The 115,343-nt window shown below is 32.8% G+C and carries 91 protein-coding genes and 16 pseudogenes (2 of these 107 running past the window's edge); 59 read left to right on the top strand and 48 right to left on the bottom strand.

What is annotated here, in order from left to right; genetic code table 11:
* The 6 genes and pseudogenes from AC0L5U_RS19535 to AC0L5U_RS19510 all read left to right on the top strand — a co-directional run.
* Positions 1-305, top strand: the final stretch of a protein-coding gene (locus AC0L5U_RS19535; RefSeq protein ID WP_473418090.1) for a FecCD family ABC transporter permease. 727 nt of this gene lie to the left of the window's left edge; only the last 305 of its 1,032 coding nucleotides appear in the window; the start codon falls outside the window, past its left edge; it ends in the stop codon at positions 303-305.
* A pseudogene (locus tag AC0L5U_RS19530) lies at positions 305-1,100 on the top strand (ABC transporter ATP-binding protein). Before AC0L5U_RS19535 ends, AC0L5U_RS19530 begins: the two are co-directional and overlap by 1 nt.
* Positions 1,101-1,191: 91 nt before the next feature.
* A pseudogene (gene rmuC / locus AC0L5U_RS19525) lies at positions 1,192-2,511 on the top strand (DNA recombination protein RmuC).
* 152 nt (positions 2,512-2,663) lie between these two features.
* Positions 2,664-3,293, top strand: a complete 630-nt coding sequence (locus tag AC0L5U_RS19520) for a SatD family protein (RefSeq protein ID WP_473418089.1) — start codon at positions 2,664-2,666, stop codon at positions 3,291-3,293.
* A gap of 46 nt (positions 3,294-3,339) precedes the next feature.
* Positions 3,340-3,897 carry a DUF3307 domain-containing protein gene (locus AC0L5U_RS19515; RefSeq protein WP_473418088.1) on the top strand — a complete coding sequence of 186 codons (558 nt, stop codon included), beginning with the start codon at positions 3,340-3,342 and terminating at the stop codon, positions 3,895-3,897.
* Positions 3,898-3,995: 98 nt separating this feature from the next.
* Positions 3,996-4,536: pseudogene (locus AC0L5U_RS19510) on the top strand (acyl-CoA thioesterase).
* Here the strand turns inward: AC0L5U_RS19510 and AC0L5U_RS19505 are convergent.
* The 4 genes from AC0L5U_RS19505 to AC0L5U_RS19490 are packed head-to-tail and all read right to left on the bottom strand — an operon-like array spanning position 4,533 to position 8,294.
* Positions 4,533-6,446 (bottom strand): TonB-dependent receptor plug domain-containing protein, encoded by a 1,914-nt coding sequence (locus tag AC0L5U_RS19505; protein WP_473418087.1) that lies wholly within the window; start codon positions 6,444-6,446, stop codon positions 4,533-4,535. The pseudogene AC0L5U_RS19510 and the gene AC0L5U_RS19505 sit on opposite strands and share 4 nt — an antisense overlap.
* Positions 6,433-6,825 (bottom strand): hypothetical protein, encoded by a 393-nt coding sequence (locus AC0L5U_RS19500; RefSeq protein WP_473418086.1) that lies wholly within the window; start codon positions 6,823-6,825, stop codon positions 6,433-6,435. The genes AC0L5U_RS19505 and AC0L5U_RS19500 overlap by 14 nt, the downstream gene beginning before the upstream one ends.
* A complete protein-coding gene (locus AC0L5U_RS19495) occupies positions 6,809-7,723 on the bottom strand; it encodes a FecR family protein (RefSeq protein WP_473418085.1) in 915 nt (304 codons plus the stop codon). The genes AC0L5U_RS19500 and AC0L5U_RS19495 overlap by 17 nt, the downstream gene beginning before the upstream one ends.
* Positions 7,724-7,769: 46 nt before the next feature.
* Positions 7,770-8,294 carry an RNA polymerase sigma factor gene (locus AC0L5U_RS19490; RefSeq protein WP_473418084.1) on the bottom strand — a complete coding sequence of 175 codons (525 nt, stop codon included), beginning with the start codon at positions 8,292-8,294 and terminating at the stop codon, positions 7,770-7,772.
* A 106-nt stretch (positions 8,295-8,400) separates the two neighbouring features.
* On the opposite strand from AC0L5U_RS19490, the gene AC0L5U_RS19485 reads away from it, so the two are divergent.
* The 6 genes from AC0L5U_RS19485 (at position 8,401) to AC0L5U_RS19460 (ending at position 12,588) form a co-directional block, all read left to right on the top strand.
* Positions 8,401-9,474 (top strand): hypothetical protein, encoded by a 1,074-nt coding sequence (locus AC0L5U_RS19485; RefSeq protein WP_473418083.1) that lies wholly within the window; start codon positions 8,401-8,403, stop codon positions 9,472-9,474.
* A gap of 120 nt (positions 9,475-9,594) precedes the next feature.
* Positions 9,595-9,981 carry an OB-fold protein gene (locus AC0L5U_RS19480; RefSeq protein ID WP_473418082.1) on the top strand — a complete coding sequence of 129 codons (387 nt, stop codon included), beginning with the start codon at positions 9,595-9,597 and terminating at the stop codon, positions 9,979-9,981.
* 12 nt (positions 9,982-9,993) lie between these two features.
* Positions 9,994-10,737 (top strand): T9SS type A sorting domain-containing protein, encoded by a 744-nt coding sequence (locus AC0L5U_RS19475; protein ID WP_473418081.1) that lies wholly within the window; start codon positions 9,994-9,996, stop codon positions 10,735-10,737.
* Positions 10,738-10,802: 65 nt separating this feature from the next.
* Positions 10,803-11,600 (top strand): DUF5777 family beta-barrel protein, encoded by a 798-nt coding sequence (locus AC0L5U_RS19470; protein ID WP_473418080.1) that lies wholly within the window; start codon positions 10,803-10,805, stop codon positions 11,598-11,600.
* 51 nt (positions 11,601-11,651) lie between these two features.
* Complete coding sequence (locus AC0L5U_RS19465; RefSeq protein ID WP_473418079.1) at positions 11,652-12,005, top strand: hypothetical protein; 354 nt, start codon at positions 11,652-11,654, stop codon at positions 12,003-12,005.
* A 40-nt stretch (positions 12,006-12,045) separates the two neighbouring features.
* The gene (locus tag AC0L5U_RS19460) at positions 12,046-12,588 is read left to right on the top strand and encodes a YceI family protein (RefSeq protein ID WP_473418078.1); all 543 of its coding nucleotides are present in this window, start codon (positions 12,046-12,048) and stop codon (positions 12,586-12,588) included.
* 39 nt (positions 12,589-12,627) lie between these two features.
* Here AC0L5U_RS19460 and AC0L5U_RS19455 read toward each other — a convergent pair whose 3' ends face one another.
* The 5 genes and pseudogenes from AC0L5U_RS19455 to rpmH all read right to left on the bottom strand — a co-directional run bounded on the left by AC0L5U_RS19455 (position 12,628) and on the right by rpmH (position 19,059).
* Positions 12,628-14,304 (bottom strand): T9SS type A sorting domain-containing protein, encoded by a 1,677-nt coding sequence (locus AC0L5U_RS19455; protein ID WP_473418077.1) that lies wholly within the window; start codon positions 14,302-14,304, stop codon positions 12,628-12,630.
* A gap of 42 nt (positions 14,305-14,346) precedes the next feature.
* Positions 14,347-14,553, bottom strand: a pseudogene (locus AC0L5U_RS19450) (PKD domain-containing protein); the annotation flags it as partial.
* Positions 14,554-14,606: 53 nt separating this feature from the next.
* Entirely contained in the window at positions 14,607-15,536 is a 930-nt protein-coding gene (locus tag AC0L5U_RS19445) for a M43 family zinc metalloprotease (protein WP_473418076.1), read from the bottom strand.
* A 395-nt stretch (positions 15,537-15,931) separates the two neighbouring features.
* Positions 15,932-18,784, bottom strand: a complete 2,853-nt coding sequence (gene carB, locus AC0L5U_RS19440; protein WP_473418075.1) for a carbamoyl-phosphate synthase large subunit — start codon at positions 18,782-18,784, stop codon at positions 15,932-15,934.
* A 113-nt stretch (positions 18,785-18,897) separates the two neighbouring features.
* Positions 18,898-19,059 (bottom strand): 50S ribosomal protein L34, encoded by a 162-nt coding sequence (gene rpmH, locus AC0L5U_RS19435; RefSeq protein ID WP_473418074.1) that lies wholly within the window; start codon positions 19,057-19,059, stop codon positions 18,898-18,900.
* 207 nt (positions 19,060-19,266) lie between these two features.
* Between rpmH and AC0L5U_RS19430 the strand changes: the two are divergent.
* Positions 19,267-19,844 (top strand): annotated as a pseudogene (locus tag AC0L5U_RS19430) (tetratricopeptide repeat protein).
* A 91-nt stretch (positions 19,845-19,935) separates the two neighbouring features.
* Here the strand turns inward: AC0L5U_RS19430 and AC0L5U_RS19425 are convergent.
* Both AC0L5U_RS19425 and AC0L5U_RS19420 read right to left on the bottom strand, forming a co-directional pair.
* Positions 19,936-20,857: pseudogene (locus tag AC0L5U_RS19425) on the bottom strand (lytic transglycosylase domain-containing protein).
* 36 nt (positions 20,858-20,893) lie between these two features.
* A complete protein-coding gene (locus AC0L5U_RS19420; protein WP_473418073.1) occupies positions 20,894-21,559 on the bottom strand; it encodes an alpha/beta hydrolase family protein in 666 nt (221 codons plus the stop codon).
* Positions 21,560-21,674: 115 nt separating this feature from the next.
* Between AC0L5U_RS19420 and AC0L5U_RS19415 the strand changes: the two genes are divergently transcribed.
* Complete coding sequence (locus AC0L5U_RS19415) at positions 21,675-21,971, top strand: GNAT family N-acetyltransferase (protein WP_473418072.1); 297 nt, start codon at positions 21,675-21,677, stop codon at positions 21,969-21,971.
* Between the two features lie 60 nt (positions 21,972-22,031).
* Here AC0L5U_RS19415 and AC0L5U_RS19410 read toward each other — a convergent pair whose 3' ends face one another.
* Both AC0L5U_RS19410 and mtaB read right to left on the bottom strand, forming a co-directional pair.
* Positions 22,032-22,523, bottom strand: coding sequence for a hypothetical protein (locus AC0L5U_RS19410; protein WP_473418071.1), 492 nt, complete (start codon positions 22,521-22,523; stop codon positions 22,032-22,034).
* Positions 22,516-23,850, bottom strand: a complete 1,335-nt coding sequence (gene mtaB, locus AC0L5U_RS19405; protein WP_473418070.1) for a tRNA (N(6)-L-threonylcarbamoyladenosine(37)-C(2))-methylthiotransferase MtaB — start codon at positions 23,848-23,850, stop codon at positions 22,516-22,518. The genes AC0L5U_RS19410 and mtaB overlap by 8 nt, the downstream gene beginning before the upstream one ends.
* Before the next feature lie 90 nt (positions 23,851-23,940).
* Between mtaB and AC0L5U_RS19400 the strand changes: the two are divergent.
* Positions 23,941-25,566 (top strand): annotated as a pseudogene (locus AC0L5U_RS19400) (ABC transporter substrate-binding protein).
* A gap of 11 nt (positions 25,567-25,577) precedes the next feature.
* Here the strand turns inward: AC0L5U_RS19400 and AC0L5U_RS19395 are convergent.
* From AC0L5U_RS19395 to AC0L5U_RS19385, 3 genes are all read right to left on the bottom strand, one after another.
* A complete protein-coding gene (locus AC0L5U_RS19395) occupies positions 25,578-26,498 on the bottom strand; it encodes a TolB family protein (protein ID WP_473418069.1) in 921 nt (306 codons plus the stop codon).
* A gap of 80 nt (positions 26,499-26,578) precedes the next feature.
* Positions 26,579-27,778, bottom strand: a complete 1,200-nt coding sequence (locus tag AC0L5U_RS19390; RefSeq protein ID WP_473418068.1) for a GlmU family protein — start codon at positions 27,776-27,778, stop codon at positions 26,579-26,581.
* A 158-nt stretch (positions 27,779-27,936) separates the two neighbouring features.
* On the bottom strand, positions 27,937-28,188 hold the full coding sequence (locus AC0L5U_RS19385; protein ID WP_473418067.1) for a type B 50S ribosomal protein L31: 252 nt from the start codon (positions 28,186-28,188) through the stop codon (positions 27,937-27,939).
* Positions 28,189-28,344: 156 nt separating this feature from the next.
* Between AC0L5U_RS19385 and AC0L5U_RS19380 the strand changes: the two genes are divergently transcribed.
* From AC0L5U_RS19380 to AC0L5U_RS19350, 7 genes are all read left to right on the top strand, one after another.
* Positions 28,345-28,920 carry a DUF4199 domain-containing protein gene (locus AC0L5U_RS19380; RefSeq protein WP_473418066.1) on the top strand — a complete coding sequence of 192 codons (576 nt, stop codon included), beginning with the start codon at positions 28,345-28,347 and terminating at the stop codon, positions 28,918-28,920.
* Entirely contained in the window at positions 28,917-29,864 is a 948-nt protein-coding gene (locus tag AC0L5U_RS19375; protein WP_473418065.1) for a glycosyltransferase family 2 protein, read from the top strand. Before AC0L5U_RS19380 ends, AC0L5U_RS19375 begins: the two co-directional genes overlap by 4 nt.
* Positions 29,865-29,971: 107 nt before the next feature.
* A complete protein-coding gene (locus AC0L5U_RS19370) occupies positions 29,972-31,702 on the top strand; it encodes a phospho-sugar mutase (RefSeq protein WP_473418064.1) in 1,731 nt (576 codons plus the stop codon).
* Positions 31,702-33,537, top strand: coding sequence for an ABC transporter ATP-binding protein (locus tag AC0L5U_RS19365; protein ID WP_473418063.1), 1,836 nt, complete (start codon positions 31,702-31,704; stop codon positions 33,535-33,537). Before AC0L5U_RS19370 ends, AC0L5U_RS19365 begins: the two co-directional genes overlap by 1 nt.
* Positions 33,538-33,828: 291 nt before the next feature.
* Positions 33,829-34,371 (top strand): RNA polymerase sigma factor, encoded by a 543-nt coding sequence (locus AC0L5U_RS19360; RefSeq protein ID WP_473418062.1) that lies wholly within the window; start codon positions 33,829-33,831, stop codon positions 34,369-34,371.
* Positions 34,372-34,415: 44 nt separating this feature from the next.
* On the top strand, positions 34,416-34,922 hold the full coding sequence (locus AC0L5U_RS19355; RefSeq protein WP_473418061.1) for a hypothetical protein: 507 nt from the start codon (positions 34,416-34,418) through the stop codon (positions 34,920-34,922).
* A 10-nt stretch (positions 34,923-34,932) separates the two neighbouring features.
* Positions 34,933-35,292 carry a Spy/CpxP family protein refolding chaperone gene (locus AC0L5U_RS19350; protein ID WP_473418060.1) on the top strand — a complete coding sequence of 120 codons (360 nt, stop codon included), beginning with the start codon at positions 34,933-34,935 and terminating at the stop codon, positions 35,290-35,292.
* A gap of 96 nt (positions 35,293-35,388) precedes the next feature.
* Here the strand turns inward: AC0L5U_RS19350 and AC0L5U_RS19345 are convergent, their stop codons facing one another.
* From AC0L5U_RS19345 to AC0L5U_RS19300, 10 genes are all read right to left on the bottom strand, one after another.
* Complete coding sequence (locus AC0L5U_RS19345) at positions 35,389-36,429, bottom strand: WD40/YVTN/BNR-like repeat-containing protein (protein ID WP_473418059.1); 1,041 nt, start codon at positions 36,427-36,429, stop codon at positions 35,389-35,391.
* Positions 36,430-36,538: 109 nt separating this feature from the next.
* Positions 36,539-37,231: an SCO family protein gene (locus AC0L5U_RS19340; protein ID WP_473418058.1), complete on the bottom strand. Its 693-nt coding sequence runs from the start codon at positions 37,229-37,231 to the stop codon at positions 36,539-36,541.
* Positions 37,218-37,631: a toxin-antitoxin system YwqK family antitoxin gene (locus AC0L5U_RS19335; protein ID WP_473418057.1), complete on the bottom strand. Its 414-nt coding sequence runs from the start codon at positions 37,629-37,631 to the stop codon at positions 37,218-37,220. The genes AC0L5U_RS19340 and AC0L5U_RS19335 overlap by 14 nt, the downstream gene beginning before the upstream one ends.
* A 156-nt stretch (positions 37,632-37,787) precedes the next feature.
* Entirely contained in the window at positions 37,788-38,579 is a 792-nt protein-coding gene (locus AC0L5U_RS19330; protein ID WP_473418056.1) for a YHYH protein, read from the bottom strand.
* 207 nt (positions 38,580-38,786) lie between these two features.
* Complete coding sequence (locus AC0L5U_RS19325) at positions 38,787-39,845, bottom strand: YHYH protein (RefSeq protein WP_473418055.1); 1,059 nt, start codon at positions 39,843-39,845, stop codon at positions 38,787-38,789.
* A 57-nt stretch (positions 39,846-39,902) separates the two neighbouring features.
* Positions 39,903-40,445, bottom strand: a complete 543-nt coding sequence (locus AC0L5U_RS19320; RefSeq protein WP_473418054.1) for an EF-hand domain-containing protein — start codon at positions 40,443-40,445, stop codon at positions 39,903-39,905.
* A 117-nt stretch (positions 40,446-40,562) separates the two neighbouring features.
* Positions 40,563-42,032 (bottom strand): CotH kinase family protein, encoded by a 1,470-nt coding sequence (locus AC0L5U_RS19315; RefSeq protein ID WP_473418053.1) that lies wholly within the window; start codon positions 42,030-42,032, stop codon positions 40,563-40,565.
* A 128-nt stretch (positions 42,033-42,160) separates the two neighbouring features.
* Positions 42,161-42,568, bottom strand: coding sequence for a hypothetical protein (locus tag AC0L5U_RS19310; RefSeq protein ID WP_473418052.1), 408 nt, complete (start codon positions 42,566-42,568; stop codon positions 42,161-42,163).
* Between the two features lie 229 nt (positions 42,569-42,797).
* Positions 42,798-43,118: a hypothetical protein gene (locus AC0L5U_RS19305; protein ID WP_473418051.1), complete on the bottom strand. Its 321-nt coding sequence runs from the start codon at positions 43,116-43,118 to the stop codon at positions 42,798-42,800.
* Between the two features lie 38 nt (positions 43,119-43,156).
* On the bottom strand, positions 43,157-43,735 hold the full coding sequence (locus AC0L5U_RS19300; protein ID WP_473418050.1) for an RNA polymerase sigma factor: 579 nt from the start codon (positions 43,733-43,735) through the stop codon (positions 43,157-43,159).
* A gap of 306 nt (positions 43,736-44,041) precedes the next feature.
* Between AC0L5U_RS19300 and AC0L5U_RS19295 the strand changes: the two genes are divergently transcribed.
* The 8 genes from AC0L5U_RS19295 (at position 44,042) to AC0L5U_RS19260 (ending at position 52,176) form a co-directional block, all read left to right on the top strand.
* A complete protein-coding gene (locus tag AC0L5U_RS19295; RefSeq protein ID WP_473418049.1) occupies positions 44,042-45,256 on the top strand; it encodes an RsmB/NOP family class I SAM-dependent RNA methyltransferase in 1,215 nt (404 codons plus the stop codon).
* A 163-nt stretch (positions 45,257-45,419) separates the two neighbouring features.
* Positions 45,420-45,569 (top strand): hypothetical protein, encoded by a 150-nt coding sequence (locus AC0L5U_RS19290; protein WP_473418048.1) that lies wholly within the window; start codon positions 45,420-45,422, stop codon positions 45,567-45,569.
* 138 nt (positions 45,570-45,707) lie between these two features.
* The gene (locus AC0L5U_RS19285; protein WP_473418047.1) at positions 45,708-46,247 is read left to right on the top strand and encodes a dihydrofolate reductase family protein; all 540 of its coding nucleotides are present in this window, start codon (positions 45,708-45,710) and stop codon (positions 46,245-46,247) included.
* Positions 46,248-46,463: 216 nt separating this feature from the next.
* Complete coding sequence (locus tag AC0L5U_RS19280; protein ID WP_473418046.1) at positions 46,464-47,027, top strand: hypothetical protein; 564 nt, start codon at positions 46,464-46,466, stop codon at positions 47,025-47,027.
* A gap of 69 nt (positions 47,028-47,096) precedes the next feature.
* On the top strand, positions 47,097-47,642 hold the full coding sequence (locus AC0L5U_RS19275; protein WP_473418045.1) for a hypothetical protein: 546 nt from the start codon (positions 47,097-47,099) through the stop codon (positions 47,640-47,642).
* 418 nt (positions 47,643-48,060) lie between these two features.
* Positions 48,061-50,682, top strand: coding sequence for an MGH1-like glycoside hydrolase domain-containing protein (locus AC0L5U_RS19270; RefSeq protein ID WP_473418044.1), 2,622 nt, complete (start codon positions 48,061-48,063; stop codon positions 50,680-50,682).
* Positions 50,683-50,865: 183 nt separating this feature from the next.
* Positions 50,866-51,435, top strand: a complete 570-nt coding sequence (locus tag AC0L5U_RS19265) for a hypothetical protein (protein ID WP_473418043.1) — start codon at positions 50,866-50,868, stop codon at positions 51,433-51,435.
* 273 nt (positions 51,436-51,708) lie between these two features.
* A complete protein-coding gene (locus tag AC0L5U_RS19260; protein WP_473418042.1) occupies positions 51,709-52,176 on the top strand; it encodes a hypothetical protein in 468 nt (155 codons plus the stop codon).
* 351 nt (positions 52,177-52,527) lie between these two features.
* Here the strand turns inward: AC0L5U_RS19260 and secDF are convergent, their stop codons facing one another.
* The 9 genes and pseudogenes from secDF to AC0L5U_RS19215 all read right to left on the bottom strand — a co-directional run bounded on the left by secDF (position 52,528) and on the right by AC0L5U_RS19215 (position 64,916).
* Entirely contained in the window at positions 52,528-55,506 is a 2,979-nt protein-coding gene (secDF, locus tag AC0L5U_RS19255) for a protein translocase subunit SecDF (RefSeq protein WP_473418041.1), read from the bottom strand.
* Positions 55,507-55,970: 464 nt separating this feature from the next.
* Positions 55,971-56,267: a hypothetical protein gene (locus tag AC0L5U_RS19250; protein ID WP_473418040.1), complete on the bottom strand. Its 297-nt coding sequence runs from the start codon at positions 56,265-56,267 to the stop codon at positions 55,971-55,973.
* 140 nt (positions 56,268-56,407) lie between these two features.
* Positions 56,408-57,253, bottom strand: coding sequence for a SecDF P1 head subdomain-containing protein (locus tag AC0L5U_RS19245; RefSeq protein WP_473418039.1), 846 nt, complete (start codon positions 57,251-57,253; stop codon positions 56,408-56,410).
* A gap of 70 nt (positions 57,254-57,323) precedes the next feature.
* Positions 57,324-58,251: pseudogene (locus AC0L5U_RS19240) on the bottom strand (malate dehydrogenase).
* Positions 58,252-58,457: 206 nt separating this feature from the next.
* Positions 58,458-58,610: a DUF6588 family protein gene (locus AC0L5U_RS19235; RefSeq protein ID WP_473418038.1), complete on the bottom strand. Its 153-nt coding sequence runs from the start codon at positions 58,608-58,610 to the stop codon at positions 58,458-58,460.
* On the bottom strand, positions 58,582-59,475 hold the full coding sequence (locus AC0L5U_RS19230) for a DUF6588 family protein (RefSeq protein ID WP_473418037.1): 894 nt from the start codon (positions 59,473-59,475) through the stop codon (positions 58,582-58,584). The genes AC0L5U_RS19235 and AC0L5U_RS19230 overlap by 29 nt, the downstream gene beginning before the upstream one ends.
* Before the next feature lie 151 nt (positions 59,476-59,626).
* Positions 59,627-61,576, bottom strand: a complete 1,950-nt coding sequence (gyrB, locus tag AC0L5U_RS19225) for a DNA topoisomerase (ATP-hydrolyzing) subunit B (RefSeq protein ID WP_473418036.1) — start codon at positions 61,574-61,576, stop codon at positions 59,627-59,629.
* A gap of 467 nt (positions 61,577-62,043) precedes the next feature.
* Positions 62,044-62,385 (bottom strand): T9SS type A sorting domain-containing protein, encoded by a 342-nt coding sequence (locus AC0L5U_RS19220; protein WP_473418035.1) that lies wholly within the window; start codon positions 62,383-62,385, stop codon positions 62,044-62,046.
* The gene (locus AC0L5U_RS19215) at positions 62,379-64,916 is read right to left on the bottom strand and encodes a hypothetical protein (protein WP_473418034.1); all 2,538 of its coding nucleotides are present in this window, start codon (positions 64,914-64,916) and stop codon (positions 62,379-62,381) included. The genes AC0L5U_RS19220 and AC0L5U_RS19215 overlap by 7 nt, the downstream gene beginning before the upstream one ends.
* 346 nt (positions 64,917-65,262) lie before the next feature.
* Between AC0L5U_RS19215 and AC0L5U_RS19210 the strand changes: the two genes are divergently transcribed.
* Positions 65,263-66,531, top strand: a complete 1,269-nt coding sequence (locus AC0L5U_RS19210) for a porin (RefSeq protein ID WP_473418033.1) — start codon at positions 65,263-65,265, stop codon at positions 66,529-66,531.
* 78 nt (positions 66,532-66,609) lie between these two features.
* On the opposite strand, the pseudogene AC0L5U_RS19205 reads toward AC0L5U_RS19210, so the two are convergent.
* Positions 66,610-67,616 (bottom strand): annotated as a pseudogene (locus tag AC0L5U_RS19205) (dipeptide epimerase).
* 252 nt (positions 67,617-67,868) lie between these two features.
* Between AC0L5U_RS19205 and AC0L5U_RS19200 the strand changes: the two are divergent.
* The 6 genes from AC0L5U_RS19200 (at position 67,869) to AC0L5U_RS19175 (ending at position 75,076) form a co-directional block, all read left to right on the top strand.
* Positions 67,869-68,138, top strand: a complete 270-nt coding sequence (locus AC0L5U_RS19200; RefSeq protein ID WP_473418032.1) for a hypothetical protein — start codon at positions 67,869-67,871, stop codon at positions 68,136-68,138.
* A gap of 2 nt (positions 68,139-68,140) precedes the next feature.
* A complete protein-coding gene (locus tag AC0L5U_RS19195; RefSeq protein ID WP_473418031.1) occupies positions 68,141-69,541 on the top strand; it encodes an amidase family protein in 1,401 nt (466 codons plus the stop codon).
* On the top strand, positions 69,541-72,876 hold the full coding sequence (gatB/aspS, locus tag AC0L5U_RS19190; protein ID WP_473418030.1) for a bifunctional amidotransferase subunit GatB/aspartate--tRNA ligase AspS: 3,336 nt from the start codon (positions 69,541-69,543) through the stop codon (positions 72,874-72,876). The genes AC0L5U_RS19195 and gatB/aspS overlap by 1 nt, the downstream gene beginning before the upstream one ends.
* Positions 72,877-73,062: 186 nt before the next feature.
* Complete coding sequence (locus AC0L5U_RS19185; protein WP_473418029.1) at positions 73,063-73,644, top strand: hypothetical protein; 582 nt, start codon at positions 73,063-73,065, stop codon at positions 73,642-73,644.
* Positions 73,645-73,715: 71 nt separating this feature from the next.
* Complete coding sequence (locus AC0L5U_RS19180; protein ID WP_473418028.1) at positions 73,716-74,336, top strand: DUF2306 domain-containing protein; 621 nt, start codon at positions 73,716-73,718, stop codon at positions 74,334-74,336.
* A gap of 194 nt (positions 74,337-74,530) precedes the next feature.
* Positions 74,531-75,076, top strand: coding sequence for a DUF2911 domain-containing protein (locus tag AC0L5U_RS19175; RefSeq protein ID WP_473418027.1), 546 nt, complete (start codon positions 74,531-74,533; stop codon positions 75,074-75,076).
* A 237-nt stretch (positions 75,077-75,313) separates the two neighbouring features.
* On the opposite strand, the gene AC0L5U_RS19170 is transcribed toward AC0L5U_RS19175, so the two are convergent.
* Both AC0L5U_RS19170 and AC0L5U_RS19165 read right to left on the bottom strand, forming a co-directional pair.
* Entirely contained in the window at positions 75,314-75,583 is a 270-nt protein-coding gene (locus tag AC0L5U_RS19170) for a DUF202 domain-containing protein (protein WP_473418026.1), read from the bottom strand.
* A 1-nt stretch (position 75,584) separates the two neighbouring features.
* Positions 75,585-76,213, bottom strand: a pseudogene (locus tag AC0L5U_RS19165) (7-carboxy-7-deazaguanine synthase QueE).
* A gap of 115 nt (positions 76,214-76,328) precedes the next feature.
* On the opposite strand from AC0L5U_RS19165, the gene AC0L5U_RS19160 reads away from it, so the two are divergent.
* The 9 genes from AC0L5U_RS19160 to AC0L5U_RS19120 all read left to right on the top strand — a co-directional run bounded on the left by AC0L5U_RS19160 (position 76,329) and on the right by AC0L5U_RS19120 (position 82,957).
* Positions 76,329-77,078 carry a hypothetical protein gene (locus tag AC0L5U_RS19160; RefSeq protein ID WP_473418025.1) on the top strand — a complete coding sequence of 250 codons (750 nt, stop codon included), beginning with the start codon at positions 76,329-76,331 and terminating at the stop codon, positions 77,076-77,078.
* 138 nt (positions 77,079-77,216) lie between these two features.
* Positions 77,217-78,596 carry a helicase HerA-like domain-containing protein gene (locus tag AC0L5U_RS19155; RefSeq protein WP_473418024.1) on the top strand — a complete coding sequence of 460 codons (1,380 nt, stop codon included), beginning with the start codon at positions 77,217-77,219 and terminating at the stop codon, positions 78,594-78,596.
* Between the two features lie 131 nt (positions 78,597-78,727).
* Positions 78,728-79,294: a hypothetical protein gene (locus tag AC0L5U_RS19150; protein ID WP_473418023.1), complete on the top strand. Its 567-nt coding sequence runs from the start codon at positions 78,728-78,730 to the stop codon at positions 79,292-79,294.
* Complete coding sequence (locus AC0L5U_RS19145; RefSeq protein WP_473418022.1) at positions 79,291-80,271, top strand: YitT family protein; 981 nt, start codon at positions 79,291-79,293, stop codon at positions 80,269-80,271. Before AC0L5U_RS19150 ends, AC0L5U_RS19145 begins: the two co-directional genes overlap by 4 nt.
* 15 nt (positions 80,272-80,286) lie before the next feature.
* Positions 80,287-80,655 (top strand): cupin domain-containing protein, encoded by a 369-nt coding sequence (locus AC0L5U_RS19140; protein WP_473418021.1) that lies wholly within the window; start codon positions 80,287-80,289, stop codon positions 80,653-80,655.
* Positions 80,656-81,240, top strand: a complete 585-nt coding sequence (locus AC0L5U_RS19135; protein ID WP_473418020.1) for an alpha/beta hydrolase — start codon at positions 80,656-80,658, stop codon at positions 81,238-81,240. It begins immediately after the preceding gene.
* Positions 81,241-81,506: 266 nt separating this feature from the next.
* Complete coding sequence (locus AC0L5U_RS19130; protein WP_473418019.1) at positions 81,507-82,271, top strand: pseudouridine synthase; 765 nt, start codon at positions 81,507-81,509, stop codon at positions 82,269-82,271.
* 65 nt (positions 82,272-82,336) lie between these two features.
* Positions 82,337-82,522 carry a hypothetical protein gene (locus AC0L5U_RS19125; RefSeq protein ID WP_473418018.1) on the top strand — a complete coding sequence of 62 codons (186 nt, stop codon included), beginning with the start codon at positions 82,337-82,339 and terminating at the stop codon, positions 82,520-82,522.
* Between the two features lie 9 nt (positions 82,523-82,531).
* Entirely contained in the window at positions 82,532-82,957 is a 426-nt protein-coding gene (locus AC0L5U_RS19120; RefSeq protein WP_473418017.1) for a VOC family protein, read from the top strand.
* A 6-nt stretch (positions 82,958-82,963) separates the two neighbouring features.
* On the opposite strand, the gene AC0L5U_RS19115 is transcribed toward AC0L5U_RS19120, so the two are convergent.
* From AC0L5U_RS19115 to ffh, 4 genes and pseudogenes are all read right to left on the bottom strand, one after another.
* Complete coding sequence (locus tag AC0L5U_RS19115; protein WP_473418016.1) at positions 82,964-85,501, bottom strand: M14 family metallopeptidase; 2,538 nt, start codon at positions 85,499-85,501, stop codon at positions 82,964-82,966.
* Positions 85,502-85,594: 93 nt separating this feature from the next.
* Positions 85,595-86,331, bottom strand: a pseudogene (locus AC0L5U_RS19110) (YwaF family protein).
* 29 nt (positions 86,332-86,360) lie between these two features.
* On the bottom strand, positions 86,361-87,239 hold the full coding sequence (folD, locus tag AC0L5U_RS19105; RefSeq protein WP_473418015.1) for a bifunctional methylenetetrahydrofolate dehydrogenase/methenyltetrahydrofolate cyclohydrolase FolD: 879 nt from the start codon (positions 87,237-87,239) through the stop codon (positions 86,361-86,363).
* Positions 87,240-87,312: 73 nt separating this feature from the next.
* A pseudogene (ffh, locus tag AC0L5U_RS19100) lies at positions 87,313-88,638 on the bottom strand (signal recognition particle protein).
* 964 nt (positions 88,639-89,602) lie between these two features.
* On the opposite strand from ffh, the pseudogene purL reads away from it, so the two are divergent.
* Both purL and AC0L5U_RS19090 read left to right on the top strand, forming a co-directional pair.
* Positions 89,603-93,258 (top strand): annotated as a pseudogene (gene purL / locus AC0L5U_RS19095) (phosphoribosylformylglycinamidine synthase).
* Positions 93,259-93,336: 78 nt separating this feature from the next.
* Positions 93,337-94,773, top strand: a complete 1,437-nt coding sequence (locus AC0L5U_RS19090; protein ID WP_473418014.1) for a T9SS type A sorting domain-containing protein — start codon at positions 93,337-93,339, stop codon at positions 94,771-94,773.
* Positions 94,774-94,845: 72 nt separating this feature from the next.
* Here AC0L5U_RS19090 and AC0L5U_RS19085 read toward each other — a convergent pair whose 3' ends face one another.
* From AC0L5U_RS19085 to pflB, 3 genes are read right to left on the bottom strand one after another with little or no spacing between them, the layout of a single operon-like run.
* Positions 94,846-96,102 (bottom strand): L-lactate MFS transporter, encoded by a 1,257-nt coding sequence (locus AC0L5U_RS19085; protein WP_473418013.1) that lies wholly within the window; start codon positions 96,100-96,102, stop codon positions 94,846-94,848.
* A 34-nt stretch (positions 96,103-96,136) separates the two neighbouring features.
* Positions 96,137-96,910 (bottom strand): pyruvate formate-lyase-activating protein, encoded by a 774-nt coding sequence (gene pflA, locus AC0L5U_RS19080; RefSeq protein ID WP_473418012.1) that lies wholly within the window; start codon positions 96,908-96,910, stop codon positions 96,137-96,139.
* 55 nt (positions 96,911-96,965) lie between these two features.
* The gene (gene pflB / locus AC0L5U_RS19075) at positions 96,966-99,191 is read right to left on the bottom strand and encodes a formate C-acetyltransferase (RefSeq protein ID WP_473418011.1); all 2,226 of its coding nucleotides are present in this window, start codon (positions 99,189-99,191) and stop codon (positions 96,966-96,968) included.
* Positions 99,192-99,581: 390 nt separating this feature from the next.
* Between pflB and AC0L5U_RS19070 the strand changes: the two genes are divergently transcribed.
* From AC0L5U_RS19070 to AC0L5U_RS19020, 11 genes and pseudogenes are all read left to right on the top strand, one after another.
* Positions 99,582-101,354 carry an AMP-dependent synthetase/ligase gene (locus AC0L5U_RS19070; RefSeq protein ID WP_473418010.1) on the top strand — a complete coding sequence of 591 codons (1,773 nt, stop codon included), beginning with the start codon at positions 99,582-99,584 and terminating at the stop codon, positions 101,352-101,354.
* Between the two features lie 115 nt (positions 101,355-101,469).
* Complete coding sequence (locus AC0L5U_RS19065) at positions 101,470-101,862, top strand: hypothetical protein (RefSeq protein ID WP_473418009.1); 393 nt, start codon at positions 101,470-101,472, stop codon at positions 101,860-101,862.
* Positions 101,863-101,997: 135 nt separating this feature from the next.
* Positions 101,998-102,438, top strand: coding sequence for a MarR family winged helix-turn-helix transcriptional regulator (locus AC0L5U_RS19060; protein ID WP_473418008.1), 441 nt, complete (start codon positions 101,998-102,000; stop codon positions 102,436-102,438).
* 20 nt (positions 102,439-102,458) lie between these two features.
* Positions 102,459-104,865, top strand: a pseudogene (locus tag AC0L5U_RS19055) (3-hydroxyacyl-CoA dehydrogenase/enoyl-CoA hydratase family protein).
* A 4-nt stretch (positions 104,866-104,869) separates the two neighbouring features.
* Positions 104,870-106,063, top strand: a complete 1,194-nt coding sequence (locus AC0L5U_RS19050; protein WP_473418007.1) for an acetyl-CoA C-acyltransferase — start codon at positions 104,870-104,872, stop codon at positions 106,061-106,063.
* Between the two features lie 15 nt (positions 106,064-106,078).
* A pseudogene (locus tag AC0L5U_RS19045) lies at positions 106,079-107,889 on the top strand (acyl-CoA dehydrogenase family protein).
* 195 nt (positions 107,890-108,084) lie between these two features.
* Positions 108,085-108,567 carry a DUF6265 family protein gene (locus AC0L5U_RS19040; protein WP_473418006.1) on the top strand — a complete coding sequence of 161 codons (483 nt, stop codon included), beginning with the start codon at positions 108,085-108,087 and terminating at the stop codon, positions 108,565-108,567.
* Between the two features lies 1 nt (position 108,568).
* Positions 108,569-109,900 (top strand): M28 family peptidase, encoded by a 1,332-nt coding sequence (locus AC0L5U_RS19035; RefSeq protein ID WP_473418005.1) that lies wholly within the window; start codon positions 108,569-108,571, stop codon positions 109,898-109,900.
* A gap of 32 nt (positions 109,901-109,932) precedes the next feature.
* On the top strand, positions 109,933-111,573 hold the full coding sequence (locus tag AC0L5U_RS19030; RefSeq protein WP_473418004.1) for a M1 family metallopeptidase: 1,641 nt from the start codon (positions 109,933-109,935) through the stop codon (positions 111,571-111,573).
* 3 nt (positions 111,574-111,576) lie between these two features.
* Positions 111,577-112,152 carry a YdeI/OmpD-associated family protein gene (locus AC0L5U_RS19025; protein WP_473418003.1) on the top strand — a complete coding sequence of 192 codons (576 nt, stop codon included), beginning with the start codon at positions 111,577-111,579 and terminating at the stop codon, positions 112,150-112,152.
* Between the two features lie 4 nt (positions 112,153-112,156).
* A complete protein-coding gene (locus tag AC0L5U_RS19020) occupies positions 112,157-112,645 on the top strand; it encodes a YdeI/OmpD-associated family protein (RefSeq protein WP_473418002.1) in 489 nt (162 codons plus the stop codon).
* Positions 112,646-112,647: 2 nt separating this feature from the next.
* On the opposite strand, the pseudogene AC0L5U_RS19015 reads toward AC0L5U_RS19020, so the two are convergent.
* The 3 genes and pseudogenes from AC0L5U_RS19015 to AC0L5U_RS19005 form a co-directional block, all read right to left on the bottom strand.
* Positions 112,648-114,113: pseudogene (locus AC0L5U_RS19015) on the bottom strand (MoxR family ATPase).
* Between the two features lie 2 nt (positions 114,114-114,115).
* Positions 114,116-115,243, bottom strand: a complete 1,128-nt coding sequence (locus AC0L5U_RS19010) for a vWA domain-containing protein (protein WP_473418001.1) — start codon at positions 115,241-115,243, stop codon at positions 114,116-114,118.
* Between the two features lie 89 nt (positions 115,244-115,332).
* On the bottom strand, positions 115,333-115,343 hold the final stretch of the coding sequence (locus AC0L5U_RS19005) for a Crp/Fnr family transcriptional regulator (RefSeq protein ID WP_473418000.1). It continues 667 nt past the right edge of the window; 11 of the gene's 678 nt are visible here — the last part of the coding sequence; its start codon lies off the right edge, out of view — the gene reads right to left on this strand; the stop codon is at positions 115,333-115,335.

Genomic DNA, 115,343 nt, shown 5'->3' with positions numbered 1-115,343 from the left:
AAAGTAGACTAATTATTATAATTGCCACTAGTTTACTAGCAGGCACAATAACTGCTTTTACAGGACCTATTGCATTTATTGGTTTAGCCATTCCGCATATAACAAGACAAGTTTTTAATACGTCAAACCATAAAGCACTATTACCAGCGATGTTTTTGTTTGGAGCTATTGTAATGTTAATTTGCGATAGTATTGCACAGTTACCAAATAGTGATTATACATTACCAATAAATGCAATTACTGCTTTAGTTGGAGCACCAGTTGTAATTTGGTTATTAGTACGAAAACGAAAAATGGTATTTTAATGGAGGATAAAAATCAACATATCATTTTAAAAACCAAAAACCTATCTATTGGTTATGCTTCGAAAAAAGCAAAAACTGTTATTGCCTCAAACATCAATGTAGAATTAGAACAAGGAAAATTGGTTGGACTTATTGGAGCAAATGGCATAGGAAAATCAACACTTTTAAGAACGCTTACCAATGTTCAAAATCCATTAAATGGGCATATCGAAATAAACAAAAAAAACATTTCTGAATTCAATCCATTAGATTTAGCCAAAGTAATGAGTTTGGTTTTAACAGAACAGGTTGCTTCAAAAAACTTATCCGTTTTTGAATTAGTGGCATTGGGAAGACAACCTTATACCAATTGGGTTGGTAATTTATCTGAAAGTGATATTCAAAACATTGAAACTGCTCTGGTGCAAACAAATATTACGACTTTAAAAGACAAAAAATGTTTTTGAATTAAGTGATGGTCAACTACAAAAAGTAATGATTGCTAGAGCCTTAGCTCAAGATACAGATTTAATCATTCTAGATGAACCAACAACACACCTAGATATGTATCATAAAGCATACATTTTAAAGCTTCTGCAACGATTAGCAAAAGAAACTAATAAGACTATTTTATTTTCATCTCATGAAATTGATTTAGCAATTCAATTGTGTGATACTTTAATTGTAATGACTGAGAACGAAGTAATTGCAGATGAACCATGTAATTTGATTACTAAAGGCACTTTTGAAACTTTATTCCCAAAAGATTTAATTGCTTTTGATCAGAAAACAGGTAGTTTTAAAGTGAAAAAATAAGAACAACACCGACACAACACCGACAAAATGCCATTATAAATATTCAAAACTTCGGTCTATGTTATTTATCTTTGAACATATTCTTATCTAAATGAACGACAACTTAATTCTCATCATATCCATTTTAATTTCCGCTGCCATTGGCGGTTATTTAGGTATGCTTTTCACAAAACTAAAAAGTAAAAGTGAACAAAGCACACTTGAAGAACGTCAAAATCAAATGCAATTAACCATTGATGAGTTAAAACAAAATTCATCAAAAATTGAAACTGAACGTGAAGAAATTAGAAGAGAAAAGGAATTTTTTAAGTACCGAATTAGCTAGAAAAAATTCAGAATATGAAAACCTCCAAGATCAAAACCTAAAACGCGATAAGGAACTAGAAGAACGCCAAGAACAATTACGTAAAGATTTTGAGCTGTTGGCTACAAAAATTCTTGATGAAAAATCTGAAAAATTCACACTTCAGAATAAAGAAAACATAAAAAATATTTTAAATCCGCTTCAAGAAAAAATAAAAACTTTTGAGGAAAAAGTAGATTTAACCCAAAAAGAAAGCATCAGTATGCATTCGGCTTTAAAAGAGCAGTTACTGGGCTTAAAAGACCTTAACCAACAAATGACCAAGGAGGCTACCAACTTAACGCGTGCTTTAAAAGGCGATAGTAAAATGCAAGGAAACTGGGGCGAATTGGTTTTAGAACGTGTTTTAGAAAAATCTGGTTTAGAAAAAGACCGCGAATATTTTGTGCAACAAAGTTTTACTAGAGATGATAATTCCCGTGTAATGCCCGATGTTGTTTTACATCTACCTGATGGTAAAAAAATGATTATAGATTCAAAAGTTTCTCTAACAGATTACGAACGTTTAGTGAATGCTGGTGATGATGACAAACTTCAGTATTTAAAAGCGCACACTAATTCCATTAGAAAACATGTCGACCAACTTTCTGAAAAAAATTATCAAGATTTATACGATATAGAATCTCCTGATTTTGTACTCATGTTTATTCCTATTGAACCTGCTTTTGCAGTAGTTGTTAATGAAGATAATACCATTTATAATAAAGCTTTTGAGAAAAACATCGTAATTGTTACACCTTCTACCCTTTTAGCCACATTACGTACTATAGATAGTATGTGGAATAATGAAAAACAACAACGTAACGCCATAGAAATTGCACGACAAGCTGGAGCGCTTTACGATAAATTTGAAGGTTTAGTTACAGATTTAACAGGTGTTGGAAAAAAGATAGATGCTGCTAAAAACGATTATTCCTCAGCTATGAATAAACTTGTAGATGGTAGAGGAAACCTCATCACAAGTGTTGAAAAGCTTAAAAAATGGGTGCTAAAGCAAAAAAATCTTTACCAGAAGCTATTATAAAACGTGCCGAAGAAGACGAATAAACCTTTTGTCTTTCTCTCTTCTATAACTTCTAAACACTACCACATGCATTATTCCTTTAAAAAGGAATATTAATAATTATTCCATATTTAAGGAATATATTTGTTTATTCCATTTAAAAGGCATATATTTAAACTTTCAAAAAGAAGAACAGATGACAAGTGTAATAACCGGCGATATTATAAACTCAAGAAGTGTAATTGATCAAAGTATATGGTTAAAACCATTAAAAGAGGCTTTACATTACATATCTGATGATGACTCCAAATATGAAGTTTTTAGAGGAGATAGTTTTCAAATAGAAATTGAGGACATAAAAAAAAGTTTTAAAAAAGCTATATATTTAAAAGCGTGTATAAAATCGATTAAAGGATTTGATGTTAGATTAGCTATAGGTATTGGAGACAAAACATACAGAGCTGATAGCGTTTCAGAATCAAATGGAAGTGCATTTCTCAATTCTGGTGGCTTACTAGATTTTATGAAAAGAACAAAGATTAATTTAAGGATTAAAGCTGATTTTAAACTCCATCCTAATTCATATGATTTTAACGAAATATTTAATTTATACTTTAGGTTTGCTTCAGTAATTATGGATAATTGGACTCCGAATTCTGCCGAAGCCGTAAAACTATTGATGGAAAAAGAGTATGACAACCAAAAGCTAATAGCAAAAAGAATTGGTATAAATCAAGAAGCCGTAAGTAAACGATTAAAACGTGCTAATATTGATGAACTACTAGAATTAGAAGCACTTTACGAACAACAAGTTACACACCTATGATACTATTAATAAAACTATTATTAGCCCACCTCATCGGGGACTTTTTTTGCAACCTCAAAAATGGGTTAAAGAAAAGGAAGAGCGGAAGATAAAATCGCCAAAACTTTATATTCATATTATAATTCATATGGCATTAACAGCCTTATTACTTTGGAATATCAAACTTTGGCCTATTATTTTAATTATAGGGGTTTCTCACTTTATAATTGATGCACTTAAACTTACATTTCAAAAGAAGAAAACGAAACGTTTATTGTTTTTTATAGACCAGTTGTTTCATATGCTAGTAATTATAATCTGTTATTTTATATTTTCCAAAGCATCACTTCATAAAATTAATTTTTCAGAAAACACCCTAATATTAATTACCTGCTTTCTGTTTTTAACAATTCCTGTATCGATAATTATGAAAACCATTTTTTTAAAGTGGAATATTTCAGAACTTACTAAAAATAACCAATCGCTAAAGGATGCAGGGAAATATATTGGTATTTTAGAGCGCATTTTAGTGTTTATTTTCATCATTGTAAACCATTGGGAAGCTGTTGGGTTTCTAATTACAGCCAAATCTGTTTTTAGGTTTGGCGATTTAAAAAGAGTCTAAAACCAGACAACTTACAGAATACATTTTAATAGGCACTTTAATTAGTTTTGGAATCGCAATAATTACGGGTATTACTTACACCTTATTAACTTAAAAACATGTTTAAACACGCCAAAGAATCACAAGTATCAATAACTGAATTAATGTTACCATCTCACTCCAATTTTAGTGGAAAAAATTCATGGTGGCCATATTTTAAATTTAATGGATCAAATTGCATTTGCTTGCGCCTCAAAACATTCAAGGCATTATTGCGTAACGGCATCTGTAAATCGTGTTGATTTTTTAAATCCTATTGAGGTTGGGGAATTAGTAACACTTAAAGCATCTGTAAATTATACAGGTAGAACTTCTATGGTTATAGGCTTACGTGTGGAATCTGAAAACATTCAAACTGGAAAAGTAAAGCATTGTAATTCTTCATACTTTACTATGGTTGCTAAAGATGAAAATGGAAAAAACGCCGCTGTTCCCGGTTTAATTTTAGATACAGAACAAAGTGTAAGACGTTTTGCCAGAAGTATTGCCAGACAAGAACAAGCTAGAAAACGATCGAGTACTTTTAAATCTTCAGAGTTTAAAATTGAAGAGCATTTAGAGTTTGTTAAAACGCAAAATGCTAAAGTAGAATTAAGTTAAAAATAGACCCTAAGAAGAACGTTTGGAGTAATTCCTAGTGAAGTCTGTAGCGTTTCATTAACACTCTCATCTCTTAGCCTAAAAAAATTATTAATCTGGTTTTCTGAATTAAATATGTTCCATACAGAGGCTCCTATATTTGCTCTAGATTCTTTGCCAATTTTAAAATCGTATAAAGCAGAAATATCTACTTTAAAATAATTTTTTAATTGATTACTATTACTTGCTCCAAAATTAACCTGATTATTCTTAATTTCATTTCCTGTAATTGGTAATGTAGTTGGTTTACCAGAAAACCAATTAAGACCGGTTGAAATTTGTAAATCATTATAAGAATAAATTGTTCCTAAGGTAACAGCATTGGTTATATCATAATTGCTTCTAAATTTAACTTCAGGCAAAGAGTTAAAAGTATAATCACTATTTAAATAAGCATAACTAAGCCATGTATTAAATCTGGATAATTGTTTTCTTAAAATAAAATCAATACCTCTTGATTTGTAACTTCCACTGGTTTTTACAAACTCATATTGGTTTTGGAACCCTTGGCTTTGAGTGGTAATTCCCTTTACGTTTTTAACATAAACATCTGCACCAAATTGCCAACCTTTTTTATTATAGTTTATACCTAACGAAATTTGTTTGCTTCTTATAACAGGAACATCATCATCATTTGAAAGTTGCCATCTTCGCTTTTCAACACCTAAAAAATCATTTTGAAAATTGATAATCTGTGATGTATTTTGATGTTTTACTTCGCCTAAAAACTCTAAGCTAAAATTATCAAGAAATTTTTGCGTAAAACTCAATCGTGGCTCCCAAATTTGTTTTTTAAACTTGTTGATGTGGTTAAATCTTATTCCTGCTGATAGACTAGTTCTCGCATTATAAGATAAGTAGTTAAATTGCGAAAATATCCCATGAGTTCTTAAAACTTCAGATACTAAAGATTTAAAAATAGGCGTATCAACATCATCTAGATTAGACACCTTAGTTTCCACTAAATGATAGCCATTAAGTAAATTAAATAGGTCGTTAATTTTATAGATTGTTTTTAATTTAAAACTTGTTTCTGAAACTTTGTTCTCTTGCAAAAATCGTTGTGAGTCCAAGATATTTGCGTTAGTTGCTTTTAAACTGTAATCTGTCTCATAAAGCTCAAGTGATGATTTCCATATATTGTTCCAATTTCTTGTAAAATGAACCGCACCAGCAATACTATTTTGGCTTATACTACTTTGCCTAGATTCATTTAATGTATTTTCATTAAAAATTAATTCATTTGATACATTTATGAAATTTATACGTAATTCATCTCTATCATTCAGCCTATAAATCCATCTAAAAGAAGCATCATAAAAATCGAATTTCTTATCTGAATTCATAATAGAACTCATACTATTTTCAACTTCAGTATCCTCAGAAATTTTATCGAAAAAATTACTATATGCTGGAGTTTCTACTAAATTGCTAATAGACTTTCGTAAAGCCACCTGTATTGATGATTTTTCATTTATAGGAACATCTACAAAACCATTTGCATCAATAAAATTAATACCTATATTTCCTTTAAATTTTTGATTAACAGTTTTACTTGTTTCCATTGAAATAGTTCCTGAAACACCATCAGTAGAGGATACATTAGAGCCATTTTTAATTAAAGAAACACTTTGAGTAATCTGCGGATTATACATGGAAATGAGTCCGAAAAAATGTCCTGATTGGTACATTTTAATACCATCCCACAATACAAGGTTCTGGTCATGACTTCCGCCTCTTATATTAATATTGGAAACATTTTCATTAATACTCTGTATCCCAGGAAATGCCTTTATAGATTGTAAAACATCGGCCTCTATAAGCCCTGGCAACATTCTGAATTTTGAAAAATCTATTTTAAAAAGAACCATTGTTTAATTTAGAAATACCTCTTATTATGTAGCTAGGTACTATAATTTCTGGAAGCGCTTGTAATTCTTTCTCTGAGGGTTTTACACCAGCCTTACTAATTATTACAAAACTATCATTAACAGCTGTAAACTCTAAATCTGTTTGGTTATGTAAATACTCTAAAACTTCAGTAAAAGTGAGTTCTTTTGATGGTGGAACAATTTTATAGTCCTCTATAATATCTTGAGCATAGTTGAATTGATATCCATATTCTGTTTGAATAATATCTAGAACAGCTATTAGAGGTTGTTCCTTTTTGTCTTCTTGTGCATATAATACAAAAGAAAAGCTAAAAAATAGAAATAAAAGTAAAAAAGACTTTTTAGTTGGTTTTGTCATGAATTACAACCTCTTTCAATGTACTAATCTCATATTCTAAACCCATTGGCTTAGTTATAGAAATAAGTGCTTCATCTATATTGTTGTGTTTAAATCCTCCTGAAAATTTCCTTGTTAAATCAATATCTTTAAATGTAACTTCAACATTGTACTGTCGCTCTAACTCTTGAACAACCAAATAGTATGGCACCTCTTTAAAAGTACTCATATTATTATTAACCCAAGTTGGAGCTTCTAATGAAGTTTGCGCTTCTTGAAAGTTACCATTTATAATTTGAAATGTATCACCAGCATAAAGTTTTTTAAGTCTTTCTCCATAGCTAACACTCACAACACCTTCAAAACATTTTACTTCAAAAATGTCTTTACGTTGTTTTACATTAAATTGAGTTCCAAGAACAGCTACAATTCCATTAGTTGTAATTACTTCAAACTTACTACCTTTTTCTACTATAAAATAAGCTTCGCCTTTAAGCTTTACATGTCGTTCTTTATTCCAACTACTTTTATCAAATTCGATGTGAGAATCTGCATTTAATACAACTTTAGAACGGTCTGGAAGTTCTATATTCGTTTTTTCACTTGCTAAAGTTTCAACAACTATAGCATTGTTATTAAACGCATAAAAATAAATTCCAAAACCAATCACCAAAATAGCCGCAATACGCAATAAAGGTTTTAACCAATGAGAATTAGTTGATCTTTTTACTTTTGGTTTTATTTTTGCACCTAAAGCATCAAACTCATCTACTCTAGAAAATTTTGAAGCCTTAAAGTATTCCGCTGAATTAAGGATACGCTTATTAAAATTATGGTCGTCAAGCCTTTCAAAAGCCTCTTTTTCTGCTTCTGTCAACTCGCTATTAAGCCATTTTTTTATCAAAGATTCCTTATCCATTAGGTGTAGCTTTATAATAAAACAACTTACTCATTAAAAGTCCTGATTATTTTATATTAAAATTTTCAAGAGACGCTTTTAATTTACTAAAAGCACTATAAATCCTATATTCTACAACCTTTTTTGTAACACCCAATTGTTCAGCAATTTCACTATGCTTCTTGCCTTCAACCTTATTTAACAAAAATGCAACCCGTTGTTCTTGAGACAAGTTACTTAAAGCTTCTTTATATTTTTCCAAAAATTCGCTTTGTTCTAGAATAAACTCGGGGTTTTCGTTTGTGTAAGTTTTTTGTGGATTCTTTTGATAGTTTAAAACCACTTTTTTATGCTTTAAATCATTTAAAGCCATATTATTTACAACCTTAAACAAAAATGACTTTGCTTTATCTAAATTCACTTTTTTACAATTATCCCAAAGTTTAATAAAAGCTTCTTGCACTTTATCATTAGGATTTATTTGCGCACCATATTTATAGTACATAAAATCATGCAAATCTTTAGAGTACTTATTATAAATATGTTTAAACACCTGCTTTTCGCAAATGTTTTGATTAAGTTGTTTTGGCAAGAGTCAGTATAATTTTTCTAAAGGTAAATAAATATTTTAATTATTATTCAGGAGTTTTTAAAAGTCGATTGTTATATAATAAAGTAGAAATATATTTCCTTTTTAAATGAAAACAGGTAAAATAGCTTTTAGTATTTGTCTTCTCATTTTATGTATGGCATTCGAATCGTGCAGAAAAGAAGAACTGGTGTTGATTGAAGCGCCAGAAGAAGAAGTGTTGGCAGCTAATTCTAACATTTCCAGTTTAATACAAAAAACTGTAAGTAACGATGGCTCTATCGATAATATTTTAGATAAGGCAAATTGCTTCAATATTAAATTTCCTGTTAGCGTTCAAGCAAACGGTAACACTATAAATGTAGCGTCTAAAAACGATTATAAAATTGTTGAATATATTTTTGATGATGAAGATGATGACATAGATATTTTAAACATCATCTATCCGATTACTATTGTATTAGAAGATTATACAGAGGTGACGGTAAATAATAGTTCTGAATTATCCGGCTATTCGAATGGATGTAATAGAGAAAACGAATATGATGATGATATTGAATGTATAGATTTTCAATACCCTATAGCCGCATCTACATTCAATAAAAATAATGAACTAATTACTAAAAATACATTTACATCAGATTATGAATTTAATGATTTTTTGAAGAACTTAAATGAGGATAAAATAGTTACCATAGACTTTCCTGTTAGTGTGATACTTATAGATGGAACTTCAGTTAACATAGCTAATATACCTCAACTAGAAAATATAATTAATAACCATAAAGATGATTGTGACGAGGATGATGATTATGATTATAATGATGATGATTGTGATGATTGTACAACTGAAGAACTTGCTACAATTTTAACTAATTGTGGCGGATGGACTGTTGATAAATTAAATAGAGACAACACTAATCTTGATACTGTTTATGATGGCTATAAGTTTCACTTCTATCAAGATGGTAGACTAAGAGTTTACTGGAATGGTCAGAATGAATATGGCACTTGGATAACATCCGGAACACAAAACGACATTATTGTAACTATAGATTTACCAGATTTACCGCTTTGCAACAATAACTGGAGACTTCATGAAATATCTGAATATACCAAAACCAGAGTTGATTTACGCGTAAGTAGTAACGACAGATTGAGATATAACAACATCTGTAATTAACATATAAGCTAGTATTGAGCATCTATGAAAAAGAAAAATCAATACCAAGTAAATAAAACACTTGGAGCTAGCAAATCTGCTTCGGTCTAAAAAGCCGAAGCAGTATTTAACTTAAAAAAAATGAAAAAGAAAATTGGCTTTACACTTTTATTAATTGCTACAGGGATCTTTTTATATAATTACATATATCAAGACCATAGAAATATTACAACTGAAGCACCTGAATTTGTAGTTAGCTCTACCAATTTAATTCCCCAATTTTCAAAAAACTCTGAATTGGCAGAAAAGAAGTTTTTAAACAAAACTATTGAAGTAGCTGGACTAATTTCAGAAATAAGTAATACAAACACTATTGTTATTGATTCTAGTATATTTTGTCAATTTCAAAATCCAATTCCAAAGGCTATCATTCAAAATAAATCAATAATCATAAAAGGCAGATGCATCGGTTTTGATGATTTATTGGAAGAAATCAAATTAGATCAATGTACTATTATTAATAATTAAAAATCAAACGCTATGAAAACAAAATTACTTTTACTGTTATTATTAGGCTTCGCTTTAAGCTTAAAAGCTCAAATTCGATTTGTCGAGGTAAACACGTCGACAAATATCATCAAGATTAAAAATTTTGGTGCATCAACAATTGATATTTCAACGTATCAATTATGTGATTTTCCAGCTTATCCTGCTTTAAGTTCACTTAATGTAACTGCGGGCTCTTTAAATCTAACCGCTGGTGCAGAAGTTACTGTAGACATATCTGGTGGTATTACAATGAATACATCAAATGGGGAATTAGGGTTATACATTGGCGGTCCTTTTAATCAAGCTTCTAATATGAGAGATTACATCCAATGGGGGTCTCCTTCGCATACTAGAGAACCTGTAGCAAATACCGCTCTAATATGGGTTACAGGTACATTTATATCCTCAAGTGCACCATTACCATATGTATATACAGGAGATGGCACAACAAGTGACGATGGTGTAGCATTTTGGGATCCTACTTTAAGTATAGAAGATTTTAAGGCTGGTCCAGATTTCTCATTATTTCCTAACCCTGTTAATTCTAAACTAAGCTTAAAATTTTCAAATAGCTTTAATAATGAAACAATATCTGTTTATAACCTCCTTGGAAAAATTGTAAAAAGTAAAGTACTAAACTCTGGCAATTCTTTAGAAATGGATGTTACCGATTTAAGTTCAGGGATTTATATGATAAGGGTCAATAACCTTAATAAACGATTTATAAAACAATAATAATTTACAATTCAACCAACCTTAAATTATGAAACGATATTTAATAGCAGCTATTTTTATGCCCCTTGGCATTTTTTTCACAAGAAGATTTATTTGATGAAATAAATACAGATTCTACGGGAACACAATATGAAATAGCAACATTCAAAGGATTAAAAATTGTGAATTTTGAGTCCACTAAATTGGTTGCTAAAGATGAATTAACTTTTATTGTTTCCCATAGATTTGGAAGTATAAAAAATGGTATTGACACTTTTTTTGGTTTGGATGAAGCCGTAACAAGATTAAACTTTGTTTATGGTGTAAGCGATGGGTTAAATATTGGAGTATCAAGAAGTTCTTTTTTGAAAATTTATGATATATCCTTTAAATATCGATTGTCTCGACAAGAGAAAAACGGTTTCCCTTTTACCATTGTTGGGTATAATTCAATTTTACTAAACACCGCTTTAGATAAAGATAATTTACCACTTTTAAAATTTAAACACCGTTTGGGTTATACAGTACAACTATTAATTTCAAGAAAAGTAAATACAAGCTTGTCTTTAGAACTAGCACCAACATTTTTTCATGATAATTATGTTGTAGTAGGAAGTCAAAACAACTCTCAATTCGCATTAGGACTTGGGGGGCGCCATAAATTAGGAAAACGTTGGTCCATAAATGCCGATTATGGTTTACACCTAAACAGAGCCAGTAATTCACCTTTTAAAAACCCGATATCCATAGGTTTAGATTTAGAAACTGGTGGACATGTGTTCCAAATGCATTTTACAAATGCACAAGCTATGAACACCAATGGGTTTTTAGGTCAGGGTTCTGGAGATTGGGCAGACGGAGATATCTTTTTGGATTTAACCTAAGTAGACGATTTTAAATATAAATACATTAATAAACACTTAAAACAAACAGCTATGAAATTTAAAAACTTAATTTATGTATGTGCCTTTTCAGTTATATTCTACACCTGTTCTAGTAGCAGCGGTGACGATTTAGACGATCAACAAGGCCCTCCACCAGATAAGATTACTTACAGCGGTAACACTAAATCTATTATAGATAACAATTGTACCCAATGCCATGGCAGCACACCTACGCAAGGTGCACCGTTTTCTTTAACCACTTTTGACAATGTAAAAAACAGAATTGACCGAATAATTGTTCGAGTTAATAGTGCTTCTAATCCAATGCCACCAACCGGACAAATAAATGCTAGTTTAAGAACTCAAATTGAACAATGGAAAGCTGATGGTTTATTAGAAAATTAAACTTGGCAGCGTATGTGTACTTACTAATAAAAACAATAAAATGAAAAAGATACTATACCTCTGTATATTATTATGTTTAAATACATACTCCCAAACCAAATACATTACAAAAACGGGTACTGTTAATTTTGAAGCATCTGTTCCTTCTTTTGAAGAGGTAAAGGCATCTAATAATTCAGTTACTGCCATTATAAATGCAGAAAATGGAGAATTTGCTGCTTTAGTTTTTGTAAAAGGCTTCCGATTTAAAAATGCTCTTATGGAAGAACATTTTAATGAAAATTATGCAGAGTCTGACACGTATCCAAAGGCAATATTTAAAGGGAAAATAGAAAATTTTGATGTTTCTAAATTGAATAAAAACACATCCTATAAAATTAGTGGTGCACTAACTTTCCATGGAAACACAAAGCAACTTAAAGGTGTTTTAATTCATATAACCAAAGAAGGAGACCTAATTAATTTTACTGGAAATTTTAAGGCCTTAGCGTCAGACTATGACATAAAAATCCCAAAAATAGTGAGTAGTAAAATTGCAGAAGAGATTGAAGTTAGTTTTGACTTTAGTATGAAAAAGAAATAGCCGCATGTAGCGGCTATTTTTATATATAATTTAATCTTTTTATTTCTTTACAAACTTAAAGATTAAATCACTTGTATCTGTTTTTAATTTTAAAAAGTAAAATCCACTTGGAAGATTTGAAACATCAACACCTCCAATAGTATTTGCTGTTTTTTTGGAATTTAGTTTCTTTCCTGTGATATCTAAAATCTCTAACCTTTTAATTTCAGAATTATTTTTTGATGAAATATTTAAAAAATCTTGAACTGGATTAGGATAAATTCTAATTTCAGAATCATTGCTAATATCATTTACTCCTAAAGTTGCAGTCACTAAAACACCATAATCATCTGCACGTTGCACTAGTCCATTACCGCACATAACAGGAGATACACCATAGTTTGTCATTAGTCGCATTCTTAATAACACGTCTTTCACAGCATTAGCTGGAGCAGTTATGCTAACAGATTGAGTTGTAATATCATTTTCAGGAATATCATCTGTCAATATTCTCTCGTTATCTCCACTAGTATTAAATACTTCAAAAGTCCCGCTGTTATCCCAATCAATCCATACCTCTAAGTATTGTCTTGCACCAGATCTAGACTCATATGTAACATCTAAATCATATGCTACTCCAGCAGCCAAAGTTGTTTTATCAGAACATACAAAATCCAGCATAGCTCCATTAGGAATAAAAGCACTAGTGGCATTATCTATAGTATTAAAAGAAACATTTCTAACACCACAACTAAAATTATTATTTTGATTAGTACTAGAAATTAAACAAGCTGGTGTTGTTGTTCCATCAGTTACAACAATACTCTCGGTATCAGTACAACCATTGGCAGCAGTTACTGTAACTGTATAAGTTCCTGTAGAAGTTATAGATGCTCCTGCACTATTGCCCAATCCATTATCCCAACTATAACTAACACCTCCAGAAGCCGTGACACTTATAGAAGTTATATCGCAAGTTAGAGCTGTAGCTCCTGTATTATTTGTTATTACTGCTGTGGGTAGAGGTTTGTTTTCTGTAATTACTATACTCTCAGTATCTGAACACCCATTAGAATCTGTAACAGTTACAGTATAAGTTCCAGGTTCGGTTACTGAAATTGTAGGTGTTATGCCCATATTGTTATTCCAACTATAACTTACGCCTCCTGTTGCGGTTAAACTTATTGAAGGTGCCATACAAGTTAATATACTTGTCCCACTATTATTTGTAATAACTGCAGTTGGGTTAGTACACGCCGCTTTAACAGTTACACCATAATCATCTGCACGTTGAATAAAACCATTTCCACATAGGCTTGGAGCTTGATTTAAATCAGTAATAACACGCATTCTTAATAACGTATTTATTGTAGCCGATGCTGGGGGTGTTATACTTATTGTAGGCGAACCTGTACCAGATGAAATATTATCAATCAAAACTCTTTCGTTAACACTATTACTGTTAGATGTTTGAAATGTTCCACTATTATCCCAATCTATCCATACTTCTAAATTTACAGTCCCAGTATTTACTGTAGAAGTTTTATAATTAACATTTAAATCATATGAGTTCCCTTTGTTAATACTCGTATTACTAGAACATGTAAAGTCATTCATAGCACCAGTTGGTATAAATGTACTAGTAGCATTATTTAAGGTATTAAATGAAACATTAGTAACCCCAACACCAAATTGACCATTATCATTAGTACTAGATAAAGAACATGCAGATACCACTCCAGAGCTAGTATTTATACTTCCAACTTTTGTTAAGCTAACAGTTCCTTGTGGATTTGTTACCGCAAGAGTTACATCATATGTACCTGAATTATTAAAGATAATCGTTGGGTTTTGATCTGTAGATGAATAAGGCGTATCAACACCATTATCTATTGTCCATAAAAAAGTTACATTATCATAGCCACTATTAGTATATGAATTTGGAGTACAGGCTGATGCATCTGTAAATGTTACAGACTCACCTATACATACGTTAGTTTTATCAGAAGTAAAAAATACAGTAGCAGTTGCCGTTGGTGTTAATGCTGGACTTGATAAAAAGAAGCCCTAGCTCCGTTTAGCGTAGCTGTTACTAAAGATCTTTGCCCTCCAGTAAACTCAGTTGTACATCCAGAATAATCCATATAGTTATGCATATGATCCTGATGTGTTCCAGTATTTCTGACAAAATTAGTATCTGGATTTATGATTTGATTAAAACTTGGGTCGCATGTATTTGCATCACTATTACTACAATCAAAATAAATTGAAGGGGTAAATGAAGAAGTTCTAATATGGCTTGGAGTATCTAAAATACCATCATCACCACATACATTATTATCTGGATCATCGCCATTAAAAGTATGAAGTAAATTAAAAGCATGTCCCATTTCATGAGCCCAAACTGAAGAAGATTCATTTAAGAAACTACATGTTAGAACAACTGAACCGTCATAAAGTTCCCCATGTGCACTAGCAAAATAAGCATAACCTGCAGTAAAAAAACCTCCACTTGAACAGTTTTTATTATCTATTTCGTCAACAAGCCATACATTATAATACTTTGTAGTATCCCAAATACTATATTCTTTAAGTGAATTTATTCCACCACTAGGTGAATAATCTGGAATTCCTGAAGTTTCACTTCTATTTACTCCATTACTTACGTAAGCAGGTACACCACTCATATCTACACGATCTATTCCATTGGTACAATTACCATTTTCATCTTGAACTGCCAAAACAAATTCAATTTTCATGTCAACACCTTGACCATCTCCTTCTGAACCTGCAACTTTTCTCCAATAGTTATTTAAATAACGAAGTCCTCGCTTTACATCATCATCTGAAATATTTGTTCCGGATCCTACAGCTTCACCTTTGTGCATTACATGGATTACAATTGGTACTTGTAAAATACCATTTATCAATGTTTTGTTTTGAGAACTAACCTTTTGAATAGTTCTCATTGCTTGAATATGCCTTTCCTTATATACAGGGTCAGCTAATCATTCTTTGCTCATGGAAAAAGTCTGTTCCACAAAAATCAGGGTTTACTAACTTGTTGCTTTTTTCAGATTTTATAGGTTGCAAAGTTTGCGCATTTATATTGAAGTTTGAAAAAACAATAAAAAAAATCAGTATTAAAAAGTAGTTTTTTGCTTTCATTTGATTGGGTGGTTATTAAAATTTAAAAGGCTAATATATAACTAAATTTTGTTGATTTATCTATAAAATGCTAAAAAATCAGTTAAAATGCATATCGAAAGATTGATTAGTTGAAAGTAATTAAACTATTCATCACAATTAAAAACTAAAAAAAGCCGCATAAAGCGGCTTTTTTTCAAAATATGTTTACAAGGTATTATTTACTCAAATACATCTTACGTCTAGAATACAAATCATAAAATGCATCATCTTTTAACCCATCAATGAATAAGATACTTTCTCCTGTACTTTTCATTTCAGGCCCTAATTTCTTATTCACATTATGAAATTTATTAAAAGAGAAAACGGGTTGTTTGATGGCATAACCATTTAATTTTGGCTTGAAATCAAAATCTTTAATCTTCTTCTCTCCTAACATCACTTTTGTTGCATAATTTACATAAGGTTCTCCGTAGGCTTTTGCAATAAACGGTACAGTTCTAGAGGCTCTTGGATTAGCTTCAATAATGTAAACTGTATCATCTTTAATAGCAAATTGAATATTTATTAAACCTACAGTATTAAGTGCTAGTGCAATTTTATTGGTATGCTCTATGATTTGTTGCATCACTAAATCTCCCAAGTTAAATGGCGGTAGTAATGAGTTACTGTCTCCTGAGTGTACACCACAAGGTTCAATATGCTCCATGATGCCTATAATGTAAACATTTTCTCCATCACAAATCGCATCGGCTTCAGCTTCTATAGCACCATCTAAATAATGATCTAATAATAATTGATTGCCTGGCATCCTACTCAATAAATCAACTACATGCTTTTCTAATTCTTCTTTATTGATAACGATTTTCATGCCTTGACCACCTAAAACGTAAGACGGACGTACTAAAATCGGGAAGTCTAATCTGTCAGCAATTTCCGAGGCCTCATCAGCTGTAGTTGCAATATCAAATTCAGGATAAGGAATATTATTCTCTTTTAATAACCTTGAAAAATGCCCTCTATCTTCAGCTAAATCTAAAGACTCAAAACTAGTTCCTAAAATCTTAATCCCATATTTAGTTAGTTTTTCTGCAAGTTTCAAGGCCGTTTGTCCACCTAGTTGCACAATAACACCTTCTGGTTTTTCATGTTTAATGATATCATATATATGTTCCCAAAAAACAGGCTCAAAGTATAATTTATCGGCTGTATCAAAATCTGTTGAAACCGTTTCAGGATTACAGTTAATCATAATGGTTTCGTAACCACATTCAGCGGCAGCCAAAACCCCGTGAACACAACAATAATCAAACTCAATACCTTGACCAATTCTATTTGGTCCAGAACCTAAAACAATTACTTTTTTCTTATCAGAAACTATACTTTCATTATCTGGATAACGCTTACCATCGGTAGTTTCCATATCACTTTCAAACGTTGAATAATAATATGGTGTTTTAGCTTCAAATTCCGCAGCACAGGTATCTACTAGTTTGTAAACCCTATTAATACCTAACTCTTCACGCTTAGAATATACTTGACTTTCTAAACAACCCAACATATGTGCTATTTGTCGGTCTCCATAACCTTTTTGCTTAGCTTCAAGTAATAATTCTTTATCAATGGTATCAATTGTAAAAGTTGAAATTTCCTGTCTCAAGAAATGTAACTCTTCGTATTGCTTTAAAAACCACATATCTATTTTTGTGATTTCATGAATTCTACTCAACGGAATTCCCATAGCAATTGCATCATAAATAATAAACACACGGTCCCATGAGGCATTTGTGAGTTTTTCTATAATTTGGTCATAGTTTTTATTCTCTTTGGCATCTGCTCCTAAACCATTTCGCTTAATTTCAAGAGATTGTGTAGCTTTATGGAGTGCTTCTTGAAAAGAACGTCCAATTCCCATAACCTCTCCTACGGATTTCATTTGTAGGCCTAGTCTTCTGTCAGAACCTTCAAACTTATCAAAATTCCAACGTGGTATTTTTACAATTACGTAATCTAAAGTTGGCTCAAATAATGCTGAAGTAGATTTTGTAATTTGATTTTTTAATTCATCTAAATGATACCCCAACGCTAATTTAGCGGCAATTTTTGCAATAGGATAACCGGTTGCTTTACTTGCCAATGCGGAAGAACGCGACACACGAGGATTAATTTCAATGGCAATAATATCTTCATTTTCATCGGGAGAAACAGCAAACTGTACATTACATCCTCCTGCAAAATCGCCTATATTACGCATCATATGTATCGCCATATCACGCATTTTTTGATAGGTTTTGTCGCTTAGAGTCATTGCTGGCGCTACTGTAATAGAATCTCCTGTATGTATACCAATAGGGTCCATATTCTCGATAGAACATATAATAACTACGTTACCATTCGAGTCTCTAAGCAACTCTAACTCATACTCTTTCCAACCAATTAAAGCCTTATCAATCATTACCTCATGGATAGGAGAAATCTCTAAACCACGTGTTAATAACTCATCAAAATCTTCTTCTTTATATACAAATGAAGCTCCTGCTCCACCTAATGTAAATGACGCTCTAATAATTAAGGGAAATCCAAACTCCTGAGCTATTTCTTTACCTTTTAAGAATGAGTTCGCTGTAGCTTGAGGTGCCATTGACACACCAATTTTAAGCATTAACTCTCTAAACTGTTCTCTATCTTCAGTAATATTAATGGCATCAATGTTTACACCAATAATTTCCACATCAAAATCTTTCCAAATGCCTTTTTCATCAGCCTCAATACATAAATTTAGTGCAGTCTGCCCACCCATTGTTGGCAACACAGCATCAATTTGCGGATGTTCTTTTAATATTTGAATAATGGATTTTGTGTTCAATGGCAACAAGTAAACATGATCTGCCATAGAGGGGTCTGTCATGATAGTTGCAGGGTTAGAATTGATAAGAATTGTCTCTATTCCTTCTTCTCTAAGCGAACGTAAAGCTTGAGTTCCTGAATAATCAAATTCACATGCTTGCCCAATGATGATTGGACCTGAGCCAATAATTAGTATCGATTTTAGTTTTGGATTTTTCGGCATTTTTTACTGGTTATATATTGAGTTTCAATTTTTTACAAAAATAGCAATCAGTAGATATAAAAAAAGGCGTTACCGTTAAGTAACACCTTTTAATTATCAACAATTGTTAATCATTATTTCTTATGTCTAGTTTCAGATGATACAGACAATTTTTTTCTTCCTTTTGCTCTTCTACTAGCAAGTACTTTTCTACCATTGGCAGAAGCCATTCTTTCCCTGAAACCATGTTTGTTTCTTCTCTTTCTTTTTGATGGCTGAAACGTTCTTTTTGGCATTGTCTTATTTTTTTAAATCTGAATTGTATTTTTTCTGAAATTCTTGACCCTTAGTCAAAACTGGGGGCAAATATACAAAGCTTTTTTATTTCACAAACCTATTTTAATAATATTTTTTTGAGAAAATTTTAGTTTCTTTGCAATTCGAAATAAAAAGGGCAATTATTCTATATAAAACAACCCAAAATTACAATTTAAATTACAAAAATGTACAACAAAATTATTAAGCTAATTTTAGCCGCAGGAATTATAGCCTATGCTGTTTATCAATTTACTGAGGGTAATATAGGAAATGGAATTTCTCTTATTTTGTTATCTGGTATTTTTATATTTCTTTATTTTAAAAATGAATTTATACTGCTTTCTTTCTTAAGACTACGTAAGCAAGATTTTGCAGGAGCAAAAAATGGTTAGATAAAATCAAAAACCCTCAAGCTGCCCTGGTAAAAAAACAACAAGGGTATTATAACTACTTACATGGTATCATGGTAATGCAGGATAATATGAATGATGCCGAAAAGTATTTTAAAAATGCGGTATCATTGGGCTTATCTATGGATCATGATATGGCAATGGCAAAATTAAACCTTGCAGGGATTGCCTTTTCTAAACGTAGAAAGCAAGAGGCGCAAAAGTTATTATCTGAGGCTCAAAAATTAGATAAACATGGCATGCTGAACGAGCAAATTAAAATGATGAAGCAAAACATGAAACAGGCTGTTGGACCAAACCAACATTTTGGTGCAGGTGGTTCTGCCAGAGCTCAAAAAAGACGTGGGAGATAAAAATTACTATTTTGGGTTATTTTTACTATTTGGATTTTTAGGTTTTTACTTTTTTTAAAAACCTAAAGCGAAACTCCTTTTTATTTGAAGCTTAATTATAATACCCTTCTTTGGGAATTTCAATGAAATACTGTTTTCTAGACTTGTTATTCAAATGTGGTTCCCTTAACCAAGGATTATGCAGTTTTAAAATTTTGTAATTCACTCCAAATCTTTTGGCAAATTTTGTAAAATCAGTAACTGCAGTATCTACTTCAATTTTAAAAGTAGGCACATTTGTATATAAATCTTTTTCTCTAAAATTAAAGCCGTATTTATCAGGATGAGATAAAATTTCTTTTAATGCTATAATTCTAAAAAGATAGCGACCTGTTTCCTCTCCTAACAATAAATCGTAATAATTTGATACGTTTTGCTCTTTTAAACGCCTTGAAACCCCAGCGTTACCTGCATTATAAGCTGCAGCGGCTAGTGTCCATGAACCCAATTTAGCTTTAGCTTTTAGTAAATATTTACAAGCTACATTTGTGGCTTTTTCTAAATTATAACGCTCATCAACATTTTTATTTACTTCTAGCCCATTCTCTCTACCTGTAGTAGGCATAATTTGCCAAACACCTCTTGCGCCTGCTGGAGAAACTGCATTGGTTAATCCGCTTTCTATAACTGCTAAATATTTAAAATCGTCTGGCACACCGTGTTTTGCCAAAATTGGTTCTATAACTGGAAAGTACTTTTTAGCACGCTTAAACATCAACAGTCCATTAGATTGCCAATACGTATTCACTAAAAGTTCTCTATCCATACGTTCCATAATATCTGGGCTTTTAAGAGGCACCAGGTTCGCCTGCAAATGCCAAATCATCTGGAACTTGTAATGCATAAACATTATAATCGTTAATTAATTTCTTTTCAAAATTTTCATCAGTAGGTGCATCTTGTAGGGCATAGGTAAATAACAAACATAAACTTAGTAATCCCACTAGCGCCAATAATTTCTGTATTGTCTTCATCTTTAATAAGTTTGGTTTAAAGGTAAAATTTTTTTCTTAGTTTTCTAAAATTATATGTGGCAAATTCTCATTAAACCACTTGTATTTATAGATTATCATGGCATGTGTTCCATTTTTTACTGTAATACAGTTAGAAATATTTTTAATTGGAAAAACTGCATCTTTATCTCCGTGAATATGAATAATTTCCGAAATACACTTTTGCTGATTCCATTGCAACATCTGCTCTATTGCCCAATCTAAATACTTACTATCGCTAACCGATAAATACATTTTGTAGAGATTCAATCGCTTTTTAATTTTATTACTGTAAGCATATTTGGCAAATAAATCCACACTACTCGCCAATTGAGTTGGTAATAATTTATATACTTTAGTTGTTTTTGCAATATGCATTCGCTTTGGTAATTCTGAAACAGATTTCACACTAGAAACTATAATAAGTTTTTTTACACTTACATAATTGCACATTTCTTGAACGAGAACACCTCCAAAAGAAACTCCTAACAAAACAATATTTTCGTGCTCAATATTTTTAGCCATTCGTTGTGCGTACTCACTTAATGATTCGTTTTTCACAGGAACAAACCATTCTAACAAATGAATTTTAAATTGATTTCCAGGCAGTTTAATACGCTCAAAAATTAAAGGACTCGCAGCCATTCCAGGCATTAAATAAACATGTATTATCTCTTGACTCATAAGGTTTTAACCTTGGATTTACTTTAAAATATCGATTTTTATTCGTACTTTTGCACAAAGTTAGAGAAATAGTACTCACTATTATAGATTCCTTAGAAATAAAACAAAATTTACCATGGTTGAAGCTGCAGAATTAGTTGACAATGATTTTTTACGTCAATTTGAAATAAAAATTGATGGACAATTGGCAAAAATCGAATATTCTTTACAAGAACGAAAGATTTTCTTAACCAAGTTGATAATTCCTGAAGGTGTTGAAGACGAAGGCTTTAAAAAAGAATTCTTATCAGCTGTATTTGAAGAAATTGGAGGTCGTAACTTAAGTGTGATGCCAACATGCCCTTCTATAGCAAAATTTGTAAGAGGCAATAGAAAATATAAAAGAATGCTACCTGTTGGCGTAAGAATATAAGCAGCGTTATACGTTTGCACATAAATATTTTAAATCTGAAGTTAATCGCTTCAGATTTTTTTATTCACTAAACAGATCAATTTCTTTTTCTAATTTAGCAATATCTTTATTTAAATATCTAATACTAATTTTTGGTGGCAACGTTATATCTATAGCAACTTCACTAAAAACTAAATCACCAATAGAAAGTTTTCCTTGAAGGTTATTTACGGTTATTAAAGATGACAATATTATTTTTAATATTTTCTTGTCTTTATACTCTAACTTTATGCCTTCAATTTCTTTATCAGAAACCTCTTTGTAGCGATGTAAATGAAGTTGAACAGAAGGAGGAATTGAGATACCTACAATAAACCTATTAGTTCTATAACCAGCTTTTTCAATTATTGGAATTAGTTCTGCAATACTTTCTACAAAATTTACAGTTTTATCTTTTGTGAAGTTTCCAAAATCTGAAACCTTATCTAAACCCGACTTTAACTTATCAATAGCATCATCAAACGATGATTGAATAAAATTTTTATCGTTTTTAGTTGATAATTTTTTACTCATCAATTCTACTTAAAATATTAATAAACTCAAATCTAACAACTCCATCTTCATCAATCTTTGTGAGCTCTACTTGATGTAAAGTATTTACCAATTCTGGATTCCATGGTGTTTTTACTTTTACATAGTTTTCTGTGAAACCATGAATATAACCTTCCTTATTTTCGCTTTCAAATAAAACGGTTCGTGTTGAACCAATCTGGCTTTCATAAAACGCACGACGTTTTTTTACAGATAAACCTCGTAACATTTTACTGCGCTTGCTTCTTATGTTTTTTGGTACTACACCACCCATTTCTGCTGCTTCTGTATTGTCTCTTTCAGAATAAGTAAACACGTGTAAATATGAAATATCTAATTCAGTTAAAAAATTATACGTTTCTAGAAAATGGGCGTCAGTTTCTCCAGGGAAACCAACAATAACGTCTACACCAATGCAAGCATGTGGCATGACTTCTTTTATTTTTGAAACGCGATCTACATACAATTCTCTCATATAGCGTCGCTTCATTTTCTTAAGAATTTCGTTACTTCCAGACTGTAATGGAATATGAAAATGAGGTACAAAAGCTCTGGATTTTGACACTAAATCAATCGTTTCATTTTTTAATAAATTTGGCTCAATAGATGAGATTCTTAAACGCTCAATACCTTCAACTTTATCCAATTCGTTTACTAAATCCAAAAACGTATGTTCGTGTTTTTTATTACCAAACTCTCCTTTTCCGTAATCCCCAATATTAACTCCTGTTAAAACAATTTCTTTAATGTTTTGCTTAGAAATTTCTCGTGCATTTTCCAAAACATTAGACATGGTATCACTTCTAGAAATACCTCGCGCTAAAGGAATTGTGCAGTAAGTACACTTATAATCGCAACCATCTTGAACTTTTAAAAACGCTCGTGTTCTGTCTCCTATGGAATAACTTCCAACATAAAAATCAGCATCTTCTATTTCACAAGAATGTACTTCTCCAAAATCGTTTTTGGATAAATCGTTCAGGTAATCTGTAATTTTAAATTTTTCAGTCGCTCCCAAGACTAAATCCACACCATTTACATCAGCCAATTCCTGAGGTTTTAACTGTGCATAGCACCCAACCGCCGCAACAAAAGCATCTGGATTTAATTTTTGCGCTTGCTTTACAATGATTTTGAAACGTTTATCTGCATTTTCGGTTACCGAACAAGTGTTGATTACATAAATATCTGCTTTTTCAGAAAAGTTCACACGACTAAAACCTTCATCAGTAAAATTTCTGGCAATGGTAGAGGTCTCTGAAAAATTCAGTTTGCAACCTAAAGTATAAAATGCGACTTTTTTGTTCATTACAACGTTTCTATTTCCAACACGATGGAAAAACTCATTATATTTACCTAATCCTTTTAAAAGACTGCAAATTTACAACTAATAAGTTATATGATAAAACATGTTTCAAATCAAATAATTACTTATTTATCAATTAGTTGTATCGTTGTTTTTTTTATTTCCTGCAGAAAAGATTCTAATTCAAACAAGGAGCATCTTGTTTTTCGCTATAATGAACATGCCAATATAAACACTCTAGATCCTGCTTTTTCTAGAACTTTACAAGACAATTCGGTTTGCAACCAGTTATTTAATGGTTTGGTACAGCTCGATGATAAACTAAATATCTTACCATGTATTGCTAAAAATTGGACCATCTCTGAAGATGGACTCAAATACAAATTTTCCTTAAGAAATGACGTTTATTTCCATAAGCATGAATTATTTGGAAAAGATTCTACAAGAACCGTTAACGCTGGAGATTTCACTTATAGTTTAAACCGATTAAGAGATGAAAAAATCGCAGCTTCTGGAAGTTGGGTTTTAAATAAAGTTGACGATTTTAGAGCAATTAACGATACACTTTTTGAAATAACTTTAAAACAACCCTTCCCAGCTTTTATTGGTTTACTAACTATGAAATATTGTTCTGTGGTGCCTAAAGAAATTGTTGAACATTATGCTAACGAATTCCGCTCTCATCCTATTGGCACAGGACCTTTTAAATTTAAGCGATGGGAAGAAAATATAAAATTGGTTTTTAGACGCAATGAAAATTATTTTGAAAAAGATAAAAAAGGCAAACAATTACCTTATTTAGAAGCAATTGCATTAACCTTTTTGCCTGATAAGCAAAGTGAATTTTTGCAATTTGCACAAGGTAATATTGATTATTTACAATCATTAGATGCTTCATACAAAGATGAATTATTGACAGCCGATGGCAAGCTTAGGGATACCTACGCTACTTCAGTAGATATGACTACAGGCCCTTATTTAAACTCAGAATATTTAGGTTTTTATCTCGGTTCTGAAACTCCCGAAATAAAATCTAAACTCATCAGAAAAGCCATTAACTTTGGTTTTGATAGAAAAAAATGATAATGTATTTAAGAAATGGTATAGGAAATCCAGCAAATGGAGGTTTTATTCCTATTGGCCTTTCTGGATACAGCAAATCTATTGGTTTTACGTATCAACCAAAAAAAGCAAAACAACTTATAGAGCAATTTAAAAAAGAAAGCGGTATTGCTAATCCTGAAATAACATTAGTAACCTCTAGCAACTATTTGAGTTTTTGTGAATTTATTCAGCGAGAATTACAAAAATCAGGATTAAAAATTAATGTTGATGTCATGCCTGAGGCCACTTTAAGATCTTCTAGATCTAATGGAAAAGTAGATATGTTTAGAAGTTCTTTGGGTTGCCGATTATTTAGATGCTGAAAATTATTTATCCATCTTTTACAGTAAAAACTTTGCACCAGACGGCTCTAACTATTTTCATTTTAAAAACGATATAGTAGATAGCCTTTACAATAAAGCGTTTACCATTTCTGATATTGAAAAACGAAAACATTTATACACAACTATAGACTCTATAGCCATGGACAACGCGATTATGGTGCCTTTATTTTATGACGAAGTAGTAAGGTTTACAAGAAAAAACGTAAAAGGCTTAGGAATTAATCCGATAAATTTATTGGATTTGAGGTATGTGAAAAAGACTAAGAATTAAAGCTGTTATTTCTATTTAACAGTAAAATAATAAATATCATCATCTCCTTTTCCTTTAACTCGTTTGGACACAAAATACCCTGATTTTCCATTGGGTAGCATCACTAATGAGAAATCATCTTTAGTACTATTGAAAGGTTTTGGCAACTTTTCAGCTTTCGCAAAAGTACCATCTTCGTTCATTTTACTTTTATAAATATCATAACCCCCAAGACCTTTGGAGTTATTAGAAGAAAAATATAAAGTATTATCTTGACTCATTATAGGAAACATTTCACGACTATATGAGTTGACTCTACTTCCTAAATTTTTAATTTTTCCGAAGGTGTTATTCTCTAAAATATCAACTTTAAAAATATCTGAAGGGCCTTTAGTTGTATCTCTACCTCCTTTTACATCAGCAGTAAAAAACAATGTTTTTCCATCAGGGCTTAGAGATGGATGTGCATAAGAAAACCTAGGCTTACAAAATGATAACACCTTAAAATTTGTAAAACCTACACCATTTTTAAGTTCTCCAACCTCAATGTGAAAATTTGTCTTATCAAAATTCCCTTTAGGTTTATTTTTTGAGGTATATGTTGTAGTTATATATAGATGTTTACCATCTACACTTAAAACTGCGCTTGTAATATTTCCTAATTCAGCACTTGGGTCTATTTTAATTGGAGTAACATTAGTAATATCTCCATTTTCGCTAATATCGCCTTTGTAAACTGTTAATATACCCTCGCCACTAAAAGCAACTTTAACTTTGCCCTTTTTATTTAACAAATATGACGTAAAAAGAATTTGATTGCTTTGGGTAGGCATAATTCCAAAATGAGGAAATTCATTGTTGATATTTACATTTTTAATCTGATATTCTGAATCTTGAGAAAATCCAAAATGACAAAGTAATAAAAAAGATATATAGAGCACTAACTTATACATGTCGAGAGATTTGCATTACAAATATACAAATGTTTCACTCATATCAATATTAAAACACTAGAAATGAATGAATTACTTTTTTAGTAAATTAACTCTAAAACTAAATCAATCACGTCTAAACTTTTTGTGTCTTCAAAAACATGTTCTAATATAGCTTTGTCTTGATTTGTAAATTCTAATTTCCGTCTAGACATTACAACTTTTGCTACTTCAAATGCCTTTTTTGTTAAGTATGTAGTAAATCCACCACTTCCTCCCCAGCTATAGCTAGGTACAAAATTTCTTGGAAAACCACTTCCAAAAATATTAGCATTAACACCAACAACAGTTCCCGTATTAAACATGGTATTAATACCACACTTACTGTGATCTCCCATCATTAAACCACAAAACTGTAAACCTGTTTTTGCAAAACCTTCAGTTTGGTAATCCCATAATCTAACTTCAGCATAGTTGTTCTTTAAGTTAGAATTATTGGTATCTGCTCCTAAATTACACCATTCGCCTAGTACAGAATTTCCTAAGAAACCATCATGCCCCTTGTTAGAATAGCCAAAAATTACAGAATTATTTACCTCTCCGCCAACTTTACTATGAGGCCCAATGGTTGTAGGTCCATAAATTTTGGCACCTAATTTCACACCTGCACTTTCACATAGAGCTAATGGACCACGAATGATGGCACCTTCCATGATTTCAGCATCCTTACCAATGTATATTGGCCCACTACTTGCATTAAGTGTTGTAAATTCTAATTTGGCACCTTCTTCAAGAAAAATATTTTCTGCCGAAATAATATTATTACTTGCTGGAATGGGTTGTGATGTTCTATCCTTGGTAATCAAATTAAAATCTTCTTGAATAGCTTCTCCATTCTTTGAGAAAATATCCCAAGTGTTTTCTATTTTGAGGCATTCTCCTTTAAACTCCATAGCATCAAAAGCTTCAAAATCTATATTTTCTTCGCCTTCTTCTGCATAAAATGCTATCACATCTTCATCCTTAAATACAGCTTCATTCTGCTTTAAACCCTTAATTTTTTCAACTAACTCAGCATTTGGAAGATAAGATGCATTAATCATTACATTCTTTTCCATTTCAACCATTGGAAATTTTTCAGATAAATAATCTTCAGTAACCGTAGTTGTAGTTGTTTCAAGATATGCTTCCCATTTTTGACGAATAGTTAAAATCCCAACACGAATATCGGCAACCGGTCTTGTGTAAGTAAATGGTAATAAATTGTTTCTAGAAGGGCCATCAAAAAGAATGTAGTTCATGACAAGTTTTAAGTTTGAAGTTTGAAGTTTGAAGTTTGAAGTTTGAAGTTTACAACATAAACTTTAAACAAATTATAATTTCAAAAGTAGTTTAAAAAGACACAATAAAAAAGCCTTCCAAAAAATTGAAAGGCTTTTTAATATTGTGGTAAACTAAGTTATTTTTTAAACTTAGCGTATTTGTTTTTGAATTTATCGATACGTCCAGCTGTATCGATTAATTTAGATTTACCTGTGTAAAAAGGATGAGAAGTTCTTGAAATCTCCATTTTTACTAGTGGGTATTCAACACCATCAACTTCTAAAGTTTCACTTGTATTTGCAGTAGATTTTGTTAAGAACACATCATCATTAGACATATCTTTAAATGCTACAATTCTATAATTTTCTGGGTGTATACCTTTTTTCATCGCTTTTACGCTTTAAATCTTAATTTTTTAGAGGTGCAAATTTAAGTATTTTTTACAAATTCACAATACTTTTTATTATTTTTTATTTAATTTAATGTGTAACGTTTTGCTATCTTTGGTTACTAACCATCTAACTAATAAATTAATCAAAACATTATGGAAAAATCTTTGAAATCTATTGCTACTAATTATGGCTTGTATTTAGGTGTTGCTTTATCAATTTTAACTGTTTTAATATATGCAATAGACATTAGCTTATTTGTAAATACGGTTTATGGCATTTCTTTATATATTATCATGATTGTTTTTGGGGTTGTAGCAATTGTAAAAACAAAAAGCACTTTCAATGGATTTATTTCATTTAAAGGAGCATTTACCTCTTACTTTATTACAATTTTAATTGGCCTTATAATAAGCTCACTTGTATCATTTATCCTATTTAACTTTATTGATGTTGAAGCTTCTGAATTACTCAGAGACAAAGCTGTAGAAAAAGTTGTCCAAACGCTTGAAGGGTTTAACGTACCTAGCGAAGCAATTGATGAAACAGTAGAAAAAATGGAATCTCAAAATCTTTTTTCTATTGGTAACGTTTTACAAAGCCTAGCTTTAAATTATTTACTTCCATTAACAATTATTGGTCTTATTGTAGCAGCGGTTATGAAAAAAATAACCCAGACGAAGCATAAATTCATTATTTTTGAATTGAATTTTGTCAAAAATCTTAAATGAACATATCCGTAGTTATACCACTACTTAACGAAGAAGAGTCTTTAAACGAGTTACATGATTGGATTGTAAAAGTCATGCATTCTAATCATTTTTCGTATGAAATTATTTTTATTGATGATGGAAGTATTGATAATTCATGGAACATCATCTCTAAACTTTCAGAAAAAGACGCTAATGTAAAAGGCATTCGTTTTTTAAGAAATTTTGGAAAATCTCAAGCACTTCATGCAGGTTTTGAAAAAGCCGAAGGAGAGGTGGTCATTACAATGGATGCTGATTTACAGGATAACCCTGAAGAGATTCCAGAATTATACAACATGATTAAATCTGATGGTTTTGATTTGGTTTCTGGATGGAAAAAGAAACGATACGACTCAGTAATCTCTAAAAACCTACCTTCTAAATTATTTAATTGGGCTGCTAGAAAAACATCAGGAGTAAAACTGAACGACTTTAATTGCGGACTAAAATCTTATAGAAAAGCAGTTATCAAAAATATTGATGTGAATGGAGAAATGCATCGCTACATTCCCGTATTATCTAAAAATGCTGGTTTTAGCAAAATTGGAGAAAAAGTAGTAAAACACCAAGCACGGAAATATGGAGAAACTAAATTTGGTATGGATCGTTTTATACATGGTTTTTTAGATTTAATTACTATTTGGTTTTTATCTCGCTTTGGAAAACGTCCAATGCATTTGTTTGGTGCTTTAGGAGTTATAATGTTTGGAATTGGATTTGCTTTCGCACTTTATTTAGGAATTGACAAATTATTTATACACAAAACCGGACGATTAATTACACAACGCCCTCAATTTTATATTGCACTTTCCACAATGATTATTGGTACTCAATTTTTTGTAGCTGGCTTTTTAGGAGAACTTATTTTACGAAACAGACCAGATAAGCGTAGGTATTTAATTAAAAATGAGTTGAATTTCTAGTTTTATTACTTAATTTTCGTAGATTTTTACTCAAAAAGACTTTGTTTTAAAGTTATATTTTTTAATCAAATGTTTACTTTTGTTTACCTTTTAAAAGAAGAGAATTTATGATACATATAGAACCAAAAATTTTAGATCGCATTAACTCTTGGTTAACTCCAGTTTTTGATACTGAAACGCAAAACACTATAAAAGATAGTATTGCAAACAATCCTAAAGATATTCAAGAAAGTTTTTATAAAGATTTAGAATTCGGTACAGGAGGTATGCGTGGTATCATGGGTGTTGGCACTAACCGTATTAACAAATACACACTTGGAAAAAGCACGCAAGGTTTAAGTGATTATTTGCATAAACAATTCCCAAATGAAACGCCAAAAGCAGTAATTGCTTACGATTGTAGACATAATAGTAAAACATTAGCAAAAGTAGTTGCCGATGTGTTTTCTGCAAACGGCATCGAGGTATATCTTTTTGAGGATTTACGTGCTACTCCAGAATTATCTTTTGCGGTAAAGCATTTAAACTGCCATTGTGGTATTGTATTAACAGCTTCACATAATCCACCAGAATACAACGGCTACAAAGTGTATTGGCAAGATGGTGGGCAATTGGTACCTCCACATGATGGCGCAGTTATCCAAATGATAAACGATCTAGATTATGCCAATATCAAATTTGAACCTAGTAGTGATTTAATTCATTATATAGGAAAAGAAGTTGATGATGTGTTTATTGATGCATCAGTTGAAAATGGATGTGTTGGTGCTTCTCAAGACGCAAAAGATAATTTAAAGATTGTTTTTACATCGCTTCATGGCACTTCAATAACTGCCGTTCCAGAAACCTTGAAACGTGCAGGTTATAAAAATGTACATATTGTAGCTGAACAAGAAAAGCCTGATGGTGGATTTCCAACGGTAAAATCCCCAAACCCTGAAGAACCAGCAGCTTTAAAAATGGCTCTTGAACTCGCTGATAAAGTTAGTGCAGATATTGTAATTGGTACTGATCCAGATTGTGATAGATTAGGTGTTGCTGTTCGTAATTCTGATAATGAATTACAATTACTAAACGGAAACCAAACTATGATTATGATGACAGATTTCTTATTGAAAAAATGGAAATCTGATGGAAAAATAAAAGGAAAAGAATTTATTGCAACTACCATTGTATCTACGCCAATGCTTACAAAACTTGCTGAGAGTTATGCGGTTGATAATAAAATAGTCTTAACTGGGTTTAAATGGATTGCAAAATTAATTAAAGATTTTCCAGAACTAGATTTTATAGGCGGTGGCGAAGAAAGTTTTGGTTATATGGTTGGCGATTTTGTTCGTGATAAAGATGCTGTTACCTCTACCCTATTGGCTTGCGAAATTGCTGCAATTACGAAAGCAAACGGCAGTTCGTTTTATGATGAATTAATTAAACTTTATGTTGATCACGGCTGTTACAAAGAGAAATTAATCTCATTAACCAAAAAAGGCATTGAAGGTGCTGAGGAAATTAAACAAATGATGACTGATGCTCGTCAAAATCCGCTTAAAATAGTTAATGGTTCTAAAGTTGTTAAGCTTGAAGATTATGAATCTGCAACTTCAAAAAATATGATTACTGGAGAAACAACTTCAATCGATATTCCAAAATCAAACGTTATTATTTATTATACTGAAGATGGAAGTCAAATAGCTTTAAGGCCTAGCGGAACAGAGCCAAAAATCAAGTTTTATGTAAGTGTGAATTCTGAATTAAATTCAGTTGAAAATTTCAAATCTACCGAGGCTCAACTTGATGCCAAAGCAGAGACCATATTGAAGGACATGAACCTTATTTAATGAGCCATTTCACAAATATTTTAAAATATGCAAAGCCCTATAAAAGCTATGCCATAGGGCACATTATCTCTAATGTGTTTTATGCGTTATTTGGCACGCTTTCATTTATAGCTTTAAAACCTATGTTGGATGTGATTTTCGATAAAGAAAAGTCTGTTCCAACACAAAAACCAGTTTATACAAGTTTAGAAAAATTAGGAGATTTTGCTGGAGATTATCTGAACTATGAAATGCACCAATTTACAGGTGGAGATAAATCTAAAGCATTAATGTTTACTATTGGTCTAATAGTTATCATGTTCCTTTTAAAGAATCTTTTTGGCTATCTCGCTAACTATTTTCTTGTATTTTTAAGAAACGGCGTTATAAGAGATATTAGAGATAAAGTTTACAAAAAGACAATGGAGTTACCATTATCTTTTCTATCCGACCAAAGAAAAGGAGATATACTAGCTAGAGTTACTGGCGATGTTCAAGATTTACAGTATTCGTTTTTATCTGTTTTAGAATTGATTGTTAGAGAACCTCTAACCATTATTTTTACCATTATTGCAATGGTTTATATTAGTCCTCAATTAACACTTTTTGTCTTTATTTTTATTCCGGTTATGGGATTTGTAATCTCAAAAATCGGTAAGAGTTTAAAGCGAAAATCAGATCGTGTTCAGAAAGAACAAGGTATGTTTTTATCAACTTTAGAAGAAACCTTGACCGGACTCAGAATTATTAAAGGTTTTAGTGCTGAAGATAAATTCAACGAAAAATTTCAAGAGTCAACCTCTCGCTTTTATAGGTTTTCAAATAAATTAATGAATCGTCAAAACCTTGCTTCTCCAGCAAGTGAATTTTTGGGTATTTGTATGATATCGGTAATATTATGGTATGGTGGTAATCTTGTTTTAGGTAATGATGCCACTTTATCTTTAGATGGGAGTAAATTTTTGATTTATATGGGATTAGCCTACAACATATTAACTCCAGCTAAAGCCATTTCTAGAGGGTTATACAATATTAAAAAAGGTGGTGCGGCTGCAGAACGTATTCAAGAAATAATTGACACTCCAAACCCTTTAAAAGATAAACCTAACGCAACTGTAAAAGATGGTTTTAATTCTGAAATTGAATTCAAGAATATCTCTTTTAAATATCAAGATGAATATGTCCTCAAAAATTTTAGTTTAACAATTCCTAAGGGTAAAACAGTAGCTCTAGTTGGTCAATCAGGTAGTGGAAAATCAACCGTTGCAAACCTAATTACACGCTTTTATGATGTAAACAAGGGAGAAATTTTAATTGATGGTATAAATATTAGAGATTTAACAACAAGCTCTTTACGCAAGCAATTAGGAATTGTAACCCAAGATGCCATTTTATTTAATGATAGTATTAAGAACAATTTAAAACTTGGTAATGAAAATGCTACTGATGCTGATATCATTGAAGCACTTAAAGTAGCCAATGCTTGGGAATTTGTGAAAGACCTAGATGGAGTTCTTGAATACAATATTGGGGATGCTGGAGGTAAGCTTTCTGGTGGTCAAAAACAACGTTTAAGTATCGCTAGAGCCGTTTTAAAAAGTCCTCCCATAATGATTCTTGATGAAGCAACTTCAGCTTTAGATACCGAAAGCGAAAGAATAGTGCAGAAAGCTCTAGAAAATATGATGAAAAACAGAACTTCTATTGTTATTGCACATCGCTTATCTACCATTCAAAATGCTGATGAAATTGTAGTTTTCAGTAAAGGCGAAATTGTAGAACAAGGCAAACATGATACACTTATTGCCAAAAAAGGTGTGTATCAAAAACTTGTTCAAATGCAAAGTTTCGAGTAAAATTCAGAAAGAAAATAGTTTAAAAAATAAAAAAGGATAGAGATTTGGGCTGCTATCCTTTTTTGAAGTTCATGTTAGACTTGGGGACGACTAACATTTATAAGTAGGTTTCTGATACAAACTTATAATAAAACTTCTAATGCTGCAAGGAAAAAACGCTTTTTATCGACTTTATTTACACTTAATCGATTAAATATTACACAAAACATTGACATTCAGATAAATAGAAAATTATAAGTTTTTACTTTAAACTTTTACTATATTTAGTAGTCTAAAAACTAAACAACTTTTGTGGTTGACGAAGCACAACTAGTAGAACAATTACAATCCAAACAGCACAAGGAAAAAGCATTTAGAGCTTTATTATCGCTTTACAAGGAGCGCTTGTATTGGCACATCCGAAATATTGTAAAATCTCATGACGATACTGATGATGTTCTACAAAACACATTTATAAAGATTTACAAAAACATTCATAACTTTAAAGGAGATAGTAAATTGTTTTCTTGGATGTACCGTATTGCTACAAATGAATCGATAACATTTATCAATAAGAACGCAAAACGACTACAAATTTCTAATGAAGAAGTACAAATATTAGCCATAAATAATTTAACTTCTGATGTATATTTCGAAGGGGATGCTATTCAGTTAAAGTTACAAAAGGCTATTGCAACTTTACCTGAAAAACAACAACTGGTTTTTAATATGAAATATTTTGAGGATATTAAATACAAAGATATGTCTGAAATTTTAAAAACTAGCGAAGGTGCCCTAAAAGCATCTTACCACATTGCAGTAAAAAAAATAGAAGCCTATTTAACTAATAATTAAACCTTTCTGGTATTGTTTAGTCAAATGCATAAGTATCATAAAAAATGAAAAACGAAAATTTACATCATAAAAAATCAACTGGATTTAAAACTCCCGTTAACTATTTTGAGTCTTTTGATGATAAAGTTTTAAAACGACTAAAAAGCGAAAGTAATTTAAGAAAAATTGAATCTACTGGTTTTAAAGCACCAGAAACTTATTTTGAAACAATAGAGGATATTATTATCAGCAAAGTATCTTATAAAGAGGAAACTAAAGTAATTCCCCTTTTCAATAAGAAAACAATTATTTATGTATCAAGTATTGCTGCAGTTATTTTACTGTTATTTAATCTTTCTATTTTTGATAAAGCCCCATCATTTAGTAATTTAGAAACAGAAACGGTTGAAAATTATATTATTGATGATGATATTAGTTCTTATGAAATTGCAGCTTTAATGACTGAAGAACAATTAAATGAAAATAATTTTGTAGACCATAACTTGGAAGAAAAAAACATCGAAGAATATCTATTAGACAATGCCGACATTGAGTCGCTTATGATAGAATAATATAACTAAAATGAAAAAATTATTATTTATTGCTGTACTTATAATATCCCTATCAGTTTCAGCACAAAAGGATAGATGGGAGAGAATAAAAGCACTAAAAATAGCGTTTATTACCGAAGAATTAAATTTAAGCGAAAAAGAATCACAAGAATTCTGGCCTGTTTATAATGCATTCGAGAAAGAGACTAATAAAATTCGTTACAAAGAAATAAAAAGTATTCGAAAAGAAATTCGTGAAAGTTTAGATACAATGTCAGATAATGAAGCCTTAGCTCTTATTGACCGCTTAAAAAAAGCAGAGGACAACATGTATAAATTACGAACTGAGTTTTCAAATAAATTATCAAAGATTATTTCTCCAAAAAAATGATTAAGCTAAAATTAGCAGAAGATGATTTTAAAAAGAAAATGTTACATGAGTTTAAAAAACGTAGAAAAGAGAGCCATTAATACCTCTCTTTTTTTATTACCTAAAAGTTAATTTTGAAATTCTTCCCTTTCCAGCAGCATAAGCTACAGAATCGTTTAAAAACCGAATGGTATAGAAGCCTTCATCACTTAAATGTTTCCAAGAGTAACCAGAGTCATTACTATAATCAATCCCTTTAAAACCAATAGCAACTAATTCTTTCCCTTTTCTGTTGGGAATATATTGTACACAACTTCTGTATCCTGGGTTTTGATTTTGAGCTACTAACTCCCAAGTTTTGCCACCATCTATGGTTCTTATTTTATTAGATGAGTTTTCATCAGGCTTGGTATAATCTCCTCCAATAGCAAATCCATTTAATGCATCATAAAAATCAATGGAGTAAATACCTTCTGTATCTTTTTCTTTAACTATTGGCGTATCATATACATCCCAAGTTTTGCCTTTATCAGCAGAATAATATACTCTTCCAGCAGTTGTTGCAACCCACGTATTATCTTCTACAATTGCAATATTAGTATCACTTGCAGCAAAAGCACCTTCGTTTTCTATACCTTTTGGTAAATTATCACATGATAATTTAGTCCAATTATATCCACTATTACGAGTAATTATTACTGATAAACAACCATCTGTACTATCCCCAATTGCAATACCTTCTTCATCGTTCCAGAAATCCATGGAATCGTAGAAGGCTTTGGGATGGTTTTCGTAATAAACCAACCATCCATCGTAATATAATTTTGCGGGATTTGCGATTGATAATGTAAATGTCTTATCACCTTGAAATGCTAAAGATCTAAAATTGTTATTCTTTAATGAATCCTCTATAGTAGTAAAATAATTACCTTCTTCAAATTCTTTCATATAACTTAAAATGTTTCTATAAATCTTACCTGAAGATGAAGCTGCAACAACTCTACCTTCATTGATTTCTAGAGCTCTCACATTTAAAAGAGAATCTTCTAAGACATTTTCAATTTCAACTTCAGAAATATTTCTAGGAATAAAAGTTTTCCTTTTTCCGCAAGAATAAAATATCAAAGCGATTATTACGATTAGAACAGATTTTCTCATAAATCTCAAATTTCCATAAAAATAAAAAAGCTTCATGAACAATCATGAAGCTTTTTATCAAAAAGTTCTCAATATTTCTTCCTTAGAAAAAATCGAGCTATCAATCAAATCAAATTTCCCTCTTAAGTATATTAATGTGTCGTTTTAAACGTTCAACATCAATCGGTAAAGTACCATTATAAACACCTCTAATGTAGCCTTGTTTATCAACCAAAACAAAATTTTCGGTATGTATAAAATTGCTTTCATCTTGAGTCTTGGTAAAGTCTTCATCTGCAAAATACCCTGTTCTTGCAATATCATATAGTTCATCTTTATCGCCTGTCACTAAATGCCATTTGTCATCATCTACATTATGCTTTTCTGCATAATTTTTCAATAAAGGCACAGAATCTTTCCATGGCATAACAGTATGTGATAACAACATGATATCATTATCCTTTTTGTAAGTTTCTTGAATAACTCCCATGTTTTTTGTCAGTCGTGGACAAATACCCGGACAACTTGTAAAAAAGAAATCTGCAATGTATATTTTATTCTTGTAAGTTGAATTATTAACAACTTCCCCATTTTGATTTACGAAGGAAAATTTAGGGATTTTGTGCTTTGGCGCTTTCCATTCTGGTGTAAAATCTGCTGAATTGAAATAGGGTAACTCTGTTATTTTGTTGGATGTGTTTTCCTTTTCTTTTTGTTTGCATGAAAAAGAAATGAATAAAACGAAGCAAATCATACACTTAAAAATGATTTTATGAGATCCTGAAACAAGTTCAGGAAGAAAAATATGTTTATTTAATTTCATCTTCGTTAACCGTTACGCTATAACATTTTTTTAAACCAATTAAACCAAACCGCTCTCCGTTTACAACTTCATAATTTGCTTTTATACTTCCATCAGGTTTCCAAAGTCTTTGAGACCCTAATTCTTTTCCGTTTAAGTAGTTAAAAACTCTAAGAGGTTGCCCCGATTGATACCATTCCTTAATTTTACCATTATACTCGCCCTTTTCATTAAAATGATATTCAAATTTTAAATTATCGTTTTGCCACCAAGATCTGTGTGTTCCTACTTTAAAGCCTTTAGCATAAAAACGTTCTGAAAGTTTACGTCCATTTTCATACCATTGAATTTCAGAACCATTCTTTTTTCCTGCTATATATTCCACTTTTGTCTTTATAGTTCCTGAATCATAATTCGACATAAGAAGACCATTAAAGGGAGATGTATTGTAAAATAAAACACCATTATCTAAAACAAGGTTTTCATTAGGTGCATTGACAATCTGTTTGTTAGAGGTTGAATGACACCCACAAAGTATACCAAAGACTAAAACAATATATAAAAAGCTAAATCTCAATTATCGCGAAATATTTCCTGAAGTACCAAAGAATCCGTTTCCATTTAAATAAGGATCTTCACTTGTGATATGATAATGATAAATACCTTCAGGAAAATCTGCTGTAACTGATGTATGCCCATGATACTCATCCAAATCGGTGTTCGTAATGATTTTACCATCCTCCATAGGTCCATAAACTGGAAAACCATCTGCTAACAATCCTAAAAAGGCATCATCTCCAAACTCTTGAGTTAAATATGTGGGCTCAATATGGTAATGGTAATTCCCTTGTCCTGCAGGATGTCCTAAGTTTTGATCAAAAGAATCAATCTCATTAGTAAGTGGAGATCCTCCAGCAGCATATTGATTAAAAAACACTACCCCATTTCTTGATATACCGATTGGCCCCATTGGAGTTGCTTCTTTTACAGACGCTTCGGAAGGTTTTAGTGTCATTGTAAAAACTATATTTTGTTCGCTAATTCTATTTGGGTTTATTCTAAAATTAGAATTTGTGCCATTATAAGCTTCATATAAAGGATTATTAGTTGGCCAATACGGGCTTGTGTGATTTGGCAAATCTGCAGTTGTAAAAGTTACTGAATTACCATTAACAGCGTAAGATAATCCTGTGCCTTCAAACTTTGATAATATACTACTGATGTCATAATCTGTTTCTTCCATCATTTCCTCTTGTTCTTCTTCTTCCATAGTATCAGAATCATCACTATTACTACAAGACAAAACTAAAAATAACATTAATGCTAAAACACTAGATAATAATAGTGTTGATTTTATAAACTTTTTCATGGCTTTATTTTTCTTTAAATTCGTTTTAAACTAATACTATTTATTAAAGCACAAATAAATCATTAAAATATTCATTATCAACACAATTACTACTATAACTAAAAGTAATGTTAATAATTTATTTTGTTTAAAATTCATGCTTCAATATTTGGGTCTAATTATTTAGATGCCCGTTTTGAAAAAAACTTGCGCATGAAGTAAAAAATATTATTTTCCTTGATTTCTATTTGGTCTTCGCATATTTTTTAATTCTGATTCAACCAAAAAACCGTCATTATTTCTATCCATTTGTGAAAATTGAGATACTAATGGCCCTCTAATTTCAGCTTTAGAAATTTTATCATCTCCATTTGTATCCATACGTTCAAATAGTTGAGCAATAGACGGTCTACCCCTTCGCTCTTCTAGAACAACTTCTCCCATCAAACACCTACTTACATAAGGGAATTCATAAGTAACTAAATACATGTACTTTCCATCTATGGTTATTCCGTTACATTCATCTAAATCTCCAGAGCTATCAACGTATTCAAAATCTGAAGTATAGGTACCGTCGTGGTGTCCACCAATAGAAATATCTCTTGTATTCCGTCTAGTTTCATAAGTGCAATCTTCTCCTTTACGAGAACCATCCATTAATTTATAACTCGGTTTATAAACTCCACTTTTAGAATAATACATCGGGAAACCATCATGTGCAAAACCAACATGAACTAAATCATTACCAGAATCAAATTTTTCTATAACTGAAGTTGGGGTACCATGATAATGATAAGCACCTGTGGGCTGCACATGGGCATTGTTAAAGTCTAAACCTAAATTAATCAACTCTTGAAAAGCTTCAACATGATAATTTTCGCCAGTATCACATTCAACTACCTCAGCTGTTCCTGGTTCAAACTTTACACCATTCAATGCTACTCCTGGTTCCCTAACCCATTGAGGTTTCCCTGTGTATTTTGGATTTACAGGAAAACTATACGTTCGCTTTTGGGCAGAAATAGTATTAGGGTTTCCTTTTCTTGGATATTCTCCTGTTTTATGATTTGGCAATGCATTTGTTACCATTTTTCGTGTTTTACCACTTACAACCACAGTTGTTTTAGTTCCAAAGTTTTCATCATTTAAACTATAGTCTCCAAAATAATCATTCAACTTTACATCCTCTTTTTTAGTATGCCAATGTGAATCTGCACCATGATAATGCACTTCTTCATTGTCGTGTGTATGCGCATTTGTAACTTTATAACTATTGCAACCTAGCACAATGATAACAGTTAATATACTGAATATTACATATATTTTTTCACGATATATTGTTAATTAGTTTCTACTTTGAGGTTTTCTTCTTTTATTTTTAGATAAAAATGCTTTTAACTCTTCTAAATTAATTTGGTTGTCCTTGTCTGTATCAATAGTTTTAAAATTCTTTAATATGTGACGATTACGTTTTGAACTCAACTCTTCTTTACTTAAAAGTCCATCATCATTTTTATCTGCCTTTTTAATAATTTTTTCTGGCGATATGCTTTGAGGTTTTCTGTTTTCAAAGAATGTTTCTAATTCTTCTAACACTAAAAACCCATCTTCATTAGTATCTATAGTATCAAATTCTTCAGATAATTTACCCCTTCTTGCTTTACTGGCTTCTTCTTTACTAATCTTATCATCATCGTTAGCATCTAACATTTTTAATATTTGAGATGCATCTGGTCTTTCACGTTGTTGTCCTTGTCCTCCTCTTTGACCTCCACCTCTATTCCCTTGCCCATCTCTTGGAGGCCCACCTTGTCTTTGAGCAAAAACACCTAGACACAAAAACATTGCTAACGCACTAATTACTATTTTAAAATTTCTGTTTACCATGGTATTATTTTTTATATTATATTTTTTTAGATGTTAACTTTTAGAAAAACTTGCGTTAGTTGTTATAAAAAAGCTCCATAACTTCTAATATCATGAAGCTTTTTTACACAAACCAAACTATTTATTTAAATACGAATTTACAGCTGAAGTTCTAGAAGACACATGACTTTTTAGTTGATTAATAGCAGACTGGAAATCTGTATTAGAATTTAAAAAAGTATACCCATCAATTTCGGTAGTTGCATACGGCGCAATTAAAGCAGCATATGAATCATAAAGTGCTTGCATATTACTCACATTAAAAGCTCCATCAATAACTTCTTGAAGATAGGCATTGTACTTAGCTTTATAAACTTCATCTTGATACATGTTACCTATTATTGGCCATTGTGTTGTATTTAAATCTGAAAAATCTAGCGCTAACGAACCTTCCCTATTTCCATTTTGAAGCGCTTCATTATTATCCCAAGGAATCCAAGTTAATTTACTCGTATCAGGATTGTTATAGATGAAATAATTATGTGTCATACGTCCATAAGTATCCCAGTTTTGAATGACCGTATTAACGGCTAAGTATTTTAAAAATACATCTGTATCAAAAATGGTTTCAAGATTAGCTCTCCAAGTTGCAGCATCTGTTGTTCTAATATTGTCATTTATGGCTGTTAATAATGCTTGCACATCTGAGAAATCAGCTTCATCTTCATTGGTTTTCTTCTCATATTCATCTTCATCAAAAGTGCCTACTGCAAAACTTGCTGCATCGCCATCTGGCTTGTATAAATTTCCATCATCATCAGAAAATTGCTCATCAATAACCGTATCATCAACCTCTTCAACCAAAGTATATACTCCAAAATATTCTGGCCCGTTTCCATGATCGACATAAAGGGTATAAAACGCTGTATGAGACCCCACTAATCCTGCATTTCTAAATACATCTCCAGCAACTTTTTCGCGCAGCATAGACCTGTCGTTATAATTATTTTTAAGACTTAATTTTTTAAATCCGTAAAAACGTTGGTTATCAATTTGCGGATAATCATCTTCAAACTCATCAAAATCTAACTTAAACGATAATTTTAAAATACCATTTCTCCAACTTGACTGTAAACTTGAATTACCTTTAAAGCGCACACCAACTCTGTACCATTGTTTATCATTATAAAAAACTTCTGCTGGAACAAAAATTGGGTTTTCGTCGGTTTCAATTAAACCACCACCTCCGCCTTGGCCTCCACCTCCAGGGCCTCCAGTATTAGTTCCACCAAAAGCACCATAAGTAGCAGTCATATCGTCCAACATACTTTGCCAACGCGCTTCTGTAATAACTATGTCTAGCCTTTTTACTGTGTTATCTTCAAAAACCTCATTAAAATTAGGATCTACATCTTTTGTATGTGTTTCTGTGGTCCAATCTGTAGCTTCAAAATCTGTATCGTCAATAATAACTTCTTTTTCCTCCTCTTCTTCTTCCATAGTTTCTTCTGTATTAGAGTCGTCATTACTACATGCCGTAAAAGTTATTACACAAAATATTAATAGTGTTGCTTTTGCAACTTGTTTGAATAAATTAATCGTCTTCATATCTTTAGTTTTTATTGTTATGAATTTTTAGATGCCAGTATTTTTTTTAACTTGTGATGCACCTTGTTAAAAAATTCACAAAAAAAAAGACCCTCAATATTTTGAAGGCCTTGAATTCTATTCAATAACTAAGGACGGTCTGGTGGAGGTCTATCTCCACGCGGCCCTTCTGGTCGAGGAGGACGATTACCATTTGGTCCATCTCCACGTGGTCCTCTTTGATTTCCAGGGCCTTTATGAAGCGCATCATTTATAATTTTACTAAACTTTTCTTTTTGCTCTTCATTACATAATTCTTGCACACTCTTAAAATGTCTATACACTTCTAAATCTTTCAGTTTCTCTTTGTCTCCAATTAAAGATGCAATAGAATCAATATTAGTGTCCTCAAAAGACGCATCAGACAATCCTTTAAACAACTCATCTTTCAAACCACGAATATCATCCGAAATACCTCGCATGGTTCTACGGTGCGCTCTAGTCAAAGCCCTAAACGCTTCCTTTTGTGTGTCATCAAAACCAAGTTCCTTAACCAAAAAAGCCCCAGGAGGTTTCCTATCAACAGGTAATTGTTCCTTTTCTCCGGTTCCTAAATAATTATAGAGAAAAAAGCATTCACTACAATCAAAAAAAGAAGTAAAATATATAAAGGTAAATTCTTTTTCATGCGATAGTTTTTATTATTTTTTCAATGGACGCATGTAACATCCAATTAAACATTGTTGTTAAAATTCTAGCTTTTAGTTTTGGATGTTTCATAATAGATTAATTATTAAAAATTGAAGTATCCTCATCACTAGTAGATAAACCATAAGACTCTGCAAAATCACTAACATTTTCATCGTAAGTCGATGTCTCTTCAAGTTTAGTAAAAGCAATCACGTTCAAAACTACAACACAAACCAAAGTAGCTAATTGTAATTTTGGTGTAAACCAAGACCATCCAGTTTGTACAACCTCCTTTTCAGCAAATAAAACATTCATGGTTTTATCCTTAAAAAATGGCGATACATTAACGGTTTCCATGTTGTCAAAAACATTTAAAGTCTCATCAATTTGGTTCTGTAGGTTTCTATCTGTATCCATATCAAATATTTAGATGCAATAAATTTTAAAAACTTGCGTTATCTGTTATTTTTATAAAAATTTTCTAAAAGCTTCTGTAAATTCTTCTTCGCACGAAACATTAAAGACTCCACAGAACTCACACTTTTCTCAGTAATATCACTAATTTCCTGGTAACTTTTCCCATCCACTTTATGCAAAGTAAACACCACCTTTTGTGCATCAGGCAATTGATTAATTGCATGAAACAAAGTCTCACTCTTCTCCTTATTCTCCAAAATAATCCCTGGATGATTCATCTCCGTAAAATAGCTCGTCTTATCCACCGGAATGGCATTCCCCGTAATCGATTGCATAAACCCAAACCGCTTTTTCGTGTTGCGTTTTCTAATAAACTCCAAACATTTATTAGTAGCAATCCTATAAATCCAAGTAGATAATTTCGAGTTCCCTTTAAACTTACCAATCGAGTTAAACACCTCTACAAACACCTCCTGAGCAATATCCTCAGCGTCCTGTTTATTGGGCACAAACGACATACATGTAGCAAACACCTTCTGCTGAAAATCGTCAATCAACTTCCCATAAGCATTAGCATTATGGTTTCGCAATCCAGTTATAAATTCGTTTTCTGTCAAATACCTAAATTAAACTTATACAAGTTTAGATGCTTAAAAAAAGTAAAACTTGCGCTTATTAAATTTTTTTTATTTGGGCGCTCCTCTATCGGGTCAGGCTTTCCGTTCCTAGTCCTCGCACCTCCTACGTCGGGCTGTGGGCTATCCACTACAATCCTTAACGCGAACAAGTCCTCATAAGCAGTTTCTTTACTTAATGGCAAACCCAATCCGCAAGAGTAAGCAATGTAAAGAAATAACAAATAGAATTAAAACAAATCCACAATTAAACATTAAAACGTACCTTTGCACCCTCAATAAAACACCATGCGATTACACAGAAACCTTTGCTTCGCCGTTATAGACGGACTAACACAAATCTTCAACGAAGGGCAATACGCTGATAAAGTGATTCAACAACTCTTAAAGCGCGACAAACGTTGGGGCTCTCGTGATAGAGGATTTGTAGCCGAAACCGTTTATGATATCGTGCGTTGGAAACGCTTATACGCAGAAATAGCAGAAGTAAAAGAACCTTTTGATCGTGATAATCTATGGCGCATGTTCGCAGTTTGGGCAACCTTAAAAGGCATTACATTACCAGATTGGAAATACTTTGAAAACACACCTTTACGAAAAATAAAAGGACGTTTTGATGAACTCTCAAAAGTTAGAAAACTAAGAGAATCTATTCCTGATTGGATTGACGAAGTTGGTGTAGCAGAATTAGGAGAATCCAAGTGGACTAAAGAAATAGCGATGCAAAATGAAAAAGCAGACGTTATTTTAAGAACCAACACTTTAAAAATTACCAAAGAGAAATTACAAAACTTATTAGCTGATGATGGCATAGACACCGAATTCATAAAAGGTTACGATTCAGCATTAAAATTGGTAGAGCGTGCTAATGTATTTGTAACTGATGCCTTTAAAAAAGGCTATTTTGAGGTGCAAGATGCTTCCTCACAATTGGTGGCCGATTTTCTAGATGTAGCACCAGGTATGAAAGTGGTTGATACCTGTGCAGGTGCAGGAGGAAAAACACTCCATATAGCTTCTTTAATGCAAAACAAAGGGCAAATAGTAGCTATGGATATTTACGAAAGCAAGCTTAAAAAACTAAAAGTAAGAGCGCGTAGAAACGGTGTGCATAACGTTGATTTAAAAGTGATTGATTCTACAAAACCAATCAAAAAATTATACAATAAAGCCGACCGTGTGCTAATTGACGCACCATGTTCTGGATTGGGAGTTTTACGTAGAAACCCTGATGCCAAATGGAAACTAGAACCAGAGTTTTTAGATAGAATTAGAGTTACCCAACAAGAAGTATTGCAACAATATTCTAGAATGGTAAAAGAAGGTGGTAAATTGGTATATGCTACCTGTTCTGTATTACCATCGGAAAATCAAAATCAAGTCACGGCCTTTTTAAAATCTGAAGGTGGTGCAAATTTTGAGTTGGTCAAAGACAAAAAAATTCTTGCCCACGAAAATGGTTTTGATGGATTTTATATGGCGTTGTTGGAACGTAAAGCGTAAAACAAAAAGTTGTTTAGTCATTTGACGCTAGGAGAAATCACATAACACATATCAATTATGTGATGTCTCAATCGTGCCTCATTTCGACATGACTAAACGTTATCTTTTAAACTTTTAATCATAAATTCTAAGACTTTCCTATTTTTGGATAAAGCTCAATCCCATGGATTCTCTAACTAAGTCGTCTTTTTATCATAACGGTTTTAATCTAATTACTACAAAAGAATTAAACAACAGAGTTAAAAAATCTGAAGTTGATTTTGAAAATAACCGCTACAAAAAAAGTTCTGACCTTTTAACCAAATACAAATAGTACCATTTCAAAGTATTTGATTCAAATTTGATACACGACAAAATCCACCAAAAATTAAACGAACAAAATAGCATCAAATAGATTACGATTTGTCATTCTGAACTTGTTTCAGAATCTCATCTTGATTATCTTGGTTCAATGAAACCAAACAACATCGTATTCCTAGGGAAAAGTATCGACAATTACATTGCTGGTAATAATGGCGAACTAGATTGGTTAGAGATGATTCCAAATCCAGACCAATTAGATATGGGTTTTAATGCCTTAATGGAAGAAATTGATGCCATTGTTATGGGAAGCACCTCATTTAAAACCGTACTTGGTTTTGATATCGATTGGCCATACACTAAACCTGTTTTTGTATTAAGCCATTCCATTAAAAACATACCCGAAAATCTTAAAGACAAAGTAACGTTGCTTCAAGGCAAAGAAACTGATATTTTAGAAACAATACACAACAAAGGTTTTAAAACCTTGTATATCGATGGTGGTAGCGTGGTTCAAAACTTTTTAAAGCACGATTTAATAGATGAATTGCGGCTAACTACCATTCCAATTATTTTAGGCGATGGCATTCAGTTGTTTAATGTATTACCAAAACCTTTAGAGTTTGAACATCTTAAAACAGAGGTGTTTTACAATCAGATTGTTCAGAGTTGTTATAAACGTAAAAGGTAATCATTTGTCATTCTGTCCAGAAACGTTGGGAGTATTCAGAATCTCATCATTATAAAAAGAATAATAGAAAACTATCAGGTTTTTGGATTTTAATTGTAGGAAAAATTAATTATATTTACAAGGTGTCAGTAATAAAAAAGTTACCATATCCTGACTTATTTGCGGGATATCGACAATAAAAGTTACTATATAACGAGTTGGCACCAATTTGAGAAAATGACTAAAAACGAAATCCAGACATTTACACAAAACTATTCTGACAAAGATTTTGACAGAATAAAATTTGACTGGAATGGAAAACACGGAGATGATTTTGAAGATAAAAATTATGATTTCCGAATGCAACTTTGTGAAACCATAAAAGATGACTTCTCTTACTCTTCCGAAAAGTTAATACTTGACTTATATCTCGAATTATCAAAGTGCGCAAATGAGACTTTCGGAGTCTATAATAGTTATCATTTATTTGCTAACGAGTTGTTAGAAAGAACCGGAATTAAATACTTTGAGGAATATATAGAAGGCGCATCAAAGAGTATGGATACAGGACTTTCAAGTGGACGATTGGACTTGAGTAAAGAAAGAGTCTCTGAAATATTAAATCATATAAAATCTAAAATGGAAAATTCTGAAAATGAATCTGAAATTAGAGGTTATAATTATATGCTAAAACGATTTGAATGGTTATCTAAAAAAAATAAAAAACTGGTGCCAACAACGTATAAAAATAATGGTGGAAAACCTGCTAAAACAAAAGATAGTAATAACAATAATTTTTGATCTAAGCTGAAAAGTTTATGGTCTTAAAACCGCAACTATTTTTATACAAGATCGTTGTATAACATTTGAATGAAAAGCATTTTAACAATCATTCTTTTACTTCTAATTGGTCATTTATCAAATGCTCAACATACGACTAGGTTTCTAGAAATTGTAAAAGATTTAAAGCATGTTAGTTGTGAAATAGACACTACATTTTACAAAAATGGTAAAGTATGGTGGACAACCTGTTGGACAACTTACGAGTATAGTTCTGAAAACTATTCGTCCAGAACTGGGAATATGGTTCAATATTATAAAAACGGAAAGGTTGCAAACGAATACTGTTTGGATAATTATGGTAATATAAAATCTATGAAAGGATTTGACCGAAAAGGGAATAAAACTTTAGAATATGTAACCACAGAAATTGATTCTAAAGCTAAGTCTTTGGATGAGTTTTTTGAATCACAAGACCACATGAATTTTAAAACATGGACTTCTATTTACAGATGTTCAAGTAATCTAGGAATATCTTACTTATACAAAGAAGGTTCATGGATTAATGGAAAAAGAAATGGAGTTTGGACGACTTATCATGAAAACGGGGAAATAAAAAAAGAAAAAGAATATTAAAAAACGTTATACAACATGCTTATATAACAAATAAAAAATCTATTTATCAGTTAGAAAACACTTTTGCGGATAGGTTGCGTTAGGGATTAAGGCATTTTTTTGCACCCTGATTTAAATCGGGAGACTGCCGAAATTCCGACCCTTTTCGGGTAACGCCCAAATAATTAAAATTTTAAGCTACTTCTACTAAAATCTTGCTTTTAATACTATCATTTCAATAATTTTAACCCCTTTTTTTTGCGAGAAACCTAAAGCTAACCATCAAAAAAAGCAATTAGTCAATACTTATTGTCATATTGACCATATTTTGACAATTAACATTATTTTTACATCTAAATTCTATGATAACAAGCACTTAACATATCGTGAACTTGTTTTATAGCTTAAATTATAAATTGCAAATTTTTATATAGAATATATGATTCAAAAAGGTATTGAAGCACAACGATTAGCAGTTGCCGACACTTATAAAAATTGGAAAAAATGGGGCCCATATTTGGCAGAAAGACAATGGGGAACCGTTAGAGAAGATTATAGCGAACATGGAGAGTCTTGGGAATTTATAGACCACGAGAAAGCCCGAAGTAACGCCTACCGGTGGGGAGAAGAAGGAATTGCTGGTTTTACCGATAATAAAGAAATTTTATGTTTGGCGCCTGCTTTTTGGAATGGTAAGGACACCATTTTAAAGGAGCGTTTGTTTGGGTTAACCAATAACCAAGGTAACCACGGAGAGGATGTAAAGGAATTGTATTTTCATCAGGTGTCGTCTCCAACACATTCGTATAGCAAGTATTTGTATAAATATCCGCATAGTGCATTTCCGTACAGCGATTTGGTTAGCAAAAACCGAACTGGAAGAGAGCAACCTGAATATGAATTACTGGATACACCTGCTTTTAAAAACAATGCCTATTTTGATTGTTTTATAGAATATGCTAAGGCTGACATTGAGGACGTTTTAATGAAAGTTACCATTGTAAATCGAGGCGATACCGCTGCCGAAATTCATGTGTTACCGCACCTTTGGTTTCGTAATTTTTGGAAGCATAATAAAAAACACTCACGACCAAGTATTAAGTCTACTTCTAAAAGCTCTGTAATTACTAAAAGTAAGAGAAATGGAAACTATTATCTTTATAATGAAAATGGCGAACAGTTATTCTGTGATAACGAAACCAATAATAAGCGCATCTACAATTTTAAGAATGATGTGCCTTATGTTAAAGATGGTATAAACGACCATGTTGTTAATGGTAAACCAACGGTAAACCCTAAAAAAACCGGCTCTAAAATGGCGGTGTGGTACAAGTTTAATCTTAAGGCTGGCGAGGAAAAAACCATAAGAGTAAGACTTAGCAAAACGAAATTAGAAAACCCTTGGGCAGATTTTGACACCATTTTTCATGATAGAATTACTGAATGTGAGGAGTTTTATAATGAAACCATAAAATCTGAAATTCCAGAAACTCATCAAGCCATTGCAAAAAGTGCATTTTCTGGTTTATTATGGACCAAACAGTTTTATTACAACGATGTACATAAATGGCTTTTTGGAGGCCCAGGAGAAAGTAAACCGCATAGATCTAATATGCGAAACTACAACTGGCAACACTTGACCAACAGACATGTAATTTCTATGCCTGATAAATGGGAATATCCATGGTATGCAGCTTGGGATTTGGCATTTCACATGGCATCATTTGTAGATATTGATCCGTTTTTTGCCAAAGAACAACTGCTTTTGGTTTTAAAAGAAAACTATATGCATCCCAACGGACAAATTCCTGCTTACGAGTGGAATTTTAGTGATGTAAATCCGCCTGTGCATTCATATGCTGTCTGGAATGTTTATGAAAAGGATAAAAACAACACAGGAAAAGGCGATACCGAATTTTTAGAAAAAGCCTTCCAAAAACTCCTTATTAATTTTACATGGTGGGTAAATCAAAAAGATAAAAGTGGTACTAGTCTATTTGAAGGTGGTTTTTTAGGATTGGATAATATTGGTGTTTTTGATCGTAACCATATGCCACCTGGAATTACCAGAATGCAACAAGCCGATGCCACAAGTTGGATGGCGATGTTTGCCTTGAACATGTTGCGCATGTCGTTTGAATTAGCAAAAACCAATAAAATTTATGAAGAGTCTGCTGCTAAATTCTTTAGGCATTTCTTAAATATTGCTTGGGCAATGCACCATATTGGCAAAAAAGAGATTTCACTTTGGGATGATGAAGATAACTTTTATTATGATGTTGTTGAAATGGATTCTGGTGCTACAGACCGATTGAAAGTGCGCTCTTTAGTTGGTGTTATTCCAATGTTTGCTGCTGAAATTATGCACAAAGACCTTTTTGCAGAACTACAAGATTTTAGACATAGAGCAAATAAAATTATAGAAACGCGTCCAGATTTGGCGTCGTTAATTACTAATTTGAATGCACCTAATGATGATGGGAATTACCTATTTGCCATTATGCGTGGTTTTAGATTGGAACATTTACTGAAACGCTTATTGGATGAAGATGAATTTTTATCTGATTACGGCATTCGTTCGTTATCTAAATACCATGAAAAGCATCCGTTTGTGTTTCAGCATCATGGGCATCATCAAATTCAGTACGAATCTGGTGAGAGTCAGTCTAATATGTTTGGTGGGAATTCCAACTGGCGTGGCCCGATATGGATTCCACTTAATTACATGGTAATTCAGTCGTTACGAAAGTATTACACATTTTATGGCGATGAATATCAATATGAATTTCCAACGGGTTCAGGTAAAAAATTAAATCTTAAACAGATTGCTAACGAATTGACTAAACGTTTGGTAAAATTATTTGAAACTGATATAAACGGTAAATTCCAATACCATTCTGATAATGCAGATAAGCATTTTACAAAAGACGAACATTTTAAAGATTTACATTTATTCTATGAGTTTTTTGATGGCGATAACGGCAAAGGTTTAGGTGCATCGCACCAAACGGGTTGGACTGCCTTAATTGCTAATTTGATTATGGAAATGGATGAGGATTAATTATAGAATTTTATAAATATTGAAAATCCTGATAGAAAACTATCAGGATTTTTTGGTTTTGCTTGTAGGAAATATTGGTTATATTTACAGGATATCGATAATAAAAAAGTTACCATATCCTGACTTATTTGCGGGATATCGACAATAAAAGTTACTTTATAACGAGTTGGCAATAATACCGAAATGACTCCTGAGCAAGAAAAATTCATAAAGCATTATAAAGAAGAAAGGAATTACTTCAGAGATCCTGAAATCAATTTTGACGGAATAATATCAATAGAACCAAAAAGGATTAAACTGATTGACTTAATTGGAAATTTATTGTTGTTGATTTCTGTTCCTTTGATTATAACTTTTACGACCTCTAAAATTACATTTGACTTTTTATTTATAATATTCTTTTTAGGTGTATCATTTCTTTGGATTACAATAAATTTAATCAGCAGAATTAAGCGCATCACGGTAAACAACAGAATTGAAATCGACTCAAATACAGAAACAATTTCTATAACTCCCATTGACTATTTTAGAAAAGAGATTTTAAACAAAAAAAGTGTTGTTCATTCTTTTAATTCTTTCAATGAAATTCTATTAAAACAAGAGAGATTTGACAAATATAATCCAGGAGTTCATTTATTATTAAAAAATAGCTTTAAGGATATTAAATTAATAGATATCGGAACAATAAAACTGGGCGAAAAATTAGCGGAATTCATTTCCGAATTGACAAAAAAGGACTTGAATAGAAAATAAGTACTATTGCCAACAACGCATAAAAATAATGCGTAATTTAGTGCTTAATCAAAGGTTAGTGCAATTTTGTTACGTCTGATTTTCCTTCGGAAAATCCTCGCACACAAAACCGCACTATTCTTATACGAGACCGTTGTGCACAATTTGACCAAACCAAAATCTTGAATGGAAATATTTGACAGAATACTTTAATTTATTAACGCTAATCTGATTTATTGCTTACCTGCAATGATTCTGACTTTGCTAACTTTTCAATTTTTTTTCAAAGACAAGTTGAAGTTCAAAATAGCATACCGAATTATCAAATGGATAATAATTGGATATGCAATTGTCAACTTAATTTATTTCTTAATTGGAATAACTGTTTATCCTGACCAATCTTCTTTTCTGAATCGAGCAACTGGAAAATATTGGCTGAATTATTGGATAATGATGTTTTCAGCAATCTTACTACCATTTTCCTTACTTTATAAAAAAATCGGAATAAAACCTCTTTATCTACTTTTTGTTTCTATTATGATGAAAATTGGTTGGTATTTTGAAAGGCATGTGATTTTTCTTGCCGACTTTAGCATTAGACAGTTTGAACCTGATAGAGAGTCGGATTGGTTGACTTCACCTTGGAGTGGATTTTATCTGACTTGGATTCAAGGCTTTATTTTAGCACTAATTTTAATCGGACTGACAACAATAATCGGACGTAATGAAAATAAAAAAACTGTGCACAACATTCGGATATAACAAATAAAAAAAGCAAATTCTCTCAAAAATAATCACTAAAACTTACAAACTCTTAAAGTAAAAATTAAAGTTTATAATTTATCTTATTCTAAACTTAACCTAAAATGACCTACCGAGTACAAAATTAATTTTGGGATAAACCAAAAGTTAGCAAACCAACCCGCGTTAGGGATTGAACGGCATGTTTGAAATCCCCAACGAAGGAGGGATTGAGTAGTGAAAGCCCGACCCCTTTTCGGGTAACGCCCAACTTCTCGATACATACCGAAATAAATTCGGTACACTCGAAGCAAAAAAAAGCCTACCAACATAAAGTCGATAGGCTTTTACAAAGAAATGTTTGAGTTAGTCTTATTTCTTGTCTTCTAATTTCTTTACACTATCGTACATTATTGGTGTTGCAATAAATAACGATGAATAGGTACCTACAATTACACCAACTATTAAGGCGAACATGAAACCTCTGATGGAATCCCCACCAAAGATAAATATTGCTAATAGCACTACTAATGTTGTTAATGATGTATTTAAGGTTCTACTTAATGTGCTGCTTAATGATGAATTTACTACACGATCAAACTCCCAACTTGTGTGCTCGTTAAAGAACTCACGAATTCTATCGAATACTACCACGGTATCATTTAATGAATACCCAATTACAGTAAGTATTGCTGCGATAAAGGCTTGATCGATTTCCATATTAAATGGCATGAATTTGTAGGTTAACGAGAAGATACCCAATACGATTAATACATCGTGGAATACTGCCGCTACTGCTCCTAGAGAGTATTGCCATTTTTTAAAACGGATTAAAATGTATAAGAATACAACGATTAACGACCCTAAAATTGCCCAGAACGATGCTTTTTTAATATCATCGGCAATGGTTGGACTTACTTTATCGTTTCGCATTAAACCAATGGTTTTTGATTCAGAATCGCTGATGAAATCATCATATGTCATCCCATCGAAATATGGTTGTAAGGCTTTGAATAGTCTAGATCTTATTTCTTCATCTACTTCTGCACCTGTTTCGTTTACTTTGTATTTAGTAGTAATTTTTAATTGATTCTCGTCTCCAAATGTTTTTGCATTTGCACTACTGAAAACTGCTGGATCTGATAATACTTTTGTGATTTCAGATGCATTCATATCTTGCGCGAAACGCACTTGGTATGTTCTACCTCCAACGAAATCTACACCTTGATCTAACTTATTTGTAAATAAAGAACCTAAACTTAATAAAATAAAAGCTCCTGAAATAATGTAAGCTATTTTACGTTTTTTCAAGAACTGAATATTAATATTTCTGAAAAGATTTTTAGTAATAGCTGTAGAGAAGTCTAATTTTCCCCCTCTGTTTGTATACCAATCTACCAATAATCTTGTGATAAAGATTGCTGTAAACAATGATGTTGCAATACCTATTAATAATGTAGTTGCGAAACCTTTAATTGGTCCCGTACCGAAGATGAATAAAATTAAAGCTGTTAAACCTGTTGTAATGTTCGCATCCAAAATGGATGATAATGCATTACTAAAACCGTCTCTAACTGCTTCTTTTTGTCCTTTACCTTTAGCTAATTCCTCTCGAATACGCTCGAAGATAAGTACGTTTGCATCTACCGACATACCAATGGTTAAAACAATACCTGCAATACCAGGTAAGGTTAATACAGCACCTAATCCTGATAAAATTCCAAAGATTAACAAGATGTTTAATAACATAGCAAGATCTGCGAAACCACCTGCCTTTCCGTAGTAGAAAATCATCCATACTAATACTAATACCAATGCAATTAAGAAAGACATTGTACCACTATCAATTGCTTCTTGACCTAAAGATGGTCCAACAACTTCACTTTGAATAATATCTGCCGATGCAGGTAATTTACCTGCACGCAGTACGTTTGCTAAATCTATCGCTTCATTTAATTCGAAATTACCCGAAATTGATGAACGTCCTCCAGAAATTGGACCATTGCTTACACCAGGTGCAGAATACACAATATCATCTAAAGTAATAGCAATAAATCCTTTTTCATTAAATGCTTTTGTGGTCATTTCTTCCCAAATTTTAGCACCTTTAGAATTCATTTGCATAGATACTTCTGGTTCTCCAGTTTGTCCATATGCATTTCTAGCATCTGTAATTACTGCACCACTTAATTCTGGCACATCATCTCTATTTCCTACTAAGGCATATAAATCTACAACCTCACTATTTTTTTCTGGCTTACCAAAAGCAAACTTAGTATAGCGTAACTCTGCTGGTAACAACGATCTAACTTTAGGAAGGCTTAAATATTCCTTTACTTGCTCTTTATCTTTGATATTTAATGCAGCAATTGCGGCAGTATTTGGAGACCTGAACAATAAACTAGCTAATGGCTCAACTGAGGTTTCAACTGCAGTAGAATCTGTTACAGCATCTCCTAAAAGGTCATCAATTTTAGCATCTGTTGCATCTTGGTCATCTTGAGGTTCCTGCTCTTCTTCTTGAGTTTTAGTATTAACAATACTTTTTAAAGTCTCGTTGGCTTGATTTATAAAGTTGAAAAGAGCCTGATTTCTGTTTACTTCCCAAAACTGTAATTGTGCTGTACTTTGTAATAAAGTAGTTGCACGTTCAATATCTTTAACACCTGGAAGTTCTACTAAAATACGACCAGAGTTTCCTAAACGTTGAATGTTTGGTTGTGTTACCCCAAACTCATCAATACGTTTACGTAAAACTTCAAAAGCAGAAACGATAGACTCGTCTATTTTAGTTTCTATAATACCTTTAACGTCTTCATCTGTCATACTTCCATCAATCTCTCCATCCAATGCTTTTGTGTAAAAAATGTCTGGAGATGCTAATTTTTTATCACCTTTAATAGCATCAAAAGCGATAAAGAAATCTTCTAAATAAGTATTCTGACTGTCTTCTTGAAGCTTTGATGCATTATCTAAAGCTGTGTTAAAAACAGGATCTTTTGTATTGTTTGCCAATCCTTTTAAGATATCTTTTACAGATACTTGAAGAATTACGTTTAAACCACCTTTGAGGTCTAAACCAAGATTCATGGCTTTTTTCTTTACTTCGTTATAAGTGTAATCGGCAACTAATATATCCATTACTGTATCAGTAGCCTTTGCCTCCAAATAGTTTATTTCTTCTAAACTTCTTTTGGTGCGATAATCGTCTTCAGATTCTGGGAATTTACTAATGGCCAATTCCTCAGCTTCTTTTTCAATTTGATTTGCTTTAAATGTGAATGATAATTGGTAGATACTTACCAAACCAAACAATAAAGCGAACAATTTTACTAGTCCTTTGTTTTGCATTTTTAATTATTATTTTAAATAAGGTTTTTAATAGCTTACATAGAATGAAAGCCATACTTTTTTTGAGATATCTAGATTTTAAATCTCTAAATATTTGAAACTGCTTTTGGAAAGTTTTACTTTGAATAACTTACCACTAAGCACAAATAGGTCCTGCTCTACTCTCAGGAATGTTACGAAGTGGATCTTTTATTGCGAGCGCAATAGTTTTGTGTACTTTAAATGCTTCTAAACAAATAGCAGCAACCTTATGCATATCCATCTGCAATGCAGATGATACTATTTTAGGATTGTAAAATCTAGCAGCTTCAGGTTTAAACTCTTGAAGCGTTATACCTTCTAGTCCTGAGTTATCATCATGTCCGTTTTGGATTTCATGAACATCTAGATTATAGGCTACAGTATTTTCATTGTCTTCAAAAGGAAAACCAAAAGGAGCTTCTTCGTCATCAGAATTACCTAATTCAGCCTCTTATCCTTTTGGAAAGGATTCGTTTTATAATGGCAACATCAGCATTACTATAGTAGGTAATTTTTAATCGTCCGTTTTCATTTTCTGTAACCTGAAAATTATCAACACCAATACCATGAAGCTCTTTCTCTACAAGACCAATTGTATGTTGCGTATCTTCTGAAGAAAGATCAACATTATTAAATTGAAGTACAATTTCCTGATTAGGAAGTGTACTTTGTTGCTGGTGTAGAATACCCAACAAAGCCAATAAAATAACTATAGCACCAATGTACCTTTTGAATCTCATGCGGCAAATATAAAAAAATAAAGATAGTAAGTTAAAAACATGGTAAGTTTATCTGTTTTTAAGGACTGAATGCTCTAATAACTTCAATTTAGGAATAGATTGTCCAGATGACAAAATCACAGCTAAATCTCGAGCTTCTTCTAAAGTAAAATTTCCAGAAATAGAAGACCGCCCTCAGAAATTGGTCCCGATGTTACTCCTGGAGCAGAATATACGATATCATTTAGAGTAATGGCGATAAAAGTTCTATTCTGGAAAGCCTTTCCTGTCATACGTTCCCAGATTAATGCCCCTTTTTTATTCATTTCAATAGAAATTTCTGGGTTACCTACATAACCAATCATTTGATGAGCACTTGTAATAACTTCTCCTGTTAGTGGTGCTTTATTTTCCCCATTTGATTTTGCTGCGTATAAAGCTATATTATCGTTTTCATCAGGAATTCCCCATAAAAACTTAGTGTTTTTTTGATCTATGGGTAATTTTATTCTGTTCACTTTTTTATTTAATAATTTATTGAATCTTGATGTATCTTTTATTGAAAGTCTAATTACTTCAGCACCTCCGCGATAACCCTTATTAGATTCTAAATCGAAAATTGTTTTCACATCAACACTACCGTCTTCACTATTTTTAGTTACTTCTGAAGTTACATCATATAAATAAGGAAATAAATCTGTTCCTGCATACAATTCCCAAAACTCTAATTTTCCACTATTAGAAATTAGTTTATCAACTCTATCAACATCAAGAGTTATAGCTTTGATATTGACTTCTATATCTTTTTCTCCAAAACGTTTCACTACATTTTGAAGTCCATAATTATCTAATCGCTTTTTTATAACTTCAATAGTTTGAAGCAATTCAATATTTGATATAGCTTTTTCATTTTCAAAACCAAAAACAAACCGGAATTCTTGCTTAGGCTTAAAAGCATCACATGATAAGAAAATAGCAACTATAAGTAAACAACATATTTTTTTCATAAAAATGAAGGTATAAAAAAGGCTACCAAAAAAATTTGATAGCCTAAATATATTTAAAAAGTAATTACTACTATAATTCTAATAATCCATTAGTTTTAGTAACACCTTCTGCACTAGCTTTCATATGTGCTTTTTCAGCATCACTTAAAGGCACATCAACTATTCTTTCAATACCGTTTTTTCCTAAAATTACAGGAACTCCTATACAGATATTATTCAATCCATATTCACCTTCTAAGAAAGTTGAACAAGGAAACATTTTCTTTTGGTCGCAAGCAATGGCTTGAACCAAACCACTTACCGCAGCTCCCGGAGCATACCAAGCAGAAGTACCTAAAAGACCTGTAAGTGTTGCACCACCTACTTTAGTATCTGCAGCAACTTGTTCTAAACGATCATCAGTTAAAAACTCAGATACTTTAATACTGTTTCTTGAAGCTTGACTTGTTAGTGGTACCATTCCAGTATCACTATGACCTCCAACTACCATACCATCTACATCACTAATAGGCGCGCCCAAAGCTTCAGCTAATCTGTATTTAAAACGTGCAGAATCTAAAGCTCCACCCATTCCAATGATTCTATTTTTTGGAATATCTAATGTTTTATGCGCTAAATACGTCATTGTGTCCATAGGGTTACTTACCACCAATAAGCACCATATTTGGAGAATGCTCTAATAAACTACTTGGCGCTGACTTAACAATACCTGCGTTTATACCAATTAATTCCTCGCGAGTCATTCCTGGTTTACGTGGAATACCAGAAGTGATGACACAAATATCACTATTTGCTGTTTTACTGTAATCATTTGTTACACCTGTAATTTTTGTATCAAAACCATTTAAAGATGCGCATTGCATTAAATCCATAGCTTTACCTTCTGCATAGCCTTCCTTAATGTCTAACAATACAACTTCAGATGCAAAATCTTTAATTGCTATATACTCAGCACAACTTGCGCCTACTGCTCCTGCTCCAACTACTGTAACTTTCATAATATTATTTTTAGGTTATTTTTATTGAATTTTAACACCACAAATATAAAATTGAGAACAATTATATTTTATGATTTTAGTCATGCAAAATTACTAATTATTCTACTTTAAACGAAAGAAGTGCATGATTAAATCATACACTTCTTCTAACTAAATTAAATAAAAACTAACTAAAAAAACTAAATTATATATATGAAAATAATTTTCTATCTAAATCCGAAGTTGATACCTAATGAAAAGGCATCAAATTCTGATACATGATATTCCGCATTAAGCCTAAAAAAGCCTAATTTTAATTTTGTTCCTATGGTACCTCTTACAGCTGAAACTTCACTTGAAACTGAAAAAGGGTCCAACAATTGGATCTGAAGTTAAAACACCATTAGAAATCCTATAAGTTCCTAAGGCATCAGAATTTGACTTCCCTTTAATATAACCAACACCTCCGTAAAAATTAATTACTGGCAATTTGGTTGAAGCTATTAATTGTAATAACCAAGTATTTGTATCTGTTTCTAAGCGTTGATTATCTCCTTGAATTCCTGATGATTCAGTTAAATCGTATCTAGCATCTAAGTGTGTGTAAGCTACTAATCCAGAAATTGCAATGGGCCATAACTTATCTGCTGGTAACCAATCTGTAAATTCTACTTGTAATCCCGCACCATACATACTTAACTCAACATCATCAGTTTCAATTTTAGGCACAAAACGTGCTTTTAATTCAATACCGCTGCTAAGTCCTAATGCTCCTTGTAAAAAAGCTGTAGGCAACATATTTATATTTTCTGAACCAATACCTGTTGGTAAAGTTATAGTTTGTTGTTGTTGACCAAATATTGGGTCATCATAGGTAACGATTACCTCAACGTCAGGATCATTTTCCCCTAAAGCCGAAGCCACCATTTGAGAACTTCCACCTTGGTCAAATTCTACATTATTATATAAATCTGTATTCATTAAGAATGATTTGTTTTCATCCTTAATTAAAGAAGCATTTGCAATTATAGAAATTTCAAAGCCACCTAGAGGCTTAACTTTAGCAGAATTAAACCAGTTCGCATTCATACTATGCATTATTCCGTTAGAAGCTGGTTTTAGATAATCATCTGCAAAGCGTTCAGCATCTTCCGCACCAGCTGCAAGAAGTGCATCAATATCATTTTGAGCTTTTAAACTAGTTGCCACTAAAGCAAGTAAAATAAGTAGGCTTAATTTTTTCATTGGTTATTAAGATTTGGTGATACAAACATAGGAAAAAATCACACAAATAAACATTTTATCGAAAAAAATGCATTTAAACGTGTTTATTGACAAAAAAATAACCCTGACATTAAAATATCAGGGTTATTTAAAGGTTGTTTTTGTTTTTTAACTATGCATCAATATTAGCATAAATAGCATTTTTCTCAATAAACTCTCTACGAGGTGGCACCTCATCGCCCATTAGCATAGAAAAAATTCTATCAGCTTCAGTACCATTATCTATTTGAACTAAACGCATTGTTCTATACTCAGGATTCATAGTAGTATCCCAAAGTTGCTCGGCATTCATTTCCCCAAGACCTTTATAACGTTGTATTTTAGAACCATCTCCAAACTCACCAACAATGACGTCGCGTTCAGCATCACTCCACGCATATTGTTTTTTAGCACCACGCTTTACTAAGTATAAAGGAGGTGTAGCTATGTATATATGTCCGTTTTCAATTAATTCCTTCATATATCTAAAGAAGAAGGTCAAAATTAATGTTGCAATGTGGCTACCATCAATATCGGCATCACACATAATTACAACTTTATGGTAGCGTAATTTCGATAAGTTTAAAGCTTTACTATCTTCTTCCGTTCCAATAGTGACGCCAAGCGCTGTGAAAATATTTTTAATCTCCTCATTTTCAAAAACCTTGTGTGTCATCGCTTTTTCAACATTCAAAATCTTACCCCTTAATGGTAAAATCGCTTGAAATGCTCTATCACGACCTTGTTTTGCAGTACCACCTGCCGAATCTCCCTCAACAAGAAATACTTCACATTTTGCTGGGTCTTGCTCAGAACAGTCAGATAATTTCCCTGGCAGACCACCAATACTCATTACCGTTTTACGCTGCACCATTTCACGAGCCTTTTGAGCTGCATGACGCGCTTGAGCAGCAAGAATTACTTTCTGAACAATGGTTTTAGCGTCATCTGGGTGTTCTTCCAAATAATCAGTCAACATTTCAGAAACTGCCTGACTTACAGAAGCAGAAACCTCACGGTTACCTAATTTTGTTTTAGTCTGTCCTTCAAATTGTGGTTCTTGTACTTTTACCGAAACAATAGCAGTCAATCCTTCACGGAAATCATCTCCAGCAATATCAAATTTCAATTTATCTAACATACCAGATTCATCCGCATACTTTTTAAGCGTATGTGTTAATCCACGACGGAAACCAGATAAATGTGTTCCACCCTCATGTGTATTAATATTATTCACATAAGAATGTAAGTTTTCAGCGTAAGATGTGTTGTAAATCATAGCAACCTCAACAGGCACACCATTCTTTTCACCTTCAAAAGCAATTACATCTTTCATTAATGGTTCACGCGTCGCATCCAAATACTGAATAAATTCTTTTAAACCTTCTTCAGAATGAAATGTTTCGCCTTCAAATTCGCCATCCTCTTTTTTGTTTCGTCTATCAACTAAATGCACCGTAATACCTTTATTCAAATACGCTAACTCACGCAATCTACTCGCCAAAGTATCATAATTATACTCTAAAGTCTGCGTAAAAATCGTAGGATCTGGTCTAAACGTAACCGTAGTTCCTCGTTTATCGGTTTCTCCTACTGTTTTTACAGGATATAACGTTTTACCACGCTCATATTCTTGCTCGTAAATATTCCCATTTCTGTAAACCGTGGCTTTTAAATGTTCAGATAATGCATTTACACAACTCACACCAACACCGTGCAAACCACCAGAAACCTTATAAGAATCTTTATCAAACTTACCACCTGCCCCAATTTTAGTCATAACAACCTCAAGTGCAGACACACCTTCTTTCTTATGCAAATCTACTGGAATACCACGACCATCATCTTCCGTAGTAATCGAGTTATCCTCATTAATAATAACAGTAATATTGTTACAATGTCCTGCTAAAGCTTCATCAATCGAGTTATCCACCACCTCATAAACCAAATGGTGTAAACCTCGCGTACCAACATCTCCAATGTACATCGATGGGCGCATACGAACATGCTCCATACCTTCTAAAGCCTGAATACTATCAGCCGAATAGTTATGCTTATTAAACTCTTCTTTACCTTCGCTCATATCATCTATTTAGTTAATTTTATTATTCATTTTAATTATTTGGGCGTTACCCAAGGGTCGGGCTTTCACTACTCGCTCCCTCCTAAGTCGGGGAGTTCAAACATGCCGTTCAATCCCTAACGCACCCACTTGCCAAATTCATGCTCAAAACCAATCCAGACTCTCTATTTGTCTGAGCCTAATATTTAACATAAAAAAAGACGCACAATGGCATCCTTTTGAATACAAACAAATATACGAAATTACAGCCCTTTTATAACCCATTTTAAGATGACATTAAGATAATTATCAACAATTGTTAATTACTTAAAAGTCGCTTAAATCGCTTAAAAAGTATCTTAAATTTAATTTTAAGCATTTTTAACTCACTTGTAGAATCACAAAAACACCAAAACCTCTTAACGATGCGATTTTGGTGTTTCGTAATTATAATAATGGTATAAATTAGCTACTAATAATTCTAAAAACTATCGTTTAAGTATCTTTTTAGTAATAACATGGTTGTCCGAAAAAATCTTCACAAGATATACCCCAGAATTCAAACCTGAAATATCAAAATTATTTTGGTTTGAAATAGTATTACCTGAAAACGAACTCACTTCTTTACCTAAAATTGAATATACTTTAACAGTATCAACTTTTGATTGATGTGAAGAAATACTAAAAGCATTTGTTACTGGATTTGGGTATAAAGCAAAATCTGCTCTTTTCACTTTATCTTCAACATCTAAAGTAGTTAGATTTAGCACCCATGGTTCCAGATTAGTTGTACCATCGTTTGCAGCAAAATACAAATCGTCTCCTAACACAAAAAAGTTTTTGGATCACTACCGTTTCCATTAGCTTCAACAGAAGGATTTATATCTTGAAAAAGAACAGTACCAGATTCAGTCCCATCAGATTGCCATAATTCTTTATTCTGATTAATATCGCCCGCACCAAAAAACAAATATCCACCATAGCTTACCATTTCATTAATATAACTGCTTTTATTAGCCCCTGTAACTATATCTTTTACCATTTGGGCGCCTCCTATTCCATTAGCTTTCCAAAGTTCATTTCCATCAGAACCATTATTGGCTACAAAAAACAATACTCCGTTATGATTTACTAACGCTTGCGGGTAACTACTACCATTCCCTGGATTTACATCATGCACTCTCTGAAAAGCTCCAGAGTATGTTGCCACGTAAAGTTCTGTTCCCCCAGTATTAGCCTGAGCAGAAAAAAACAATTCGGTTTCATAAATGATATTTGGGTTTCCTCTTGTACCAATATCTCTTGAGCCTGATAGTACAAAATTACTAGGGTTCATTAAAGTCCTATTAATCGTTCCTGTTTCTGTACCATCACTTTCCCATAAATTTGTTTGACTTCCATTATAAGCCGAGAAATATATTTTTCCAATATGCGGATGTGCAATCAAATATCTTATGTTACTACCACCAGAAGCGCGAATATTTTTTACTAATCCTGTTCCTACACTTGTTCCATCAGACTTCCAAAGTTCATAACCATTAACACCTTCATCTGCAGAAAAAAATAGCGTATTATTGAGTACAATCAGTTCTCCCCCATAAATACTACCTTGATCAGTTCCATTTATGTTTAAAACCATTACAGTACCCAATTCTGTACCATCGCTTTCCCAAAGTTCTAAACCATGTGTACCATCATCAGCAAAAAAATATAGTTTCCCATTTAATACTACAATATCAGTATTACTACTTAATCCATTTTGGTTGCCTGGGTTTATATCCTTTACTATTACTGTTCCAATTTCTGTCCCATCTGTCTCCCAAAGCTCTACACCTTTAGCTTTGGTAGTAGCTTTAAAATATACTTTACCATTTAATTCCACTAAACTTGATGGGTTACTAAACAAATTTCCTGGGTTAATATCTTTTACCAAGCTTGTAGTTCCTCCTACTGTTTTCCATAGCTCTCTACCATTAATACCATTATCGGCAGAGAATAATAACATACCATTAAAATCGTAAAAATCATTTGGGTTAGACCAAGTATTACTTTGTTGGTTGATATCTTTAAGTAATTGTGTACCCATGGTTGTTCCATCAGAAAACCAAAGTTCATTACCATGAAATGTACCATCATTGGCTGAGAAAATTACATTTCCGTTTAAACCAATAATATGCTCAACATGATTATCATCCCATTGAGGGTTTATAACTTTAACCAGCTTAGTACCTATTGCTGTTCCATCAGTTTTCCATATCTGATAAAAACATTCGTTTCTTCCTTGAAAATACAATTCATTGCCAATAACTGCTCTTGTACCATTATGAAAAAACTCATCTACCTCAGTAATTATCTCATTAGTTCCTGCTGTAGTACCATCACTTTCCCAAAAAGTGCTATTAAAATTAATAGCAATCAATTTAGAATTAAAAACCTCAAGAGATTTTAATGCACCAGTTTGCTTTACTTCTACTGTACCTATTTCAGTACCATCAGATTTCCAAAGTGTTGTTCCAAATGCAATAAAAAATTCATTATTAAAACTTGCTTTAGGGTTCTCAAAAGTAAATGTGTTTGATAACCCTGGAGTTATATCTTTTACCATGATAGTTCCAACATCTGTCCCGTCTGTTTTCCACAACTCATTACCATTAGTTCCATTTGTGGCCGTAAAAAAGACAATGCCATTGGCGATACCAAAATTGGTTGGGTAAGAATTTTTATTGCTTCCTAAATAAATATCTTTAACCAAAACCGTACCCGCTGAAGTTCCATCTGTTTTATATAATTCATTGCCTTTTCCATCAGAAGCATTTCCTGAATAATAAAAGTGCGTTCCTAATTTTATATAACGATTTCCAAAAATGGGAATGTTTGAAATTTTGACTGTTCCAACTTCACTACCATCTGTTTTCCAAAGCTCGTTACCCAAACTGAACAACAATTCTCCGTTAAGATCTGAATGAACTAAAAGATTTCCATTAACCAATGTTTTTACCAATACAGTTCCAACTTCTGTACCATCTGTTTTCCAAAGATTATGAACATTAAAAGCTGTTTGTTCAAAAAACAAAAGCTCATTATTTAAAACATGTGCTTTTAACTCTCCGTAAATACCACTATCAGCTCCTAATACAATATCTTTTACCATGATAGTTCCTACAGAAGTGCCATCAGTTTTCCATAGTTCGTTACCATTAATACCATTATTTGCAGCAAAATAAATTTCATTATTAAATTCTATTTTATTTGAAGGGCGACTACTTCCATTTCCCGTGTTAATATCCTCTAATAAAGTTGCTTGCCCCATTATGGGCGAGCTGATTAATACCAAAAGAATACATTGTATTATTTTTTTCATGTTGATTAGATTTAATTCAATTTACAAGTGCAAATTACCCTGTAAATCACAGCTAATCAATACGAAGAGTTACGTATATTTTAAAGTAAGTATTTAAATTTTAAGAAGTTAGTTCAGCCCCTAAACCATAACCACAAACACCAATATAATCTATATTTAGACCCGGTTTTGCTAAATTTAAAATTCCAATAATAGATTCCGCCATGTAACCCGTCACAGTTTTGGCGTCTTAAGTATTCATTAAATTTATTACTAAAAAAATTTAAATCATCAAACATGATGCATGTCACTTTTTAGACTATAAGTTCAAGTTAATTTTGTCTCAAACTTTAGAAGTAAAATAAATATGATGCTTAAAAAAAGAATATTTACAATAGGACTACTAACCCTAATTCTAACCTTTCCAAAAATTTTAACAAGCCAAAATAAAACAGTCGGAAAACCTAAAATAAAGTGGAATATAACCTCTCAAATATGGTTAAGGTACTCTGATTTAAACGAAGGCTCTCTTATATATGATGAACCTGCTTCAGAATTTTTAGATATCTCAATTAGGAGGTTACGTATTCCTGTATCGTCCCAAATAACACCTAATATTTTTGCTTATGCAATTTTTGGAGGCAACAATTACAATTTTAAAAATAAAACTTTTTCACTTGATGTTTTAGATTTATATGTTGAATATAAATTTGCCAAATTCTTAGAGATTGGTGTTGGCAAATCTGGTTGGCAAGGTTTAAATAGATGGAACATTCGTTCTAGTAAAACCATGATGGGATTAGACACACCTCTTTTCACCTTGAACTCTGTTGAAAAAAATGATGATTTAGGACGTTTATTTGGGGTTTGGCTTAAAGGACAAGCTGGTAAATTTGATTATAGACTTGCTTTTAACAGACCATTTGCCGTAACTGTCGTGCCTAATGGCGAAGTGAATTTTGCAAATAGTAAACCTAGAGTAAAAACTTCATCTTATGTGAAGTACCAATTTTTTGATCATGAGTCTAATAAATCTGCTTACCAAACAGGCACCTACATGCAATCTAAAAAAGTATTTAATATTGGTGCTGGGATTCAACATCAAGACAAAGCCATGAGTGATGGCGATGCAAAACTTGAAAGCACTACTTTTTATGACATTAACCATTTTGCAGCAGATTCTTTTTTAAACCTACCACTAGCTAATGGTAATGCCATAACCGCTTATTTAGGATTTTTTGATTACAATTTTGGAGAAAACTATATTAGAAACGTTGGCGCTAACAACCCTACTACTGGCGGCGGAATAGACTTTAATGGCGCTGGTATAGCATTTCCTATGATTGGTACTGGTACCACTTGGTACACGCAATTTGGATACGCTTTTAAACAAACAAATTTTTTAAGTCAACCTATGGTTATTCAACCAAATATTGCAATTCAACACTCAAATTGGGACGTACTAGAAGATAATATGACAGTTTTTGATTTTACAATTAACTTTTTATTAAACGGGTCTCATAATAACAAATTCAGTTTAGGGTACCAACATCGTCCTATTTTTAATATGACTACTTTAAAACAGAAAGATTATAAAGGTATGGCAGTATTACAATACCAAATTTCTGTAAAATAGATTTTTTTGTGACTATCAAATATTTAATTGAAAAAGTTGCGGAAATATGATTTCGCAACTTTTTTATGACCAGCAAACTCAAAATTTTAATTCAACACCCGAACCAAATCCATCAGCATATAAAATATGTCCATCTTTAAAACCTACACCTGTAGCAATATCGGCTTCTATAAGCATAGCTCCATCGGCATCAATATCATCCAAAAGTGGTGCTAGTTGTACTAAATTTGATATCCCAATGCTAGATTCGGTCATACAACCTGCCATAACTTTAAGATTTAAATCTCTAGCTTTTTCTATCATTTTTAATGCTGGAGTAATCCCACCGCACTTCATCAATTTTATGTTGATGCCGTGGAATGTTTCGGCACATTTTTCAACATCTTCAAATCTTTGACAACTTTCATCAGCAACAGTCGGGAGCACACTTTTTTCTTTACTTTCTTCATGGCTTCCCAATCTCCAGCTTTAAGCGGTTGTTCAATAAATTCAACGCTTAATTCTTTTAAAGCCTTAGATTTACTAATAGTTTCATCTACTCCCCAAGCACAATTGGCATCAATTCTAAAAACAGCATCTGTTATTTCTCGTAACGCTTCTATGATTTTTACATCATCAGGAGTTCCTAATTTTATCTTATAAATTGGCCAAGGATTTTCAATAATTTTAGATTTCATTTTTGAAATGTCATCTATTCCAATGGTGTAATTTGTTTTAGGAATATTTAAATCAGCCTTACTCCAAAAACTTCGCAATGTTTTCTTATTGAATCTTGAATAAAAATCCCAATACGCACAATCGATAGCACAGAGTGCAAAATAATTATCACGAAGTAATGACTCTAATTGTAACCACAACTCATTTGGATGTAGCCCAAAACTGCCTTCAATAATACTCGAAACATTTTGAATTGCCGTTTCTAATTTTTCAACAGTACTCCCGTAATACGGGTTTACAGTCGCTTCTCCATAGCCTGTAATCTCCCCATTTGAAATGGAAACAATAAACGTATTTTGAACAGTAACCGTGTATCGTGAAGTCGTAAAAGGGTCTCTTAATTTAAGTTGATAATGTGCTGAAGTCATCATTAAATTCATCTCATAAATATAAAAAAGTTAACTACTACTTACATTTATCTAGTTCTGATACTAAAAAGCACTTTCAATATGATGATAATACGATGTAAAATCCGAGAAATTGACAATAAAACAGCACTTATTTTGAATATTTAAAAGCAATAAAAACACCTAGCTAACTTTCAAAGGCCAAACACCTATTCTACATAAAAACTTTCGTAATTTTACGAGCTAATTTTTTTATTATAAACAAAGTATAAGATGAGTAAAATTATGACAGTCGACGTTTTGTCGAGTATTAAAGGAGCGCAGCCATCAGAGGATGTGAATAAGTTATTTGAAGTAATTAAAAATGCAAATGCGTCAAATAATAATTCTTTTAATAATAATCATAATAATGCGGTGTCTTTAAATAATTTGAGAGACGATGTAGTGATTGACAGTTCTGAAATTGAAAAACGAATCATTATCGAAAACTTTCCAAAAGAAAAAAACGGCTATTTAGTTGTTTCTAAAGTAATTGAAGAATAGTTATGGAGTCTCAAATACATACAATCCATCAACAGTTGGTGGATCAAAAAATAACTTGTACGCAATTGGTGCAAGAGAAGCTGGATGCTTTAAAACAAAATACACACAATACCGTTAATGCACTTCTAGACACTTTGGCTTTAGATTTAGCTAAAAAAGTAGATACTAAAATTGCCAATGGAGAAACTATTGGGCTTTTGGAAGGTGTCCCATTCGGAATTAAAGATGTGTATATGGTGCAAGGCACTCATACAACTGCGAGTTCAGATTTATTAAAAAATTATAAATCTGCATATACAGCAACGGCAATTCAAAAATTATTGGATGCTGGTGCAATACCTTTAGTAAAAGAAAACTGTGATAGTTTTGGTCACGGGTCTTCTTCTGAAAACACCATTTTCGGCGCCGTTAAAAACGCTATAAACCCCGATTTAGTTGGTGGTGGTTCTAGTGGTGGTTCTGCTGTAAATGTCGCTAAAGATTACACGGTATTTTCTATTGGTGGCGATACTGGAGGTTCTATTCGTCAGCCTGCTGGTTATAATAATGTATATGGTTTAAAACCTACTTACGGACGCATTTCTCGTTACGGATTAATGGCGTATGCATCGTCTACAGATTGTGTGGGACCCATTGCAAAATCTATTGAAGATATTCGTATTGTATTGAATGTGATGAGCGGCAAAGATGTAAAAGACCAAACCTCTTACGCTTCCGCGGAAATTACTCAGGATGCAATTTCAAATTCTGAAACTATTAAAACCGTAGGTTATTTTAAGAACTTTATTGAAACAGATGCTATTGATGCTCAGGTAAAGTCTGATTTTTTAGGAGCTATTGAAAATATAAAAGCTAAAGGTATCAAAGTGAAAGCATTGGATTTCTTTGAATCTAACACTTTAGTTTCAACATATTATACCTTAGCAATGGCCGAAACAGCATCTAATTTATCACGTTTAGATGGCACGAATTATGGCAATCGTATTGAAGGCGATAATTTAATAGATACTTACGCTGTAACCCGTTCTGAGAATTTTTCAGAAGAAACAAAACGCAGAATAGTTGGTGGAAATCAAGTACTATCTCAAGGATTTTCAGATGAAATTTACTTGAAAGGCTTAACATTAAGAGATCAAATTGCTGAAAATTTTGAACACGATTTTAATGAAGTAGATATCATTATTTCGCCTGTTACACCAAACACGCCTCCAAAAATTGGAGACAGTTTAAAAGATCCACACGCCATGTATTTATCTGATGCATATACTGTTGGTTTTAGCCTAGGGCAATTACCAACTTTAACAGTACCACAAGGTACTGCAACAGGATTACAAATTACGGCTGCAAAAAATAATGACGAACTTGTTTTGAAGTTTGCTAACTTCTTAAAAGACACGATATAATGGACTTAGAACAATTAAACAATCTGCTTAAAAAGCATGAATTAGAGTTGGTAATCGGTCTTGAAACACACGTTCGATTAAACACAAAAACGAAGTTATTTTGCTCTTGTGCAAATCAAGAAATAGAGCAACCTAATCAAAATATCTGTTCGGTGTGTACCGGACAAATGGGGGTTTTACCTGCCATTAATAAAGAAGCAATTACAAAGGCAATTTACTTCGGAAAAGCTGTAAAGTCTACTTTTGAAAACGAAGTAATTTCTTGGGACAGAAAGCATTATGAATATCCAGATAACCCAAAGAATATTCAGATTACACAGTTTCATAACCCTGTAATTCCTGACGGACAAGTATCGTGTTTCCGCAATGATGGCTCGCAATTTACAGTAAACTTAACGCAAGTCCATATTGAGGAAGATGCTGCTAAACTAATGCACGAAAAGAAGGTATCGTTAGTCGATTTTAACAAAGCAGGTGTACCACTTATTGAAATCGTTACTGAGCCTTGCATTCGTCATATCGAAGATGCATCAACATACGCGCAATACATTCAACGTATTGTTCAGAATTTAGGGATTTCTGAAGCTAACCTTGAAAAAGGCGAGTTCAAATCGGATGTTTCTGTATCACTCCGTAAAAAACGCGATTATAATTTAAATCCGCGTACCGAAATAAAAAACTTGAACTCGTTTAAGTTTATGGTTGATGCTTTGAAAGAAGAAGTTGAAAAACAACTCCGCTATTATATCGAACATAAAGAATTTAGACCAGACCAAACTACGGTATTATGGGATGCAGAATTGAAGCAAACCAAAACCATGCGTAAAAAAGAATTTGAAGCAGATTACCGCTTTATTTCTGAGCCAGATTTACCGTTTGTAAGCATAAAAGAGGTGGTAGAGTCTATTGATGTAGATTTAAGCACCTTACCTTTTGCTGTAGAATCTATTTTAATAAAAGGTGGCGTGTTACCTCAAGATGCTAAGTTTTTCACAGCAGATGCGTTACGTTCTGAAACTTTTGTTGCGATTAACAACGTCATTAAAGACCCATCCTTTGTTGCAAAAACATTAGTTAATAATATTGACGCTGAAGCTTATGGCGATATTCATAACATCAACCATTTAATTGAAATTTTTCAATTGTTTAAAGATGAAAAAATCACTTCAGTTTTAGTTCAAAATGCAATAACGTCTTATTTAAAAGATAGAACGTTTAACTATAACCAGTATTTTGAAGATAACACGATTTCAGAATCTCAAATTGAAGATGCTATTGCAAAAGTGATTTCAGATAATGAAGCGATTGCAAACGATATCCGTTCTGGAAACCAAGGAAAAGCAGGGATTCTGGTTGGAAAAGTGATTGGTATTATTGGTAAAGGCGCTTCTGGAAAAGTAATCCGTGAGGGCATTTTAAAAGCGCTAGCTGGAGAGGTTGGAAGCACGAAGACCGAAGACGAAAATACAACTCAACAACAAACACCTCAACAACAAACAACTAAAAAGGAAGAAGAAATTCTACCTGAAATTCCAATCGTCATTAAAGACGACTACAGAACCCATGTTATTTCTGAGATTTCAGATGAGAGTATCAACAAAAATGTTACGCTTTCTGGATGGGTATCTAGTGTGCGTGACCATGGTGAGTTAATTTTTATCGATTTACGTGATTCGAGCACGCAAGTCTTTCAAGTGCGCTTAAGTAGAGAATCGTTTGCTAATTTAGATGAGTTGGTAAAATTGAAACCAGAATCAGTTATTACGGTGTCTGGAACTATTGTGCAACGTAAAGAAGATGATTATAACGCCGCTTTAAGAACGGGTAAAATTGAATTGGAAGCCAAAGATTTAGAAATTCTAAACCTTTCTAAAACGCTTCCTTTTGAAATTAAACGTGCTACAAAAACGAATGAAAATGTACGTTTTCAATATAAATATTTAGACCACAGAAATAATGATGTACGCCGCGTGATTGTTAATCGACATAAGGTTATCAAAATGATGCGTGATATTTTAGACGAGCAAGATTTCCTTGAAATTGAAACGCCTATTTTAAGTGCAGGAACTGATGAAGGCGCTCGTGAGTTTATTGTGCCAACACGTAAACAAGCAGGGGCATTTTATACGCTACCCCAAGCACCTCAGCAATTCAAGCAAATGTTGATGGTTTCTGGTTACGAGAAATATTTCCAGATAGCACGTTGTTTTAGAGATGAAGATTCTCGTGGCGATAGGCAACCAGAATTTACACAGTTGGATATTGAAATGGCGTATGCCAGCATGCAACAAATCATTGATTTGAACACAAACATGTTTAATGGTATTGTTGAAAAAATATATGGTAAAAAATGGATTTTACGTCCGTTTGAGGTGTTAACCTATAAACAAGCCATGGACGATTATGGCTGTGATAGACCTGATTTACGTTTTGGTTTAAAACTTCAAGATATTACGGAAATTGTCAAAGACACAACATTCCAAGTATTTAGCAAGCCAATTGAAGACGGTGGTATTGTAAAATGCATAAAGGTTTCTGCTGAAGAACAAGGTAACAAGCGTTTATCAAAAGGACAAATTGAAAAGTTAACCGCTTTAGCACAAAGTCATGGTCTTGGTGGTTTAGCCTATATTATTGTTAATGAAAACGATTTACAATCGCCAATTATTAAGTTTTTAGGCGAAGCTATTGCTGCAGGCATCATCAAAACAACTGATGCTAAGGTGGGCGATATTGTGTTCTTCTCTGCTGCAGATTATGCAACGGCAAATAAAGCTTTAGATGCTGTGCGTCAAGAATTAGGTAAAATGCTTCGTTTAATCAATCCAAAGGAATTAAGACCTGCTTGGGTTATTGATTTCCCGATGTTTGAAAAAACAGACGAAGGGCGTTGGACGTTTACTCACAATCCATTCTCAATGCCAGCTATTTATGATATTGAAAAACACATGAATGGTAAGGAAGAAGAAATTGGAAGCATCATCGCGCAACAATACGATTTAATCTTAAATGGCTACGAAATTGGTGGTGGTTCTGTGCGTGCTCACAAACCTGAAATTTTAGAAGCCACATACAAAAATATGGGCTACAACAAAGAAGAGATGATGAAGAGTGTTGGCACCATGTATAAAGCGTTCCATTATGGCGCACCACCTCACGGCGGTATTGCTTGGGGTGTAGATAGATTAATGATGATTTTAGAGAAAAAAGCATCTATCAGAGAAGTGATGGCATTCCCAAAAACAGGAACTAGCGAGGATTTATTATTTGGTGCGCCTTCTCAGTTATCTGATAGAAAGGTTGAGGAAATGAATGTAACGGTGATACGTAAATAGTATATAACCACCACAAATAATTTAAAAAATCCTGATAGCTTTCTATTGGGATTTTTTGAGTTTTTATTATTCGATAAATCCTGCAAATTTCCATCTGGTTCATTTTCTTTTGCTAATTTAGACCTACCCAACGAAACTAATTCATATACGAATATGATGTCAAGAATTTAGAAACACATTACAAGTATGAAAAAAACACATTTACTTTTATTATTTTATGTAATAAATTTTTATTCATATAGTCAAGAATATGTTCCTGCGGATAATTTTAAATTCAAGTTTATCAAAGCAAAAAAAGCTGTAGGTGGAAACTATGTTTATACTATAAAAACTTCAAAGGATGCGAAAAAAATTCAAGTAAGATTTAAAATGAAATCTAACTCTGGTGAGAGTGACAATTTTGACCCTAATAAGTTTTATTTAGTCTCAGATAAATACAAAACAAGGGTAAGACCACTAGATGTTAGACATAATTATGCTGCTGGATGGATTTATATCGGATTTGGACATTTGGTTGATTTCCAACCTCAAGACAAAAATTTAAAAGAATGGCTTTCATATAAACCTGAGATAAAAAATACATTCAATGAATTTAAAATTGAAGGCTATCAAGACGTATGTCCAAATATTAATTTTGGAACAAAGAAAAAACCAAAAATGGCATCACCATATTTAGACCATAAAGAATTGAAGTCTTGTAAAATTGACTTATATTTTTCTTCACCTAAAGATTTAAAAAAATCAGAATCTATTACGGAACTGAATTAATTGCGGACACTAAAATAAAATAAAAACTTAGGTCAATACATATATAATTTATTAATGTAAACTATTAAATAATGAAAAAAGCATCATGGATAGTAATAGGCATTTTATCTACACTAATTGGGCTGTATCCATTAATCTACTTTTTTATTGACAGACGCTTTGGGTTATTGGCATCAAAATCTGCAGAACTTTTGAGTGATACGGTATGGAATATTGCCTTTTATAGCCATATACTTCTTGGCGGTTTTGCACTTTTAATTGGTTGGTTACAGTTTAGTAGCAAATTGAGAAAAAGGCGTATTACCATCCATAGAACCATTGGAAAATTATACGTGATTGCTGTTTTAATTAGTGGCTTTTGTGGGCTTTACATTGCTATTCATGCCACAGGTGGGATGATAAGTGTCCTTGGATTTTTTATCTTGGGTTTAGTTTGGTTAAGCACCACTATTTTAGGCTTTAAATCCATTAAAAACGGGAACATTGCACTACACGAAAAATTTATGATTTATAGTTATGCCGCTTGTTTTGCTGCTGTAACTTTAAGAATCTGGCTACCTTTATTATCTAGTTTACTCGGCGAATTTATTGGCGCTTACAGGATTGTTGCTTGGTTATGCTGGGTTCCAAATATGATTGTGGCCTATTTTATTGTGAGGCATACTAGATTGGGGACTAATGCTAGCAGGTAACAGTAGGAGACATCATTAATTACCTGAATCCATTAATTTAATATAGAAATGCATGAATAAAAGCCAGCTTTTAAGGTAACGCCAAATAATTATATAATAATGTAAACTTTAACACTCCTACTCGACTTTTATAAAAACTTTAAGAGTAATCTCTCTTAACTTTAGCACTTAATCAAAAATATTAAAAACTTATTATGAAAACATCAACGTTTATTTCAACTATTGCCTTTGCGTTTATCATGCTTATTTCTACGAATGTAGATGCTCAAAAATTTAAAGGTTTAGATAAAAGCCCTATGGATGCTGCTGCTTTTCCTGTGGATTACAAGAACTCTGATAAATTGATAAAAATTGTTTACAGCAGACCGCAATTAAAAGGAAGAGCTATTAGTAAACTAGCGCCAAATGGTAAAGTTTGGAGAACTGGAGCTAACGAAGCACCTGAATTAACGCTTTTTACAGACATGAAGCTTGGTAAAACAACTATAAAAGCTGGAACTTATAGTTTTTATGTGATGCCTGGAGAAAAGGAATGGACTGCTATTATTAGTACAGATGTAAATGTTTGGGGATCTTATTTTTATGATGAAGCTAAAGATGTAGCGCGTTTATCGGTTCCTGTTTCTTCTAGTGAAGAATCGTTAGAAGCTTTTTCTATGGCGTTTAGCAAATCTGATAATGGTGTTGATTTACATTTAGGTTGGGGAACTACTAGAATTGCTGTGCCTTTTACGAAATAGATAAATAGTAGAAATTTAATATATAAATGCTCTTAATGTTATTAAGGGCATTTTTTGTTTTATGGCATGTTTGAGTGAGCCTTATGAGTGAGTGCGCTAGGGATTGTAGTGGAAAGCCCACAGCCCGACGCAGGAGGTGCGAGGACTTGCAGCGGAAAGCCCGACCCTTGGGTAGCGCCCTAATAAAAATTATGATTAATTAGTCCTTTGTGTCTTCGGACATGTAGTACAAACGTTTTAGGCTTTTTTGAGTAACCGGAATCGAAATACACCTATTATAAAAAAGATGGCGCTAAATATTAAGGATACTAGTGCCAAATACTTGAAATTTGGGAAATCTTTTAACTGAAAAAAACCTATGCTTCCTAAGAGCAAATATAGCGACGACCTGATGTAAGATAGTAATGTACGCTCGTTTGCTAAACGCGTACGCTCGATGGCGAGGTAATCTCTGAGGATTACTTTTTCGTCGGGGTTAAAATCGCGTCCGAATTTTAAGAGTTTCATGTTAAGGGATGTTTAAGTATTTGTGTGTTTGCAAGGATACTTTCCACTTTGGGTGTTTCATAACGTAATCTACAATTTCTGGAACTACTTTATCGCGTTTGCTCCACTCGGGTTGTAAATACAAAATACAGTTTTTATTGACTTTGGCTGCTTGTTCTTCGGCAAAACGAAAATCGTCTTTATTATAAACAATCACTTTAAGTTCATCTGCTTTATCATAAACTTCCTTGGTGGGTAACTTCATTTTTTTGGAGATAGGCAAATCCAATCCCAAACACCAGTTAACTTATAAGCTCCTGATGTTTCAATATGTACTTGTAAACCTTCGGCTTTTAATTGTGTTGTTAAAGGCGTCATGTTCCAAGTTAAAGGCTCGCCTCCTGTGATAACAATGGTATCACTATATTTTTTTGCGTTTTCGACTATTTTTTTGCTTTCGGTTGGTGGGTGCAAATCGGCATTCCAGCTTTCTTTTACATCACACCAATGGCACCCAACATCGCAACCGCCAATACGCACAAAATATGCTGCTGTTCCTTTATGGAAACCTTCGCCTTGAATGGTATAAAACTCTTCCATTAGCGGCAACATTTCGCCTTTATTTACTAATTGTTGTATTTCTTTTTTCATAAGTGCGCAAAGATACAAATTCAAATATGTTAATGCTATTTTTGTATTTCATCGGATTTTTATATCTTTACGTCGAAAATAAAATAAAAATTGCTAGCTCTCTAGTCCCTAAAGAATGAAAAAAATAGCCTACGCAATGTTAATGCTTTGTATTAGCATGCACTATTGTTATGCTCAAGTTGGTATTGGTACTACCAGTCCACATAGTTCTACTGTACTTCATGTTGAAAGCGCAAATAAGGGCTTTTTACCTCCTGTTGTAAGCTTAACAAGTGTAAGTGATGTTACAACAATTGCTTCTCCAATAGAGGGATTAATGGTTTATAGTCCATCATCAAATAACTGCAATTTGCCTTCAGGCATTTATGTATTTAATGGCACTACTTGGTCTAGTATGAAATCTGGCACCTCGTATTCAAGATTAATTAGAGATCATATTGGTATAGGTAATGTTACTTTTACGGCTTATAGTTCGACTAATTCGTATGGTAATTACAACAGTTTATTTGACAATGTTGACAATACTGGTGGAGCTTCTTTTCACTCAACAAGAAGTGGATCTCCAACTGGAGATTGGGGTTTTGGGGTTACACTACCAAGTAATTATACCATATCACAACTAATTCTTGATGGTAGAAATGATTGCTGTACCAATAGAATACAAAATGTGATAGTTAGATTATACAGTTGTGGGAACCTAGTGTATTCCGCTCCTGCCATCTCAAGCTCAGTTACTGGTGATAATACTGTTACTATCCCTAATATTTATGCAAATGAAATAAGACTTGTGGTTGCAAGTGGAGGTACCACACCTGGAGGTGCTGTTATAAATTTTTCTGAGCTAGATGTTGTAGGCTCAGACTAATAAAACCATATTTTTTTCTTCCTTTTATTTCCTGTATTTTTATGCAAAATTGTAGCATATGAGTAACAAGGATACCTTTTTAAATATATAACTGAAGGCAACACAACCAAAGGCGATTTTATTCCAGTTGGTGCAGCCATGCTAAATGGAGAAACCGTAACTGGAGCGCATGTAAAAATACCTTTAAAAACCATGAACCGCCATGGCTTAATTGCCGGTGCTACTGGTACAGGAAAAACAAAATCGTTACAGGTTTTAGCCGAAAATTTGAGTGAAAAAGGTGTACCTGTTTTACTTATGGATATTAAGGGAGATTTAAGTGGGTTGGCAAAACCAAGCCCTGGCCATCCTAAAATTGATGAACGTCACGAAAAAATTGGTTTACCTTTTGAAGCTAAAGCATTTCCTGTGGAAGTTTTAACGCTTTCTGAGCAAGATGGAGTGAGACTTAGAGCTACGGTTAGTGAGTTTGGACCTGTTTTATTATCTCGTATTTTAGACCTAAACGAAACGCAATCGGGTGTAGTCGCTGTATTGTTTCAATATTGTGATGATAATAAATTACCTGTTTTAGATCTTAAAGATTTTAAAAAGATTTTGCATTATGCCACAAATGAAGGTAAAGCCGAATTTACCGAGGCTTATGGTAGAATTTCTACCGCTTCAACAGGTGCTATCCTCAGAAAAATTATAGAATTAGAACAACAAGGCGCAGATTTGTTTTTTGGCGAAACTTCGTTTGAAGTTGATGATTTATTGCGAATTGATGAAAACGGTCGTGGTTACATCAATATTATCAGATTAACTGATATTCAAGATAGACCTAAGTTATTCTCAACATTTATGCTGAGTTTATTGGCTGAAATTTATTCAACATTCCCCGAACAAGGCGATAGTGGCAGACCAGAGTTAATTATTTTTATAGATGAAGCGCACTTAATTTTTAATGAAGCTTCAAAAGCACTTTTAAATCAAATTGAAAGTATTGTTAAATTGATAAGAAGTAAAGGTGTTGGTTTATATTTTGTAACGCAAAATCCGACTGATGTTCCTGAAGCTGTTTTAGGGCAGTTGGGGTTAAAAGTTCAACATGCACTTAGGGCTTTTACCGCTAAAGACAGAAAGGCTATAAAGCTGACTGCTCAAAACTATCCAGATTCCGAATATTATGACACTACTGAAGTATTAACTTCCTTAGGAATTGGAGAAGCATTAGTTTCTGCTTTAGACGAAAAAGGACGTCCTACGCCTCTTGCCGCTACCATGATGCGTGCGCCAATGAGTAGAATGGATGTATTGACAGATACAGAACTAGCTAGTTTATTATCAAAGTCTAAAATGGCTAAGAAATATAACGAAACTATAGACAGAGAGAGTGCATACGAATTACTTAACGAAAAAATAAAAAAGGCAGAAGCTGAAGAAGCGAAAGAAAAAGCCCGAAAGGAAAAGAAGCTCTTAAAAAAGCAGAATCTAAAAGAAAAACAACATCTACAAGACGAAAAAGTACACGTATGAATCCTATTGTAAAAGTATTGACAAGTGCAACTTTTATAAGAAGTGTATTTGGTATTCTTACCAAAGTGATGCGTAAATAATTTAGTCCTCAGAGGCTTTAAAACAAATTAAAATTTAACCCATTTTTAAGAATGAATAAATCATTTCTATACTTATTTTTAATAGTATTAGTTTTTGCATCATGTCAAAAACAACAAAACCCTTTTCAAATTGCAAAACAGAACGTTGGTCTTTTAAATGATTCCACGCAAGTAAAGGATTTAGACCTCATTTTCAAAAATGATTCCATTGTAAAACGTATTGGCGGCGATGAATTTATAGGCAACAAAAACGACATTGAAATCTATGATAAAACTGGTAAACATTTGTTGGTGCTTACACCTTCACAATCATTGGACTCCACCTCAACAATTGAAACCGTTAGAATTATAGATGAACGCTATAAAACAGATAAAAACATTTCAACATTAAGTACTTTTAAGGATTTGTCTAGTAATTATAACATCTCTAGAATTGATAATTTAATCAATTCAATTGTGATTAGTGTGAATAGCCTAAACGCAAGTTTTGCAATAGATAAAAAAGAACTACCTTCAAACTTGAGAGTTGATATGGATTTAAATATTGAAGCAGCACAAATCCCTGACAACGCAAAAATCAAGTATTTTTTATCAATTGGCACTAAAACCAAACTATGAATCCTTTTTTATCTAAAATATTAGTTGATGTTGCTCGAAAAAAGCTCGAAAAAACAAGAGCAGAGAAACCTGCAAGTAAAAAAGAGATTGAACCATTGGTTAGAAGAATGCATGTGGAATTGACTCATGCCATTAAAGAATACATTTTTATTGCAATTGGTGTTTTTTCAGCAGGTTTTGGGTTAAAAGGTTTTTTATTACCCAATAGCTTTATTGATGGTGGTGCCACAGGTATTTCTTTACTTCTTGAAAATGTAACATCGCTAGACCTTAGTGTTCTTTTAATAATTGTTAATGCACCATTTATCTATTTAGCGTCAAAAACTATTGGTAATAAATTTGCTATAAAAAGTATTATAGCTATTGCATTTTTATCCATAGTTGTACATTTTGTGGATTACCCAACCATTACAGAAGACAAATTACTTATCGCTGTTTTTGGTGGTTTCTTTTTAGGTTTAGGGATTGGAATGTCTATGAGAGGTGGTAGTGTTATTGATGGTACCGAAGTTTTGGCTATTTATTTAGGAAGAAAACTATCACTTACCATTGGTGATGTACTATTGCTTATTAATATTTTAATTTTCTCAGTTGGTGCTTATGTGCTGTCTATGGAAACTGCACTTTATGCTATTTTAACCTATTTATCAGCTGCAAAAACAGTCGATTTTGTTGTGGATGGTGTTGAAGAATATGTAGGCGTTACCATTATCTCTAACAAGCATAAAGAAATGAGATTAATGCTTACCCAAAAGCTAAGACGTGCTTGCACTATTTATGCAGGAAAAGGTGGTTATGGCTCAAGTGGAGATAGCTATGACAAAGATATTATTTATACCATCGTAACCCGTTTAGAACTCGCTAAACTACAAACCGAAATTGATAAAATTGATAGGGATGCTTTTGTTGTTATGGGTGTTGTAAAAGATTTAAAAGGAGGTATGATTAAGAAAAAACCTTTAAAAGAAAGTCATTAAGGAGTTTATCAAATTATGTCTCATAAAAAATATACCATTCAAAACACCCCCTTTGAAGTACCTACAACTGACGGTAAAATGATCCATGAACATTTTGGCAATGCTACCGATGGAAATTCGCAAATTAGTATTGCCCATTTGAAAGCGCCTGCTGGCTGGAGCGAACCCTTTCAAACACCAGAATTTGATGAATATACGTTCATCATAAAAGGCAAAAAACAATTTATTATTGAAGATGAAGTTGTGGTTTTAGAAGTAGGACAATCCATTAAAATTGAAAAAAACACGCGTGTACAATATTCCAACCCCTTTACAGAAATGTGTGAATATTTGGCTATTTGCACACCAGCATTTTCTATGAATTTAGTAAACAGAGAAGGTTAAATGGATAGACTCATCCCTAAAATTATTGGATTTTATATCAATTTCACAAGCCTTTTTTCTTCTAAATATGCGGCACATCTAGCAATCAAAATTTTCTCTACGCCCAGAAAGGGCAGATTGATTTCTGAAGAAGAAAACTATCTTAAATCAGCTTCTAAAGAGATTGTACTATTCAATGATATATCATTAGCAACCTATAATTGGCATGGAAAAAAAGATACTATTTTATTAGCTCATGGTTGGGAAAGTAATTCCTTTAGGTGGAAAAACTTAATTGAATTTTTAAAACATCAAGATTACAATATTATTTCGATGGATGCTCCTGCACATGGTGGCTCTGGTAGTAAAATTTTCAATGCCCCCTTGTATTCAGAATGTATCAATGTAATTGCTGAAAAATTTAAAGCTGATGTTATCGTTGGTCATTCAGTAGGCGGAACTGCTAGTTTAGTTGCACTACATAATCATAAACTTCAATCGGTAAAAAAATTAGTGTCTTTGGGAGCACCTTCAAATTTTGTAAACACCTTTAATAACTACACAGGAATGATGGGCTACAACAAAAGAGTTTTTCAAAAGCTATAGATCAAAGCTTTTTAAAACATTTTGGATTCTTAATAGAACTATTTTAAAATTGAGAATTTCTCAAAGAATATTAAAACTGAAGTGCTTCTTATCCATGATAAAAAGGATAGAATTATTTCCTACCGAGATGCATTAGAAAATAAGAAATATTTGAAAGATGCTGAACTCATAAAAACTATAGGGCTAGGTCATGGCCTCAAATCCGACAAAGTATATCAACATATTTTAGACTTTTTAAACGTATAACTTTATTGTATTTTTGAACCATGACAGAAGTAGCATTAAAACGTATCAATAAATTTTTAAGTGAAGTTGGATATTGTTCCAGAAGAGAAGCCGATAGGCTTATTGAAGCTGGAAGGGTAACCATTAATGGTGCTGTTCCAGAAAAAGGCACAAAAATAGCAACAAACGATACAGTTGCAGTTGATGGAGAAGAAATTAAAAATACCAAAGAAGCATTTGTTTATTTAGCATTCAATAAACCAATTGGTATTGTTTGTACTACTGATACTTCAGTTGAAAAAGACAATATCATCGACTTTATTAATTATCCAAAACGTATTTTCCCTATCGGAAGATTAGATAAACCTAGCGAGGGTTTAATTCTCTTAACTGATGATGGCGATATCGTTAACAAAATTCTCCGTGCCAGTAATAATCACGAAAAAGAATATATTGTTACTGTAGACAAACCAATTTCTCAAACATTTATTCAACGCATGGCTGGTGGTATTCCATTAGCAGATTTGAATAAAACGACTAAGAAATGTAAAGTCGAAAAATTAGGCACTTACAAATTCAAAATTATTTTAACACAAGGTTTAAATAGACAAATTCGCCGTATGTGTGATTATTTAAATTACGAAGTACAAACTTTGAAACGTGTTAGAATCATGAATATTAATTTAGATACATCTGTAGGGGAATATCGTGAACTCACAAAAGAAGAGTTTAATGATTTAAATGCGCTTTTGGAAGATTCTACTAAAACTTTCCTGAAAAACAGTACTAAAAAAAGCATAAAATAAATTCAAAACACTTAAAATAGGTTGAGTTTATTAAATATTCTTATTTTTGAAAAATCTAATTAATCATGGTAAGAATTTTAGCATTAGTTTTAACTTTAGTTGGTATGGCCGGCTTAATTATGGGTGTACTTGGAATTTTCGGAAATCCAATCATAGCATCTTTAAGCCCTTGGGCATTAGCTATTTTGGGCATTATCTTTTTTATAGCTGGTGTTTCCATGCTTAAATACGGTAAAAGTAAATCTGCTTAACTTGTTTTAATGCAACAAATTCCACCTTTTCATTTAGCAATCCCTGTTTCTAATTTAGAGGAGTCTAAGTTATTTTATCGTGATGTTTTAGGTTGTGAAGAAGGCAGAAGTAGCGACCATTGGGTAGATTTTAATTTCTTCGGACACCAATTAGTTATTCATTATAAACCAAAAGAAGACACACCAAGTTTGGCTACTAATCCTGTAGATGGGAAAGACGTTCCTATACCTCATTTTGGAGTTGTTTTATCTTGGGACATTTTCCACGCTTTTGCGCAAGATTTAAAAACTAAGAACATTAAATTTGTGATTAAGCCTTATATAAGATTTGAAGGTTTAGTTGGCGAACAAGCCACCATGTTTTTTTACGACCCTTCTGGTAATGCTTTAGAGTTTAAGGCTTTTAAAGACATGTCTCAATTATTTGCTAAATAATAAGAGTTACATCTTATCTGCAAAAAACACAGCATTCATTAGCAATTTATTAGTGCCATACCAAAACGCTCTAAAATTGGTATTATCTGTGAATACGATTACTTTTCCTGCACCTAACTTTTTTATTTGAAAAGGAACCGTTTCTTTTAAAACTTCTAAATTTGGCTTTGAAATATAACCACTTAAAAGTGGAGTTTTTGTATATTTTATGGGATTATTATAGCTTATACTGTCTACCTTAATAAAGATTTTAGTTTTTCTAAATATTGATAATTTATCATTGGAAAAGCCAAAATTTATGGGATGGGATCTGTCTAGTTCTGTTTCAAAAATTGCACCTCCAATATTTTGAGCTCCTTTAAAATCTGCTTTCTCCTCAAAACTCACATTTTTAGCCTCAACCTTTGCTTCGGCATATTCTAATTTTATAAATTCGTTTGACGACAACCATTTTACTGCATTTTTATAGCCTATAATTGTGCCTCCACTTTTTACCCATGTTTTTAATTTATCAACCGTGCTTTTATCCAACTTCATTTTTGAGCTAGGTACAATAATAGTTGTATATTTTGAAAGGTCTACACTTCTTAATGAAATCACATCTAATTTTGTAAGATGCATTTGATACCGCTGATCAAATAAATGCCAAATCTCGCCTGCATCATAAGAAGTGATATCATTTCCAACCAATAATGCAACCTTTGGTTTTTCTACTTTTTTAAACTGTGAACTTCCTAAATCTATCCCTTGGGTTAATCCTGTGTTAACACCAACTATTTTTACATGACTCTCTTCTGCTACTTCATTTAAAAAGGTGTATAATTCATTTTCGTTTAAGTTTTGATTTTGAACTGAAATTAAAATAGTTCCGTAATCAAACGCTTCATTGTTTAATGAAAAAGGTTGCATTCCAACTTTAACTCGCAACCCTTTTTCCAGCATTTTACTTAATGCCTTTGGCGTATAATATTCATGCCATTGCATCAAGTAAGCATAATTACTTTTAGCAGAAATAAATCCTTTGCTAAGCTTTAAATCCTGAACTAATTCGCCAACATTTGATGTAGATTTTAATTCGGCATAGTCTAAATTGAATGCTAAAGGATAAGTCCATGCAGAAATATCATAAAACAAGCTATCCGTAAATGTGGTTCTTTTTTCAAACATAGCTTTTATAATGGTACTTCTTGTTTGCTGAGTTGGAACTATAAAGCTTGTTTCCTTTTTAAAGGTTTTACCGTTTGTATTGATATCTGAATTTGGTTTGTTAAACTTAATATTATGACGCTTTAATATTTCAGCTAAATGATAGGTTTTGGCCGCATCATTTTCATCTCCAAACACAATAGCTTTTGTACTATTTCTTGAATTTTCTTGTCGTTCATTTATAAAAAACTCTTTTTGATAATTCAATAATTTTACACGCATTTCTTTACCTGCTTTTAGTGTTGATAAAGCAGTTTTAAATTGATTTCTAATCGTAAAAGGAAACGTTAATTTACCATTTATAGTTTCCTGAACATGACCTCTTGAACTTGCTTGCTCAAATAAAATTCCAATGGCTCCATTAATATCAGGAAATGTAGAGCCTTTTCCGTAGTAGAAATCATCATAACGTTCTTCTGTAAAATATAAAGACCCAATTTCATTTAATGCTTTGGCATGATAGTTACCAATTTCTTTGGTTAAAACCTGATTCGCTTTCGGTGTTAATGGATGCACTCTAGATTGAATTCCGGGTTGAAAAAAGTATGTAGAATTGGTACTCATTTCATGATGATCAGTTAAAATATTGGGCATCCATTTGTTATAAGTCTCAATTCGCGCTCTAGATTCTGGTAATTGTACGGGCAACCAATCCCTGTTTAAGTCAAACCAATAATGGTTCGTTCTTCCTTTTGGCCAACCTTCGTGATATTCCCTATCGTTAGCATCACCATTTTGGTTATCGCTTTTATTCATATTTACCCATGATGCAAAGCGTTGTATACCATCAGGATTCAATGCTGGATCTAATAATATAATCGTATTTTTTAATAGTTCATCAATTTCAGGGTCATTTGCTGCCGCTAAATAATATGCCAATAACAAACTTGCATTCACACCACTAGACTCATTGCCATGAACTGAAAACCCCTGATATACAACCAATGGCATGGATTCTATATTTAATTCATCACTATTAGAATCCATTAATTTTAAATGGTTCAATCTAATGTTTTCAATATTTTGATGGTTTTCTGGGGAAGTTATGGTAAGCACTATTAGTGGTCTACCTTCAAATGTTTTGCCTCTATCTTCAATTGTAATTCTATTGGAAACATTTGCTAAGGCTTTCATGTATTCTACCAATTTATCATGTGTTACATGCCATTCTCCAACAGGATGCCCAAGAACACTTTCCGGTGTTGGAACAATTGAATTATACTGTACATTTTGCGGCAAATGATATGATAATTCAAATTGATTTTGAGCAGTTAAAGTCGTAAAAAAAGAATAAATATTGATAATACAGAATGCTTCATAACACTTAAAATTTTTCATGAAAGTTACGTTATTTTTATGAAATTAGTATGTAGTAAGTGCCAGATGAAACCACTATAGCACTAAATATAATAACAGATATTTTTTTATAAACTACCTGTTTTTAATTTCCCTCTTCTTCCTACCCACTAAATAAAAAGGTAAATAAATTAACAAGAAGTACGGAATAACAACTATTTGAGCCTGTATAATATACCATGGCCATGCTCCAAAATAATCTAAGAGTGATGTGGATTGTGGCTTTTCATTTAAGTAAAAATAATTGGCAGCTAAAAAGTAGTTTACTACAATCATTAGTATAATATAAAGTTGTAAAGCTAAAAAGACTTAAATACACTCTTTAATTTTGGACGCATTTTGAATACATAAGTTGTATAAAAAATGACTATCAATAATCCCAAATGCACGATCCAATATCTGAAATAATCGAAGCTAGGAAACCCTTCTTCAATATCTGGAGTAATCACACCTTGAAAGGTACCTGCTATAATCCAAAACAGCAAAATTTCATACATCCAAAGCTTTCTATAATGCGTAAATATTGGTATCAACAATCCCAATAAACTACAGAGATATAAAGGCAAATCTGTAGATACATTATAACCGCCTTTCAAAATATAATAAATATGAAAAACAAATACTGAGAGACATATAAATAGTGCCACTAAATGAATTGCCAATTCCTGTTGCCTCTTATGTAATTTATGCTTTGCGAGATTAATAAAAACCACACAAAACACTATTGCTAAAACTATTGGTATTAAGTGCTGTAAACTACCTACGGCAACTCTATTCCATAAAAAAATTGCACCAAAACTAAAAAAGTTCATGATGCAATTTACTTAATTCTATTTGATATTTATTGATTGTGTCTTTCTCTGGCAAGCAAGGTGTTTTTAAGCAGCATAGCAATCGTCATTGGTCCCACTCCACCAGGAACTGGCGTGATATAACTTGCCTTTTGACTCACACTCGAAAACTCCACATCGCCTGCAAGTCTGTAACCCGTTTTCTTAGTAGCATCAGGAACTCTAGTAATTCCAACATCGATAATTACAACATCTTCCTTAACCATATCCCCGGTTAAAAATTCTGAAATACCAATAGCCGCAACAATAATATCTGCTTCTCTTGTAATCTCCTCAAGGTTTTTAGAACGACTATGAACAACCGTTACTGTAGCATCGCCTGCTTTTCGTTTCTGGCTCATCAAAATACTCATAGGACGACCAACAATATGGCTTCTTCCCATAACCACCACATTTTTACCTGAGGTTTCAATTTGATAACGTTCCAATAACTCCATAATACCATATGGTGTTGCTGGTAAAAAAGTTGGTAAATCTAAAGCCATTTTACCTACGTTTGTAGGATGGAATCCGTCAACATCCTTATCGGGATCTACCGCCATCAAAACCTTTTGCTCATCAATTTGGTCTGGTAAAGGCAGTTGAACGATAAACCCGTCTATATCATCATTGGTGTTTAGCTCGTGAATTTTTTTCAGTAATTCTTCGTCTGAAGTATATTCAGGCATTTCAATAAGTGTAGACTTAAAACCTATGCGCTCACAAGCTTTAACTTTGGCGTTTACATACGTCATACTTGCACCATCAGACCCTACAAGTATTGCTGCCAAATGCGGTACTTTCTCGCCTTTTGAAATCATTGAAGTTACGTGTTCAGCAATTTCGTTTTTTATATCGTTACTTACTTTTTTACCATCCAGTATGGTCATATGTATATATTTTTGGAATTATAAAGATGCTCCGACTGCGCTCAGCATGACACACTTCTAACTTCTAACAAAATTAACGCATATTCTTCATCATCTGCATCATCTTTTTACCGCCACCGCCTTGCATCATCTTCATCATTTTGCTCATTTGGTTGAATTGCTTTAACAATTGATTCACTTCTTGAACCGAAGAACCAGAGCCTTTTGCGATACGCTTTTTCTGCTGGCATTTAGGACCGATGGATTTGTACGTTCTTTTGGTGTCATAGAATGAATAATAGCTTCGATACCTTTGAATGCATCATCATCAATATCTACATCTTTCATCATCTTTCCAGCTCCGGGAATCATTCCAACAAGGTCTTTCATGTTACCCATTTTCTTGATTTGCTGAATTTGCTTTAAGAAATCATCAAAACCAAACTGGTTTTTGGCGATTTTCTTTTGAAGTTTCTGGCTTCTTCTTCATCAAACTGTTCTTGGGCACGTTCCACAAGAGACACAACATCTCCCATTCCCAAAATACGGTCGGCCATACGAGACGGGTAGAACACATCTATTGCTTCCATCTTTTCGCCTGTACCAATAAATTTAATTGGTTTATTAACTACAGATTTAATTGAAATTGCTGCACCACCACGAGTATCTCCATCTAATTTTGTTAAGATAACACCATCAAAATTTAAGATATCGTTAAATGCTTTTGCCGTATTAACAGCATCTTGACCAGTCATAGAATCTACAACAAACAAAGTTTCTTGAGGCTGAATAGCTTTATGGATATTTGAAATCTCTGTCATCATCGCTTCATCAACAGCCAAACGACCTGCGGTATCTATAATGACCACATTATGTCCGTTTGCTTTTGCATGTGCAATACCTGCTTGGGAAATTGCAACAGGATCTGTATTACCTCTATCACTAAAAACCTCTACACCTATTTGATCTCCAACTACGTGTAATTGGTCAATCGCAGCTGGACGATACACATCACAGGCAACCAATAAAGGTTTCTTGGTTTTTTATTTTTTAAATAATTAGCAAGTTTACCAGAAAAAGTAGTTTTACCAGAACCTTGTAAACCAGACATTAAGATTACACTCGGCGTTGCAGATAAATTAACACCTTCTGCATCTCCACCCATTAATTCAGTTAACTCATCCTTAACAAGTTTAACCATTAACTGCCCCGGCTGCAATGTAGTTAATACGTTTTGCCCGAGCGCTTTTTCTTTTACTGTATTAGTAAATTGTTTGGCTATTTTAAAGTTAACATCGGCATCTAGCAAAGCACGTCTTACTTCTTTTAAAGTTTCGGCAACATTTACTTCTGTAATACTTCCGTGTCCTTTAAGAACGTGTAAGGCTTTATCTAATTTTTCACTTAAATTATTGAACATATTTTTAAGTCTTCTGTGAGCAGTCTAAATATATATAGTCTGCCTTTTATAATTGAATTTAAAGGTGCAAAAATAACGAAATATTTTGTTTTTCTTAGTTTGAATTATGCTTTTTACATGAAAACAAGTTTTGCTATACACATGGATGGATTTAAAATATTACTAATTAGCATATAGTTTAACTTCACAAAGTTTTTCCGCTACCTTCGTTAAAATTGAATTTAAAACATTTAAACGATTTCGTATCTTTATGAACCATTAGCCACAATTACAGGTAAAATGAATAAATTAGGTTATAGTTTATCATTGAGAGAAAAAGGTCTTACCTCAAGCGATATAAAAAGAAAATGAAAGAGAAGGGATTTGATGAATCTGAAATACAGTATTGTTTAAAAAAGTCTGATGAAATCTTTCTAAATCAGCTAATTCATAATAAAAAATCGAAGTCCAAGGGAAAACTTAATAATGGGATAAAAACGATAGCCTTAGTACTTAGTTTTATACTCTTAATAAGTGCGTTCTATGGCTATACAACTATAGGCTTGTTTGGACTTTTTATTGTGTGGAGTTTAGTTAGATTTAGTTCCTACAGGAAATAAATTAATACCTAACTGAATAGAAACTATTTTTTACTGTATCTGATTTTCCTAATCCGAAAATCCTTAATCGCAAATTTACATTTCCTTTATACACTAGAGTAAAACAAACCTCTCCAAAAACAAAACAATCTTAAATTTAAAACTTAGCCTTTAAAAAAAGAACGTTATGGATAGAAGTGTAAAGTCCGCAGGGAGATAAGACCGAGGTCCTGCAACGGATAGCCCGACCTTTTTCTGATAACACCCTAAAACAAGTGTTGAAAATACTGTTAATAACCACCTGTGCTTTGCCAAAAAAAGCAACATTGAATCGTGAAAAAAGTGTATTTTTGCACTTTCTTTAAACACACACAAATTAAGACCTAATGATTCATTTCTTTGGAAACATAACCGGCAAAGTATTTGCTGTTCAAACAACAAAAGAATTATCTACCGAAAGTATTTCGAAATTAACGTGGCTTTTTGGCAACCAGCCTAAAATTGTGCAAGCATCTTTGGATGCTTTTTTTGTTGGTCCGCGTGCAGCAATGATTACGCCTTGGAGTACCAATGCGGTGGAAATTACCCAAAATATGGGGATTACCGACATTATTAGAATTGAGGAGTTTGAAGCAGTTGCTGAGGATTTTAAAGGGTTTGACCCAATGATTTCGGAGAAATTTAATGGTTTAAACCAAGAGAGTTTTACCATTGATATTGAACCTGAACCAATTTTGAATATTGAGGATATTGCGGCGTACAATGCTCAGGAAGGTTTATCGTTAAGTGATGAGGAAGTAACCTATTTAGAAGGTGTGGCGAAGAAAATTGGCAGACCGCTAACAGACTCTGAAGTTTTTGGGTTTTCGCAAGTGAATTCTGAGCATTGTAGACATAAAATTTTTAACGGGACGTTTGTGATTGATGGTGAAGAGAAACCTACCTCGTTATTTAAATTAATTAAAGAAACATCGAAACAACATCCTAACGATATTGTTTCGGCTTATAAAGATAATGTGGCTTTTATAAAAGGCCCAAAAGTGGAACAGTTTGCACCAAAACGTGCCGATGTTCCTGATTTTTATACTACTGAAGATTTTGATTCTGTGATTTCATTAAAAGCAGAAACACATAACTTCCCAACTACTGTTGAGCCTTTTAACGGTGCTGCAACGGGCTCTGGTGGTGAAATTAGAGATAGACTTGCTGGTGGAAAAGGCTCATTGCCTTTAGCGGGAACTGCGGTTTACATGACATCTTACTCTAGACTTGAAGAAAACAGACCTTGGGAACATGGTGTTGCTGAACGCGATTGGTTATACCAAACGCCAATGGATATTTTGATAAAAGCATCAAACGGTGCATCAGACTTTGGCAACAAATTTGGGCAACCATTAATTTGTGGTTCGGTATTGACTTTTGAGCATGAAGAAGATGCTCGTAAACTTGGTTTCGACAAAGTGATTATGCAAGCGGGAGGTATTGGCTACGGAAAAGCAGACCAAGCTTTAAAAGATACGCCTAAAACGGGTGATAAAATTGTAATTCTTGGCGGTGAAAATTACCGTATTGGAATGGGTGGTGCTGCGGTATCATCGGCTGATACTGGTGCATTCGCATCTGGAATTGAATTGAACGCAGTACAACGTTCTAACCCAGAAATGCAAAAACGTGCTGCCAATGCGGTACGTGGTATGGTAGAAAGTGATGAGAATTTTATCGTATCTATTCACGATCATGGTGCTGGTGGACACTTAAATTGTTTATCTGAACTGGTTGAAGATACTGGCGGAAAAATCGATTTAGATGCGCTTCCTGTTGGAGACCCTACCCTATCTGATAAAGAAATTATTGGTAACGAATCTCAAGAACGTATGGGATTGGTTATTGGAGAGAAACATATTGACACCTTACATAAAATTGCAGACCGTGAACGTTCGCCGATGTATACCGTTGGTGATGTAACGGGTGATGATCGTTTTACGTTTCAGTCTAAAACCAAAGGTAACAAACCTATGGATTTAGCCATGGAAGATATGTTTGGTAGTTCGCCAAAAACAGTAATGACAGACAACACCGTTGCTCGTAATTATAGCGATGTTGCTTATAACTCGGATAATTTTTATGAGTATTTAGATCAAGTATTACAACTTGAAGCGGTAGCGTGTAAAGATTGGTTAACAAATAAGGTAGACCGTTGTGTTGGTGGTAAAGTAGCCAAACAACAATGTGTTGGCCCTTTACAAATCCCTTTAAATAATGTTGGTGTTATGGCACTAGATTTTAAAGGTAAAGAAGGTATTGCAACATCTATTGGACACTCCCTATTTCTGGATTAATTAATCCTGTTGCTGGAAGTAGAAATTCGATTACTGAAGCATTAACCAATATTATTTGGGCGCCTTTAAAAGATGGATTAAAAAATGTGTCTTTATCGGCTAACTGGATGTGGCCTTGTAAAAATGAAGGTGAAGATGCACGTTTATACGAAGCTGTTGAAGCGATTTCAGAATTTTCAATTGATTTAGGTATTAATGTCCCTACCGGAAAGGATTCGTTGTCTATGAAACAAAAATATCCTAATGAAGATGTGATTTCTCCGGGAACGGTTATTATTTCGGCTGCTGCAAACTGTAATGACATTTCTAAAGTGGTAGAGCCTGTTTTTAATAAAAATGGTGGAAACATTTATTATATCAATATCTCTCAAGATGAATTTAAATTAGGTGGTAGCTCTTTTGCACAAGTGCTTAATAAAATTGGAAAACAGGCGCCTAATGTAAAAGATGCTAGATATGTTAAAACAGTTTTTAACACCATCCAAAATTTAATAAGAAACGAGCAAATTATTGCTGGACACGATGTGGCTTCTGGTGGTTTAATTACAACGCTTTTAGAATTGTGTTTTGCTGATACCAATTTAGGTGCCGAATTAGATCTTTCTGCTTTAGCTGAAAAAGACTCCTTCAAACTATTATTTGCTGAAAATGCTGGAATTGTAATTCAGGCGAAAGATGCATCAATAGAAAAAACCTTATCTGATGCTAATATTGAATTTTTCAACATTGGAAAAGTAACCGAAAGCGATAACTTGAGCATCATTAACAATGCTGAAGTATTTACCATGACAGTTTCTCGTTTACGTGATGTTTGGTATAAAACATCGTTCTTACTAGACCAAAAGCAAACAGCCAATGGTTTAGCCCAAGATCGTTTTGATAATTATAAAAAGCAACCTTTACAATATACATTCCCAAAACATTTTACTGGGAAACTACCTGCTATCGGAAACACAAGACCAAAAGCAGCAATCCTTCGTGAAAAAGGAAGTAACTCAGAACGTGAAATGGCAAATGCTATGTATTTAGCTGGTTTTGATGTGAAAGACGTTCATATGACCGATTTAATTTCTGGTCGTGAAACTCTAGAAGATATTCAGTTTTTAGGCGCTGTTGGTGGGTTTTCAAACTCTGATGTTTTAGGTTCTGCTAAAGGTTGGGCAGGTGCAATTAAATACAACGACAAAGCAAATAAAGTGATTAAAGACTTTTTTGCTAGAGAAGATACATTATCTGTTGGTATTTGTAATGGCTGTCAACTTTGGATGGAATTAGACCTCATCAATCCAGACCATGACATTCATGGGAAAATGCATCATAATGATTCACATAAACACGAAAGTTCTTTTACTTCTGTAAAAATTCAAGAGAATAATTCTGTGATGCTTTCAACACTCGCTGGCACGACATTAGGGGTTTGGATTTCTCATGGAGAAGGTAAATTTAACTTACCGTATAGCGAAGACCAATATCATATTGTTGCAAAATATGGTTATGAAGGGTATCCTCATAATCCAAATGGTTCAGATTTTAATACGGCAATGATGAGTGACAAAACAGGACGTCATTTAGTAACCATGCCACATATTGAGCGTTCTACATTCCAATGGAATTGGGCTAATTATCCTGATGGTAGAAAAGACGAAGTTTCTCCTTGGCTGGAGGCTTTTGTGAATGCTAGACTTTGGATTGAGAAGCAATAAACTAACATTATATAATTTTAAAAAAGCCTTTGTAAGAAAAGGCTTTTTTTGTTTCTATAAAATGTGTACTTTTCAAATATGAAACACACTTTTATTCTTTTTCTTGTATTTGCTTGCGTTTTTAATATGTACGCTCAAAACACAGAGACAACTATAAATAATGTAAAACATCATCAAGTAAAAGTCTATCATTATAGAGATGGTATTATTTCTCTTCAGAAATGGTATGAAAATAAAAAACTAGACAGCCTTAAAACGTATTTTAAAACTGGTGAATTATTAGAAAGTTTTTATTTCAATAAAGGCAGATATCATGGTAAATCATACAAATACAATAAAAAAGGAGAAAAAGTTACAACATGGATCTTTAAAAATGGAAAACTCATTAAAAGAATAGATCATAATATTGAATTCAATAAAAAAGATGAGGCAAAAATCAAGCAACTACACATTAATTTAAAAATGGTAAATGATACGTTGTCAAAAAAACCAAACAGCTTAAAGTTTATACATAAACGCGCCAGCATTAGACATCGATTAGGCAATTACACTTTAGCATTGAATGACTATAGCAAAGTTCAAAGAAGTATTCTTAAAATGGCTAAAGCAAGAAAAACTAAACCTCCAGGTAAATTACTAGGAAGTATCTATGATGCAAAAGGAAGTATTTATGGATATATGGAAATGAAGAGTTATGCTGCACATTATAGATACAAAGCAACAAAAGCTGATCCTAAAAATAATCGTTTAAAATATAATTTAGCATCCTATTTATACACGATTAAATCTTACAGACTGTCGTTACACTATTTAGATGAAGTTTTAAAGCAATGGAAAGGACATGCTTTTTCTCATAGACTTTTAGCGGCAATTTATAGTGATTTTGAGGATTATGAAAAAGCAAAACATCATATTAACATTGCGTTTCCAAAGGAAAAAAACCTGTTAAAATTTGGCGATGGAAAATTAGAACGAGACATAAGAACTTTAAGGGGTTTTATTTTACATAACTTAGGACAAAGTAAAATTGGTATTGATGATTTAAAAGAAGCTATCCGATTGAATGAAGATAACTCTTTTGCCCATAGAAATCTTGGCGCTGTTTATTATGACTTAGGAGAATTTAAAATAGCCTGCGAGCATTTGCAAAAAGCCAAAGATTTGGGTTATGAAAAAACACATGATAGAGATGACTTACAGGCGTATTTAGAGCTTTCTTGTGAAAACGCACAGGAAGAAGAAATTGTTTCTAAAAAAGAACAAACACCTGTTTCGGTGGTTAAATTAGCAGACAAACCATTTGTTTACCCTAACCCTGGTAAGGATATCATAAAAGTAAAAAACTTTCCTCATGAAAATTTCAATTATGAGATTTATGATTTTTCATCAAAACTAGTTTCCAAAAATACGGCTACTAAAAGCTCTATTAATATATCAAGCCTTCCACAAGGTGTTTATCTTTTAAAAATTCATAAAGAAAAATCTATAGAGACCTTTAGAGTTGTAAAGGATTAGTTAATTAGAAAAAATTAAAAAAAGCACTTCTGTTTTCACAAAAGTGCTTCCAGCTAACCAAATAATTAAAGATTAAGCAAACTTTAATTTTTTATCTATTTTTTTATAGGCTCTGTTAACAGTCATTTTCATTAATAAAGACACAATTAATGCGATAACAAATAATCCTGCAAACACTTTTAATGTGGTATCTAAAGAACCTGTAGCGCTTTTAACCATATCGTAAATTGTTGGTCCAACAACACCTGCTAACCCCCATGCAGCTAGTACCATTCCGTGAATAGCACCTAATTGTTTTGTTCCAAAGAGATCTCCTAAAAATGCTGGCAAGGTTGCAAAACCACCACCATACATGGTAATTACAGTAAACAATATGATTAAGAATAGCATTTCCATGCCTATTTGTGGTAAGAAATAAAACGCTAAAATCTGAAATCCGAAGAAAATAATATACGTATTTGCACGCCCTAAATAATCCGATAATGTAGACCATATAATTCTGCCCAAACCATTAAATACACCTATTAAACCAACAATTCCTGCAGCTTCCATTGGGGTATAGTTTAACTTCTCTTGCATCATTGGGCTGGCTGCCGAAATAATGGCAATACCACATGCAATATTGATGAACATCATAACCCAGATGTAATAAAATCGTGGTGTTTTTAAAGCTTCATTGGCGGTTATGTTTGCCATATCCTTTTTAATAGTTTTACCTTCTCCAGGTTTAAAACCATCTGGCATATAGCCTTCTGGTGGTCTTTCAATATATCTTGCCGAAGATAAAATAAGCACCATATAAATCAATCCTAAAATGTAAAATGCATTTGAAACACCTACAGAATCAAAAAGTGATTGCATAACAGGTCCAAAAATTAAGGCTGCAAAACCAAATCCCATAATAGCCATACCAGTTGCTAATCCACGTCTGTCTGGGAACCATTTTACTAAAGTACTTACAGGCGTAATGTATCCTAAGCCTAGACCAATACCTCCAATAACACCATAGCATAGATAAAATAGCCATAAAGACTCCAATTGAACCGCTAATCCTGATCCTAAAATACCTAAACCATAAAATATTCCTGCGGTTGTTCCGCTAACTTTAGGACCAACTTTTTCTACCCATCTTCCTAAAAATGCTGCAGATAAACCAAGTAATAAAATGGCAATTTTAAATGCCCATTTAATTACACTTCCATCAACATCAAAAATATCTTTAACGGGGTTAGTCATTACTGAATACGCATATACAGATCCAATTGAAATATGTATTCCTACTGCTGATGCAGCTATTAACCAACGGTTTTTTAGTTTTTGTGTTTTCATGATTATTATTGTTTGAGCATAAAAACTATACTCATTAATTTACTCTTACTTCCTTGAAATACTGTTGTAATATTTCTACAGCAGCATCAATTTCTTCTGGTGAGTTTTCTCTAGCATCTTTTAATTGATAATCCCATCCTAAAGCATCCCATTTATGGACACCCAATTTATGATAAGGCTGTAATTCTATTTTTTCTATAGTGTTATAATCTTTAAAATGTTCGCCCATAGCATGAAGCAACTCAGGTGTATTAGTTATCTCAGGAATCAAAACATATCGCAACCACATTTTTTTACCTGAAGCCTCTCTATGCTTTGCAAAATTGAAGGTTGTTTCTTTGTTTTTTTGACCTGTGATGTATTCATAACCTTTTTCAGTCATGTGTTTAACATCAAGCATCACTAAATCTGCATACTCATCTAATAATTCTTCTGAAAAATGATTTAGAACCCTTCCGTTTGTATCAATATTAGTATGAATACCTTCTTCTTTTAATCTTTTGAAAAAAGGTACCAACTCTTTGGATTGTAACAATGGTTCGCCACCAGAAACAGTAACGCCACCTTTTTTCCCGAAGTAAGGCTTCTCTTTAATAGCCATTTGCACCAATTCTTCAATATGATACTCTTTTCCACCATGCGTGTCAATCGTATCAGGATTGTGGCAGTACAAACATTTTAGTTTGCATCCTTGTAAAAATATTACTAGTCGCACACCAGGGCCATCATGCGTTCCAAAGGATTCAATGGAATGCACTCTTAATATGTTATCTTTATGTTCGATGATTTGTCTCTTTAAAATTAGCATCTGAAAAAGAAGCTTTACACTTCCTTTTCAGATGCATACAAAATATAAATAGAGTTTAGATTGACTCGTGGAAAGATCTAGTAATCACTTCCATTTGTTGTTCTTTTGTTAATCTCACGAAGTTTACCGCATATCCAGAAACTCTAATAGTTAACTGTGGGTATTCTTCTGGATGTTCCATAGCATCAAGTAAAGTTTCTTTATCTAAAACATTCACGTTAACGTGTTGTGCGTTTTTAGAGAAATAGCCATCTAAAATACATGACAGGTTTTCAATGCGTTCTTCTGAATCTGCTCCTAAAGATTTTGGAACTATAGAAAATGTATTTGAAATACCATCCTGAGAATCTTTATAATCTATTTTAGCAACAGAGTTTAATGAAGCAATTGCTCCTTGACAATCTCTACCATGCATTGGGTTTGCCCCTGGTGCAAATGGAACTCCTTTTGCTCTACCATCTGGTGTTGCTCCAGTTTTCTTACCGTAAACAACATTTGATGTGATTGTTAAAACAGACATTGTAGGTTCTGCATTTTTATATACTGGTAATTTTTTTAATTCATCATTAAAATCAGCAACTGCTTTTGCAGCTAATGTATCCACACGATCATCATCATTACCATAGCAAGGAAATTCACCTTCAATTTTAAAATCTACAGTTAAACCTTCTTCATTTCTAATTGGTTTTACTCTAGCATATTTAATTGCTGATAATGAATCTGCTACAATTGATAACCCAGCAATTCCATAAGCAATGTTAATACTTGGATTTGTATCAATTAAAGCCATTTGCGCTTTTTCGTAATAATACTTATCGTGCATGTAGTGGATAATATTCATAGAATCATTATACACACGTGCAACTTCCTTCATGGCAATTTTAAAGTTAGCCATGACTTTATCAAAGTCTAATGTTTCACAAGTACAAGGCTCAATTCCATCAACCATTTGTGTTCCTGTGATTTCACATTTACCACCATTAATAGCCAACAACAATGTTTTAGCTAAGTTAGTACGTGCTCCAAAGAACTGAATAGCTTTACCTAAAGCTTGATAAGACACACAACATGCAATACCATAATCATCAGAACCTCTGTTAGTTCGCATCATTTCATCATTTTCAAATTGAATTGAAGATGTATCAATAGCTACTTTAGAACAAAAATCTTTGAAATTTTGAGGTAAATCTTTAGACCATAAAACCGTCATATTTGGTTCTGGCGAAGCTCCTAAATTATAAAGTGTATTTAAGAAACGGAAAGAGGTTTTAGTGACTTTAGTTCTTCCATCATCAAACATACCACCAATAGCCTCGGTTACCCAAGTAGGATCTCCAGCAAAAATTTCATCATAAGCACTCATTCTTAAGTGACGCACCATTCTCAATTTCATTACAAATTGATCGATAAATTCTTGAGCTTCTTCTTCAGTAATTAAACCTTCTTGTAAATCGTTCTCAATATATATATCTAAGAATGTAGACACATTACCAAGAGACATTGCAGCGCCATCTTGCTCTTTTACAGCAGCTAAGTACCCCATATATGTCCATTGTACTGCCTCTCTTGCAGTTTCAGCAGGACGATTCAATTCTAAATTATATTTAGCACCAAGAGTAATAATTTCCTTTAAGGCTTTAATTTGATCTGAAACTTCTTCACGTAAACGAATAACAGCATCAGTCATCGGTCCACCAATGTTTGCTAAATCTTGTTTTTTAGTTTCAATTAAAAAATCAATACCATAAAGTGCTACACGACGATAATCTCCAATAACTCTACCACGTGCATAGTTGTCTGGTAAACCTGTTAAAAATCCTAACGAACGGAATTTTTTAATCTCAGCGTTATATGCTGAAAACACACCATCATTATGTGTTTTTACATATTTAGAAAACAACTCAGTTAGGTTATCATTTGGTTTTACACCTTGCTCTGCTAACGCTTTTTGAACCACTTTAAAACCTCCAAAAGGTTTCATGGTACGTTTTAATAACTCATCGGTTTGTAATCCAACAATAACTTCATTTTTCTTATCAATATATCCTGCATTAAATGCACTAACTGTAGAAATAGTCTCAGTATCTAAAGCAAGAACACCATTATTTTTGAGCTCTTGTTTTGTCGCGGCTTTACATATATCCCATAAATTTTGAGTTTTTGCACTTGGGCCAACTAAAAATTCATCAGTACCGTAATAAGGTGTTACGTTATTAATTACGAAATCTCTAACGTTAATACCTTCATTCCAAATTCCTGGTTTAAACTGTTTTACTTTCATCTCTATATTTATTTTATATTTTGTAAAATCTGTGTCTCTATTTGACTATTCAAAGGTAAAAACAGACTGTTTTATAAAACATGACAATTGTCATTAAACCCAACAAATCAGATATTTAACAGAGAAATTATTTACGAAAACGTTGTAGACATAAACTCTAATTAAGAATTATTCAACACATAGTTTTAAGATGTATTAAAAACATAATTAAAAAGCGTTTTCATAATAAAAAAGTATATCAATACTCTAAATTTTAAAACTTTTTCGTAAAAATGATACATTATATCTTACAAAAATGGCTTTCGAAATGAACTAACTCATTAATATGCTTTATTTGAAAAACACTTTTAATTTCATATTTTGCAATACAAGAACTATTCAAAATTGCAAATGAAAGAAGTAAAAAGATTATTCGATTTTCCCTACCATCAGTTAAATAATGCGCCATTAGAAGCTTCATTAGTAACAAAATATAACGGTGAATGGGTGAAAACCAGCACTCAAGAGTATTTAGATAAAGCCAATGCTTTGAGTAGGGCTTTGTTAAAACTTGGTGTTAAGAAAGATGATAAAATTGCTATAATCTCTTCGACAAACAGGACAGAATGGAATATTGTTGACATCGGTTTATTGCAAACTGGTGCGCAAAGTGTTCCTATCTATCCAACTATTTGTACTGAAGATTATGAATATATTTTAAACCATAGTGAAGCCATTTACTGTTTTGTTTCTGACGAAGAAGTTCTGGAAAAAATAAATAAGATAAAAGCCAAAACAAAATTAAGAGATGTCTATTCTTTTAATACAATTGAAGGTTGTAAAAATTACTCTGAGCTATTCGAATTAGGAAAAGACACTTCAAATCAAAGTGAATTGGATACTAGAAAAGATATCGTAAAATCATCAGATTTAGCAACTATAATTTATACATCTGGCACTACAGGAAAACCTAAAGGTGTTATGCTTTCACATTCAAATATAGTTTCAAATGTATTTGCAGTTGAAAAACGATTTCCTTTAGAACCAAATGAAAGAACACTCAGCTTTCTTCCTGTTTGTCACATCTTTGAGCGCGTATTTCTGTACGTATGTCAATATTGTAGTATTTCGATTTATTTCGCAGAAGGCATTGATAAAATTGGTGACAATTTAAAAGAAGTAAAACCTAGTGTCATTACAGTTGTTCCTAGATTAGTAGAAAAAGTATATGATAAAATCATGGCTAAAGCCGAAGATTTGACAGGAATAAAAAAGAAACTATTCTTTTGGGCTGTAGAACTTGGTTCTACTTTCCAACCTTATAAACAAAACGGATGGTGGTATGAGTTTAAACTATCCATCGCACGTAAACTTATTTTCAGTAAATGGCAGGAAGCTATGGGAGGGAATATTGTATTTATGGCCTCAGGTAGCGCTGCACTTCAACCTAGATTAGGCCATTTATTTGGTGCTGCCAATATGCCAATTATGGAATGCTACGGACTTACCGAAACTTCTCCAGGAGTTACAGTTAGCGACAGGCGTAACAAGGGTTGGAAAATAGGATATGTAGGTAGAGTGTTAGACAAATGTGAAGTTAAAATAGCCGAAGATGGCGAAATCCTTTGTAAAGGTCCAAATATTATGATGGGCTATTATAAAGATGAAGAAAAAACTAAGAGCGTCATGACTGGCGATTACTTCCATACAGGCGATAAAGGAACTATTGATGCCGATGGTTTCTTAAAAATCACAGGTCGTAAAAAAGAAATGTTCAAAACTTCTGGAGGAAAGTATATAGTACCTACTTTACTTGAAAATGAATTGAAACAATCCCGATTTATAGAGCAAATCATGGTAATTGGAGAAGGCGAAAAAATGCCTGCGGCCCTGATTCAACCAAATTTTGAATTTGTAAAAGATTGGATTGCTTATAAAAATCATTCAATTGGTACTTCATTTGAAGATATAGCTAACTCAGAAATAGTACAAGCTAGAATTCAAGAAGAAGTTGATGATTGCAACAAAAATTTTGGGAAGTGGGAACAAATTAAACGATTTGAAATCACACCAGAAATATGGTCAATAGATGCAGGACACCTAACCCCTACTTTAAAAATGAAGCGAGATGTTATAAAGAAAATGTACTCTAGCCTTATTGAAAAAATTTATAGACCCAAATAATTTTTTTCAAAAAACGTTTTTATTTCCTTTGAACAACAACTGAAAATCAGCTAGTTATTCTTTTGATTACTAATTTTTTATTACATTTAAGCCTAACCAATTAAAATTAAATAAAATGAAAACAAAAAATTTCTTAGGCGCTGGTATTGTAGGTGGCATTGTAGACTTCCTTTTAGGATGGTTGTTTTATGGCATTATTTTTAAAGATACTTTTCCTCAACCAGAAGAAAGTGGAAGTACAATGTTATTTATCTTTCTTGGATGTTTAACTTTTGGGTTATTTGTATCCTACATCTATACACAATGGGCGCAAATATCAACAGCTGCTACTGGAGCTAAAGCAGGCGCTATTATTGGTATATTCTTTGGATTATTCTCTAACTTCTTTGGTTTGGCAATGAATCCTGAAGCAACAATTCAACTAGCCGCTTTAGATGTTGGAATAACAATAGTTATGAGTACTATTATTGGTGCTGTAATTGGATTTGTTAATGGAAAAATGGGATAAATTCTTAATACATATCACAAAATTAACCTCTTAAATACTAAGAGGTTTTTTTATATACATTCATAAACACTTTTTTTAAATATATTATGCATGCATAATATATTTTATTATATTTAGGAATTCCAACTCTCAAGAATGAAAGAAAAAACAATAGATTATGTATTAAGAACAACGTGGTTAACGGTTAACAAAATGTATAACGAAGAAGCCTCAAAGTTTGAAAGCACAATGGCGACTGGATTCACATTACTAAGTATTGACCCAGAAAAAGGCACACCATCAACAGCCTTAGGTCCTAAAATGGGAATGGAAGCTACAAGTCTTTCACGAATTTTAAAAACTATGGAAAAAAGAGGTTTAATTGAACGTAAACCTAACCCTAATGATGGTAGAGGTGTTTTAATTCATTTGACTGAATTTGGAAAAGAAAAACGTGATCTTTCAAAAGAAAAGGTTTTAACTTTTAATGAAACCATTAGAAAACATATACCTGAAGAAAAAATAAACAGTTTCTATGAGGTAGCTGAAACCATAAACGACATGGTTTGCAATAAGAAAATTTATAACAACAAATAATCTTAGTTTAAGATAAAAGAATGGGTAAACGAATAATTAAAAAAGTAGCTGTTATTGGTTCGGGCATTATGGGAAGTGGAATCGCTTGTCATTTTGCGAATATTGGTCTAGAAGTCCTGCTTTTAGACATCATTCCAAGAGAGCTTAATGCTAAAGAAGAGGCAAAAGGATTAACTTTAGAAGATAAGGCTGTAAGAAATCGTTTAGTTAACGATGCTTTAACTGCTTCTCTAAAATCAAAGCCCTCTCCTATTTATCATCAAAAATTTGCCAATAGGATTACTACTGGAAACCTTGAAGATGATATTTCAAAAGTTGCAGCTGTTGATTGGATTATAGAAGTTGTAGTTGAAAGATTAGATATCAAGAAAAAAGTTTTTGAAAATCTAGAAAAACACAGAACTCCTGGAACATTAATAACCAGTAACACATCTGGTATTCCTATTCAATTTATGAGTGAAGGTAGAAGTGAAGATTTTCAAAAGCATTTTGTGGAACTCACTTTTTAACCCTCCTAGATATTTAAAATTATTCGAAATTATTCCAGGTCCAAAAACAGATACTTCTGTTTTAGAATTTCTAAATGGTTATGGAGAGCAATACTTAGGTAAAACTTCTGTTGTTGCCAAAGATACTCCTGCATTTATAGGAAACCGTATTGGAATTTTTAGCATCATGAGTTTATTCCATGCTGTTAAAGAGATGGATTTAACCATTGAAGAAGTTGATAAACTAACTGGTCCTGTAATAGGCAGACCAAAATCAGCAACCTTTAGAACTGTTGATGTTGTTGGTTTAGATACCCTTGTTCATGTAGCAAACGGAATTGCAGATAATTGTAAAGATGATGAACGTTTAGAATTATTCAAGTTACCCGGTTTTATCAGCACAATGGTTGATAATAAATGGCTAGGAAGTAAAACAGGACAAGGTTTTTATAAAAAAGAAGTTTCTGCTGAAGGCAAAAAACAAATTTTATCTCTAGATTTAAACACTCTAGAATACCGCTCAGCTAAAAAAGCAAAATTTGCCACTCTGGAATTAACCAAATCGGTTGATAAAGTTATTGATCGTTTTAAAATTTTAGTTTCAGGAAAAGACAAAGCTGGAGAATTCTACCGTAAAACGTTTGCTCAATTATTTGCTTATGTAACACACCGAATTCCTGAGATTTCAGATGAAATCTATAAAATAGATGATGCTATGAAAGCTGGATTTGGATGGGAACATGGTCCTTTTCAAGTTTGGGATGCTATTGGTGTTGAAAAAGGAATAGAATTAATTAAGGCAGAAGGTTTAGCACCTGCTACTTGGGTAAATGATATGTTGGCGTCAGAAAACAAATCATTCTATACAGTTAAAAATGGAGCTACAAACTTTTATGATATTCCTTCAAAATCTCAACAAAAAATTCCTGGTCAAGATGCATTTATCATATTAGATAATATCAGAACATCTAACGAAGTATTTAAAAATTCAGGTGTTGTAGTTGAAGATTTAGGAGATGGTATTTTGAATTGTGAATTTCAATCTAAAATGAATACCATTGGTGGAGATGTTTTAGCAGGATTAAACAAAGCAGTAGATATCGCAGAAAAGGACTTCGAGGGATTGGTCATTGGAAATCAAGGTGCAAATTTCTCAGTTGGCGCTAATATTGGAATGATTTTCATGATGGCTGTAGAACAGGAATATGAAGAATTAAATGCAGCAATAAAGTACTTTCAAGATACTATGATGCGTATGCGTTATTCATCAATTCCAACTATCTCAGCACCCCACGGCATGTCACTTGGTGGCGCATGTGAATTATCCATGCACGCCGATAAAGTTGTAGCTGCTGCCGAAACATATATTGGTTTAGTAGAATTCGGTGTTGGAGTAATCCCAGGAGGTGCTGGCTCAAAAGAAATGGCTTTACGTGCATCAGACACATTTAAAAAAGGAGATGTTCAATTAAATACATTACAAGAATATTTCTTAACTGTTGGTATGGCAAAAGTATCTACTTCTGCTTATGAAGCTTTCGATTTAGGAATTCTTCAAAAAGGAAAAGATATAGTTGTGGTTAACAAAGACCGCCAAATTGCTGTAGCTAAAGAACATGCTAAACTTATGGCAAACATGGGTTATACACAACCAGTAAAACGAAAAGACGTAAAAGTACTTGGTAAACAAGCACTAAGTATGTTTTTAGTGGGAACAGACTCTATGGAAGCAAGCCATTATATTAGTGCACACGATAAGAAAATTGCTAATAAACTAGCGTATGTAATGGCTGGTGGAGATTTATCTGAACCAACTTTAGTAAGTGAACAATACTTATTAGATCTAGAACGTGAAGCTTTCCTTTCACTTTGTACTGAACGCAAAACTTTGGAAAGAATTCAACATATGTTAACGAAAGGAAAACCGTTAAGAAATTAAGACAATGAAACAAGCATATATAGTTAAAGCATATAGAACCGCTGTTGGTAAAGCACCAAAGGGCGTTTTCCGTTTTAAAAGAACGGATGAATTGGCTGCAGAGACCATCAAATATATGATGAAGGAGCTACCAAGTTTAGACCCAAAACGAATTGATGATGTTATTGTGGGCAACGCAATGCCAGAAGGCTCTCAAGGTTTAAACATGGCACGTTTAATCTCTTTAATGGGATTAGAAGTTATAGATGTTCCTGGTGTGACTGTTAACCGTTTTTGCTCCTCTGGAGTAGAAACTATTGGGATGGCTACTGCAAAAATTCAAGCTGGGATGGCAGATTGTATCATAGCTGGAGGTGCAGAAAGCATGAGCAGCGTACCAATGACAGGTTTTAAACCAGAATTAAATTACGATGCGATTGTAAAAGCTGGTCATGAAGATTATTACTGGGGTATGGGAAATACTGCTGAAGCTGTGGCCAATCAGTTTAAAGTGTCTCGTGAAGATCAAGATGAATTCGCTTTTAATTCACATATGAAAGCTCTGAAAGCTCAAGCTGAAAATCGTTTTCAAGATCAAATTGTACCGATAGAAGTTGAACAAACTTATATTGATGCTAACGGAAAAAAAACAACAAAATCTTATACAGTAACGAAAGACGAAGGCCCGCGAGCTGGAACTAAAAAAGAAATCCTTGCAAAGTTAAGACCAGTATTTGCTGCTGGAGGAAGTGTTACTGCTGGTAATTCGTCTCAAATGAGTGATGGTGCTGCATTCGTTATGGTTATGAGTGAAGATATGGTTAAAGAATTAAATCTTGAACCAGTTGCTAGAATGGTAAATTATGCTGCTGCTGGTGTTGAGCCACGTATTATGGGAATAGGTCCTGTAAAGGCAATTCCTAAAGCATTAAAACAAGCAGGATTAAAACAAGAGGATTTAGAGTTAATTGAACTAAATGAGGCTTTTGCTTCTCAATCCTTGGCAGTTATTAGAGAGTTAAATTTAAATCCAGATATTATAAATGTAAATGGTGGTGCTATAGCTTTAGGCCATCCGTTAGGGTGTACTGGAGCAAAACTATCAGTCCAATTATTTGATGAAATGCGTAAACGTAATATGAAAGGAAAACATGGAGCAGTAACCATGTGTGTTGGTACTGGACAAGGTGCTTGTGGAATTTTTGAATTTTTAAATTAATAGAATATATAAGCTATGAAAGCTACAGAAGATAACATTTTAAGAGGCGGTCAATTTTTAGTAAAAGAGACAAGTTGTGAAGACATTTTTACACCAGAAGATTTTAATGAAGATCAACTGATGATGAAAGAAGCTGTTACTGAATTTGTAGATCGAGAAGTTTGGTCTAAAAAAGCGCAATTCGAGAAAAAAGATTATGCATTAACAGAATCTTGCATGCGCCAAGCAGGCGAACTCGGTTTTTAAGTATCTCCGTTCCCGAAGAATATGGTGGTATGGGCATGGGCTTTGTAGACACCTGTTTGGTGTGTGATTATATCTCAGGAGCTACAGGCTCATTTAGTACTGCTTTTGGGGCACATACAGGTATTGGCACCATGCCAATTACGCTTTATGGCAACGAAGCACAAAAACAAAAGTATGTCCCTAAATTAGCCTCTGGCGAATGGTTTGGATCTTATTGCTTAACTGAACCTAGTGCGGGTAGTGATGCCAACTCTGGAAAAACTAAAGCCGTGCTTTCTGAAGATGGAAAAACGTATAAGATTACAGGACAAAAAATGTGGATTTCCAATGCTGGATTCTGTACCATTATGATTGTTTTTGCACGCATAGAAGACGACAAAAACATTACTGGCTTTATTGTTGAGTACGATCCTGAAAATCCAAATGGTGTTACCATGGGAGAAGAAGAACACAAATTAGGTATTCGCGCATCTTCTACAAGACAAGTGTTTTTCAATGATACTGTTGTTCCGATTGAAAACATGTTATCTACAAGAGGTAACGGGTTTAAAATTGCAATGAACGCGCTTAATGTTGGGCGAATCAAATTAGCTGCAGCTTGTTTAGATGCTCAAAGAAGAACGATTACTGAATCAGTAAAATACGCTAACGAACGTATTCAATTCAAAACACCTATTTCTAGTTTTGGGGCTATTCGTCAAAAAATTGCTGAAATGGCTACAAATTGCTGGGTTGGAGAAGCTGCAACTTACAGAGCTTCAAAAAACATTGAAGATAGAATTGAACTGAGAAAAAATAACGGAAAAGACACACATCAAGAAGCTGAACTAAAAGGTGTAGAAGAATATGCTATTGAATGTTCTATTCTTAAGGTGGCAGTCTCTGAGTTTGTACAAAATTGTACAGATGAAGGCATTCAGATTTTTGGTGGTATGGGCTTTTCAGAGGAAACACCTATTGAATCTGCTTGGAGAGATGCTCGTATTTCTAGAATTTATGAGGGTACCAACGAAATCAACAGAATGTTGAGTATTGGTATGCTAATTAAAAAAGCAATGAAAGGCCATGTTAATGTTTTAGAACCCGCAATGGCCGTAAAAGAGGAGTTAATGGGCATTCCTTCGTTTGACGTTCAAGATTTTTCAGAATTATTTTCTGAAGAAAAAAACATCATCAAAAATCTTAAGAAATTGTTCTTAATGGTTGCTGGTGCTACACTTCAAAAATACGGAGAAGAAATTGATAAGCAACAACAATTAATGTTGGCTGCCTCTGATATTTTAATACAGATTTATTTAGCTGAATCAGCAATTTTACGTGCTGAAAAAATGGCTAAGAAAGAAGGCGAAGATAATGTTAAAGAACAAATAGCAATGGCGAAATTAAACTTATTCCATGCTATTGATGTTATTGAAACTGCGGGAAAACACTCAATTATTTCATTCTCAACAGGTGATGAACAACGCATGATGCTTATGGGGCTTAAACGTTACATTAAATATGTAAATATGCCGAATATTATTGAACTAAGACATATCATTGCTGAAAAAGTGATAAAGGAAAATAAATATTGTTTTTGAGTATAAACTCAAACAAATTTCGTGTGACTAATTCAAAAGTAAAAGGCGTCTCAAATTCAGTTATGAGACGTTTTTTTATTTTCTATATTGTATTAGTTCTATTTGTAGCAAATTAAATTCAAATAAATTGGAGATTTTGTCCTATTTTTAAACGTAGCTAACGTCTTAATTATATACAACGCTAAATTTAAGATTATGAAAAAGTTTAACACACTTGTAATATTAATTATTACGCTACTTTTTAGTTTAACATCTGAGGCTCAATTAGAAAAAACCCTTGAACCCAAATTAGAAAATATTGCTTGGATTTCGGGCAACTGGAAAGGCAAGGCTTTTGGTGGATTAACCGAAGAAAATTGGAGTAAACCATCTGGTGGATCGATGATGGCTACTTTTAAATTAATAAATAATGGAAAAGTTTCTTTTTATGAAATTGAGATTATTAGAGAGGTTAAAAACACCTTGATACTTCAGTTAAAACACTTCAACAATGATTTAAAAGGTTGGGAAACTAAAGATGAAACTATTGATTTTCCATTGAAAAAAATTACTACTAATAAAGTAGTGTTTGAGGGCATGTCCTTTGAAAAAATTAGTGATAATGAAATGAATATTTCTGTAGACATCAAACAAAAAGATGGTTCTATTGAAGTCGTTAAATTTAATTATACCAAGTAATATGAAGTTGTTCTTATTTTCTTTTGTGTTTATACTTTCTAATATAATAAATGCACAGACTAATCAGCAAATATATGAAATCATTGATGCTGTTTCTTCTGAACATATAAAAAATGATGTTCAAACCTTAGTAGATTTTGGTACTAGAAACACATTTAGTGATACCATATCTAAAACCAGAGGCATTGGTGCTGCAAGACGCTGGATAAAAAATGAATTTTCAATTATTTCTAAAAATTGCAATAATTGTATCGATGTCTTTTACCAAAAAGATTTTGTTACTAAAGAAGGAAATAACCGAGTACCACATGATGCTTGGGTGGTTAACGTGGTAGCTATTCAAAAAGGTACAACATATCCAAATCGATATATTATTATGAGTGGCGATATTGACTCCAGAGCTAGTGATACTATGGATTTCACTACAGATGCTCCTGGAGCAAACGATAATGCTTCTGGAATGGCAGGAACTATTGAAGCTGCTCGAGTGCTTTCAAAATATAAATTTGAAAGTAGTATTGTGTATGTGGGCTTGTCTGGTGAAGAACAAGGCTTATTTGGTGGTGCTGGATTAGCAAAATTCGCAAAAGATAACGATTGGGATATTATTGGGGTTTTAAATAACGATATGATAGGAAACATCAAAGGGGTCGATGGCGTCATAGATAACCGAACTTTTAGAATTTTTTCTGAACCTGTCCCACCTACTGAAACTGAACAACAAAGAAGATTACGTCGTTTTTATGGTGGCGAAGTTGATGGTATCTCAAGACAATTAGCACGTTATGTTCATAAAAACGTAAAAACCTATATGCCTGAAATGAACCCTATGATGGTTTACAGATTAGATAGATTTGGTCGTGGCGGACATCATCGTCCTTTCAACGATTTAGGTTTTGCTGGTATTCGTATTATGGAAGCCCATGAAAATTACACGCAACAACATCAAGATATTCGTGAAGAAAATGGCATTAAATACGGAGATGTGATTGCCCATGTTAATTTTGAGTATGCAAAAAAACTAACAGCAGTAAACGCTATTAATTTGGCTAGTTTAGTTTGGGCGCCACCAGCTCCAAAAGAGGTTGCTATAGGTGGTGTTGTTGAAGCCTCAGCAAAATTTAAATGGCAAAAAGTTAACGGTGCTAAAGGCTATAAAATCTATTGGAGAGAGACCACTTCTCCTACTTGGGATAACAGTAGGTATGTAGGTGATATTTCGGAATTTACTTTAGATGGTATTGTTATTGATAACTTCTTCTTTGGAATTTCTTCAGTTGGAGAAAATGGATTTGAAAGTACTGTTGTATTCCCAAATAAAATCATGCGCTAAATTAATTATTCAATGCAAAAATTAAAAAATGGATGTCTTTAAAAAATAATATCAATTCTGATTTTTTCCTAACAATTCAAACCTTTTCTCAAGGGTTACTCTCTGAAAAATCAAATTTCACAAGACAAGACACACTTCGTGGAAGTATTACTCCAGAACGCGAATGGTGGGATTTAACCTATTATCACTTAGACATAAAAGTAGATCCTGACAATAAATTCATTTCTGGAAAAAACACAATACAATATAAAGTTTTAGAAAGTGATTCTATTATGCAAATTGATTTACAATCGCCTATGAAACTACTAAAAGTGATTCAAAATGGGGAGGAATTAAAAATTAGGCATGATGGAAACGCTCATTTCATATCGTTATTAGAGAATCAAAAAATCGATGCTATAAATAATTTAACTGTTTATTATGAAGGCCACCCAAAAGAAGCCGTAAGAGCACCTTGGGAAGGAGGCATTTCATGGAAAAAAGATAAAAATGGCAATCATTTTATAGCATCATCTTGTCAAGGCTTAGGCGCTAGTGTTTGGTGGCCATGTAAAGATCATATGTATGATGAGGTAGATAGTATGCAAATAAGTGTCAATGTGCCCTCAAAATTAATTAATGTTTCTAATGGAAGATTGCGAAGCGTAGAGCAAATTGGAGATACAAAAACATACCGATGGGTAGTGAAAAACCCCATTAATAATTATGGTGTAAATATCAATATTGGAGATTATGTGAATTTTTCAGAAGTATATGATGGTATGGCAGGTAATCTAGATATGGATTATTACGTATTGAGTTATAATCTTGAAAAAGCGAAAGAACAATTTAAACAAGCGCCTCTAATGATGAAAGCGTTTGAACATTGGTTTGGTCAATACCCTTTCTATGCTGATAGTTTTAAATTAGTTGAAGTCCCTTATTTAGGTATGGAGCACCAAAGTTCTGTAACCTATGGTAATGGCTATCAAAACGGGTATTTAGGCAACGATTTATCTGGAACTGGTTGGGGGTTGAAATTTGATTTCATTATCATCCATGAAGCCGGACATGAATGGTTTGCTAATAATATTACTAATAAAGATGCTGCTGATATGTGGATCCATGAAGGATTTACAGCTTACTCTGAGAGCTTATATTTGGATTATCATTTTGGAAAAGAAGCTGCGGCGGAATATGTTATAGGAACCCGTAAAAACATTCAAAACGACAGACCATTAATTGGGTATTACAATGTAAACAAAGAGGGTTCAGGAGATATGTATTATAAAGGTGCAAACATGCTCCATACTTTGAGACAACTCATTGAAGATGATGAAAAATGGCGAAAAATATTGCGCAAAATGAATGTTGAATTTTATCATCAAACAGTAACGACACAACAAATTGAAAATTTTATTTCTCGAGAAACGGGTTATGATTTAACCGAATTTTTCAATCAATATTTAAGAACCACTAAAGTCCCAAAGCTAGAATATGAAATTAAAAAGAAAACTTTAAAATACCGTTGGACTAATATTATTGAAGGTTTTGATATGCCTATTCAAGTAAAAATTAACGACGAAGAAAAATGGCTATTTCCAAAAGCTGAATGGAAAAAAGATGAGATGACCTCTAAAATAGATACTTTTGAGATTGATCCAGATTTTTATGTTGAGTCTAAAAAAGGATAAGTTTTGAAAGATTTACCAGAACTTTATTTTGAACGAGATACAGATTGGTATGATTGGTTATTAAATAATCATAATACCACCAAAGGTGTTTATCTCATTTTTTATAAGTTAGAACTCAGTATTCCTACTATGCGCTGGGAGGAAGCTGTTAAAGTTGCCATTTGTTTTGGTTGGATAGATTCTACTGTAAAGAGTTTAGGCAATGGTAAACGTCGCCAATATTTCTGCCCAAGAAACCCAAAAAGTACTTGGAGTGCGTTAAACAAAAAGTATGTTGAAACATTAGAGCGTTCAGGGTTAATTCATGAATCTGGTTACAAAATGATTGATTTAGCCAAAGAAACTGGTACTTGGATAGCCATGGACGATGTTGAAAACGGGATTATTCCAAATGATTTACAAAAGGCTTTTAATGCTAATGAAAGGGCTTTTGAAAACTATCAAAATTTTGCTAAAGGTTACAGGAAAAATTATTTATCCTGGTTACATAGTGCCAAAAGAGAAGAAACCAGAAAAAAGCGCATCACTCAAATTATTGAATTATGCACTAGTAATATTAAAAGTAGAGATAATTGGTAACACTATGAAAAGCAAAAAATTTGAAGTAGGTTTATTAGACCAATTCCATATTACTATTCCAGAAGCAGTTTACAAACCTTTTATTGAAACGAAACAAAAAAGAGTGAAAGTAAAAGCATTTCATAATGATAAAACTATTGAATTTTACGCTGCTGTTAAATTGAATAAAAATACAGATGAATATAGCATGATGTTTGGAAAGCGCTACCAAAAAGAGTTAGGTGTTTTTCAGAATGATTATTTTAAGATGCAATTATTTAAGGACACCTCCAAGTATGGTGTAGAAATGCCCGAAGAATTAGATGCTGTATTTTTAAGTGATTACGATGCTTTTAAAATTTTTGAATCCTTAACTCCTGGCAGAAAAAGAGGTATTATTTATGCCATTTCAAGGTATAAAAACAGTCAAACAAAAATTGACAAATCTTTAATTCTGTGCGAAAATTTGAAACGAGGATTTACAGACCCAATGACTATCTTAAAGGCACAATAAATTTATATACCACTTATAAAACTTCCATAAGGATCTTTAAATTGAATACCTTCGGTAAATCTATGCTTACTTAATTGTTTGTATTCTACTAAGGCCCACAAAACAAATTCTTTGACAAAATAACTGTCTTGTTTTGATAAATTAGGTTGATACACACCTAATAAATCATCTAATGGCGTTATAGCATTTAACATATTTTTGTATTCCTTATCTCGTAAATCATCTAACAACTCGAATCCATCTTTTTGATTGAAAAACCAAGATATAATATCGTCATAAGGACCTTCATCATCTTGCTTTTTTAAGTTTTCAATTTTTGGAAAAAACTCAACAAATAATGATTTAACAGCTTCCCCTATTAAATTATATGCTACAACAGCTGCTCCTTCTTGTTCGCCTTCATAAACCAACTCCACTTTTCCTGTAATAGCTGGAATAATACCAACAAAATCAGATAGCCTTAAAGTGGTTTGTCCGTCGCCATTGATTAATGCACGTCGCTCAGCTGTACTTAACAAGTTTTCAAGAGCTGTAATACTCAAACGGGCACTTACACCACTTTTAGCATCAATAAATTCGCTTTCTCTTGCTTCAAACACAATTTGTTCTAATAAATCTCTAGCTAAATCAGGAACGATAACTGATGCTTTTTGGCTTTCAACTACTTTAGCCTCTTGCTCAGTAATCTGTCTTGCTGTTTCAATATCTGTTGGGTAATGTGTTAATATTTGCGACCCAATTCTATCTTTAAGAGGTGTTACTATACTTCCTCTGTTTGTATAATCCTCAGGATTTGCCGTAAACAAAAACTGGATGTCAAGTGGTAATCTCAACTTAAAACCTCTTATTTGAATATCGCCTTCTTGTAAAATATTAAAAAGCGCTACTTGTATTCTTGCTTGTAAATCTGGTAATTCATTAATGACAAAAATGCATCGATTTGCTCTTGGAATCATCCCATAGTGAATCACGCGATCATCTGCATAACTCAATTTTAAATTTGCTGCTTTTATAGGATCTACATCTCCAATAATATCAGCTACTGTTACATCAGGAGTAGCTAGTTTTTCAGCAAACCGCTCCCTTCTATGCAACCAAGAAATTGGTGTTTTATCTCCTTTTTCTTTTATCAATTCTACAGCATATCGTGAAATGGGTTGTAAAGGATCATCATTAATTTCAGAGCCCTCAACAACAGGAATATTTTCATCCAACAAATTCAACATTAAACGCGCTAATCTTGTTTTTGCTTGCCCACGTAATCCTAACAAATTTATATTGTGCCTAGACAATATAGCGCGTTCTAATTCAGGAATTACAGTATTTTCATAACCGTGTACCCCTTCAAAAGTAGTATCTCCTTTTTTATTTTTTTAATCAAGTTATCTCTCAACTCATCTTTTATAGATTTGGATTGATAACCTGCTTTTTTTAATTCGCCTAATGTTTTTATGTTTTCTATTTTCATGTTTAGCCTCTAATTCTTTTTTTCCTGTTTGTTTCGTAATCTTCAAAAATCATTTCTCCCAAACCTTTAAGTCCAGTATAAAATGCCTTACCTTGATTTGCATAGGTAAACTCTCTAACAAATTGCATCAAATAACTATCTTGGGCAATCATAAAAGTTGTTATAGGAATATGTAATTTTCTAGCTTGTTGCGCCATCATGTAACACTTATTTACAATATGTGTATCCAAACCGTTACTATTCTTATAATATTCTCCATCTGGTAAACGCAAACAACTTGGTTTACCATCGGTAATCATAAAAATTTGCTTATTCGTATTACGCTTTCTTCTAAGCAAATCCATAGCTAATTGTAAACCTGCTACTGTATTTGTATGATAAGGGCCTACTTTTAAGTATGGTAAATCTTTTATTTCTATTTGCCAAGCATCATTACCAAAAACTAAAATATCTAAAGTGTCTTTTGGGTATCGAGTTGTAATTAATTCAGCAAGCGCCATAGCTACTTTTTTGGCAGGTGTAATTCTATCTTCCCCATAAAGAATCATACTGTGACTAATATCAATCATCAACACCGTACTCATTTGAGATTTATGTAATGCTTCTTCTACCACCAAATCATCTTCCGAAAGTGTAAAATCAGAAATTCCATGGTTGATTTGAGCATTTTTCAAACTTTCTGTCATCGATACTTTATCTAGAGCATCTCCAAACTGGTAACTTCTAAAATCCCCTGTATGTTCATCGCCAATACCTGGGCTTTTACTTTTGTGATTTCCTTGTCCGCTACGTTTTATTTTTCCAAAAATCTGATCCAGCGCTTGTTGACGAATAGCACGTTCGGTTTTTGCTGTAATTTCTAAAGTGCCGTTTCCATCTGGATCAATTTCTTCACGCAAATAACCTTTCTTTTTAAGGTCTTCAATAAAATCTTCTATAGAATATTCGGGAGTTGTTAATTTATATTCTTTATCCAACTCACGTAACCAATCTATGGCTTCATCAAAATCTCCAGATGTGTGTGTAATTAATTCCTTAAAAACTTCAAATAATTTATCAAAGGGGGATTTGAAAGGCGCTTCATATTTTTTAAAAACGAAGCCTTTTCTTAGAGTTTTGTCATTTTGCATAGCACTATAAAAATACTATATTTTTATAGAAAACGACAATCTTGATAATCAGATTTATCTATACTTTAACAAGAATTTTTAATAGCGCGTTATTCAACGC

Source organism: Jejuia sp. G7-7 (genome assembly GCF_055808955.1).
This window is presented reverse-complemented; position numbering and strand designations above follow the sequence as displayed.

What these genes read in the sequence shown, in the direction of transcription:
- AC0L5U_RS19050 (WP_473418007.1), top strand. Translation starts at nt 104,870, where the DNA reads ATGAAACAAGCATATATAGTTAAAGCATATAGAACCGCTGTTGGTAAA.
- AC0L5U_RS19250 (WP_473418040.1), bottom strand. Translation starts at nt 56,267, where the DNA reads ATGAGATTCAAAAGGTACATTGGTGCTATAGTTATTTTATTGGCTTTG.
- AC0L5U_RS19485 (WP_473418083.1), top strand. Translation starts at nt 8,401, where the DNA reads ATGAAAACAGGTAAAATAGCTTTTAGTATTTGTCTTCTCATTTTATGT.
- AC0L5U_RS19330 (WP_473418056.1), bottom strand. Translation starts at nt 38,579, where the DNA reads ATGAAAAAGTTTATAAAATCAACACTATTATTATCTAGTGTTTTAGCA.
- AC0L5U_RS19290 (WP_473418048.1), top strand. Translation starts at nt 45,420, where the DNA reads ATGGATTCTCTAACTAAGTCGTCTTTTTATCATAACGGTTTTAATCTA.
- AC0L5U_RS19115 (WP_473418016.1), bottom strand. Translation starts at nt 85,501, where the DNA reads ATGAAAAATTTTAAGTGTTATGAAGCATTCTGTATTATCAATATTTAT.
- AC0L5U_RS19275 (WP_473418045.1), top strand. Translation starts at nt 47,097, where the DNA reads ATGAAAAGCATTTTAACAATCATTCTTTTACTTCTAATTGGTCATTTA.
- AC0L5U_RS19155 (WP_473418024.1), top strand. Translation starts at nt 77,217, where the DNA reads ATGCTAAATGGAGAAACCGTAACTGGAGCGCATGTAAAAATACCTTTA.
- AC0L5U_RS19345 (WP_473418059.1), bottom strand. Translation starts at nt 36,429, where the DNA reads ATGAGAAAATCTGTTCTAATCGTAATAATCGCTTTGATATTTTATTCT.
- AC0L5U_RS19065 (WP_473418009.1), top strand. Translation starts at nt 101,470, where the DNA reads ATGAAAACAAAAAATTTCTTAGGCGCTGGTATTGTAGGTGGCATTGTA.
- AC0L5U_RS19160 (WP_473418025.1), top strand. Translation starts at nt 76,329, where the DNA reads ATGAAAAAAATAGCCTACGCAATGTTAATGCTTTGTATTAGCATGCAC.
- AC0L5U_RS19085 (WP_473418013.1), bottom strand. Translation starts at nt 96,102, where the DNA reads ATGAAAACACAAAAACTAAAAAACCGTTGGTTAATAGCTGCATCAGCA.
- AC0L5U_RS19060 (WP_473418008.1), top strand. Translation starts at nt 101,998, where the DNA reads ATGAAAGAAAAAACAATAGATTATGTATTAAGAACAACGTGGTTAACG.
- AC0L5U_RS19380 (WP_473418066.1), top strand. Translation starts at nt 28,345, where the DNA reads ATGGAAAAATCTTTGAAATCTATTGCTACTAATTATGGCTTGTATTTA.
- mtaB (WP_473418070.1), bottom strand. Translation starts at nt 23,850, where the DNA reads ATGAACAAAAAAGTCGCATTTTATACTTTAGGTTGCAAACTGAATTTT.
- AC0L5U_RS19200 (WP_473418032.1), top strand. Translation starts at nt 67,869, where the DNA reads ATGAGTAAAATTATGACAGTCGACGTTTTGTCGAGTATTAAAGGAGCG.
- gyrB (WP_473418036.1), bottom strand. Translation starts at nt 61,576, where the DNA reads ATGAGCGAAGGTAAAGAAGAGTTTAATAAGCATAACTATTCGGCTGAT.
- AC0L5U_RS19500 (WP_473418086.1), bottom strand. Translation starts at nt 6,825, where the DNA reads ATGACAAAACCAACTAAAAAGTCTTTTTTACTTTTATTTCTATTTTTT.
- AC0L5U_RS19175 (WP_473418027.1), top strand. Translation starts at nt 74,531, where the DNA reads ATGAAAACATCAACGTTTATTTCAACTATTGCCTTTGCGTTTATCATG.
- AC0L5U_RS19465 (WP_473418079.1), top strand. Translation starts at nt 11,652, where the DNA reads ATGAAATTTAAAAACTTAATTTATGTATGTGCCTTTTCAGTTATATTC.
- AC0L5U_RS19495 (WP_473418085.1), bottom strand. Translation starts at nt 7,723, where the DNA reads ATGGATAAGGAATCTTTGATAAAAAAATGGCTTAATAGCGAGTTGACA.
- secDF (WP_473418041.1), bottom strand. Translation starts at nt 55,506, where the DNA reads ATGCAAAACAAAGGACTAGTAAAATTGTTCGCTTTATTGTTTGGTTTG.
- AC0L5U_RS19460 (WP_473418078.1), top strand. Translation starts at nt 12,046, where the DNA reads ATGAAAAAGATACTATACCTCTGTATATTATTATGTTTAAATACATAC.
- AC0L5U_RS19420 (WP_473418073.1), bottom strand. Translation starts at nt 21,559, where the DNA reads ATGAGTCAAGAGATAATACATGTTTATTTAATGCCTGGAATGGCTGCG.
- pflA (WP_473418012.1), bottom strand. Translation starts at nt 96,910, where the DNA reads ATGCTAATTTTAAAGAGACAAATCATCGAACATAAAGATAACATATTA.
- AC0L5U_RS19180 (WP_473418028.1), top strand. Translation starts at nt 73,716, where the DNA reads ATGAAAAAAGCATCATGGATAGTAATAGGCATTTTATCTACACTAATT.
- AC0L5U_RS19375 (WP_473418065.1), top strand. Translation starts at nt 28,917, where the DNA reads ATGAACATATCCGTAGTTATACCACTACTTAACGAAGAAGAGTCTTTA.
- AC0L5U_RS19335 (WP_473418057.1), bottom strand. Translation starts at nt 37,631, where the DNA reads ATGTCGAATTATGATTCAGGAACTATAAAGACAAAAGTGGAATATATA.
- AC0L5U_RS19070 (WP_473418010.1), top strand. Translation starts at nt 99,582, where the DNA reads ATGAAAGAAGTAAAAAGATTATTCGATTTTCCCTACCATCAGTTAAAT.
- AC0L5U_RS19185 (WP_473418029.1), top strand. Translation starts at nt 73,063, where the DNA reads ATGAAAAAAACACATTTACTTTTATTATTTTATGTAATAAATTTTTAT.
- AC0L5U_RS19475 (WP_473418081.1), top strand. Translation starts at nt 9,994, where the DNA reads ATGAAAACAAAATTACTTTTACTGTTATTATTAGGCTTCGCTTTAAGC.
- pflB (WP_473418011.1), bottom strand. Translation starts at nt 99,191, where the DNA reads ATGAAAGTAAAACAGTTTAAACCAGGAATTTGGAATGAAGGTATTAAC.
- AC0L5U_RS19040 (WP_473418006.1), top strand. Translation starts at nt 108,085, where the DNA reads ATGAAAAAGTTTAACACACTTGTAATATTAATTATTACGCTACTTTTT.
- AC0L5U_RS19385 (WP_473418067.1), bottom strand. Translation starts at nt 28,188, where the DNA reads ATGAAAAAAGGTATACACCCAGAAAATTATAGAATTGTAGCATTTAAA.
- AC0L5U_RS19410 (WP_473418071.1), bottom strand. Translation starts at nt 22,523, where the DNA reads ATGAGTAAAAAATTATCAACTAAAAACGATAAAAATTTTATTCAATCA.
- AC0L5U_RS19150 (WP_473418023.1), top strand. Translation starts at nt 78,728, where the DNA reads ATGAATAAATCATTTCTATACTTATTTTTAATAGTATTAGTTTTTGCA.
- AC0L5U_RS19145 (WP_473418022.1), top strand. Translation starts at nt 79,291, where the DNA reads ATGAATCCTTTTTTATCTAAAATATTAGTTGATGTTGCTCGAAAAAAG.
- AC0L5U_RS19350 (WP_473418060.1), top strand. Translation starts at nt 34,933, where the DNA reads ATGAAAAAATTATTATTTATTGCTGTACTTATAATATCCCTATCAGTT.
- AC0L5U_RS19285 (WP_473418047.1), top strand. Translation starts at nt 45,708, where the DNA reads ATGAAACCAAACAACATCGTATTCCTAGGGAAAAGTATCGACAATTAC.
- rpmH (WP_473418074.1), bottom strand. Translation starts at nt 19,059, where the DNA reads ATGCCAAAAAGAACGTTTCAGCCATCAAAAAGAAAGAGAAGAAACAAA.
- AC0L5U_RS19020 (WP_473418002.1), top strand. Translation starts at nt 112,157, where the DNA reads ATGAAAAGCAAAAAATTTGAAGTAGGTTTATTAGACCAATTCCATATT.
- AC0L5U_RS19035 (WP_473418005.1), top strand. Translation starts at nt 108,569, where the DNA reads ATGAAGTTGTTCTTATTTTCTTTTGTGTTTATACTTTCTAATATAATA.
- AC0L5U_RS19340 (WP_473418058.1), bottom strand. Translation starts at nt 37,231, where the DNA reads ATGAAATTAAATAAACATATTTTTCTTCCTGAACTTGTTTCAGGATCT.
- AC0L5U_RS19320 (WP_473418054.1), bottom strand. Translation starts at nt 40,445, where the DNA reads ATGGTAAACAGAAATTTTAAAATAGTAATTAGTGCGTTAGCAATGTTT.
- AC0L5U_RS19520 (WP_473418089.1), top strand. Translation starts at nt 2,664, where the DNA reads ATGACAAGTGTAATAACCGGCGATATTATAAACTCAAGAAGTGTAATT.
- AC0L5U_RS19305 (WP_473418051.1), bottom strand. Translation starts at nt 43,118, where the DNA reads ATGGATACAGATAGAAACCTACAGAACCAAATTGATGAGACTTTAAAT.
- AC0L5U_RS19370 (WP_473418064.1), top strand. Translation starts at nt 29,972, where the DNA reads ATGATACATATAGAACCAAAAATTTTAGATCGCATTAACTCTTGGTTA.
- AC0L5U_RS19295 (WP_473418049.1), top strand. Translation starts at nt 44,042, where the DNA reads ATGCGATTACACAGAAACCTTTGCTTCGCCGTTATAGACGGACTAACA.
- AC0L5U_RS19270 (WP_473418044.1), top strand. Translation starts at nt 48,061, where the DNA reads ATGATTCAAAAAGGTATTGAAGCACAACGATTAGCAGTTGCCGACACT.
- AC0L5U_RS19030 (WP_473418004.1), top strand. Translation starts at nt 109,933, where the DNA reads ATGTCTTTAAAAAATAATATCAATTCTGATTTTTTCCTAACAATTCAA.
- AC0L5U_RS19230 (WP_473418037.1), bottom strand. Translation starts at nt 59,475, where the DNA reads ATGAAAAAATTAAGCCTACTTATTTTACTTGCTTTAGTGGCAACTAGT.
- AC0L5U_RS19140 (WP_473418021.1), top strand. Translation starts at nt 80,287, where the DNA reads ATGTCTCATAAAAAATATACCATTCAAAACACCCCCTTTGAAGTACCT.
- AC0L5U_RS19130 (WP_473418019.1), top strand. Translation starts at nt 81,507, where the DNA reads ATGACAGAAGTAGCATTAAAACGTATCAATAAATTTTTAAGTGAAGTT.
- AC0L5U_RS19445 (WP_473418076.1), bottom strand. Translation starts at nt 15,536, where the DNA reads ATGAGAACTATTCAAAAGGTTAGTTCTCAAAACAAAACATTGATAAAT.
- AC0L5U_RS19010 (WP_473418001.1), bottom strand. Translation starts at nt 115,243, where the DNA reads ATGCAAAATGACAAAACTCTAAGAAAAGGCTTCGTTTTTAAAAAATAT.
- gatB/aspS (WP_473418030.1), top strand. Translation starts at nt 69,541, where the DNA reads ATGGACTTAGAACAATTAAACAATCTGCTTAAAAAGCATGAATTAGAG.
- AC0L5U_RS19505 (WP_473418087.1), bottom strand. Translation starts at nt 6,446, where the DNA reads ATGGTTCTTTTTAAAATAGATTTTTCAAAATTCAGAATGTTGCCAGGG.
- AC0L5U_RS19315 (WP_473418053.1), bottom strand. Translation starts at nt 42,032, where the DNA reads ATGAAGACGATTAATTTATTCAAACAAGTTGCAAAAGCAACACTATTA.
- AC0L5U_RS19195 (WP_473418031.1), top strand. Translation starts at nt 68,141, where the DNA reads ATGGAGTCTCAAATACATACAATCCATCAACAGTTGGTGGATCAAAAA.
- AC0L5U_RS19280 (WP_473418046.1), top strand. Translation starts at nt 46,464, where the DNA reads ATGACTAAAAACGAAATCCAGACATTTACACAAAACTATTCTGACAAA.
- AC0L5U_RS19480 (WP_473418082.1), top strand. Translation starts at nt 9,595, where the DNA reads ATGAAAAAGAAAATTGGCTTTACACTTTTATTAATTGCTACAGGGATC.
- AC0L5U_RS19120 (WP_473418017.1), top strand. Translation starts at nt 82,532, where the DNA reads ATGCAACAAATTCCACCTTTTCATTTAGCAATCCCTGTTTCTAATTTA.
- AC0L5U_RS19210 (WP_473418033.1), top strand. Translation starts at nt 65,263, where the DNA reads ATGATGCTTAAAAAAAGAATATTTACAATAGGACTACTAACCCTAATT.
- AC0L5U_RS19135 (WP_473418020.1), top strand. Translation starts at nt 80,656, where the DNA reads ATGGATAGACTCATCCCTAAAATTATTGGATTTTATATCAATTTCACA.
- folD (WP_473418015.1), bottom strand. Translation starts at nt 87,239, where the DNA reads ATGACCATACTGGATGGTAAAAAAGTAAGTAACGATATAAAAAACGAA.
- AC0L5U_RS19245 (WP_473418039.1), bottom strand. Translation starts at nt 57,253, where the DNA reads ATGAAAAAAATATGTTGTTTACTTATAGTTGCTATTTTCTTATCATGT.
- AC0L5U_RS19365 (WP_473418063.1), top strand. Translation starts at nt 31,702, where the DNA reads ATGAGCCATTTCACAAATATTTTAAAATATGCAAAGCCCTATAAAAGC.
- AC0L5U_RS19265 (WP_473418043.1), top strand. Translation starts at nt 50,866, where the DNA reads ATGACTCCTGAGCAAGAAAAATTCATAAAGCATTATAAAGAAGAAAGG.
- AC0L5U_RS19215 (WP_473418034.1), bottom strand. Translation starts at nt 64,916, where the DNA reads ATGAAAAAAATAATACAATGTATTCTTTTGGTATTAATCAGCTCGCCC.
- AC0L5U_RS19395 (WP_473418069.1), bottom strand. Translation starts at nt 26,498, where the DNA reads ATGTATAAGTTAGTGCTCTATATATCTTTTTTATTACTTTGTCATTTT.
- AC0L5U_RS19355 (WP_473418061.1), top strand. Translation starts at nt 34,416, where the DNA reads ATGAAAAACGAAAATTTACATCATAAAAAATCAACTGGATTTAAAACT.
- AC0L5U_RS19415 (WP_473418072.1), top strand. Translation starts at nt 21,675, where the DNA reads ATGGTTGAAGCTGCAGAATTAGTTGACAATGATTTTTTACGTCAATTT.
- AC0L5U_RS19170 (WP_473418026.1), bottom strand. Translation starts at nt 75,583, where the DNA reads ATGAAACTCTTAAAATTCGGACGCGATTTTAACCCCGACGAAAAAGTA.
- AC0L5U_RS19390 (WP_473418068.1), bottom strand. Translation starts at nt 27,778, where the DNA reads ATGAACTACATTCTTTTTGATGGCCCTTCTAGAAACAATTTATTACCA.
- carB (WP_473418075.1), bottom strand. Translation starts at nt 18,784, where the DNA reads ATGCCGAAAAATCCAAAACTAAAATCGATACTAATTATTGGCTCAGGT.
- AC0L5U_RS19090 (WP_473418014.1), top strand. Translation starts at nt 93,337, where the DNA reads ATGAAACACACTTTTATTCTTTTTCTTGTATTTGCTTGCGTTTTTAAT.
- AC0L5U_RS19125 (WP_473418018.1), top strand. Translation starts at nt 82,337, where the DNA reads ATGGTAAGAATTTTAGCATTAGTTTTAACTTTAGTTGGTATGGCCGGC.